Source organism: Halalkalibacter okhensis (assembly GCF_000787375.1).
Taxonomy (GTDB): Bacteria; Bacillota; Bacilli; order Bacillales; family Bacillaceae_D; genus Halalkalibacter; species Halalkalibacter okhensis.
Window position 1 is genome coordinate 56,146 of the sequence record NZ_JRJU01000004.1, and the last position, 115,343, is coordinate 171,488.

At 38.8% G+C, this 115,343-nt stretch carries 117 protein-coding genes, 1 other RNA gene, 2 pseudogenes and 2 riboswitches (1 of these 122 running past the window's edge); of the genes and pseudogenes, 14 read left to right on the plus strand and 106 right to left on the minus strand.

The annotated features are described in order from the left end of the window. Positions 1–180: 180 nt before the first annotated feature. The gene (lipA, locus tag LQ50_RS04610; protein ID WP_034626613.1) at positions 181–1,089 is read right to left on the minus strand and encodes a lipoyl synthase; all 909 of its coding nucleotides are present in this window, start codon (positions 1,087–1,089) and stop codon (positions 181–183) included. A 210-nt stretch (positions 1,090–1,299) separates the two neighbouring features. Between lipA and LQ50_RS04615 the strand changes: the two genes are divergently transcribed. Together LQ50_RS04615 and LQ50_RS04620 are read left to right on the plus strand one after the other, a co-directional pair. Continuing rightward, positions 1,300–2,331: a M23 family metallopeptidase gene (locus LQ50_RS04615; protein WP_034626615.1), complete on the plus strand. Its 1,032-nt coding sequence runs from the start codon at positions 1,300–1,302 to the stop codon at positions 2,329–2,331. Positions 2,332–2,413: 82 nt separating this feature from the next. Further along, the gene (locus LQ50_RS04620) at positions 2,414–3,124 is read left to right on the plus strand and encodes a DUF421 domain-containing protein (RefSeq protein WP_034626616.1); all 711 of its coding nucleotides are present in this window, start codon (positions 2,414–2,416) and stop codon (positions 3,122–3,124) included. A gap of 53 nt (positions 3,125–3,177) precedes the next feature. Here LQ50_RS04620 and LQ50_RS25160 read toward each other — a convergent pair whose 3' ends face one another. Continuing rightward, on the minus strand, positions 3,178–3,285 hold the full coding sequence (locus LQ50_RS25160) for a MetS family NSS transporter small subunit (RefSeq protein ID WP_152608154.1): 108 nt from the start codon (positions 3,283–3,285) through the stop codon (positions 3,178–3,180). Between the two features lie 18 nt (positions 3,286–3,303). Next, on the minus strand, positions 3,304–4,806 hold the full coding sequence (locus LQ50_RS04625; protein WP_034626617.1) for a sodium-dependent transporter: 1,503 nt from the start codon (positions 4,804–4,806) through the stop codon (positions 3,304–3,306). A 374-nt stretch (positions 4,807–5,180) separates the two neighbouring features. On the opposite strand from LQ50_RS04625, the gene LQ50_RS04630 reads away from it, so the two are divergent. Continuing rightward, the gene (locus LQ50_RS04630) at positions 5,181–5,453 is read left to right on the plus strand and encodes a hypothetical protein (protein ID WP_070808114.1); all 273 of its coding nucleotides are present in this window, start codon (positions 5,181–5,183) and stop codon (positions 5,451–5,453) included. 128 nt (positions 5,454–5,581) lie between these two features. Here LQ50_RS04630 and LQ50_RS04635 read toward each other — a convergent pair whose 3' ends face one another. The 3 genes from LQ50_RS04635 to LQ50_RS04650 form a co-directional block, all read right to left on the minus strand. Then, on the minus strand, positions 5,582–6,754 hold the full coding sequence (locus tag LQ50_RS04635) for a PstS family phosphate ABC transporter substrate-binding protein (RefSeq protein ID WP_034626619.1): 1,173 nt from the start codon (positions 6,752–6,754) through the stop codon (positions 5,582–5,584). A gap of 489 nt (positions 6,755–7,243) precedes the next feature. Then, on the minus strand, positions 7,244–8,842 hold the full coding sequence (locus tag LQ50_RS04645; protein WP_034626622.1) for a Na+/H+ antiporter NhaC family protein: 1,599 nt from the start codon (positions 8,840–8,842) through the stop codon (positions 7,244–7,246). Positions 8,843–9,038: 196 nt separating this feature from the next. After that, a riboswitch (Lysine riboswitch) is annotated at positions 9,039–9,221 on the minus strand. A gap of 82 nt (positions 9,222–9,303) precedes the next feature. Beyond that, the gene (locus tag LQ50_RS04650; protein ID WP_034626623.1) at positions 9,304–9,804 is read right to left on the minus strand and encodes a dihydrofolate reductase; all 501 of its coding nucleotides are present in this window, start codon (positions 9,802–9,804) and stop codon (positions 9,304–9,306) included. A 286-nt stretch (positions 9,805–10,090) separates the two neighbouring features. On the opposite strand from LQ50_RS04650, the gene fbpA reads away from it, so the two are divergent. Then, a complete protein-coding gene (fbpA, locus tag LQ50_RS24845; RefSeq protein WP_084138624.1) occupies positions 10,091–10,264 on the plus strand; it encodes a Fur-regulated basic protein FbpA in 174 nt (57 codons plus the stop codon). Positions 10,265–10,326: 62 nt separating this feature from the next. On the opposite strand, the gene galE is transcribed toward fbpA, so the two are convergent. After that, entirely contained in the window at positions 10,327–11,334 is a 1,008-nt protein-coding gene (gene galE, locus LQ50_RS04655) for a UDP-glucose 4-epimerase GalE (RefSeq protein WP_237563649.1), read from the minus strand. Between the two features lie 537 nt (positions 11,335–11,871). On the opposite strand from galE, the gene LQ50_RS04660 reads away from it, so the two are divergent. Beyond that, a complete protein-coding gene (locus LQ50_RS04660) occupies positions 11,872–12,330 on the plus strand; it encodes a hypothetical protein (RefSeq protein WP_034626626.1) in 459 nt (152 codons plus the stop codon). A 71-nt stretch (positions 12,331–12,401) separates the two neighbouring features. Here LQ50_RS04660 and LQ50_RS04665 read toward each other — a convergent pair whose 3' ends face one another. Then, positions 12,402–13,388, minus strand: a complete 987-nt coding sequence (locus LQ50_RS04665; protein ID WP_034626627.1) for a DMT family transporter — start codon at positions 13,386–13,388, stop codon at positions 12,402–12,404. Between the two features lie 145 nt (positions 13,389–13,533). On the opposite strand from LQ50_RS04665, the gene LQ50_RS04670 reads away from it, so the two are divergent. Further along, complete coding sequence (locus LQ50_RS04670) at positions 13,534–14,112, plus strand: helix-turn-helix domain-containing protein (protein WP_034626629.1); 579 nt, start codon at positions 13,534–13,536, stop codon at positions 14,110–14,112. A gap of 267 nt (positions 14,113–14,379) precedes the next feature. On the opposite strand, the gene LQ50_RS04675 is transcribed toward LQ50_RS04670, so the two are convergent. Together LQ50_RS04675 and LQ50_RS04680 are read right to left on the minus strand one after the other, a co-directional pair. Further along, positions 14,380–14,751 (minus strand): transposase, encoded by a 372-nt coding sequence (locus LQ50_RS04675; RefSeq protein ID WP_034626630.1) that lies wholly within the window; start codon positions 14,749–14,751, stop codon positions 14,380–14,382. 238 nt (positions 14,752–14,989) lie between these two features. Then, positions 14,990–15,244 carry a hypothetical protein gene (locus LQ50_RS04680; RefSeq protein ID WP_034626632.1) on the minus strand — a complete coding sequence of 85 codons (255 nt, stop codon included), beginning with the start codon at positions 15,242–15,244 and terminating at the stop codon, positions 14,990–14,992. Between the two features lie 222 nt (positions 15,245–15,466). On the opposite strand from LQ50_RS04680, the gene LQ50_RS25325 reads away from it, so the two are divergent. Then, positions 15,467–15,643: a hypothetical protein gene (locus LQ50_RS25325; protein ID WP_161784653.1), complete on the plus strand. Its 177-nt coding sequence runs from the start codon at positions 15,467–15,469 to the stop codon at positions 15,641–15,643. Between the two features lie 75 nt (positions 15,644–15,718). Next, positions 15,719–15,958 (plus strand): hypothetical protein, encoded by a 240-nt coding sequence (locus tag LQ50_RS25715; RefSeq protein ID WP_034626634.1) that lies wholly within the window; start codon positions 15,719–15,721, stop codon positions 15,956–15,958. A 445-nt stretch (positions 15,959–16,403) separates the two neighbouring features. Here LQ50_RS25715 and LQ50_RS04690 read toward each other — a convergent pair whose 3' ends face one another. From LQ50_RS04690 to LQ50_RS04705, 4 genes are all read right to left on the minus strand, one after another. Beyond that, entirely contained in the window at positions 16,404–17,360 is a 957-nt protein-coding gene (locus tag LQ50_RS04690; protein ID WP_034626636.1) for a thymidylate synthase, read from the minus strand. Between the two features lie 101 nt (positions 17,361–17,461). Beyond that, positions 17,462–19,618 (minus strand): TRAP transporter permease, encoded by a 2,157-nt coding sequence (locus LQ50_RS04695; protein WP_052144590.1) that lies wholly within the window; start codon positions 19,616–19,618, stop codon positions 17,462–17,464. Between the two features lie 30 nt (positions 19,619–19,648). Continuing rightward, positions 19,649–20,125: a DUF1850 domain-containing protein gene (locus tag LQ50_RS04700; RefSeq protein ID WP_034626638.1), complete on the minus strand. Its 477-nt coding sequence runs from the start codon at positions 20,123–20,125 to the stop codon at positions 19,649–19,651. 10 nt (positions 20,126–20,135) lie between these two features. Beyond that, a complete protein-coding gene (locus LQ50_RS04705) occupies positions 20,136–21,152 on the minus strand; it encodes a TAXI family TRAP transporter solute-binding subunit (protein WP_034626639.1) in 1,017 nt (338 codons plus the stop codon). 279 nt (positions 21,153–21,431) lie between these two features. Here LQ50_RS04705 and LQ50_RS04710 point away from each other — a divergent pair, with 279 nt between their 5' ends. Then, complete coding sequence (locus LQ50_RS04710) at positions 21,432–21,791, plus strand: YuzC family spore coat inner layer protein (protein ID WP_034626640.1); 360 nt, start codon at positions 21,432–21,434, stop codon at positions 21,789–21,791. Between the two features lie 72 nt (positions 21,792–21,863). Here the strand turns inward: LQ50_RS04710 and LQ50_RS04715 are convergent, their stop codons facing one another. The 22 genes from LQ50_RS04715 to LQ50_RS04805 all read right to left on the minus strand — a co-directional run bounded on the left by LQ50_RS04715 (position 21,864) and on the right by LQ50_RS04805 (position 44,728). Then, positions 21,864–22,967: an HD-GYP domain-containing protein gene (locus tag LQ50_RS04715; protein ID WP_034626641.1), complete on the minus strand. Its 1,104-nt coding sequence runs from the start codon at positions 22,965–22,967 to the stop codon at positions 21,864–21,866. A 404-nt stretch (positions 22,968–23,371) separates the two neighbouring features. Further along, positions 23,372–23,677 carry a YunC family protein gene (locus tag LQ50_RS04720; RefSeq protein WP_373279168.1) on the minus strand — a complete coding sequence of 102 codons (306 nt, stop codon included), beginning with the start codon at positions 23,675–23,677 and terminating at the stop codon, positions 23,372–23,374. A 92-nt stretch (positions 23,678–23,769) separates the two neighbouring features. Next, positions 23,770–25,116 (minus strand): bifunctional metallophosphatase/5'-nucleotidase, encoded by a 1,347-nt coding sequence (locus tag LQ50_RS04725; protein ID WP_034626853.1) that lies wholly within the window; start codon positions 25,114–25,116, stop codon positions 23,770–23,772. A gap of 29 nt (positions 25,117–25,145) precedes the next feature. Further along, a complete protein-coding gene (locus tag LQ50_RS04730; RefSeq protein WP_034626644.1) occupies positions 25,146–25,964 on the minus strand; it encodes a sulfite exporter TauE/SafE family protein in 819 nt (272 codons plus the stop codon). Positions 25,965–26,499: 535 nt separating this feature from the next. Further along, the gene (locus tag LQ50_RS04735) at positions 26,500–27,345 is read right to left on the minus strand and encodes a DUF72 domain-containing protein (RefSeq protein ID WP_034626646.1); all 846 of its coding nucleotides are present in this window, start codon (positions 27,343–27,345) and stop codon (positions 26,500–26,502) included. A gap of 130 nt (positions 27,346–27,475) precedes the next feature. Beyond that, positions 27,476–28,198: a YwmB family TATA-box binding protein gene (locus LQ50_RS24235; protein WP_052144592.1), complete on the minus strand. Its 723-nt coding sequence runs from the start codon at positions 28,196–28,198 to the stop codon at positions 27,476–27,478. Positions 28,199–28,723: 525 nt separating this feature from the next. Then, entirely contained in the window at positions 28,724–30,121 is a 1,398-nt protein-coding gene (sufB, locus tag LQ50_RS04745; RefSeq protein ID WP_034626648.1) for a Fe-S cluster assembly protein SufB, read from the minus strand. Between the two features lie 93 nt (positions 30,122–30,214). Continuing rightward, positions 30,215–30,652 carry a Fe-S cluster assembly sulfur transfer protein SufU gene (gene sufU / locus LQ50_RS04750; RefSeq protein WP_034626651.1) on the minus strand — a complete coding sequence of 146 codons (438 nt, stop codon included), beginning with the start codon at positions 30,650–30,652 and terminating at the stop codon, positions 30,215–30,217. Then, positions 30,642–31,862, minus strand: a complete 1,221-nt coding sequence (locus LQ50_RS04755; protein ID WP_034626653.1) for a cysteine desulfurase — start codon at positions 31,860–31,862, stop codon at positions 30,642–30,644. The genes sufU and LQ50_RS04755 overlap by 11 nt, the downstream gene beginning before the upstream one ends. Continuing rightward, positions 31,862–33,169 (minus strand): Fe-S cluster assembly protein SufD, encoded by a 1,308-nt coding sequence (sufD, locus tag LQ50_RS04760; RefSeq protein ID WP_034626655.1) that lies wholly within the window; start codon positions 33,167–33,169, stop codon positions 31,862–31,864. Before sufD ends, LQ50_RS04755 begins: the two co-directional genes overlap by 1 nt. 75 nt (positions 33,170–33,244) lie before the next feature. Continuing rightward, complete coding sequence (gene sufC, locus LQ50_RS04765; protein WP_034626657.1) at positions 33,245–34,039, minus strand: Fe-S cluster assembly ATPase SufC; 795 nt, start codon at positions 34,037–34,039, stop codon at positions 33,245–33,247. Positions 34,040–34,388: 349 nt separating this feature from the next. Continuing rightward, the gene (locus tag LQ50_RS25720; RefSeq protein ID WP_202595353.1) at positions 34,389–34,526 is read right to left on the minus strand and encodes a YuzK family famiily protein; all 138 of its coding nucleotides are present in this window, start codon (positions 34,524–34,526) and stop codon (positions 34,389–34,391) included. A gap of 211 nt (positions 34,527–34,737) precedes the next feature. Beyond that, positions 34,738–35,118 carry a carboxymuconolactone decarboxylase family protein gene (locus LQ50_RS04770; RefSeq protein ID WP_034626659.1) on the minus strand — a complete coding sequence of 127 codons (381 nt, stop codon included), beginning with the start codon at positions 35,116–35,118 and terminating at the stop codon, positions 34,738–34,740. A 139-nt stretch (positions 35,119–35,257) separates the two neighbouring features. Beyond that, positions 35,258–36,526 (minus strand): MFS transporter, encoded by a 1,269-nt coding sequence (locus LQ50_RS04775; protein WP_034626661.1) that lies wholly within the window; start codon positions 36,524–36,526, stop codon positions 35,258–35,260. A gap of 213 nt (positions 36,527–36,739) precedes the next feature. Next, positions 36,740–36,862, minus strand: a complete 123-nt coding sequence (locus tag LQ50_RS26215; protein ID WP_272913702.1) for a hypothetical protein — start codon at positions 36,860–36,862, stop codon at positions 36,740–36,742. A 41-nt stretch (positions 36,863–36,903) separates the two neighbouring features. Beyond that, positions 36,904–36,990: riboswitch (cyclic di-GMP riboswitch) on the minus strand. 101 nt (positions 36,991–37,091) lie between these two features. Beyond that, entirely contained in the window at positions 37,092–37,328 is a 237-nt protein-coding gene (locus tag LQ50_RS04780) for a YusG family protein (RefSeq protein ID WP_034626663.1), read from the minus strand. A gap of 723 nt (positions 37,329–38,051) precedes the next feature. Next, positions 38,052–38,438: a glycine cleavage system protein GcvH gene (gcvH, locus tag LQ50_RS04785; RefSeq protein WP_034626665.1), complete on the minus strand. Its 387-nt coding sequence runs from the start codon at positions 38,436–38,438 to the stop codon at positions 38,052–38,054. 71 nt (positions 38,439–38,509) lie between these two features. Continuing rightward, entirely contained in the window at positions 38,510–38,866 is a 357-nt protein-coding gene (locus LQ50_RS04790; protein ID WP_034626667.1) for an arsenate reductase family protein, read from the minus strand. A gap of 111 nt (positions 38,867–38,977) precedes the next feature. After that, positions 38,978–39,139, minus strand: coding sequence for a hypothetical protein (locus LQ50_RS25330; RefSeq protein ID WP_161784654.1), 162 nt, complete (start codon positions 39,137–39,139; stop codon positions 38,978–38,980). Positions 39,140–39,357: 218 nt separating this feature from the next. Beyond that, positions 39,358–41,142 (minus strand): acyl-CoA dehydrogenase FadE, encoded by a 1,785-nt coding sequence (locus LQ50_RS04795; protein ID WP_034626669.1) that lies wholly within the window; start codon positions 41,140–41,142, stop codon positions 39,358–39,360. Between the two features lie 21 nt (positions 41,143–41,163). Then, the gene (locus tag LQ50_RS04800) at positions 41,164–42,345 is read right to left on the minus strand and encodes an acetyl-CoA C-acetyltransferase (protein ID WP_034626671.1); all 1,182 of its coding nucleotides are present in this window, start codon (positions 42,343–42,345) and stop codon (positions 41,164–41,166) included. A 25-nt stretch (positions 42,346–42,370) separates the two neighbouring features. Beyond that, on the minus strand, positions 42,371–44,728 hold the full coding sequence (locus tag LQ50_RS04805) for a 3-hydroxyacyl-CoA dehydrogenase/enoyl-CoA hydratase family protein (protein WP_034626673.1): 2,358 nt from the start codon (positions 44,726–44,728) through the stop codon (positions 42,371–42,373). A gap of 364 nt (positions 44,729–45,092) precedes the next feature. Between LQ50_RS04805 and LQ50_RS04810 the strand changes: the two genes are divergently transcribed. Next, on the plus strand, positions 45,093–45,359 hold the full coding sequence (locus tag LQ50_RS04810; RefSeq protein ID WP_034626857.1) for a hypothetical protein: 267 nt from the start codon (positions 45,093–45,095) through the stop codon (positions 45,357–45,359). Between the two features lie 61 nt (positions 45,360–45,420). Beyond that, a complete protein-coding gene (locus tag LQ50_RS04815; protein WP_034626675.1) occupies positions 45,421–45,750 on the plus strand; it encodes a spore coat protein in 330 nt (109 codons plus the stop codon). Between the two features lie 39 nt (positions 45,751–45,789). Here LQ50_RS04815 and LQ50_RS04820 read toward each other — a convergent pair whose 3' ends face one another. The 41 genes and pseudogenes from LQ50_RS04820 to selD form a co-directional block, all read right to left on the minus strand. Further along, complete coding sequence (locus LQ50_RS04820) at positions 45,790–47,508, minus strand: M56 family metallopeptidase (protein WP_052144593.1); 1,719 nt, start codon at positions 47,506–47,508, stop codon at positions 45,790–45,792. A 6-nt stretch (positions 47,509–47,514) separates the two neighbouring features. Next, a complete protein-coding gene (locus LQ50_RS04825; RefSeq protein ID WP_034626676.1) occupies positions 47,515–48,582 on the minus strand; it encodes a LolA family protein in 1,068 nt (355 codons plus the stop codon). Continuing rightward, positions 48,579–50,045, minus strand: a complete 1,467-nt coding sequence (locus tag LQ50_RS04830) for a HAMP domain-containing sensor histidine kinase (RefSeq protein ID WP_034626678.1) — start codon at positions 50,043–50,045, stop codon at positions 48,579–48,581. Before LQ50_RS04830 ends, LQ50_RS04825 begins: the two co-directional genes overlap by 4 nt. After that, complete coding sequence (locus LQ50_RS04835) at positions 50,042–50,752, minus strand: response regulator transcription factor (protein ID WP_034626680.1); 711 nt, start codon at positions 50,750–50,752, stop codon at positions 50,042–50,044. Before LQ50_RS04835 ends, LQ50_RS04830 begins: the two co-directional genes overlap by 4 nt. 163 nt (positions 50,753–50,915) lie before the next feature. Continuing rightward, positions 50,916–51,818 (minus strand): VanZ family protein, encoded by a 903-nt coding sequence (locus LQ50_RS24240; RefSeq protein ID WP_052144594.1) that lies wholly within the window; start codon positions 51,816–51,818, stop codon positions 50,916–50,918. Between the two features lie 370 nt (positions 51,819–52,188). Further along, complete coding sequence (gene cdr / locus LQ50_RS04845; RefSeq protein ID WP_034626682.1) at positions 52,189–54,126, minus strand: CoA-disulfide reductase; 1,938 nt, start codon at positions 54,124–54,126, stop codon at positions 52,189–52,191. Positions 54,127–54,396: 270 nt separating this feature from the next. Further along, the gene (locus LQ50_RS04850) at positions 54,397–55,203 is read right to left on the minus strand and encodes a cupin domain-containing protein (protein ID WP_308417914.1); all 807 of its coding nucleotides are present in this window, start codon (positions 55,201–55,203) and stop codon (positions 54,397–54,399) included. A 320-nt stretch (positions 55,204–55,523) separates the two neighbouring features. Next, positions 55,524–56,123 carry a class I SAM-dependent methyltransferase gene (locus LQ50_RS04855; RefSeq protein WP_034626683.1) on the minus strand — a complete coding sequence of 200 codons (600 nt, stop codon included), beginning with the start codon at positions 56,121–56,123 and terminating at the stop codon, positions 55,524–55,526. A 75-nt stretch (positions 56,124–56,198) separates the two neighbouring features. Then, positions 56,199–56,357 (minus strand): hypothetical protein, encoded by a 159-nt coding sequence (locus tag LQ50_RS25165; protein ID WP_152608164.1) that lies wholly within the window; start codon positions 56,355–56,357, stop codon positions 56,199–56,201. Positions 56,358–56,630: 273 nt separating this feature from the next. After that, positions 56,631–56,858 carry a sulfurtransferase TusA family protein gene (locus LQ50_RS04860; protein WP_034626685.1) on the minus strand — a complete coding sequence of 76 codons (228 nt, stop codon included), beginning with the start codon at positions 56,856–56,858 and terminating at the stop codon, positions 56,631–56,633. Positions 56,859–56,900: 42 nt separating this feature from the next. Continuing rightward, positions 56,901–58,028 (minus strand): MBL fold metallo-hydrolase, encoded by a 1,128-nt coding sequence (locus tag LQ50_RS04865; RefSeq protein WP_034626687.1) that lies wholly within the window; start codon positions 58,026–58,028, stop codon positions 56,901–56,903. Positions 58,029–58,071: 43 nt separating this feature from the next. Beyond that, positions 58,072–58,467 (minus strand): DsrE/DsrF/DrsH-like family protein, encoded by a 396-nt coding sequence (locus LQ50_RS04870; protein WP_034626688.1) that lies wholly within the window; start codon positions 58,465–58,467, stop codon positions 58,072–58,074. 17 nt (positions 58,468–58,484) lie between these two features. Then, on the minus strand, positions 58,485–58,718 hold the full coding sequence (locus LQ50_RS04875) for a glutaredoxin family protein (protein WP_034626690.1): 234 nt from the start codon (positions 58,716–58,718) through the stop codon (positions 58,485–58,487). Between the two features lie 11 nt (positions 58,719–58,729). Continuing rightward, positions 58,730–59,305, minus strand: a complete 576-nt coding sequence (locus LQ50_RS04880; RefSeq protein ID WP_034626691.1) for a sulfurtransferase TusA family protein — start codon at positions 59,303–59,305, stop codon at positions 58,730–58,732. 54 nt (positions 59,306–59,359) lie between these two features. Then, on the minus strand, positions 59,360–59,644 hold the full coding sequence (locus LQ50_RS04885; RefSeq protein ID WP_034626693.1) for a rhodanese-like domain-containing protein: 285 nt from the start codon (positions 59,642–59,644) through the stop codon (positions 59,360–59,362). Positions 59,645–59,663: 19 nt separating this feature from the next. Then, positions 59,664–59,963, minus strand: coding sequence for a rhodanese-like domain-containing protein (locus LQ50_RS04890; RefSeq protein WP_373279169.1), 300 nt, complete (start codon positions 59,961–59,963; stop codon positions 59,664–59,666). Positions 59,964–60,051: 88 nt separating this feature from the next. Next, positions 60,052–60,531, minus strand: a complete 480-nt coding sequence (locus LQ50_RS04895; RefSeq protein ID WP_034626695.1) for a DsrE/DsrF/DrsH-like family protein — start codon at positions 60,529–60,531, stop codon at positions 60,052–60,054. Between the two features lie 71 nt (positions 60,532–60,602). After that, positions 60,603–60,830, minus strand: coding sequence for a sulfurtransferase TusA family protein (locus LQ50_RS04900; protein WP_034626696.1), 228 nt, complete (start codon positions 60,828–60,830; stop codon positions 60,603–60,605). A 177-nt stretch (positions 60,831–61,007) separates the two neighbouring features. After that, entirely contained in the window at positions 61,008–61,268 is a 261-nt protein-coding gene (locus LQ50_RS04905; protein WP_004427599.1) for a metal-sensitive transcriptional regulator, read from the minus strand. Further along, positions 61,255–61,557 (minus strand): rhodanese-like domain-containing protein, encoded by a 303-nt coding sequence (locus LQ50_RS04910; RefSeq protein WP_161784655.1) that lies wholly within the window; start codon positions 61,555–61,557, stop codon positions 61,255–61,257. Before LQ50_RS04910 ends, LQ50_RS04905 begins: the two co-directional genes overlap by 14 nt. A gap of 104 nt (positions 61,558–61,661) precedes the next feature. Beyond that, positions 61,662–62,048 (minus strand): rhodanese-like domain-containing protein, encoded by a 387-nt coding sequence (locus tag LQ50_RS04915; protein WP_034626699.1) that lies wholly within the window; start codon positions 62,046–62,048, stop codon positions 61,662–61,664. 56 nt (positions 62,049–62,104) lie between these two features. Then, positions 62,105–62,467, minus strand: a complete 363-nt coding sequence (locus LQ50_RS04920) for a YidH family protein (protein WP_034626700.1) — start codon at positions 62,465–62,467, stop codon at positions 62,105–62,107. A 75-nt stretch (positions 62,468–62,542) separates the two neighbouring features. Continuing rightward, positions 62,543–62,926 (minus strand): DUF302 domain-containing protein, encoded by a 384-nt coding sequence (locus LQ50_RS04925; RefSeq protein WP_004427608.1) that lies wholly within the window; start codon positions 62,924–62,926, stop codon positions 62,543–62,545. Between the two features lie 113 nt (positions 62,927–63,039). Beyond that, positions 63,040–63,606 carry a carbonic anhydrase gene (locus tag LQ50_RS04930; protein ID WP_034626702.1) on the minus strand — a complete coding sequence of 189 codons (567 nt, stop codon included), beginning with the start codon at positions 63,604–63,606 and terminating at the stop codon, positions 63,040–63,042. A gap of 16 nt (positions 63,607–63,622) precedes the next feature. Further along, positions 63,623–65,287, minus strand: coding sequence for a SulP family inorganic anion transporter (locus LQ50_RS04935; RefSeq protein ID WP_034626703.1), 1,665 nt, complete (start codon positions 65,285–65,287; stop codon positions 63,623–63,625). A 209-nt stretch (positions 65,288–65,496) separates the two neighbouring features. Further along, entirely contained in the window at positions 65,497–65,724 is a 228-nt protein-coding gene (locus LQ50_RS04940) for a sulfurtransferase TusA family protein (RefSeq protein ID WP_004427614.1), read from the minus strand. 14 nt (positions 65,725–65,738) lie between these two features. After that, positions 65,739–66,875: an MBL fold metallo-hydrolase gene (locus tag LQ50_RS04945; RefSeq protein ID WP_034626705.1), complete on the minus strand. Its 1,137-nt coding sequence runs from the start codon at positions 66,873–66,875 to the stop codon at positions 65,739–65,741. 24 nt (positions 66,876–66,899) lie between these two features. Beyond that, a complete protein-coding gene (locus LQ50_RS04950) occupies positions 66,900–67,289 on the minus strand; it encodes a DsrE/DsrF/DrsH-like family protein (RefSeq protein WP_034626706.1) in 390 nt (129 codons plus the stop codon). A gap of 18 nt (positions 67,290–67,307) precedes the next feature. Further along, positions 67,308–67,880 (minus strand): sulfurtransferase TusA family protein, encoded by a 573-nt coding sequence (locus LQ50_RS04955; protein ID WP_034626708.1) that lies wholly within the window; start codon positions 67,878–67,880, stop codon positions 67,308–67,310. A gap of 22 nt (positions 67,881–67,902) precedes the next feature. Continuing rightward, positions 67,903–68,223 carry a rhodanese-like domain-containing protein gene (locus tag LQ50_RS04960; RefSeq protein WP_034626710.1) on the minus strand — a complete coding sequence of 107 codons (321 nt, stop codon included), beginning with the start codon at positions 68,221–68,223 and terminating at the stop codon, positions 67,903–67,905. Between the two features lie 521 nt (positions 68,224–68,744). Beyond that, positions 68,745–69,380: a thioredoxin family protein gene (locus tag LQ50_RS04965; RefSeq protein ID WP_034626712.1), complete on the minus strand. Its 636-nt coding sequence runs from the start codon at positions 69,378–69,380 to the stop codon at positions 68,745–68,747. A 5-nt stretch (positions 69,381–69,385) separates the two neighbouring features. Beyond that, positions 69,386–70,957, minus strand: a complete 1,572-nt coding sequence (locus LQ50_RS04970) for a bifunctional metallophosphatase/5'-nucleotidase (protein WP_034626714.1) — start codon at positions 70,955–70,957, stop codon at positions 69,386–69,388. Between the two features lie 24 nt (positions 70,958–70,981). Further along, positions 70,982–72,082, minus strand: coding sequence for a sensor histidine kinase (locus tag LQ50_RS04975; RefSeq protein ID WP_152608158.1), 1,101 nt, complete (start codon positions 72,080–72,082; stop codon positions 70,982–70,984). Beyond that, on the minus strand, positions 72,072–72,761 hold the full coding sequence (locus LQ50_RS04980; RefSeq protein WP_173401240.1) for a response regulator transcription factor: 690 nt from the start codon (positions 72,759–72,761) through the stop codon (positions 72,072–72,074). The genes LQ50_RS04975 and LQ50_RS04980 overlap by 11 nt, the downstream gene beginning before the upstream one ends. A 21-nt stretch (positions 72,762–72,782) precedes the next feature. Further along, a complete protein-coding gene (locus LQ50_RS04985) occupies positions 72,783–73,343 on the minus strand; it encodes a peroxiredoxin family protein (RefSeq protein ID WP_004427632.1) in 561 nt (186 codons plus the stop codon). A gap of 17 nt (positions 73,344–73,360) precedes the next feature. Then, on the minus strand, positions 73,361–74,077 hold the full coding sequence (locus LQ50_RS04990) for a cytochrome c biogenesis CcdA family protein (protein WP_084138626.1): 717 nt from the start codon (positions 74,075–74,077) through the stop codon (positions 73,361–73,363). Continuing rightward, entirely contained in the window at positions 74,061–74,723 is a 663-nt protein-coding gene (locus LQ50_RS04995; protein WP_034626720.1) for a prolipoprotein diacylglyceryl transferase, read from the minus strand. The genes LQ50_RS04990 and LQ50_RS04995 overlap by 17 nt, the downstream gene beginning before the upstream one ends. Positions 74,724–75,275: 552 nt before the next feature. After that, positions 75,276–76,571 (minus strand): MFS transporter, encoded by a 1,296-nt coding sequence (locus LQ50_RS05000; RefSeq protein ID WP_034626721.1) that lies wholly within the window; start codon positions 76,569–76,571, stop codon positions 75,276–75,278. Positions 76,572–76,640: 69 nt separating this feature from the next. Then, entirely contained in the window at positions 76,641–77,879 is a 1,239-nt protein-coding gene (locus LQ50_RS05005) for an MFS transporter (protein WP_034626723.1), read from the minus strand. 36 nt (positions 77,880–77,915) lie between these two features. Beyond that, complete coding sequence (locus LQ50_RS05010; protein WP_052144596.1) at positions 77,916–78,500, minus strand: MBL fold metallo-hydrolase; 585 nt, start codon at positions 78,498–78,500, stop codon at positions 77,916–77,918. Between the two features lie 149 nt (positions 78,501–78,649). Then, positions 78,650–79,630, minus strand: a pseudogene (selD, locus tag LQ50_RS05015) (selenide, water dikinase SelD); the annotation flags it as partial. 130 nt (positions 79,631–79,760) lie between these two features. Here selD and LQ50_RS05020 point away from each other — a divergent pair. Beyond that, positions 79,761–80,684, plus strand: coding sequence for a LysR family transcriptional regulator (locus LQ50_RS05020; RefSeq protein ID WP_034626726.1), 924 nt, complete (start codon positions 79,761–79,763; stop codon positions 80,682–80,684). A gap of 339 nt (positions 80,685–81,023) precedes the next feature. On the opposite strand, the gene LQ50_RS05025 is transcribed toward LQ50_RS05020, so the two are convergent. The 23 genes from LQ50_RS05025 to LQ50_RS05130 all read right to left on the minus strand — a co-directional run bounded on the left by LQ50_RS05025 (position 81,024) and on the right by LQ50_RS05130 (position 106,834). Further along, positions 81,024–81,743, minus strand: a complete 720-nt coding sequence (locus LQ50_RS05025; RefSeq protein ID WP_034626727.1) for a hypothetical protein — start codon at positions 81,741–81,743, stop codon at positions 81,024–81,026. 296 nt (positions 81,744–82,039) lie between these two features. After that, positions 82,040–82,183 carry a hypothetical protein gene (locus LQ50_RS25335; RefSeq protein ID WP_161784657.1) on the minus strand — a complete coding sequence of 48 codons (144 nt, stop codon included), beginning with the start codon at positions 82,181–82,183 and terminating at the stop codon, positions 82,040–82,042. A 278-nt stretch (positions 82,184–82,461) separates the two neighbouring features. Further along, positions 82,462–82,656, minus strand: a complete 195-nt coding sequence (locus tag LQ50_RS05030) for a hypothetical protein (protein WP_034626729.1) — start codon at positions 82,654–82,656, stop codon at positions 82,462–82,464. Between the two features lie 503 nt (positions 82,657–83,159). After that, complete coding sequence (locus LQ50_RS05035; protein WP_034626730.1) at positions 83,160–84,494, minus strand: TniQ family protein; 1,335 nt, start codon at positions 84,492–84,494, stop codon at positions 83,160–83,162. 18 nt (positions 84,495–84,512) lie between these two features. After that, positions 84,513–85,640 carry a TniB family NTP-binding protein gene (locus tag LQ50_RS05040; RefSeq protein ID WP_034626732.1) on the minus strand — a complete coding sequence of 376 codons (1,128 nt, stop codon included), beginning with the start codon at positions 85,638–85,640 and terminating at the stop codon, positions 84,513–84,515. After that, positions 85,640–88,174, minus strand: a complete 2,535-nt coding sequence (locus LQ50_RS05045; RefSeq protein WP_237563650.1) for a TnsB C-terminal domain-containing protein — start codon at positions 88,172–88,174, stop codon at positions 85,640–85,642. Before LQ50_RS05045 ends, LQ50_RS05040 begins: the two co-directional genes overlap by 1 nt. Before the next feature lie 222 nt (positions 88,175–88,396). Continuing rightward, on the minus strand, positions 88,397–89,212 hold the full coding sequence (locus LQ50_RS05050; protein WP_034626736.1) for a Mu transposase C-terminal domain-containing protein: 816 nt from the start codon (positions 89,210–89,212) through the stop codon (positions 88,397–88,399). Then, complete coding sequence (locus tag LQ50_RS24245; RefSeq protein ID WP_052144597.1) at positions 89,209–90,474, minus strand: helix-turn-helix domain-containing protein; 1,266 nt, start codon at positions 90,472–90,474, stop codon at positions 89,209–89,211. The genes LQ50_RS05050 and LQ50_RS24245 overlap by 4 nt, the downstream gene beginning before the upstream one ends. A 655-nt stretch (positions 90,475–91,129) precedes the next feature. Beyond that, positions 91,130–91,467, minus strand: a transfer-messenger RNA (tmRNA) gene (gene ssrA / locus LQ50_RS24600). Positions 91,468–91,634: 167 nt separating this feature from the next. Beyond that, positions 91,635–92,108, minus strand: coding sequence for an SsrA-binding protein SmpB (gene smpB, locus LQ50_RS05065; protein ID WP_034626739.1), 474 nt, complete (start codon positions 92,106–92,108; stop codon positions 91,635–91,637). A gap of 245 nt (positions 92,109–92,353) precedes the next feature. Next, positions 92,354–94,735: a ribonuclease R gene (rnr, locus tag LQ50_RS05070; protein ID WP_034626740.1), complete on the minus strand. Its 2,382-nt coding sequence runs from the start codon at positions 94,733–94,735 to the stop codon at positions 92,354–92,356. 42 nt (positions 94,736–94,777) lie between these two features. Further along, positions 94,778–95,524, minus strand: a complete 747-nt coding sequence (locus LQ50_RS05075; RefSeq protein ID WP_034626741.1) for an alpha/beta hydrolase — start codon at positions 95,522–95,524, stop codon at positions 94,778–94,780. Next, positions 95,505–96,221: an alpha/beta hydrolase gene (locus tag LQ50_RS05080; protein WP_034626742.1), complete on the minus strand. Its 717-nt coding sequence runs from the start codon at positions 96,219–96,221 to the stop codon at positions 95,505–95,507. Before LQ50_RS05080 ends, LQ50_RS05075 begins: the two co-directional genes overlap by 20 nt. 139 nt (positions 96,222–96,360) lie before the next feature. Then, positions 96,361–96,585 (minus strand): preprotein translocase subunit SecG, encoded by a 225-nt coding sequence (secG, locus tag LQ50_RS05085; RefSeq protein WP_161784658.1) that lies wholly within the window; start codon positions 96,583–96,585, stop codon positions 96,361–96,363. Between the two features lie 90 nt (positions 96,586–96,675). After that, positions 96,676–97,368, minus strand: coding sequence for an NAD(P)H:quinone oxidoreductase (gene wrbA / locus LQ50_RS05090; RefSeq protein ID WP_034626746.1), 693 nt, complete (start codon positions 97,366–97,368; stop codon positions 96,676–96,678). 14 nt (positions 97,369–97,382) lie between these two features. Continuing rightward, a complete protein-coding gene (locus LQ50_RS05095; protein WP_034626748.1) occupies positions 97,383–98,681 on the minus strand; it encodes an amidohydrolase family protein in 1,299 nt (432 codons plus the stop codon). A gap of 12 nt (positions 98,682–98,693) precedes the next feature. Then, positions 98,694–99,965 carry an amidohydrolase family protein gene (locus tag LQ50_RS05100; protein WP_034626750.1) on the minus strand — a complete coding sequence of 424 codons (1,272 nt, stop codon included), beginning with the start codon at positions 99,963–99,965 and terminating at the stop codon, positions 98,694–98,696. Then, positions 99,958–101,334: an FAD-binding oxidoreductase gene (locus LQ50_RS05105; RefSeq protein ID WP_034626752.1), complete on the minus strand. Its 1,377-nt coding sequence runs from the start codon at positions 101,332–101,334 to the stop codon at positions 99,958–99,960. The genes LQ50_RS05100 and LQ50_RS05105 overlap by 8 nt, the downstream gene beginning before the upstream one ends. Positions 101,335–101,463: 129 nt before the next feature. Continuing rightward, positions 101,464–102,276: a creatininase family protein gene (locus LQ50_RS05110; protein WP_034626754.1), complete on the minus strand. Its 813-nt coding sequence runs from the start codon at positions 102,274–102,276 to the stop codon at positions 101,464–101,466. A 20-nt stretch (positions 102,277–102,296) separates the two neighbouring features. Continuing rightward, positions 102,297–103,337, minus strand: coding sequence for an ABC transporter substrate-binding protein (locus tag LQ50_RS05115; protein WP_052144598.1), 1,041 nt, complete (start codon positions 103,335–103,337; stop codon positions 102,297–102,299). A gap of 71 nt (positions 103,338–103,408) precedes the next feature. Further along, complete coding sequence (locus LQ50_RS05120) at positions 103,409–104,761, minus strand: FAD-binding oxidoreductase (protein ID WP_034626756.1); 1,353 nt, start codon at positions 104,759–104,761, stop codon at positions 103,409–103,411. Between the two features lie 399 nt (positions 104,762–105,160). Next, positions 105,161–105,946 (minus strand): ABC transporter ATP-binding protein, encoded by a 786-nt coding sequence (locus LQ50_RS05125; protein WP_034626757.1) that lies wholly within the window; start codon positions 105,944–105,946, stop codon positions 105,161–105,163. Between the two features lie 33 nt (positions 105,947–105,979). Next, the gene (locus tag LQ50_RS05130; RefSeq protein ID WP_034626759.1) at positions 105,980–106,834 is read right to left on the minus strand and encodes an ABC transporter permease; all 855 of its coding nucleotides are present in this window, start codon (positions 106,832–106,834) and stop codon (positions 105,980–105,982) included. Between the two features lie 535 nt (positions 106,835–107,369). Between LQ50_RS05130 and LQ50_RS05135 the strand changes: the two are divergent. Continuing rightward, positions 107,370–107,651: pseudogene (locus tag LQ50_RS05135) on the plus strand (BCCT family transporter); the annotation flags it as partial. On the opposite strand, the gene LQ50_RS05140 reads toward LQ50_RS05135, so the two are convergent. After that, positions 107,637–108,323: a cyclase family protein gene (locus tag LQ50_RS05140; protein ID WP_034626763.1), complete on the minus strand. Its 687-nt coding sequence runs from the start codon at positions 108,321–108,323 to the stop codon at positions 107,637–107,639. The pseudogene LQ50_RS05135 and the gene LQ50_RS05140 overlap by 15 nt on opposite strands. A 249-nt stretch (positions 108,324–108,572) precedes the next feature. On the opposite strand from LQ50_RS05140, the gene LQ50_RS05145 reads away from it, so the two are divergent. Further along, a complete protein-coding gene (locus tag LQ50_RS05145; RefSeq protein ID WP_052144599.1) occupies positions 108,573–109,247 on the plus strand; it encodes a hypothetical protein in 675 nt (224 codons plus the stop codon). A gap of 948 nt (positions 109,248–110,195) precedes the next feature. On the opposite strand, the gene eno is transcribed toward LQ50_RS05145, so the two are convergent. From eno to gap, 5 genes are all read right to left on the minus strand, one after another. Then, the gene (eno, locus tag LQ50_RS05150; RefSeq protein WP_034626765.1) at positions 110,196–111,485 is read right to left on the minus strand and encodes a phosphopyruvate hydratase; all 1,290 of its coding nucleotides are present in this window, start codon (positions 111,483–111,485) and stop codon (positions 110,196–110,198) included. A 115-nt stretch (positions 111,486–111,600) separates the two neighbouring features. Further along, the gene (gene gpmI, locus LQ50_RS05155) at positions 111,601–113,136 is read right to left on the minus strand and encodes a 2,3-bisphosphoglycerate-independent phosphoglycerate mutase (RefSeq protein ID WP_034626767.1); all 1,536 of its coding nucleotides are present in this window, start codon (positions 113,134–113,136) and stop codon (positions 111,601–111,603) included. After that, on the minus strand, positions 113,136–113,891 hold the full coding sequence (gene tpiA / locus LQ50_RS05160; protein ID WP_034626769.1) for a triose-phosphate isomerase: 756 nt from the start codon (positions 113,889–113,891) through the stop codon (positions 113,136–113,138). Before tpiA ends, gpmI begins: the two co-directional genes overlap by 1 nt. A gap of 56 nt (positions 113,892–113,947) precedes the next feature. Continuing rightward, entirely contained in the window at positions 113,948–115,135 is a 1,188-nt protein-coding gene (locus LQ50_RS05165; protein ID WP_034626770.1) for a phosphoglycerate kinase, read from the minus strand. Between the two features lie 89 nt (positions 115,136–115,224). Beyond that, positions 115,225–115,343, minus strand: partial view of a type I glyceraldehyde-3-phosphate dehydrogenase gene (gene gap / locus LQ50_RS05170; RefSeq protein ID WP_034626772.1) — the 3' end only. It continues 889 nt past the right edge of the window; the window shows 119 of its 1,008 coding nt (coding positions 890–1,008); its start codon lies off the right edge, out of view — the gene reads right to left on this strand; its stop codon occupies positions 115,225–115,227.

The window sequence follows — 115,343 nt, forward strand, 5'->3', positions numbered from 1 at the left end:
CCCTCTCCTATAAAAAACTTCACTGATTCCTTATAAAGACCCCACTTTGCTTCATCAATAGACGAATCAATCGGCCTATATCTCCTCTAAGTATCCCTTCCACGAATGCTTTACAAAGTAAAGAGACGAAAACCCATAGTCTTCGCCTCTCCTGCCTTTTAAACCTATACTTGTACCTTTTTATTGATTTGTTACCTTTTTTGCTTCTGCTCGTACTTGTGCTTCGTTTACTTGCTCATCCGCGTGATACGAAGAACGAACCAATGGACCCGCTTCGCAGTGGCTGAATCCTTTGCTTAATGCAATTTCTTTCAATTCAGCAAACTCATCTGGATGATAATATTTTTGAACTTTTAAATGCTTCTTCGTTGGTTGTAAGTATTGACCGATTGTCATAATATCAACGTCCGCCGCACGCAAGTCATCCATTGTTTCAATGATTTCTTCTTTCGTTTCACCAAGACCAATCATTAAGCTTGATTTTGTTGGGATATCTGCATGCATTTCTTTAGCACGACGTAAAAACTCTAGTGTCCGGTCGTATGTAGCACGAGCACGAACCCGTGGTGTTAAACGACGAACGGTTTCAATGTTATGGTTCATAATGTTTGGACGTGCATCCATTAACGTCTTCAAGTTATCAAAACTTCCTAGCATATCCGACGGCAAGACTTCAATTGTACAGAAAGGGTTGCGTCTTCTTACTGCTCGCACTGTCTCAGCAAATACAGCCGATCCACCATCTTTTAAATCATCCCTAGCTACTGCTGTTATGACAACATGCTTAAGACCCATTGTCTCTACAGAATCCGCTACGCGTTCAGGTTCTTGCAAATCAAGCTCATTTGGCAAGCCTGTTTTCACAGCACAAAAACGACATGCTCTTGTACAAATGTCTCCAAGGATCATAAATGTCGCTGTTTTACGAACAGCCCAGCACTCATGGATATTTGGACAACGCGCTTCTTCACAAACCGTGTTAAGTTTGTTCTCACGCATCATCTTCTTTAAGCCAGTGTAGGATTCATTTGTATTTAATTTTATTTTCAACCAGTCTGGTTTACGTAAATGTTCTTCTTTCTTTGCCATTTATTTCACTCCATCCAAATTACCTATTGAAATCTCAATCACACATTTTCTCTTTACTACTTTATCATGATTTTAGAAAAATAACCAAACGTCCGCTCAAAATTTCCAATCATTCTCTCCAATTTTTCCTGCTTTTTTTCCCACACTATATAAAGAGAAAAACAAGGTCGAGTTACCATCAGTCTTTGCAAAGGTAGAAAGGAGCCTGACATGAAATTTCAAAACATGATCGTATTAGCACTTATCGCAGTGTTTATTTCTCTACCGTGCGTGTCAGCGGCTGAGAAAGACGAATTAACAAGTGAGCAAATTTATGAAAAACGGATGGATCTATATAAAAAAGTTGAAACAATAACAAATGTTCCTTGGCATTATTTAGCCGCTGTTGACACATATGAGCGTGGTTTACGACGTGCACGAAAGGATCGCTCAAAAGAAGATGGGTTCATTTCCATTTATTACTCTGAAGAAGAGTGGGCAGGAACCTTTAATCCGAACAAAGAAGATACCCATCCTCTTTCCATTCAAATGTTTGGAGGAGTTGGGTTAGATGGGGACGGAGATGGTCTTGCTGAACGTACAAATGATGAAGATGTTCTTTTTACCATGGCCCATTTTATTGAGGGGTACGGGTTTGATGAGGAAGACTTTCGAATTGCGTTATGGGAAAAGTACAAGCGTGATCAATCTGTACGAATCGTTCACGGACATTCGCTCGTATACGAAAAATTTGATACGTTAGATCTCGATGAACATGCGTTTCCAATGCCTTTAAATTACAACTACAGCTACAAAAACACATGGGGTGACCGACGTGGCTGGGGTGGAAGACGTATTCACGAAGGTACGGATATTTTTGCTGGTTATAATGTTCCGATTCGGGCAACCGCATACGGACGAGTCGAAATCAAAGGTTGGAACAAATACGGTGGTTGGCGAATCGGCATTCGGGATTTAGATAATATTTATCACTATTACGCTCATTTAAGCGGGTTTGAAAAGGGAATTGAAGAAGGTTCAATTGTAGCACCTGGTGACGTTATTGGTTATTGCGGAAGTTCCGGTTACGGGAAGCCTGGCACTCAAGGGAAGTTCCCTCCACACCTGCACTATGGGATGTACCGCGATAATGGAATTACAGAGTGGTCATTTGACCCGTATCCATCTTTAAAACAATGGGAACGAAAGGCATATCAGGACAGAAAAAAGAAAAATAAGGGCAGTTGTAAATATCTACGCTAGGCCTAACTAGCGTAGATTTTTTAAAAAGCTTTCTGCGGAGGAACATAGAAATAGGATTTAGAAATAAAGGAGTAAAAAATAGATGAATATTGATATTGTTGAATGGATATGGAAATCCGTATTAATTGTCATTGGTGGAACCGTCCTTTTAAGAGTCGCTGGTAGAAAATCCATTTCACAAATGACCTTATCACAGACCGTAATCATGATTGGAATTGGTTCCCTATTAATTCAGCCCCTTGCAGGAGAAAATATCTGGACTACTTTATTTGTTGGGTCTATGCTAGTCATTACGTTAATACTGATGGAATTAGGTCAACTAAAGATGAACCCCTTCGAAAAATTAATTCTCGGTTCGTCCAAAGTGATTATTGAAGATGGGAACATACATTTAGATAATTTAAGACGTGTTCGATTAACGGTAGACCAATTAGAAACTCAGTTAAGACTTAACAAAATATCAACGTTTAGTGATGTAAAATATGCAACAATTGAACCGAATGGTCAATTAGCCTTCTTATTAAAAGAGCAAGCCAAAAATTCAACCAAAGAAGATATCGATGTTATTAAGCAAGAAATGAAAGAGCTTAAGAAATTGGTAAACCAAATGCTCCCTTCAAAGCCAAGTCCCGTGATGACAACCCATAATCAAAATATGATCACAACATTATCAAATCAAATAGTAAACCTCAATAATCAAATTCAAAATTTACAAAAGAAAAAGGAATATAATTTGTTTGAAGAAGTCGATAAAGAATCACATATGAAACCACCACCACAACACTTACAGTAGCATTACGATGCTAAGGCTGCAGAAGTTCCCTGCAGCCTTGAATCGGTCTCCTTTTATTTTCTTGCTTTTGCAACCTTTACAGCATTAGCGATGCTCAGACCCAATCCTCCCCAAATAATTAGCATACCTATGACCATCATTGTCACAGCTCCACCACTCATGCTTCACCATCTCCTTTTTTATTCATTTAAGTCCCCATTTTTCCATTTGCTTCTTGCAAATAAAAATCCAATAACAATAGCTCCTATGGCAACCAGCCAGCCTGATCCAATAAGGAAACCAGTCGAATATCCTTCATAGTTATTTGTTACGTTTTCAATTAAGTTTTGAATAAACATGAACCCTAACACAATTGGTGTAATGATACTTAAGCAAATTTTCCACCACGTTCCAAGACGGAAGTCTGACACCCCATCTGCATGTGTTTGAAGCTCTGGCAGCTTTTTCACAAACCATGAGACAGCAATAACGGAAACTAGCCCCGCAAACGCAACCCCGAATTGGTTAATAAAGTAATCTGCAGCATCAAGGAAGAACAAGCCGCCTTGAGTGGCAAACAGCAGAGAAATGACAGCAGCTAACCCGCCGCCAATACCAACAGCTTTGCGACGTGAAAACTTAAATTTATCCTGCACCCCTGAAATAAACGTCTCAACGATTGAAATGAGAGAAGACAATCCAGCAAGTACTAATGAACCAAAGAACAGAACCCCAAACAGTCCATTCATCCCTGGGAAGGTGTTAATGATTTCTGGGAAAACAACAAAGGCAAGACCAATTCCAGCATCAGCAACATCCGCCACTCCAACGCCCGATGCTTGTGCCATAAATCCAAGGGCTGCAAACACCCCGATCCCAGCTAATAACTCAAAACTCGAGTTACTAAAACCTGTAATAAAGGCATTATTCGTTATATCTGATTTCTTTGATAAATAACTAGAGTACGTAATCATAATCGCAAAAGCGATCGATAAACTGAAGAAAATCTGACCATAAGCTGCCACCCAAACTCCTGGTGACATTATTTCACTCCAATCCGGTTTAAAGAACGCATCAAGCCCCGTTAACGCGCCTTCTAACGTAATGGCTCGAATTACAATAAGCAAAAACATCGCTACAAGCAAAGGGATAAAAATTCGATTGGCAATCTCAATTCCTCTTCGAACCCCTTTAAATAACACCCCGAGTGTAATGATCCAAACAATGACTAGCGGAATAAGCACACCAGGCACAAGCGCACCAACATCACCAGGTGCTCCACCTGAGACGACATCGATCCGTTGCAAATAATCTCCCATTAAAAAGCCACCAGTGTCATCTCCCCATCTTTGATTGAAGGCAAAATACGTGTACGATAAAGCCCATGCAATGATGACCGCGTAATACGTAGCGATAACAAACGAAATGGCTACTTGCCACCAACCAATCCATTCCGTTTTCTTGTTCATTCTCGCGTAAGACAATGGTGCTGATCCACGATATTTGTGACCCAACGTGAATTCCATAATAAGAAGAGGAATACCAGCAGTTAAAAGAGCAAATAAGTACGGTAAAAAGAAAGCTCCTCCTCCATTTTCATAGGCGACATAAGGAAAACGCCAAATGTTGCCTAGACCTACAGCAGAACCAATGGCCGCCAAAATAAAACCAGCACGAGTTCCCCATTGTTCTCTCCCGTTCATTGACTTCACCTCTGTTCGTAAGTTTTTTAAAGCACGTTCTATACTTGTTTATTCAGAATATTAACACTTTAGTATAGAATTTTTCATTTTATAGAAAACGCTTACAAGATAGTTGAGCCTGTGTCGCTGTACTACTGCAAAGCTGTAAAAGAGAGAGAGGATACGTTAGTTGACCTTATGCTTGTATAATATTTTCAACCTATTTCATCCATAAAAAGACGACTCAATAGAGGGCATTGATAAAGGGAATACCCCTCTGTATTCTAGCTCATTTTCATTTCTCATGGGGAGTTGTCACATTCACATAAAAATTGAGTACGATGAATTACTATAGAGTAGTTAAAAAAGAAAAAAGCAATAAGGAGGTGGGAAAAATGGCTAGATACAGGAGAAAGCCTATCGTCATCGAGGCTGTTAAGATTACAAGAACCATAACCATCGAAACAGCAGAAGGCTCCATGGTCGGACGTCCAGGAGACTACTTAATTACAGATACAAACGGTGAACAATACCCTTGCAATGCAGAAACGTTCGAAAAGACGTATGAGCGTGTAAAAGACGGCAAAGACATTACAACCTTTATTAAAAGAGCATTAAGAAAAGCAAAAAGAAAGTCTAAAGAGTTGTTTGTAAAAACGCAAGGGTAAGAGATATTCTATCCTCACTTGAATCGTTGTTCTTAAGCAACACTTTTCAAACGAGGGTTTTCTTTTTTGTTTATGAGAAAAAAGCCTAGTTCCCAATGAAACTAGACTCCCCCTATTTTTTGCTTTTATCACTCATTTTTAACAGGTACATACCCTGTCTCCTCAATAAGACGTTGTCCTTGTTCCGATAAGATCCATTCGAGCAATACATCCACATTTGAATTGTCGTTTTCGACGTTCGTAATCGCATAAAATTCTGAAGCTATAGGATAAGCACCACTGCGAATGGTTTCTTTATCCGGATACACGCCTTCTATTTCAAGATGGCGGATCTCTCCATTTTTTACCATCTCATTTGAAAAAAACCTAAACGTATATCCGATCGCATTTTTATAATTTTTGTAGCTTGATACTTCTTCAAATACGCCCCCCATACCTGAGACAACATTTTCTGTCGGTGGATCGGCGATGGGGATCCCATCCATCATTTTTTCTAATGCTGTTTGGCTTCCACTATCAGCAGGGCGCTGAAACGCACGGATCGCTTCATGTTCTCCTCCTACTTCACTCCAGTTAATAATATCTCCTGAGTAGATGCCTTGTATTTGTTCGACCGATAGCCCCGTTACTGGATTTTTTTTATTCACAAAAAAAACAAAGGCTTCTCTCCCTATCGGGGTCATTTCTAGCTCAATCCCACGCTTTTTGGCTTGCTCCATTTGATGGTTCGATGGAGCGGCTATAAAGATCATATCTACTTTTCCGTTGAGTAGATTTTGAAATGCCTCCCCTGTTTGATTGGACATGACCTCACTTTGATGAACATCATATTCCTTTTCTGGATAGGTCGCGCGCGCAAAGGCTGAATAGACCGGATACAATGCCGTTGCTCCATCAAGAATAGGAAGTTCTCCTTCTATCATTACATTTGCAGGCTCATGTAAAATGACAACATTTGATTCATCATGAAACGGTTGATATCCATATAAATTGTAATCCTGATCACTGACCGTTACGATGCTTTTTTGATACCCTTCATATACCTCATTGATGGCAATCGCGATGAGGCACAATGTAAATAAGCTAATTAACGTAAGCTTCAACGTCTTTCGTTTCACTAAACGAAAGATGGCAGCAACAGCTACGATCATCAAACTGACCGTGACCACAACGATGAGTGGCGTATAAAATGTTATTCCACCCATAAACAAACTAATAACTGCCCCTATATACCCAAGAAACCCTAAAGCCAGTACAACAATCAGTGCGAGAATCCCATTGAAGAATAAGTTTGTTTTCATTAACTATCTCCTTATTAATCAGCCATTTACAAACCTATTCTCACCATACCATAAAGGTCACTGAAAAGTGCTCGTTTATTTCTTGAAAAGGAGCTTTGATCTCGCTCCCGGGATGGGGGACACGCTTTCCGCAGGAGGGCGTTGAACTAACCGGCTGCGCCGGTGGATTTCAACCTGCCCTTTCCTCCTGCAGGAGTCGGTCCCCCATCCCGTCCGCTTGTTGAGAGGAAAGATAGAAATTCCCTACTTTTCAACGATCAAAAGAAACTAGGGGAAATAGCGCAAAGAAGGCAATGCAAAAGAAAAAAACGACTTTTTCAGTGCCCTCACGACTTTCACCTTTTTCAGTGACCTTGCCAGTGGCTGGAGCGCAGGTGAACAAACATGTTGCTTCCACCTAATCCATAAAAACAACAAAGAATGCGAAAAACAGCCATTTAAAACAAAAGGGTCAACTTCTATTTGTTAGAAGCTGACCCTTCATCTTACTTACGCATTAGCACTCCATTTTCTTAAAACGATGACTGTTGCAACAAGTAGTGCAAAAGCGACCACTAAACTTAGTACTACGCTGGTGGTAAATCCTAATACGAGATAAGAGATTACGGTAATGCCAGCTGCAATTAACGCATATGGAAGCTGGGTAACTACGTGATCAATATGATGACTTCCTGCTCCTGTTGAAGAAAGAATCGTCGTATCTGAAATCGGAGAGCAGTGATCACCAAAGATCGAACCAGCTAGCACCGCCGCCATCATCGGTAAGATTAATGTAATATCAATTACTGCCGCCATCTCACCTGCAATCGGAAGTAACAAGCCAAACGTTCCCCAAGATGTCCCTGTTGAAAATGCCGCAAAACCAGCAATAATAAACAAAATCACTGGTAAGAACATTGGATGCAGATTTGACTGTTCCACAAGTGATGCTAAATAGGTTCCCGTCCCTAAATCTCCAATGATCGAAATAAGTGTCCATGCAAAGAACAAAATGTAAATTGCTGGAAGCATCGACTTCATCCCGATGACCAATGAAGTTCCTAGACCTGTACCTGATTTTGGCTTAAACACATTCAAAATAAGTGCAATCGCTAAGCCAAACAATCCACCATACACAAGAGCTGATGCAACATCTGTGTTCTCAAAGATCGTTAAAATCGTAACATCGCCTTCTGTTCCCTCAATACCCGTTGTGACCATAAAAAACACAGTACCTGCAATTAACGCAACGATTGGCCATACTAAGTCGCCAACCTTACCTTTTTCACTTGCTAAAATATCATCTTGCGATCCAGGAATCGGACCCAAGTTTGCATTAAACAATTCACCCGTTTTTTTCGCACGTTCTTCATGCGCCTTCATCGCACCAAAATCAAGATTGAACCATGCAACGGCTAAAACAAGTCCAATCGCAACCAATGCATAAATGTTCATTGGAACCATAAGTAAAAAGGCTTGCAGCGCTTCATATTGAGTAACAGAGTGCGTCGCAAATATCCCTGCAATAATCGCGATAATGTAAGCTCCCCAACTTGAAATAGGCGCAATGACGCACATCGGTGCTGCCGTTGAATCGACTAAGTAGGCTAACTTAGCACGAGAGATACGGTGTCGATCCGTTAGCGGACGACTTACATTTCCAACAGTCAAACTATTAAAATAATCGTCAATGAAAATAATTAGTCCAAGAACAACTGTTAGTAATTGTGCTCCTACCCGCGTTCTCACGCGTTTCATCGCCCACTCTCCAAATGCTCTACTTCCGCCTGAACGGGTAATAAGTGCCGCCATCATGCCTAGCAATAATAGGAATAACACAATAAAAAATTCCCATGTATTTATGGCAAATCCTTCATCAATGATGGCACGAGTCACTGAACCGAATGTGACATGTTCCACATCAAAGTCAAAGATGATCCCCATCACAATTCCATAAATATTCGCTGCTGCATCAAGCGGATTAAAGTTATTAACCATTAACGCCCCCACAATAGCACCTGTACCTAGTGATAACAGGACTCTTCTCGTAAGAATAACCATCACAAGAGCTAAAATGGGAGGAACTAAAGATAAAATAGATGATTCCATAATGATACCTCCTAAAAATGTATGGTAGTTACATAGATGAAGGACTAACGACAATAGAATAAGACAACTATGGGTTCTCCACACCAACGCAAAAAGAAGTGGAGTTTCAAGAAACCACGTGCTTCGGTTCCTTCCCTATAGAAAAAGCGATAGTGGATAACCCACTATCGCCTAACATCCGCGCGTGAATCCCCATAATCATGGTAGTCCTCCATAACTTAGTTTGCTCCAAGTTATGACAGCTCTGCACTTATTCAATACAGATCCAGCAAAAGTATCCTGACCTCTACTTCCACTTCGGCGACGGCCCCTTTCTCTTTTCCTCAACGTTGTCATCCTCAGAAAAGCTACTATTAGCAATCGCGCCTCTACCTCATCGTAACAATGAGGCACCTCTATTTAATTACCAATTACGGATGTTATCATGTTTTTTCTATATTAGCAATGTCAATTTCAACCACTTAACGGGACTGTTTAGTTTCCCTTCTCTCATACGTACGAAACTCATGGCGATACCGATTTTTTTCATCAACAACTCCTTCTTCCACACCAACGATCTCCCATTCAGCTCGATCGATTTCCGGAAAGAATGTATCTCCTTCAAAGCTCTCATCAATGTATGTGACATACAGGCGGTCAACGTGATCCCAAAAAAGCATAAATACTTCCGTTCCACCAATAACAAAACACTCTTCTTCCTTTCTTGCTATCGATAGTACTTCCTCAATCGTATTTACAACTTCACAGCCTTCTGCTTCATATTGCTCGTCCCTTGTTAACACAACATTTCTTCGATTTGGCAAAGGTCTCCCAATCGACTCGAATGTTTTTCTTCCCATCACAATAGTATGGCCTGTCGTCACTTTTTTGAAATGCTTTAGGTCCGCGGGAAGATGCCATGGTAACTGATTTTCTTTTCCTATTACGCGGTTTTGATCCATTGCAACAACAAATGAAATCATATGTATACTCTCCTTTTATTCCCTGCTATGCTATTTTGTTTTATCGTATCATATTTTTCTCATCCGACAATATGATTGATGTACCAAAGGTCAAATCGAATTGTTTCGACATTATCGCATTTGTTAATAATAGTCTTTCTTTCTCACTCTTTTTTATTGCCGTTAACCCATTTTACCTATTTTTCCTTTTTCTAGGTTGACAATGACATACATGAGAACTTATAATTATAAATGAAAACGCTTACAACTTATTTCGGTACTATTTTGCCAAAAGGGGAGTGTTCGTATGTCCTTTAAAACATTGTCTCATATCGATAAAGAACAAATTATCGATACCCTTTTAGAAAATCAATTTTTCAAAATGCCTGATGGCCGTCAATTATATGAAGCTACAGAAGAAGAGTTGAGGTTACTTATATGCTCTGAAATTGAACAAGGGAACCACAACACATTTTTATAACATACAATTGGGTGTGTCCCCAAAGGTCAAAAACAGACTCTTTAGGACACACCCTTTCATTTTTATTTATATCCGTCTGGATTGTTTTCTTGCCATCTCCACGAATCAGCACACATTTCTTCGATTCCTTTATCTGCACTCCAGCCTAACTCTTCTTTTGCCTTAGAAGGATCAGCATAACAAATACCCACATCACCAGGTCTGCGCTCAACTATTGAATAGGGTACGTCACGATTAGAAGCTTTCTTAAAAGCTTCAACCATCTCAATGACACTATAGCCATTTCCTGTCCCAAGATTATAAGCGTGTGCCCCTGTAGTTGTCACGATCTTTTCAAGTGCTTTTAAGTGCCCTTTGGCAAGATCTACGACATGAATATAGTCTCGCACTCCTGTACCGTCTACTGTCGGATAATCGTTCCCAAATACCTTTAACTCATTTAACTTTCCTACAGCCACTTGGGTAATAAATGGCATTAAGTTATTTGGAATTCCATTAGGATCTTCTCCAATTCGACCACTATGGTGGGCACCAATTGGATTAAAGTAACGCAGCAATGCAATGCTCCATTCTTTATCTGACACGTACACATCTCGTAAAATCTCCTCAATCATCAGTTTGGTACGACCGTATGGGTTCGTAGCACTAAGCGGGAAATCCTCTAAAATGGGTACACGATCCGGCAGACCATACACCGTTGCTGAAGAACTGAAGACGATGTTTTTAACACCATATGCTTGCATTAGTTCACAAAGAACCAATGTACCTGTAATATTCGTATGATAATAATGAAGTGGAATTTCAACTGACTCCCCTACCGCCTTTAAGCCTGCGAAGTGAACAACCGCTTTTATATTGTGTTCAACGAAAACCTTTTCTAAAGCAGCCTTGTCTAGCAAATCTACTTCATAAAACGGGAAATCCTGTCCACTTAACTCTTTAATCCGATCAACTGATTCATATTTGCTATTTGAAAAATTGTCCACAACGACAATGTCATAACCTGCATTTAAAAGCTCTACACATGTATGGCTTCCAATATAACCTGCTCCACCTGTTACCAATATCACCCAAACCCACTCCATTCATCAAAGTCCCAAAATGACGTATTTCTCTTGGTAATATCTTACCATATTGCTACTTGCTTTAATAGAATGAGTGAGTAGGCCACAGGAAAAGTCCTTTTAGAAGATTCGAGGAAGCCATTTTATCCAGCCTGCAATGGATAGCCAAAGTGGAATACTTAACGCAATTCCCCAAAATAACCCGACAAATATGTTTCCATCATACTGTTCCATTGAACCAACCTCCTAGTTGTATTAGTCTTGGCAGTTTACGGAAATTTCAAACGAGGAACTTTGCTCATGTATTCATTGTTTAAAATCAGCAATGATGACTACACTGATAACAAAAGAAGCATCTAGTTGATTAGGGCTTAACGAGCTGTCTTTCACACAAAGCCAACACAGAGCTTATTCATTTGTATTCGGTTGTACGTTTGAGTATCTATTTTACTTAAGAAATTGACTATTTTTTAATGCACTAAATCGCTTTTTAAAGGGCTAGCCTTATTATTGCTTAACATCCAATTTAACTAGGAGGATTCTATGATTAAAGCAATTATGTTCGGAGTATTTTTTGTTTTTCTTTGTGTTGCGATTCCTAGTTTTTTAGGCTTTTATCACAGTTCCAACGAAACACCCGAACAAGAAAGTGCATACAATCATGAACATCAAATGGCAGAGGAAACGAAAACAAAATCTGAATCCTCTAGCTCATTAAATGAGGAAACAGACACTTTCTATGACGATGAATCAAACGAACAGGCTAATACAGAGGTATCAAGTGACGACCTCGTTTTTTCTAATAGAGATGAGGCTATTGAAGCTGTATTAGAGAGGTTTTCACTGACTGAATTAATTAGCATTTTTAGTAGTGTCAGAAATGGCGTTGATGACAAAAAGCGCGATGAAATCGTGGAGAAATTGCAAGAGCAATTTTCTGATGAAGAGATTGAAGCGTTAAAAGTAATTGGGTTTGCTGAGTTAGAAAAAGTCCTACAGTAACCCTTTATAGGAACAAAGCGAAAACGCCAGAGTTCAGCTTTACTCTAGGCGTTTTCTCTAACCAATTTGGTCTATACACTTTGTTCTTTTTGGATTCGTGATATAGGTGTTTGTTTTGTTTTCATTTTTTTCGTGAAATAGCTATGCAAAAGCATTCCAATCACAATAAGGCTCATCCCGATCATTGCTACTCCATTTGGTAAAGGAGTTGAGAGCAAAGCGATTTCCCCCATTAAAACAAAAAGGACTTGAGTCGATTGGGTTGCTTCAACAGCTGCCAGCTTCTTTTGGTTTCCTCTTACCCTGTCCGTAGCAATAAAAAACAACGTCGTTGCAATAACACCTGAGCTAATGGCAACAATAAAGGATTGCAGGACTTGATCAGACGAAGGAGCTCCAACCTGAATAAAGGCAACGAAGCTTAGCACAAGCCAAAAAGGAATGGTGACTAATGTCATTCCAAATACACGTTGAAATGTATCTAGTCGCCCGTTACAAACTTCCATCATTTTTCGGTTTCCAAGTGGGTACGCAATCGCTGCAAGCATGACAGGAAGAACACCCATCAGTGCTGTTTGCAGCGATACGCTATTTGCATTTTGTAGTTGCATGAGCGCTACACCAAGCAAGATCATTAACGAAATGCAAAGCGCTCCCAATGGAACCCTTTGCCTAACTTTTTGAATTCCGTCGTTTGTTTGAACCGATTCAAAAAAGAGCGGAGCCAACAACGTCCCTGCTACAATTACCAACTGCCAAGTTCCAGCTACGAGCCAACCTGGCCCATAGGCAGCTGCATACGTGATTGGTGCATAAAACAAAACAAACCCAACAAAACTCCAACCAAACCATGGAATCGGATTCCTTCTGATTTCAACAAACGTTTGTTTAATATTGTTCCGAAACAAAACAATAAGTAACAAAAAGGGGAGCATAAATAGAAACCGTAATGATGAACTCCACATCCAACTCCCCCCCGCTAATTCCATTGATCGGTTCAGGATAAATGTAACCGCAAAAAACATCGCAGCAAATAATCCAAGCATAATTTCCTTCATATTCTCACCTTCCCAAACGAGCAACAGTTATATTATAATATACTAATAGTTAACTATAATATACCCCTAATTTCGGAAAAAATCTACCTATATATTTTAGGAAACAGCTGATCAAGGAATCAAAGGAAAAAAGGAGGGATAATCTTTGGAGAAATCACAGCAAACAGATGCGGAAACATTAGCGAAACAAGTTGGATTAACCTTAAGGAGAATTAGGCAAGAACGTGGACTAAGCTTGCAACAATTAGCTGATGTCACTACGGTTAGCAAACTTACTTTAGGAAAAATTGAGCGCGGTGAAGCAAACCCTTCGTTAGCTGTCATTTGGAAAATCGCCAACGGTCTTGAAATTCCGATATCTCTTTTGTTAAATGAACACAATGAGATCAAGATTTCACGTAAACATAAAGGAAATAAAGTTGTAAGTGCTAATGAAGCCTGTACATTAGAGCCGATGTTTGACATTTCGACATTCGGATCAAGTGAAATTCACAGAGCATTCCTTAAACCCAAAAGTGAATACCACCCAGGTGCCCATCAATTAGGTGTCGTAGAATATGTTACAGTCATGTGCGGAGAAATGATCATCAAAATCGATGATGAACCATTCCACCTGTTTGAATACGACTCGATTAAATTTAATGGGGATAAGGAGCATACCTATATAAACCCTACAAATGAGACAACTGTCCTCCACTTTGTCATGACCTACTCAAAGTCGTAAGTCAACAAGAAAGCTTTTAAATGCTAGTGGCACTGAAATAGGTTGGACTTCTATTTTTGGTGCCATCCGAAACCATGTCGTTTGACCTCTTTCATCAAATAAAAAAGCCACTAGCACTGCAGAAAACAGGAATTTTCTTACATAAGTCGATGGGGAACCAGCCGCAGGGGAATGACACTCCGCTTTCCGCGGGTGCCCGGTGAGCCTCCTCGGCTGTCGCCTGCGGGGTCTCACACGTGGGTCACTGGTCCCGCAGGAGTCTCCGTGTCATTCCCCTGCTAGGTTCACTTTTTTGTCCTTAAATGTATTTATTTTACATGTGTATATTGTAAAATGTGAATAGTTGAGATAACCTCTATCCATCACATAGGTCAAAGATTTGATGTTCATGAGATAGTCGGTCAATTCATGATCTGCATAGGCCGCTGTTGATAAAACGAACTGTTCTGGATGAAGAGCTCCATTGTCATTAGATAAGACAAGGTGCACTTTGATCGCATTTTTGGTTTTAGAACAATACGCCCATTCTCCTGCCTTTTTAGGCAACTTCACCTCACTAGAATCTAAGATGCCTAGGGGGCCAATTTGAGATGAGTCATTAGTGGGGTTTTCTCCTATTGTTTGTGATTTGAGTAACATGTCTTCACACATACAGTAGGAGATTAATTTATGTCTGTATAAATAACCAAATAATTCTTTTTATAGTAGAAGATTCAATTTGTTTGCAAGACTAGTTTAAAAAGCCGCAAATGTGGCCCATTGCTCCCTCTTTCAATTACCAGCAGGTTCTATACGACTCTCGTAAAATAAAAAAACGCTAGGAAGACCTAGTCGTTTGGTGTGTGGTGGATCTTTATAAGTCAAAGAACCACCTTCCTTATAAATATTTTGGCATCTCTTGTTCACAAATCGTAATCATTTCTTCTAGTACATCGCTCTTGCTTAATTCAGTCCACGGTATCTCGACGCCTTTGCCAGGAGCTAAAGCTCTCCCTCTATATTGTTGGTCTTCATTCATGGCAATGTAAATATCCCAACTCCAAGCCTTTAAATTGTCTTTGACTGCTTCACCTGTTTGCTTGATTTCTACTAAGTAATGATTTTTTACAGTGAATTCTTTATGATTTTCCATGTTCACCACTCCTCTCTTCCTGTACACTATTTCGTCACAATTTTCATTTTCCCTATAAGAATCGTCCTACAATTACCGACATATTTTTAACCCACAATGATCTTATAAAGAAAAAAGAATAAGAACATGAATTTCCTCTAAAAATAATAATAGGAACATGAATAGACCTCACCTATTTACTATATATATCCTTTCTTGAGGTCTTCTAATAAGGAGGACGCGATGAAAAAGATTCCAGTTGGAAGCTATTTTTATTTTGTTGCCGCACTATTATGGCTTTTTTTAGCCTTTACAGATTTTGGAACCTGGTCTTTGCGTGTTTATATCGCCTTATTTTTTCTATTTTTAGTGATTGGCATTATTAACTGGCGGATGACGGACAACGCGAATAAAGACTAAAAATGCTTTCTTTTTCATTTCTGGTACTCACCTATAATAAATATATCTGAACCAAAGCTTAAAGGAGGTGTAAATATGAACCATAATATGGATTACGATCGCGATGGCGACAGGGAAGACGCCTTATTCTCTGACCATGTGATGAATGCATTAAAATCAAGCCTTGAACAAGAAGAAGAAATGATGCGAAATTATTTAATTCTTGCTGAGCGTATTCACGATAATGATGTTTTAAAAACAAGGTTGGAAAATTTTGCAGAGGGCAATGCAAAGCGGTCAAGGCAATTACTTAGCGAACTTTCGACCAATGAGTAGTTCATCTTTACGTTTATAAGAAAAACGGCCACTACGGTCGTTTTTTTATACAGGCACTTTTGTTGTATTTTTTTCCTTTCTATACAGACAATAATAAAACAAACTCGCAGTGAAAGAGGAAGGACTATGCTTAAAAAGTTCCAAATAGCGAAAAAAATTCAATCGATGAAAAATACACCAACGAGTAATCAGAAATCTCAACCAAACAGCACACTTCATGTAAACATTGAAAGAAATTTGTCCCCTTTTTAAAAAAGGTCTGTTTTGTCTAGTGATATTACAGTCACATCTCCCCCTTCATTTTCGCCATATCACACCTAGTTTACAACACTCTTAAGAATAAAAAGAGGAAGCCTCAAAGGTATTTAACCTTGAGACTCCCTCGATGGAATGAGAGTTACGTTTATTATATACAGATCGCTCATTTTGATAACCTCGCCCCTGTTTAAACAGCCACTGGCGCTTTAATCGAACCGTGCGGATTATAACCAACTAATTCAATGTCTTCTAGCTCAAAATCAAAGATGCTCTCTTTTTCTGTATTGAGTTTGATGGTAGGCAATTTGCGAGGCTCGCGTTCTAGTTGTGTGTTAATTTGCTCAATATGGTTAGAGTAAATATGAACATCTGCCCCTGTATAAATCAGTTCTCCTACCTTTAACCCACATTCATGTGCAATCAAATGAGTCAATACCGCATAAGAAGCGATGTTAAATGGTAGACCTAGGAACACATCGTTTGAACGCATGTTAAACATACAGCTTAGCTTTCCATCTACAACATAAAATTGAAAGGCGTAATGACAAGGAGGCAACTGCTGGTTGTCTAATTCAGAAGCACTCCAAGCATTGCATAGCAATCGACGTGAATCAGGGTTACGCTTAATTTCATTTATAATATATTGTATTTGGTCATATGTTTTTCCGTCTGCTCCTTCCCAACTCCGCCACTGCTTGCCATACACATTTCCTAAATCTCCGAATTTTGCAGCAAACTCATCATCGTTTAATACTTTATCTTGATATATTTTTAACTGCTCTTGATAGAGTACGTTGAATTCTTCATCTTGCTGACTGCGAAGCCCGAAATTCTTCATATCAGGTCCTTTATATTCATCGGACTCAGTCCATTTTTGAAATCCCCACTCGTCCCATATATGGTTGTTATTCTCAAGAAGATAACGGACATTCGTATCTCCTTTCAAAAACCAAAGCAGTTCACTGACAATTAACTTAAATGGCACACGTTTCGTAGTAAGAAGGGGAAATCCTTCCTGTAAGTTAAAGCGCATTTGATAACCAAAAATTGAAATCGTTCCCGTGCCCGTTCGATCTTCTTTTTTTGTTCCATTTTCTAGAATGTATTTGCATAAATCTAAATACGTTTTATCTGCTTGATTCATTTGTTTCTTCCCTCATTTCTGATGAATTCCTATGTCTATTTTAACAGATTCAATAAAAAAAGGGCTAACTCTTCAAGAAAAGAGCTAGCCCTCTAAACGGTTTACGTTGTCGCTGTTTGTCCTTCGTTATCAGCTTTCTTCTTGCGCATATATTGAATACCAATAAGCAAGGCTAATAGCGCAATTCCAATCGTATCTGTGACCCATGAACCATGGATGAATACGAGTGCGGTAACTAAAGCAAGGATTCTCTCATAAAAACGCAGCTTCACAAGGAAGAAGTTTTGAATGAACACAACAAACGCAATGATTCCAAGTAATGCTGTAAAAATATTCTGAGCAACAACCGGCCAAGAATATAGGCCTGCATTCTCAGGTAGTAAGAGAATGACTGTATTGGTCGCAAAAACAAAAGGAAGAAGCAATGCACCTGAATCAAACTTAAAGCCTTGAACACCGGTTCGAATCGGCTCAGAGTTGGCAATCCCTGAAACCGCATATGCAGGCAAGTTGATTGGTGGTGTATCATCCGCCAAAATTCCATAATATAAAACAAATAGGTGAGCTGCCATAATTGGAACACCCATTTGAACTAGAGCTGGTGCAACCATCGCTGCAAGAATTACATATGTTGCTGTTGTCGGTAAACCAAGCCCTAAAATTAAACATGCCACAAGAGTAAAGGCAAGGGCAAGATACAAATTATCCCCTGCAAACCCGACAATAATAATCGGTAACTTTGCCGATAAACCTGTTAAGTTAATGACTCCAATTAAAATCCCTGCTGTTGCACACGCTACAACAACGGTTAAGGAATTTCGCGCTGCCATCTCGAAGCCTGCTAATAGCTCACGCATCCCAAAACGGACAGGTGCTGCATCAACTTTGAAGCTTTTTTGAAGCAAGACGACAAATAAAGCAATAAATACTCCAATTGTTACCATAACCGCGATTTCAATGTTCCAATCTAAAACAAAATGCATTGCATAAGCAAGTGCTGCTAAAATCACCGCAATGACTATCCCTGGGCCAATCTTCTCTCGGAAACGATGTGTGAATACTGCAAGTGTAAGCAAAATCACAATGGAGAAGAAGGCTGCATTAGGCACTGTATTCCCTTGTACTAAGAAATAGACTAGAACAATGACTGGTAAGATAAGGTACCCGTGTTGAATCATTGTTTTTCTTGCTGAAACAAGCATTTCTTTCGGCAAACCTTTAATATTAAGTTTTGATGCCTCAATATGAACCATAAATAAAATCGCAATGTAACTTAGTATTGCAGGAATAGCCGCTGAACGGATAATTTCTGCATACGAATAAGGTGTATACTCGATCATCAAAAAGGCTGCAGCCCCCATGATTGGCGGAAGTAATTGACCACTTGATGAAGCAGCAACTTCAATTCCCCCTGCTGTTTGTGGACGAAATCCTACTTTTTTCATTAATGGGATCGTAAAAGTTCCCGTCGTTACTGCATTGGCAACAGAGCTTCCTGAAATGGACCCAAGCATCCCTGATGATACAACGGCAGCTTTTGCAGGTCCCCCTTTGTACTCCCCGAACGCCCGAAGTGCCAGGTCAATAAACATTTTTCCCGCACCAGTAGCTTCAAGGATCGCTCCGAATAAAATAAAAATAAAAACATACACAGCAGAGACCGACAATGGTGTACTAAAGATCCCTGAAGTGGTATAAGTCATTTCATAAATGAAATTTTCAAAATTGGCTCTCGTATGTCTAAATGGTGGGTTTAAGTGATGACCCAAAAAGAAATAGGCAATAAAGATCCCCGCAATAATTACAAGAGGCTTTCCTACAACTCGTCTCGTTGCTTCAAGTACGAGGATCAACAATCCGATTCCAACAATCTTATCCATATCGGTCATGCGACCAGTTAATATCGAATTTGCCGTTTGATTTGCATAAAGATAATACCCAATAAATAAGGCAATGAGTGCAATAATAAAATCATACCAAACAATTTTTGTCTGTCCTAATCCCCTTTTAATTGGAAAGATTAAAAAGACAAGAACAAGTCCAAATGTTAGATGGATGATCATATGAGAACGTGTTCCGACCCCCGGCATTAATCCAAAGCCAGCTGTATAGAGATGGTAGACCGACATTACAATGGCAAGCGCTAAAATTAATAAAGCCATCCAGCCTCTTACTGAACGGTCACTACCAGCAAGCTCGTTTACTTTCTTCTCGACTTCAGGATCCGCCTGATAGCTAATTTCTTCTTTTTTTGACATAAGTTCAACTCCTTTACAACGTTTATTTACTTAATGCTTAACAACTTGAATACGAATACGCTCGCCATGTAATTCACCTGATAAATCAATTGACTGTTCTCCATAGAAAAAGCTATGTGGATACAAGTGGGATGGGAGAATATTGAGATACTCCAGTTCGCGGTGATCTTGAATAACAAAAAAACCATCTACAATCTCCAAGTGATCCTTTGTTTCATAAGGCAGTCCAGCCCCAAAAGATTTTGTCCAGCTTTCTGTAGCAATCATCCTATATTCGTCATCTATTGTAAAATACTCTCTTACAGGTGACAGCTCTACAGAGTGTAAGTATTCATGATAAAACGTATCATTTGGTTGAATCTTTTCTTCCCAAAAAACTATATCATTATAAGGTAGGTAAATTTGTAAGAAATATTCGTGTTTCTCACTTGGCGTAAATTTCCATAATACGACAATGATTAGAAGGAACAAAAAGGCAGTGCTTAGTAGCAATGCCTTTTTGCTCATCTTTTTATTCCTATTGCTCATCGAAGTAACGTTGTGCACCTGGGTGAACATCGATTGGCATACCATCTAATGCAGAATCTAAGGTGATATTCTCGCCTTGTTGGTGAGCGTTACTGAATTGCTCTGTGTTTTCGAACATTGCTTTTGTTATTTCATAAACAAGGTCCTCGTCCATATCTGTAGATACAACTAACATTGCTAGTACTGCAGCTGTTGTAACATCGCCATCAGTACCGTACGTGTCAGCAGATACTGTATGCTCAGTATAATAAGGATACTCCGCAGCTAATTCAGCAATTTTCTCAGAGCTAATAGAAACAAGGTTAATATCCTTTGTAGCTTTAAGTGCTTCTACAGCACCAGTTGGTAACCCTGCAGTGATGAAAGCAGCATCGACGTTGCCATCTTGGATGCTTCCAGCCGCATCCCCAAAGCTCATATATTCTTCAGAAATATCATCATATGTGATGTCATGAATTTCAAGGATTTGACGAGCATTTGCTTCTGCACCAGAACCTAAGTCCCCAACTGCAACACGCTTACCTACTAAATCTTCTACCGTTTCAATTCCGCTATCAGCAGCTGTAACGATTTGAATGACTTCAGGATAAAGCGTTGCAATCCCTTGGAACCCTTCTAACGCACCATCATCTTCAAACATTTGAATTCCTTCGCCTGCATAAAAAGCAATATCATTTTGAACTAACGCAAGATCAGCATCTCCGTCAACAATTCCATTGATGTTAACAACAGAAGCACCTGAAGAGAATGAAGCTGCGTCAACGTTTTCAATATTGGCATTGATAATGTTATTTGCAAGAGCAGCACCAAGTGGGAAGTATGTACCTTGCTCTCCACCACTCATGATGGTGATATCTGTAAATCCACCAGCTTCTGCTTCGCCAGCATCTTCTGTTTCACCCGCATCTGCGCCACCATCTGCCTCTGGCTCAGCTTCATCAGCCCCACCACATGCAGCTAGTACTAACATAAGCGCTAGCATCATTAAGAAACTTAATTTTTTCATGTAAATTTCCCCCTTACGTCTTTAATTTTAATGTTTTACAAATAAAGGAATTTATTTGTAAAACAATACATTGTCTATTGTATAGCCAAGTCTACAATTTTACAACTTATTACTATCTTTTTAACACATAATTTTATGTGACATTTTCTGCATAAGTTTGGGAAATAATTTCCGGGGGTCAGACCCCTCGTTCGTTCTGCACAGTGTTAAAGAGGTCCGTTAGCGAAAATGCTGCATATATTGTTAAGGGAATATTTTGTATGAGGGGGATTGGATTTTGTGTTTTATGTTCATTACAGGAAGCCGCTGCCACGATATTGCCGCCGTCAACAAGAGTCTCCCTTTCCACCAGTTGATACAAGTATGTTCAATCAAGCATTGCTTGCTTACCAAACACTGTTAACACATGGTTCCATTATCATTAATAGTCTTGTTTCTTCCGAAGAGAAAATGAAACAGTTAATGGACGCGGCACAAGCTAGTGATGATGCTGACGTAGATCGAATCATAAGAGAAACTGGTGTACCAACTATCGTAGAGACATCTTATAACCCTACTGGTGTCACCTTTACGCTTCGGTCAGACGCAGGAGGAACTCCATGCTGCACCTTAACCATGTATATACGATGGGGATTCTAACTAAAAAAATCAATTCGCTTCGGTGAATTGATTTTTTTGGTCGGTTATATCGGTTGTGTTGGTTGTATTGATTTATGTCGTCGATGCAGCTAATGTTGCTTCAGTTTCAACGATTGTTACACTTAACTGATCCATTAAATCAATGTCGTACGTTTCCGTGAGTTCAACACCGTTTTCTTTAATAATCCGAACGACAGGATGTGTACTCAATTGTTTATTTTGCTTCACAACAATCGCCATGCGGTCATCGCTTAAAGAAACGGTTAAACCAACAGGATATACGGCAATCGTCCTTCTGAACGCTTGAATGAGCTCTTGATCAAATTGGTTCCCCACACCTGAATATAACAATTCTAACGCCTCATGAGGCAACATTGGTTTTCGATAGACTCTGTTTGATGTGACAGCATCGAACACATCTGCAATAGCAATTAGTTTTGCATAATCATGAATATCCTCCGAACGTAAACCTCGAGGGTAGCCCGTCCCATCCAAACGCTCATGATGTTGAAGAGCACAATGGGCAGAAAGCAACGAAATATTAGGGGCTTTTCTCAAAATTTCAAATCCAGCCATTGAATGACCTTGTATGATCTTAAATTCCTCATCGGTCAATCTTCCTGGTTTATTTAAAATTTCAACCGGAATCGTCATTTTTCCGATATCGTGAAGCAATGCCCCCATGCCAATTTCCATCAATTGTTTGTCATTAAAGCCTAATTCGACAGCAAGAGCTAATGTATAAATGGTGACATTTAACGAATGCGTAAAGATGTAACTATCATAGACAAACATATCAGAGAGCAGAGTTAGAGTTTTATCATTATTTTTGATATCCGCTAAAATAGAGCTTACGATTGTAGCAAAGTCTTTATTAAAATGATCCATATTCAGTGATTTTTTCAACTTTATCTGATTAGCGATCCCTTGAAATTCCGCTTTAATTGTTTTCATCGCTTTTCTCTTTGTCTCAAGCGTTACGCCTGTTTCAACCTCAATTCCTTCTGTTCGTTCATCATAAATATAAATAAAAGAGATGCCTAGTTCATAAAGACGAGTCAGGGAACGTTCTGTTAATACTACTCCTTCATATAGAAGAACTTGTCCATTATCGTTATAGATAGGCTTAGCAAGCTTTGACCCTGCCGTAACTGATCTGATCGCAACTAACCTCATGTTCATCTCCTTCTAGTGAACGTTCAATTGAATTAGTCATTTCATTATCAATTTATGGTACACACACTCATTGAACATCTCAATTTTTCTAATATTGTCTTCTCATCTAAGTTTACATCATAAAGAGCACTCTGCAAGTAAATCCCTTCCAATTTGCAATAGAACACCTAAAAAAACAAAAAATACATCGAATTTTGTTGTATAAAAATAAGCTACTAAGAAAAGTCCTTAGTAGCACACAGTAATTAGACTATCGGCCTTTTTCCTTTTTCCTGTGCGATCATATTGGCGATGGCTCCTCTCGCCGTGCGCGCTTTGAGAAGGGCACTCAAATCGCTTAAGACATTACGGCGGTTCCGCTCATCGCTTCGCTCGTTAACCAAAAGGGAAGATCGCCCTTTTGGTTAACGAGCTTTCATCTTTAATAATGCGTCTTTGCCTTTCATTCCGGCGGTGATGCCTAGTTGCTCTGCTTCTAGTGTGACGGATTCTAATGGTGCTTCTAATAGTTGTTCAATTGTTCGTACACCGACTGCGCGACCGGCTACGATTTTGCGGTCAATTAGCTTTTGGTTCGTATTAAATAAATGCACGTCTAGTGCTCCGCACATAATGTATCCTGTATCATTTGTTACGGCCATAAAATTCGTTTTAGGCAATTTTAACGTTACAGCAATAAATGTTTCGCCTTCAATTTGAATGGGGTTCATTTCTAACACGATCTTCTCTCCTCCTATCGGTACTTTCTCATATCATTCTCATTAGTACGATATGAAAGCAATACAGAAGGCGTGAGGCTATCCTACGTCCAAATTTGCTTTAGTTTCCAGGCAAGTACATCACGTAAAAATTCCGGCATAAAATAATGTTTTTGTTCTGCTTCTGCAATCGTAGGAAAGATATATCCAAATGTATACATATCAAGCGTCGCAACGCGGTAGACTTGATCTTTTACCAACGGTTGTCCAAGGATACGGATCGATTCCATCTCATCGATTTCGATTCCCGTAAAAAGCATCTTTCCAAGCACTTTCCCCCGAAAACCAAATCCTTTTAACTCGAGATGAGTCAACTCACTAGTTAATGAGCGCTTAATCGTTGTCTCTAACGCTTCCCCCGTTAGTGTAACGACACATGGATTAATAGGATGTGGACAAATGCGATGGATGTCCCCTTTTGTAACAATGCCTTTTTCTAATGAATCAAGTAACACACCCGCATTCAACATCCCTACCTTCTCACCACACCACTCTGTTACCGCATCACACAACATTTGACATATGTCTGTATGTTCTTGCCATTTTACAGGAAGGGCCTGAGGTAATGTTGTGATAGGTTCATTTAAGAGAAAATGTGCCTTGTCCTTCATTTCCTTTAACAAATCGTCTGTCTTTGGGTCAGTATCTTGATTTTTCACATCCAGAAGGACCGCTTCTTTCCGGTAGATGGACTGTGTTTTGCGGTCAAACTGAATATCCACCCTTCCTAGAAACGCTCCATTTTTACCAGCTTGTGCAATTAGTGTTTCATTAATATATAGCCCTGATGGCAAAACGTGATGAGTGTGTGCTCCTAGTATCACGTCGATTCCCGGAAATTGATTTGCAATCTTTTCATCCGTTTTCAATCCTAAATGCGACATAAGAATGACAATATCAGCTTCTTTTTCTAGTTGAGGTAAAAGCTCTTGTAATACGTCTTGCGGTGAAAGGGCCTTCCAGCCTAGTAATTCATAAAAATGAAGAAAAGGTGCCGTGAGACCAATCATTCCTACCTTCAACCCATTCTTCATTGTATGAATAACAAAACGCTTAGCCCAATCCAAGCCGCTCCCATCTGCATTTATAATATTTGCAAGTAGAACTGGAAATGTCGCATCAGCATAAAGAGATGTAAGCTGCTCTTTAGAAAACGTCACACCTTCGTTATTACCAATTGTGACATAATCCGTTTTTGCTTCGTTCAGGAGTTCGATATTTCCTTTTCCAACCATTGCTTCTGTTATCGGATTGCTTCGATCTGCATGGTCTCCAAGCTCTAAATATAATGTATGGCCATCTCGTTCTTTCTTTATATGAGCAACCATTTGCGACCACTGATCAAAACAACTATGTATATCATTTGAGTGGAATATTGTAATCCGCTCCATCGTCAAAATAGTCCCCTCCTTTTCAAACATTAAACTGATGTCATTCCTTCATAAATCAATCTGAATGCCATCACAATTAGCATCAATCGAAGGAAAAAAACAAGTTTTTCGCTTGAAAGTCTTCGATTAATCGCTGCTCCAAGTGTTCCTCCAACCCATGCTCCAGGTATTAAAGCTAGAGCGTACATCCCATTCACATTTCCTTGAATCATATGCGATACCGATCCTACTAACGCTGACAGCAAAATAATAAACATCGATGTCGCTACTGCTAAATGAGGTGGAAAAGCAAAGAGAACAATCATAGCTGGGACCAGCAGGGAGCCCCCACCGATTCCAAAAAGCCCTGAGAGCATCCCAACAACAAAAGCAATAGCGAGAACTGGAACTATTCTGTACCCATATGTATATTCCATGCCCTCTTCATCCTTATACGTTCTTTGTATCCCTTTTCCAGAACGTGGAAGCGGCTTTAAGTACTTTCTAATAAAAAGAATAAACGATACAAATAAAATAAATAGGCCTAAGTAGATCTGAAAGGAATCTGTATCAAACCCTCGATTCAACCACGTACCAATAATCGCACCAGGACCACTAGCACCAAAAAAGAGCAAGCCACTCTTATAATCTACTTTCCCTTGCTTCATATAGGCAAGAGTTGCAGAAATGCCCGTAAAAATCATAATTAAAAGCGACGTCCCTACAGCTACTTGTGGTGTAATCTCTAAAAAAGAAAGCCCACCTAACATTAATAATGCAGGAACGACCACAATTCCTCCACCAAGCCCCATCAAACTACCAAGTGTTCCGCCAAGCAGACCAACAATCACTAATATTATCCATACCATCTTCTTCACCTGATTTCTGTAAAACTTGAGGATGCTTTCTATATTTTTTGTATGATACCTAACATTGCTTCGAGTTAGCCAAACAGGGAAGGGCGCCCTGTTTTTTTGAATTGTGCGTACATTGTGTAATGGCTTCTCTCGCCGTGCGCTTTTTGAGAAGGTCGCTCAAAAAGCTTAAAACCGTTTTACGGCGGCTCCGCTCATTGCTTCGAGTTAGCCAAACAGGGAAGGGCGCCCTGGTTCTCTTGAATTGTGCGTACAATGTGCAATGGCTTCTCTCGCCGTGCGCTTTTTGAGAAGGTCGCTCAAAAAGCTTAAAACCGTTTACGGCGGCTCCGCTCATTGCTTCGAGTTAGCCAAACAGGGAAGGGCGCCCTGGTTCTCTTGAATTGTGCGTACAATGTGCAATGGCTTCTCTCGCCGTGCGCTTTTTGTAGAAGGTCGCTCAAAAAGCTTAAAATCGTTTACGGCGGCTCCGCTCATTGCTTCGAGTTAGCCAAACAGGGAAGGGCGCCCTGTTTGGCTAACTCTATTATCAAGAAAACAAATCGAGTTGTCTAGGTGCTAGGCCTTGGTATTGGATTTCGAGTAGTTCTATGAGTTGTTTGGCATTGTTGGCTGCATCGCCGCCTGAATTGTTGTTAAAAATGATATAAATGTCTTTGGATTGTGCCTTGAGTTGGTTTATGTTTTTTTGCCATTCTAATAGCTCTGCTTCGTTGTATTGATATAGGTAACGTACGTCTCGCCACGATCCATCACCTGGATCATTCCAGCCATGAATATTCCGTCCGTGAAACCGTATTAATGTTTTTTCCACATGAGTCGCTTCTAAAACAGTGGGGATCGAGCGAACGCCAGCCTGAGGTTCATCACAAATGCTATGGATCCACTCTTCTTCTTTCATAAACTGTAGCGTTTTTTCTTTCATCGGGCCCTCAAACCAAGAGCGATGACGAAACTCAAGTGAAACGGGTAACCCATCTAATTGCTCCCTCACGTAGCGTATCCATTGAACATGTTCTTTTTTGCAATCAAACCAAGGCGGAAACTGACAAAGCACCATCGCTAGTTTTCCTTTTTTGATTAGGGGCTTTAACGACTCTCGAAACGCTTCAAACATTTCTTCCTTTGTCTCAAAAGGAGTAAATCCACGTTGATGCCCTGTCATTCCTTGATAGGCCTTCACAATAAATTGAAACGTAGATGGTGTTTCACGAACCCATTTCTCCATATTCTTCAATGGTTGAACCGCATAAAAGGAGGCATCTATTTCAACAATTGGAAAGTGTCCAGCATATACTTCTAATTTCGATTGCTTGCTCATTCCTATGTACAAATCATCATGATCTCCCCACCCCGCAAGGCCAATATAGATCAATTGTGTTCACTCCTTTTACGTTGTCTCGACCATCTAATTTTACCATGAAACATCCTTATTTACAGTTTCGCCAACGAATTAATAAAAGAGATAGAGGTGCAGCTTGTAGCTCATCTCTATCTCTTATCTATTAATATTCAGCTGTAATAATTGGTGTACCTATTGTTACATCAACTGTACCCGGTTGACCTAAATCCCTCAAACCTACTTGTACATTAATTTGATCAGTCTCATTAATCGCAACCCCATTATCCCAGCTTTTTGTATAAGCAGAGATTGAAACAAATTCACTCTCTGTCATTCCTTCCTTCACTTCTCCAGCAAACTGATCAATTAATCCCTCTGCTAATTGATCTAGCGTCTGCCCTTCAACTTTAGCCATTGTTGCTCGAACGGTAACATACACATCATCTCCATTTAGCTGATCCGTAATGAACTCTAATGTATCAGCTTTCCAATCAACACCAGAAATTTGATGAGTTAGACTGACTAAATGCTGACCTGCGCTCTCATAAGATGTAATAACAACTCGTTCATTTAGGCCATGGTTACTTGATTTGACTCCAACTGTTTTCTGATGATCTTTTGCCTGTTCTTCTGTCCATTGAAATCCATTAAAAGTCTCTTTCTTATTCTTGATTACATGTTCAACTTCATCTTCATTTAGAACGATCACGTTTTCTTCTTTTGCATACACGTCCCAAGATCTCATAACCATATCTTTTGTTTCTACGACTTCCATGATCTCTACTAATTCATTCAACGTATTGGTATTACTGCTAACCGATTGCACGGTATAAAAAGCAAACATTACTGATAGAGCTACACTATATAGAACTATTTTTTTTAGCATTCCCCTCACCTCCCTATCATCATTGACAGATTAATAGAAAGGTAAACTAACATATTTAATAAAATATTGGAGGACATGAAGTCAAAGGAGCTGGCGTTTACGACAGCTCCAGAATAGATATGTATAACACACGGATCCTCATTCCGCTATTTTCCACAGAACTCTTGTACAAACCATGTTTTCGGTTCCTGGTTCCGTTATTTGATCGTTTTAGACTTTTAATAGATTGATTTTCTACGCTTAACGGAAACAGGAACCCTTTCAGTCCATTTCAACAGGTTTTTCCACAGTTTAACGGAACCAGGATCCGATTCGTTGATCTACCGGATCCTGGTTCCACTATTCTTTTCGTCACAGCCATACACTATTTAAGAAGCGTATTCTAGATGAGACTAGAACCTTCTATTACCGAAAAACAGAAGAAGACGAACTTAAAAAGTTCGCCTTCTACACTCAAAGATAAATTAAAATCGACATGCCTACGATTTTACACTTCATAAAAACCTCTTACAGGTTCTTTCTTTATTAACCGATAGACCCTTCCATCTCGAACTTGATAAGACGGTTCATCTCAACGGCATATTCCATTGGAAGTTCTTTTGTGAATGGCTCGATGAAGCCCATTACGATCATTTCTGTTGCTTCTTGCTCAGAAATCCCACGGCTCATTAGGTAGAAGAGTTGATCCTCAGATACTTTTGATACCGTCGCTTCGTGCTCAAGCGTAATGTTGTTGTTTAGAATTTCATTGTATGGAATTGTATCTGATGTTGACTCATTATCCATGATAAGCGTATCACACTCGATCTTCGACTTAGAGCCTTCAGAACGACGGCCGAAGTGACAAATACCGCGGTATGTTACTTTACCACCATGTTTTGATATCGACTTCGATACAATGGTTGATGAACAGTTTGGCGCTAAGTGGTGTACTTTTGCACCAGCATCTTGGTGCTGTCCTTTTCCTGCGATGGCGATGGAAAGGATCGTACCTTTTGCACCTTCTCCACGCATTACAACAGCTGGATATTTCATTGTTAGCTTAGATCCGATGTTACCATCAACCCATTCCATTGTTGCACCAGCATCTGCTACAGCACGCTTTGTAACTAGGTTAAAGATGTTTGGAGCCCAGTTTTGGATCGTTGTATAACGGCAGTATGCGTCTTTTTTAACGATGATCTCAACAACCGCACTGTGTAATGAGTTTGTTGAGTAAACTGGTGCTGTACATCCTTCTACATAGTGTACAGAGCTGTCTTCATCAGCGATGATTAACGTACGCTCGAATTGACCCATGTTTTCAGAGTTAATACGGAAGTACGCTTGAAGTGGTGTATCTGTTTTTACGCCTTTTGGTACGTAAATGAACGATCCACCAGACCAAACAGCTGAGTTCAGTGCTGCAAACTTGTTATCAGATGGAGGAATGATTGTTCCAAAGTGTTCTTTGAAAATGTCCTCATGCTCTTTTAACGCTGTATCTGTGTCTGTGAATAGAATTCCTAAATCAGTTAGTTCTTCTTTCATGTTGTGGTAAACCACTTCAGACTCATATTGAGCAGAAACCCCTGCTAAATACTTTTGCTCTGCTTCAGGAATCCCAAGCTTATCAAACGTATTTTTAATTTCTTCAGGTACTTCATCCCATGATTTTTCTGATTTCTCTGATGGCTTAACGTAGTACGTGATGTCATCAAAGTTTAACTCAGCTAAATCTCCACCCCATTGTGGCATTGGCATTTTATAAAATTGTTCTAATGATTTCAAACGGAAGTCAAGCATCCATTGCGGTTCACTTTTCATGCGTGAGATCTCTTCAACGATTTCTTTCGTTAACCCACGCTTTGAACGGAAAATCGAAACATCTTTGTCTGAGAATCCGTATTGATATTCTCCGATTTCTGGCATTTTTTTCGCCATTGTGAAAGCCTCCTTTAAAATTGAGCAAGTGGCCAGTGGCAAAGACAAGAAGCTTTTTACTCACGGACACACCTACTCATACTGCTTTATAACTCAATCCTTTTGGTCGTTAATTCCCTTTTCCATAGCCTTCCATGCTAGGGTCGCACATTTAATACGAGCAGGAAACTTCGCCACACCTTGTAGTGCTTCAATATCACCTAAATCAAAACGCTCATCATCGTACTCTTTTCCGAGCATCATGTCGGAGAAAATATTCGACATCGCCACAGCCTCATCCAATTTCAATCCTTTAATGGCTTGAGTCATCATTGAAGCGGAGGCTAAGCTAATCGAACATCCTTCTCCAACAAATTTCGCATCTGTGACCTTATCATCTTCTACTTTCATTTGTATTTGAATGCGGTCACCACATGTTGGATTGTTCATATTTACAGTTACGGTATCACCATCAAATTCCCCTCTGTTGCGTGGGTTTTTGTAGTGATCCATAATCACCTGTCTATAAAGTGTATCTAAATTAGAAGACATCGCCAAAGTACTCCTTTGTTTTTACTAGTCCAGTGACAAGTGCATCAACGTCCTCTTTCGTGTTGTATAAATAAAAGCTAGCACGAGCTGTTGCTGTTACTTCAAGCCATTTCATAAGCGGCTGGGCACAATGATGACCAGCACGAACAGCAATTCCTTCAGCATCTAGTACTGTTGCAACATCGTGAGGATGCACATCATCCAAATTAAATGTTACCACACCTGCACGCTTTTTCGGTCCGAAAATTTTCAATCCATCAATTTCAGATAAACGTTCCATCGCATAGTCAGCTAATTCGTGCTCATGCTTTAGAACATGATCTAAACCAACCTCTTCTAAGAAGTCTATGGCTGCACCTAGTCCAATAGCACCTGCAATAATTGGTGTTCCACCTTCAAATTTCCAAGGCAGCTCTTTCCATGTTGAATCTTGTAGTCCTACAAAATCAATCATTTCGCCACCAAACTCAATTGGCTCCATTTTTTCTAGGAGATGCTTCTTGCCGTAAAGGGCCCCAATTCCTGTAGGACCACCCATTTTGTGACCTGAAAAAGCAAAGAAGTCACAATCTAGATCTTTTACGTCTACCTTCATATGTGGTGTACTTTGGGCACCATCCACAACCATAATTGCTCCATTGCGATGAGCAATTTCAGCAATCTCTTTGATTGGGTTTATCGTCCCTAGCACGTTTGACACATGCATAACGGAAACAATTTTTGTGTTTTCTGTAATTGTCTTTTCAACTTCAGCTAAATCAAGTGTTCCATCTGGCTGAAGCGGGAAATATTTTAACGTTGCTCCTGTCGCCTTTGCCACTTGCTGCCAAGGAATGATATTGCTGTGATGCTCCATCATGGAGATCACAATTTCATCGCCTTCTTTCAAGTTGGCACGAGCGTAACTAGATGCGACGAGATTTAAAGCTGTTGTTGTTCCACGTGTGAACACAATTTCTTCAATTGAGTTCGCTCCGATAAAGTTACGAACCTTTTCACGAGCACCTTCGTATCCATCTGTTGCAAGTGTTCCAAGCGTATGAACTCCGCGGTGAACATTTGAATTATAGCGACGGTAGTAATCATCAAGTGCTTCAATGACTTTTAGTGGCTTCTGAGATGTTGCCGCGCTATCCAAATAGACAAGCGGATTTCCGTTAACATTTTGATCGAGAATCGGAAATTGCTTTTTGATCTCTTTGGCATTCATTAGCGAACTTTCCCTTCAATAGCCTCTCTTAAACGTTCCTTAACAGACTCGATAGGAAGCTGTTCTACTACTGGTGCTAAGAAACCGTGAATGACTAAGCGCTCTGCTTCTTTACGAGAAATTCCGCGGCTCATTAGGTAGAACATTTGAAGTGGATCTACTTGACCAACAGATGCAGCGTGACCTGCTGTTACATCGTCCTCATCGATAAGAAGGATTGGGTTAGCATCTCCACGTGCTTTTTCACTAAGCATGAGTACGCGCTCTGTTTGAACACCGTTTGACTTCGTTGCACCGTGCTCAATTTTGGTAATTCCGTTAAAAATCGCTGTAGCCGCTTCACGCATAACACCATGCTTAAGGATATGACCTTCTGAATGTTTTCCATGATGGAATATTTGCGTTGTGAAGTTTTGCTTTTGTTCACCGCGACCGATCGTTACCGTCTTCGTGTCAGCCCAAGAACCATCACCAACAAGATGAGTTGTATTTTCAGAAACGGTGTTGCCATCATTCATTTGACCAAGAGCCCAATCAATACGAGCATCCTTATCGACATGACCACGACGTACAACATATGTTGTTACGTTGCTGCCAAAGTTATCAACTGCACCAAATGTTACTTTCGAGTTTGCTTTTGCGTACACTTCTGCAATGATATTAGCTACAACATCGCCTTCAACATTAGATGTATAGTTTTCCACGTAAGTCACTGAACTATTTTCCTCAGCTACAACAATCACGTGATTTGAAAGAATGGCTTCTGGCGTTTCAAGTGAGAATACTGCTTGAAGAGGTACTTCCACTTGAACATTTTTTGGTACATAGATGAAAGCTCCACCATTTAATAGTGCTGCATGTAAACCGGTAAGCTTGTTCTCTTGTGGTTTCACTGCTTCACCGAAAAGATATGGTTTTACAAGATCCGCATGCTTTTCAAGAGCTGTTTGAATGTCTGTGAAGATGACACCTTTTTCAGCTAATTCCGCATTTGTCTTTGTGAAAACAGCTGATGTATCTTGTTGAACATACAGGTTTTGTTCATCTGTTTCTTCACCAATTAAAGCTTGTAAGCCTTCTGGTAAAGCTTTTACAGACGTTGCTTTTGGCTTTGCGTTCATATCAAAGCGCGTTTGCGTAAACGTCCATTTATTAATTTTAGTTTTATCTGGCTTTGGAAGCTCTGCAGACTCAGAAACTTCTAAACCTTTTAAACGAATGTCGCGAACCCAATCTGGTTCGTTGCGTCCATTCGAGAATGATTCAATTTGTTCTTTCCCGAACAATCCTTTTGTCTCGACTGACATACATTACCCACCCTTTACTATTGTACTGCTCGCTTCGTGCGAGGTTGCATGATCTTGATTTCTATCTGACTATTTTTACGCTTCTTGGTTTGCTGCTTCTACACGCTCGTCTTCAATTCCAAGCTCTTGCTTGATCCAGTCATATCCTTCTGCTTCTAGACGAGTAGCAAGCTCAGCGCCACCAGATTTCACAATGCGTCCTTGCATCATAACGTGTACTTTGTCAGGAGTGATGTAGTCAAGTAGACGTTGGTAGTGAGTGATAATTAAACAGCCGAAATTCTCGCTGCGCATTTCATTTACACCTTTTGAAACGACTTTAAGTGCATCAATATCTAAACCTGAGTCGATCTCATCTAAAATAGCGATCTTTGGCTCAAGCATTAATAATTGAAGAATCTCGTTGCGTTTTTTCTCCCCACCTGAGAAACCTTCGTTTAAGTAACGGTGTGAGAAAGAATCGTCCATATCAAGAACTTCCATTTTCTTATCTAATTGACGGATGAATTTCATTAGAGAAATTTCATCGCCTTCTTCACGCTTAGAGTTAATTGCTGAACGTAAGAAGTCTGCATTTGTAATCCCACTAATTTCACTTGGATATTGCATTGCTAAGAAAAGACCAGCTTGGGCACGCTCATCCACTTCCATTTCTAGCACGTCTTCTCCATCAATTGTTACAGACCCACTTGTAATTTCATATTTAGGATGACCCATAATTGCTGAAGCAAGAGTCGATTTTCCTGTTCCGTTTGGTCCCATGATGGCATGGAACTCCCCACCTTTAATTTCAAGGCTGAAATCTTTTAAGATTTCTTTTCCTTCAACTGATACGTTAAGGTTCTCAATTTTTAGAAATGGTACTGACATTTACAATGACCTCCAATGTATTTTGCTTCATCTATTTGGGATAAAGCTTGCTAATTTTTGTAATAGGTTTATTCTCAATCTATTCTCATTACAATCTTATACTAAATCTATTATAAGTTCAAGAAGGGTGAATCAATTAAAACAGTATTTGAACTATGGATATAGTGTTAACGTCTCCCCTATTGAATGGAACCGTTGAATAACGGATTTTATGTAAATTTTCACTCATAAATCCCTACTAGCATTCCTTTAGACTTCCCAAAGTAAACCGATAAAAAACGTGCATAGAGGAAGAGGCTATCTCAGGGAAGGTCGTTTAACCTATTGAGATAGCCTCCATCTATTCGTTTTAGTTAAATTGAGCAGCTAGCTTTTTGCTTTTCTCATAGTCTTTTTCGCGTTCTTTTTCAATTTCTAACCTTTTTTCCAAGTTACGATTATACTCTGCATAACTCGTTCCGTGAGATTGTTGCATTGCTTTTTCCATTTCACCATTATGTTGGTTTTTTAATAAATGGATAATGAATCAATCCTTTCGCGTTTTGTCAGTAATAATCGTACCATGGGAAGATTAATTGACCAACAAGGAAATATCGAGATAGATCGCGATATATAGACGTGAGATTTAATTATGTAATGTCAGAAAATATTCCAATACATTTCCTCGACCTTACAAAGCCTGAAAGCTTATCTCTTTATTATTGCATCTGATCTTTGCTGCCACCTAGTTCAGAAATACACTCCTGCACAAGGGTTACCGCCTGACTCATGGCAGCTCCACCACCAAATGCTGCAGTTACTCCTATTGTCTCTAAAATTTCTTCTTCACTGCAGCCTTGATCTAGGCAGCCCTTTGCATGATAAATAATGCAATATTCATCTTGCGAAAACACACTGATCCCAAGAGCAATCATCTGCTTCTCTTTTTGAGTCAGCTTCCCTTCTGCAAAACACGCCTCAGTAAAAGCATTGTATTTCTTTGCTATATCAGGCATTTTTTGAGTAAAATTTCCCAGCCCTTGCTTATACTCTTGTAATGCCTGCTCAATTGGATTGCCTTGTTGCTGCTGTTGATCCATCTTACTTACCTCCCAAGTTCTAGTAACAACGATAGTATTCGTTAACAGAGATAGCTTTATTCAAGACAAAGAAACTCCTCCCGTAAAAAAAAGGTCTAATTAAGTAGAAACCCTACTCTCTTAAACCTTTTTCAGAAGTTCAGGCCGCTTTCTTCTCCGGTTGCCTTCTTTTAATATGGCGAAAAACGATATAGAAATAAGTCGAACCTAATAAATATAAAACGGCTGTTATGCTAAACACATAAGCATATCCGAAATACGCTCCATAAATCATAACAATCGACGTTGAAACAGGGCCCATTACCGCCCAGCCTAACTGAAAGACCATTTGACCCACTGAATTGGCTAATCCTTTCATTGAATCATCAACCGTTCTCATCATTAATGCCATTTGAATGGGATTGCCTGCATTCATCAATGCTTGGCGAAATAAAAAGCCGACCACAGCTAACCAAAGGGTTTCGGTGTAGGCAGTTAATAGAAGAAACGGAAGTGACGCTACCTGCAGCATGACAACCGCTTTGACCTCACCAAATCGTTGAACAACAGAGGGCCCAATCATAAAAGCCACTGCTGTCATTGCTTGGCCAAGGGACAAAATGATCCCGACAAGTGAGTTACTAATGTCAAAACGGTCACTAAAGTATAGGTTCAAATACGGAATAACAAGCCCGGATCCAAAACCAATTAATAAATTGGTAATTGCAAATAAACCTATCCATTTTAAACTTGATCGATGTGTCGTAAAAAGCTTCGCTAATGAGCTTGCACCCGTTTTTTGATCTCTCTTTTTTTGTTCTTCAATTATTTTATTTATAGGAAATAACGCACCAAAGAAAATAAATGATCCAATAAGCAATGTTATCCTCACACTATCAAGCATGGATACGTGGAAGAAAATGTGAAACACGTCCGTCAGCGTTCCACCTAACGCATTTCCGATCACATTTGCCACCATTATCAGTGCAAAATTAAAACTAAATAAGTGAACACGTTCTTTTTCTGTTGAATTTTCTGCTAACAAAGGAATCGAAGACACTTGAATAAAGGCCATAAAAAGCCCCGTCGCAAATGCCATAGCAATTAACAATCCCTCCGCACTTAATACCGCACGCATCAGAAGACTTGTCGCGGCAAACAATGCGCCGATCATAATAATCTTTTTCCGACCAAATTTATCACTCATTATACCAGCAGGCAAAAGAGCGATGGCACTCGCCATTGCTTGCATCGCAATCACACGCCCATTCATTTGATCACTAAACCCTAGCTCTCTTATGTAGTAATTGTAAATGACCATAAAGATTCCCATCCCAATATTCGCTAGCATCGACGCAAACAAAAAAAGGCGAACATTGCGATTATATTTTTTCAGTTGACGACTCCACTCCCCAATGAACTTGCCCATATATACACCTTCGATTATAATATTTCGACTCTCTAAATAATATAATAGGTGATATTTTCAGAAAAGAAAAGAGCCAAATGCAAAAGAGGGCACTGAAAAAGGGGGCTTTTCCCTTTTTCAGTGCCCTCAGAGCAAGGTATGGAGTCGGTACAACTGTCTAATGATCTAAGGCGGAACCTCTTGCCACCACCTTTTGCGAAAGCCCCTTGCAAATTAGTTCCCTATAACCGCTACCACTAGGCCAATCGCTAAAGCAATCATTGGTACTACAACAAAATTAAAAACCATTTTTTTACGTTGCTTTTTCTTATACGCTTCTTCAGGTGTTAAAAACATATTACCCTCCACATCTTAAATTTCATACAGAGGACTTTACATCCGGCAGCTGGCTGGCATACTGACATTCCAATGAAGCCCCTTTAGCTTTGCGTCATCAACTTTCGGTGATTTTGCCCTTTTCGCATGAGTACATTATAATTATCGACCTCATTCCTCAAATGTTTAGATCTTTATATTATTCACAAAAAAACCAGAGTAGAGATGGGCTCCCTACCCTAGCTTATTGTTAGCACCAGCCCTCGTCACAGCCTTCTACGTAAGACTTTACTTCGTTAGGGTTTTCTTGTTCATAGCGAAAGATTTTATCTTTATCAAATTCAAAACCCTCAGCCATTTCATGCTGAAACCCTTGATTTGTTTCAACCACTTTCCCTACTTGTGCATCGCCCATATATAAATTCATATGGCCATTTTCATACTTTCCCTTGACCTTGCTTGTAACATCGACACGTACGAGACTCATGACCAAACCTCCTTATACAGAAGTTAGTTTTATGGTACCCAGGCTAAATGCTTTGAAGTCATGGGAAATTATAGAAAACAAATAAGTGGTGGTTATGTGGATTAAAGTTGTTTCTTTGACTACCGTCTTCTCTGGTTTCGCTTCACTTCGGGCGTCATTTCCCTTCGTTGACTACCTTTCTTCCTGGTGACGCTTCACTTCGGGCGTCAAACACCTCCTTTGGCTACCGTTCTTCCCGGTGACGCTTCACTTCGGGCGTCAAACACCTCCTTTGGCTACCGTTCTTCCCGGTGACGCTTCACTTCGGGTGTCAAAGCCTCCTTTGACTACCGTTCTTCCCGGTGACGCTTCACTTCGGGTGTCAAAGCCTCCTTTGACTACCGTTCTTCCTGATGGCGCTTCATTTCGGGCGTCAACCTCTTCCTTTGACTACCGTTCTTCCTGATGGTGCTTCACTTCGGGCGTCAACCTCTTCCTTTGACTACCGTCTTTCCTGATGTCGCATCGTTTCGGGCGTCAAACGCCTCCCTTTGACTACCGTACTCCCCTCTTCCGCTTCACTTCGGGCGTCCCAACCCCTCCCGCTAAGACCCCAGTCCATCACTGTAAAAAAGCCAAAAGGGATTCCCTTTTGGCTTTAGATCGTACAAACATTGAAACACCGCATCGCAACCGTTTCAATGCTTCGATGATTAAATTAAACAAAAGGAAATTCCCTTTTGTTTAGTCTTCACTAATCATTTCTTCATATTGTTCTGCTGTCATAAGCTTGTCAATTTCGCTTGAGTCGCTTGGCTCTACTACGATCATCCATGCTTTTTCGTATGGAGACTCATTTACGAATTCAGGAGAATCGTCAAGGTCTTCGTTTACTTCAACGACCTTTCCGCTAATTGGGGCATATAGTTCAGATACTGTTTTTACTGATTCTACGCTACCGAAAGGCTCGTCCGCTTCAATTTCATCGCCTACTTCAGGAAGCTCAACGAATACGATATCTCCAAGTTCCGATTGAGCGAAGTCTGTGATTCCCACACGTACTTTCTCTCCTTCGACTTTAACCCACTCATGCTCTTCTGAATATTTTAATTCCTTAGGTAAGTTGCTCATTACTAATACCTCCATCTAAAATAATACAAATTTTACTACATTATACCTGCTTTTCCATTTAAAACAAACATTTAGCTCCAATTTTCTTCAAATTGTTCCTCTTTAAAACCGACAGTTACCTTACTGCCATCTGTTGTTATTGGACGCTTGATTAACATGCCGTCAGATGCCAGCAGGCTGAGTGCCTCATCTTCACTCATGTCCTTGATTTTATCTTTCAAGCCAAGCTCGCGATACTTTTGACCACTCGTGTTAAAGAATTTTTTTAATTCTAGGCCACTTTTCTGAAGAAGATCACGCAACTCTTCTTTTGATGGTGGATGTTCTACAATATGTATAGCGTTCACTTCAATTTCTTTGTCAGCAAACCATTTTTTTGCTTTACGACACGTACCGCATTTAGGGTATTCATAAAATGTAATAGCCATGTGTTTCCCTCCTTCCCATTCACTTATTTTGTTCAAAAGAACTTAAATCTACACCTTAGCTTGTCATTAATGAAGGAAAGCACCACTTAACGTGGAGCTTCCCTCATCTTATTATTGCTCATCTTTTGTTTGATCACAATGATTTAGCTCAATGATTTGTTCTGTGTTCCATGTTGTTTGCAAAGCATCATGAACAGAGCCCTCTGTTGATTCTACTTGTTCTTCAACCCCTGTCAAAGGAGCCGTGTAGTTAAACTTCTCTTTTTTAGGCAATTGAATCTCCTCCTCTAGCTATCCTTGCTTTAGGTTGTGTTATTTTGAGTGAAAACATGTGTCTTGTTCGATAGTGGGTTATGACCGTAGATCCTGCCACGATGACAAAGAAGCCTCAAATTGTTGAGGCTTCTTTGTACTGAGAGGAGAATGCTCCATTTGAAAGGAGTATATTTTATTTTTTGAGAGAGATGAACCTCTCAAAAGTGATCACATCATTAAACAACATAACGTTGGTCTTCTAATACAACTCCAGCAATTTGGCGTTTTTTCGCAATCACATTGATTGGCGTGTGGCGCGTTAGCTTACGTAGAACACCAAGCATTGTGCGGAGTTTATCACCTTCTTCCATGCCTACAAGCGATTCCTTGGCATGGGCTTCAATACGATTAAAGGCTTCTTGGCAATAGACTTGTGTCATAAGAAGCTTTTGGTTTGCTTTTTCTAAACCTGATTTATTGATGGCCTTTTCAGTACGAAGGATGACCGATTCCATTGAATACACTTCACTTACGATGTCAGCGACATTCGACAGCTGCTCTTGCTCATGCTGAAGTTTTTCAGCGTATTTTTGAGCACCATTTCCAGCAACCATTAAGAAAATTTTCTTTGCCATTCCGAGCAGATATTTCTCTTGCTCAAGAGGCTCATCACCAATTTCCTGCGGCATCAGCATCATAATTTCTTCTTGGAGGGCTGTTGCCTTTTGCAATAATGGCAGCTCTCCTTTCATCGCTTTGCGCATGATTGTGCCAGGTACGAGCAGTCGATTGATTTCATTTGTTCCTTCAAAAATTCGGTTAATACGTGAGTCGCGATACATACGCTCCACTTCGTATTCAGCCATGAAACCATATCCACCGTGAATTTGTACGGCTTCATCTACAACATAATCAAGCGTTTCGGACCCAACGACCTTGTTTAAGGAACATTCGATGGCATATTCTGCAATCGCCTTTGCCACAGCGCGACCATCTTTTTGCTCTTCATCAGAGAGACCTCCAAGTCTTTCTTCAAAAAGTCCTCCCGTTCGATAGATGGAACTTTCTGCAGCATAGGTTGCAACGGCCATGTTTGCTAGTTTTTCTTGAATTAGTGTGAATTTTCCAATCGGTGTTTTAAATTGCTTTCGCTCATTCGCATATGTTGCTGCAAGCTCAAGTGCTCGCTTCGCACTACCAACACAACCCACCCCAAGCTTATAACGTCCAACGTTTAAAATATTAAATGCGATCACATGCCCTTTTCCTATTTCACCAAGAACGTTATCAACAGGGACTAGGGCATCTTCAAGAATCAATGTTCTTGTGGACGATCCTTTTATTCCCATTTTCTTTTCCTCTGGGCCCGTAGATACTCCTTCAAAATCTTTTTCTACAATAAAGGCAGTGAACTGCTCGCCATCAATTTTTGCATAAACAATGAAAACATCAGCAAATGCCGAATTGGTGATCCACTGTTTTTCTCCGTTTAACACATAATGCGTACCTGCGTCGTTCAAAACAGCTGTTGTTTTCGCTCCTAAGGCGTCTGATCCTGAGCTAGGCTCTGTTAATGCATATGCTGCAAGCTTAGCTCCTGATGCCAAATCAGGAAGATATTTTTCTTTTTGCGCATGACTTCCGAAAAACACAATTGGTAAGGAACCAATCCCGACATGCGCCCCATGACTAAGACCAAACGCACCACCACGAACAAACTTTTCAGAGATTAGAGAGGAGCTAATTTTGTCTAATCCGAGACCGCCATACTCTTCAGGGACATCTGCTCCAAGTAACCCTAACTCCCCAGCCTCTTTTAATAACCGAACCGTATGATCAAATTGGTGCTCTTCAATTTTTTCTAATACGGGTTCAACTTCATTGATAACAAACTCTTCTGTTGTCCGACCGATCATCACATGCTCATCTGTGAAATCCTCTGGTGTAAATAGCTTCTCTGCTTCAAGATCCTCTACTAAAAAACTCCCGCCTTTTACTACTTTGTCTTCTGTTTGACTCATATCCTCATCCCCCTTTTTTTATTAGCCAATCAGTTCAAATACTCCAGCAGCACCCATGCCTCCGCCAATACACATCGTGACAACACCAAACTGTTCATTGCGACGCTTCATCTCATGAATCAGCGATAAAGTCAATTTCGTCCCCGTGCAACCAAGCGGATGACCGAGGGCAATTGCCCCACCGTTGACATTCACTTTTTCAAGATCAAGGTTTAAGTGACGAATGACTTGTAAAGCCTGAGATGCAAAAGCTTCGTTTAATTCATATAAGCCAATATCAGATAATTCTAGCCCAGCTAACTGCAACGCTTTTGGGATCGCTTCAACGGGACCAATCCCCATAATCTCTGGTGCTACACCAGCTACAGCAAAGGAGCGGAACTTGACGAGTGGTTGCAACCCGTTTGCCTTTGCTTCTTCACGGTCCATCACAAGAACGGACGCTGCACCATCACTCATTTGCGACGAGTTCCCTGCTGTTACACTGCCTTTAGGGTGAAAGGCAGGCCTAAGGTTGGCTAATCCTTTTGTTGATGTATCTATCCTCACCCCTTCATCTGTCGTAAAATGCACATGTTTCTCTTGCAATTTATGATCGGCACCGACTGAACGAAGCGTAACATCGACAGGAACGATTTCATCCTTGAATTGACCTGCTTCAATGGCAGCGGCGGCTCTTTTATGACTTTCGACGGCAAAAGCATCTTGGTCCATGCGACTCACCTCAAAGCGGCTCGCAACCTCCTCTGCCGTGTAGCCCATTCCCATATAATATTCAGGCTGTTCTTCTACAAGCTTTGCGTTTGGCGCAATGACATGACCTCCCATCGGAATCATACTCATCGACTCTGCACCACCAGCAATGACAGCTTTAGAGTGTCCAAGCATAATTCGCTCCGCTCCGTATGCGATACTTTGCAGACCTGAGGAACAATAGCGATTGATCGTAATCGCTGGAACCGTGTTCGGCAATCCTGCTAATGCCACAATGTTTCGAGCCATGTTCATGCCTTGTTCTGCTTCTGGCATTGAACATCCAATGATCACGTCATCGACCAAAGATGGATCAAAATCTCCCGCACGCTTCAACGTTTCACGAACGGTGAGCGCACCTAAATCGTCTGGACGGACATTGGCTAATGTGCCTTTTTTTGCTTTTCCAACTGGTGTTCGGGCACCAGCTACAATGACTGCTTCTCTCATGCTGTAATCCCCTCCCTCTTTTCAATTAGTTACGAAGTGGTTTGCCTTTTGTGAGCATGTATTGCATCCTTTGTTGTGACTTAGGCTCAGCCACTAAGCTAAGAAATGCTTCTCGTTCTAAATCAAGCAAATATTGTTCATCAACAAGTGTTCCTTTTGCGACTCTACCACCTGCAAGCGAGAATGCTAGTTTTTCAGCAATCTTCAGATCGTGATCAGAAATCATGCCTCCATACTTCATCGTTTTGGCTCCAAGAAGCATTGTGGCATAGCCTGTTTCACCAACAACAGGAATCTTTGCTCGTTCTGGTGGACGATAGCCTTTAGCCGCTAAATGGATCACCTCATTTTTTGCACGGTCAATAAGGAGATCCCCATTGATGACAATGCCGTCTTTTAAGCCTAAGAAGCCATGATTGACTGCCTCTTGCGCCGAAGTTGATACTTTGGCCATCGCAATCGTTTCAAACGTCTTGTTTGCGACCGCTTGAAGGTCTTTTCCATCTGATTTCGCTAAGTTTCGTAGGTAGAGTTCTTTGTTTCCACCTCCACCTGGAATCAAGCCAACTCCGACTTCTACAAGACCCATATAGGTTTCAAGAGAAGCTTGAATGCTAGCAGATGGCAAGCAAATTTCTGTCCCGCCGCCTAATGTCATTCCAAAAGGAGCTGCGACAACTGGTTTTTGTGAGTAACGTATATTGGCCATCGCTTGTTGAAACCCGCGCACAACGAGGTCAATCTCAAAGAAATTATCATCTTGTGCTTCCATTAAAATCATCATCAAGTTCGCACCGACACAAAAGTTCTTCCCTTGATTGTTGATGACAAGACCTTTGTAATTTTGCTCCACTTCTTTTAATGACTTATTAATCATTTGAATAACATCCGCACCAATGGAATTATTCGGTGAGTGGAATTCAAGAAGCGCAACATCATCACCAATATCTAATAAGGAAGCTCCTGAATTTTTAAAGATCACCTTATCCGGCTTTAATGAGCGCAAGTGAACGATCTTTTCGTTTACGGGCTTGGGCTCATATCTGCCTTCATGATAAAAGGTATCCCCTTGATAAAAACCTTCTTGGCCGGATTCGAGCATTTCTTTTACCCAAGAAGGAACGGTGTCTCCCTCTGCTTCCATTCGTTCTACAGACTTCGCAACTCCTATGGCATCCCACGTCTCAAACGGACCGAGCTCCCAGCCAAATCCCCACTTCATTGCCTGGTCAAGCGCATAGATGTCATAGGCAATTTCATACGCTTTGTCAGCCGAATAAAGGAGAACTGGTTTTAACAAATTCCAAATGAGCTGTCCAGCACGGTCATTGGCATACGCAAGCACTTTTAATTTGTCTGGTAGCTTTTTCGCTTGCTTTGCTTGTTCGACAGAAGGTGCTTTTAACTTTTGACGTTCACCGTACTCAAGCGTCGCAGGATTAATTTCAAGGATTTCTTTTCCTTGTTTTAAATAAAATCCTTGGCCGCTCTTACTCCCTAGCCACCTTTTTTCGGCCATTTCTTTCATAAATGGAGGGGGATCGAATGTCGCTTTTTCGTCACCACTTGCAACGTCGTATACATTTTTTGCCACATGCAAAAATGTATCAAGTCCAACGACATCAAGTGTTCTAAAAGAAGCACTTTTCGGACGTCCTAGCAACGGACCTGTAACCGAGTCGACTTCACCGACTGAATACCCACCTTTGATCATTTCGTTGACGGTGACAAGCAGCCCATATGTGCCAATACGGTTAGCAATGAAATTAGGTGTGTCCTTACATTCAACAACCCCTTTTCCAAGCACCTCTTCAGCAAACGCTTTCATAAAAGTCGTAACATCATCCTTTGTTTTTTCTGTTGGTATGATTTCTAATAGCTTTAAGTATCTAGGTGGATTAAAAAAGTGAGTACCGAGAAAGTGCGCCTGGAAATCTTCAGATAAGCCTTCTGACATAGCTTTAATCGAGATTCCTGAAGTATTTGAGCTGACGATGGTTCCTGGCTTTCTAACCTCATCAACTTTTTTAAATAATTGTTGTTTAATGCTTAGGTTTTCAACAATGACTTCAATGATCCAGTCGACTTCCTGAAGGCGGTGTAGGTCATCCTCAAGATTTCCAGCCTCTATGTAAGAAGCTTTTTCTTTTGAAGAAAGTGGTGCCGGCTTTTGCTTGGCTAGCTTTTGAATCGCTGCTGTACTTAGACGATTGCGAACGGCTTTGTCCTCAAGCGTTAACCCCTTTGCCTCTTCTTGTGGCGTTAGGTCTGGGACGATGTCAAGTAATAACGATGGGATACCGACGTTTGCTAAATGAGCTGCGATTCCTGAGCCCATTACGCCCGAACCAATTACTGCAACTTTCCTTATTTGACGAGTCATAGTTCTCCCCCTTTTACTATCTGAATAGAATTAAAATAGATGATCGATACAACGAATGAATACTCATTCATTATTTTCGCAAAAAAATAACGACAGCTCAATGTCATTTTCTAACATTATCATACCTAAAAATTCTCCATTGTGCAATAGATAATTCAGAAAAATTTGCAAAGTGCAATATCATCTTCTTGACATCAATACTCCATAATAAGGAAACTCCTCCTACTTGTTCATCACATAATATGACGTCATTTTTTCTACACTAGTAAAGTATCCGAATGACGGATACGTTGCGATTGCAACATCCAAAGGAGGGTATATGATGGATCAAATGCAAGGAATGCAGAATCAACAGCAAACGGGAATGCAAAATCAAATGGGCGGACAACAACAAATGACGTATCAAACACCACCTCCTATTATTACAACGAAGGACCATTTATATTTAAATGATATGCTCTCTTGGAACTTACTTGCGATGAAGAAAGCTCATTTCTTTGCTGAGCAATGTCAAGACCAAGAAATTAAATCTGTTTTAGAGAAAACCGGCCAAATGCATCAGCGTCACTACCAAAAAATCCTAAGTCATTTAAAAACGCAGCAACAACAGCAATCAATACCAATGCAGTAAAGTATTCAAAGAGGCGGTCTTTCTTTTTGAATCACTTTAGATTATAGGAGGTATTTGTAGCATGAAACAACAATCGAAGAAAATTCAAAATCCAGAAATGCAAGTTCCTAAAACGCCACAGATGAATGACCGTGACTATATAAATGACATTTTATCCTGCGCCAAAAACATGACAAATAATTATAGTGTTGCATTAAATGAAATGAGCAATGACCAATTGTATCAGGACCTTTCTCAAATCTTTAATGAAACACAAAATTGTCAACGTGAACTTTACAACACAATGTTCCGCAAAGGATTTTACGGCTTAGAAGCAGAGGATCAGCAAAAAATTGATCAATCGCATCAACAGTTTTCTGGTTACAGCACACAGTTTCCTTATCAACAATAAAAGAGACACCAAAAGGTCAAAGAGACCTTTTGGTGCTTTTCACCTCCAAAAAAAGGATTCTGTTGTCCTGTCCACCAGCCATTTATGAATGAGACGCCTCCCCCATACATAAGTAGGATCACGCAAAATTTGAATTCGCCAATACGTGGGCGGATGTGGCATTAATTGAAACTCGAGAAACCGTAAGAACCAGTTGCTTCGTTCAAGAGATGATCGAGGAGATTCTTTTTTTCCTTCTACGCCTCCATATTCGATTACCTTTTTTGCCGCTTCATCTTGACGTGATGCCAATTCAGCTAAGCCCTCTGCCATTTGTGTAGGACCTCCTTCTAACATTGCTGCTCCTAAGTAATCAGCACGAAGCTCCATCCATTGTAAGTAAAACGATTGTTGAATAGGAAATAACAGCATCATCAACCAAAGCAAGAAAAAAATCGGCATCATGTTCTCTGCTATATTCGATACATATTGCTGCAATAATACAACGACCCCAATGATTAAGAGCAAATAAGGGATTTTTAACAATTGTCCGAAGAGAACATCACGCTTCTTTACATGAACAGCTTCATGAGCAAGAATCGCTTCTATGCTTTCAATAGGCAATTTCAGTGTTGCCGATGTTAACGTGACCATCGAACGACCAATATTCATTCCTGTTGCAAGTCCGTTATACTGAGTGGAATCTGTTTCATACACGTTCACATTTGGAATGCCTGCTTTTGTAAAAATACGATCCGCCACTTGCAAGACTCGCTGATCCGCAACCTCTTTTGCATCCATAGCTACTTTTAATACCCGATCTGATACATATAAATTAAAAGTCCAAAATAAAAGGCCAATGACGATCATCATCCAAACGGGAGTATTAAGAAACATGAGGACTAAAATAAGACTCGTATAAGCAGAAATCCCTTTTACTGTACAAGCAAAATACAGTTTACCAAGCAATCTTTTTAGATTGCTTTTATGATAAAAGGGCAGTACACTCACATGCTGTTCAAGCAAAGTCTCATTTGTTTCCCGTTTCGACTGAAACAGATCATACCATTTGCTTGAATCCTTTACTGTTAAATAAGAAGTCTCCCCAGGAAAACGCAAGCTCAACACATGCCGAAAACTTGTTGTAAAATCTGTGTTAGAAGAAAATAACGTGAGCAGTGGGTGTAGCTTTAATAAATCGACGGACGATTCAATGGATAGGTGCTCAATATCTGCAAGAGGATATTTTCTTGATTCGAACGGAGTAACTACATAGAGATACTCGTTCTCTTCACCATAAAAGGCCCTAACTGTAAGAAAAGAAACGATCCTCTTAATTAATTCCGGTATCATCGTAGCAAACCCAATCATGATCAGAAATTTCATGACGCTCCCTTCTTCTGGTCCGTAGAGCAAGAACATGATCGCACCTAAGAAGATAAAGCCGGTGATCAATACATCTATGATCACCCGCTTATTTTCACGATGAAGCTCGATTTCCTTCACTTGCAAGCTAAAAAGCTCATCCTTAATCTCCCTTGTTTTCTTGCGCCCATCCGTAAAGACATACATGGCAAAATAACTACTTGAAGCAATCGAAAGAGCAATGAATACATCTGGGAAAGAATAGTGGTGAAATGTCCAACCAACCACAGTAGACGCAAACAAGATCTCTCCGACCATTCCACTCCTTTTATGAATGAAGGTGATACATATTCCAAGTACACTTATTAAAATTCCTATACTAAGGAAGGTCACCATTTCCAAAACACTTAACATCGTACGTTACTCCTCTGAGCTTAACGTCATTTGATTTGCCGCCTCTAATGCCTTTTCAAATGAAACGTCCGGATTTTCAATGATGATGGAATAGCGTAAGCCATCTTCATCCCACATAATTGAGCGAATTTCCTCCATATATTCAATGGCATGACCACGTACGGATTCCTCACCACTGTTTCCTAATGACATCCCCGGTCCTTCTGGTGTAGGGAATACTGAAAGAAGAAAAGCAGGATCGTCATCAATCGAATAATAAATCGTTACTTCATTTCGATTAACCTCGCCTCCAAAAGAATACACTTCAATCTCGCGTATTGACACATTTTCTTGATCAACAACATAAAATGGCGTTTCAAGTGCCTCCTCCGCTTCAGCTATCGTCCCTTGTTGTGCCTGGTTGCCTCCCTCTAACGGTTGGATGGTAACAGAGTCAGGAAGATCAAGTGTAAACGTGTCTACAGGAAACGTTGGTGAAAAGTCAATATATTCGTATTGCATCTCCGAACGTGTTTCTCCACTAATCGTCTTAGATTTGATGACAAACCACGTCTTTTGATCAACCCAAAGCTCCATATCTCCAATAATCGAGCTGGGAGCGTTCGCCTTTAGGAGAAGGTGGTACGTATCAAATCCTAGTACTTCTTCCTCCCCTTTTATTTCAAAACTGTGCGTGTCCTTCATGTTCTCAATCATAGCTGTTACTTGTTCTTTTTGAGTAAAAGAAGTTGGCAAATCCAGTCCTGCTACGTCGATACTATGAGCCGTATCACTTCCTTGCTCATAGATTACCATCGTCTCTCCATCATTAACCGCCATCGATTGTTGATTGGTGATCGCATCACTTGTTATTATTTTCCTTTGCCCTTCACTGCTTACGTATTCTTCAAATGTCACTTGTTCCGTCAATTCATCATCAATGTATAACAACATTTCTCCTTCACTATACACTGAACCAATGTCTTTGTTTGAGGCCAATACATTCGATATGATTTCATCACTTGATGCTGTCACTTGTCCTGAACACCCCGTTCCTATTAGTAGTAACATGAGATAACCGATTAATCGTTTCATATTCCATTCCTTTCTGGAAGCCAACAAGCTATTAATGTGCCTTTGCCTTCTTCTGACCACATCGATATTTTTCCGTTGTGCTGCTCCATGACCATTTTTGTGATACTTAACCCTAACCCAGAACTGCCACCCTGCCCTCTCGCTTCTTCTCCTTGTACGAATGGGTGAAAGATTCGCTCAAGCTGAGCATGAGGAATGGCTTTTCCTTCATTTTGAACGAGGATCACCGTCCCTTTGCTTCGCCAGCGATGGAGCTCATCGATGAAAGCAGGAAAAAGCCAAGTAGGCAGATTGGCATCACTTGAAAAAGCACCTAACCAAATACTTTTGCCCACATCTGTATGTCGAATGCCATTCGCCATTACATTATCGACAACTCGAATCATTTGCTTTGCATTGACATGTAGATTTCCATCTACGTTTTGTTCAACTTTGAGAGTCACTCCTTGTTGCGTTGCAGGCTCCTCATAACCTGATAACAGCATCTCAAAAAACTCATCTCCATCCACTTCTACAAGCTCTATGATCATCTGAGATGATTGCAACTCATTGTAAATAACCAATTCATCAAGCATTTGTTTCATAAAACGAAGCTTGTTAAATAGGATCGCTTTGTATTCCTCTTCTTCTTTCTTAGTCAACGTCTTGTTCATCAACAATGCCTCAGAATACGCCTGAACAACCGTCAGTGGCGTTTTCACATCATGTGATACCGAAGCAACGATAAAATCCTTCTCACGATGTTGCTTTTCTACTTCTTCTTTGGCCGCTTCTATTTGCTTTCGCATCTTCTCGAAATGATTCATCAATTCACCAATTTCATCCCTCCCACTCCACTCTGGATCTTCCATTCGCTCTCCGTTAGCAAAAGCCGTCATTCTTGTATGAAGCTTGGATAAAGGGCGATTCAACTTGCGATTTAACAAAATAAGTACAACAAGATACGTGAGAACAAATATGGCACTAAATGTTCCGAAAACAATAAGCGAACGGTCATGAACGCCTGAAATCCACTCTTCCCTGCCTTTCACGATTTCATAGATTCCAACCAATTGTCCGTTGGCAAAAACGGGTCGTTTCAACGAATACGTACGGTGATTCTTTTTTATTTCGTTTAAATCGCGATAAATATAATCCAATTGTTCTGTAACCAATTGCGGTGAAGAGGAATCCTCAGGCGATGAAAAGAGTCGAACACCATCATGCCTAAACAACGTAATCCGTAACGAATCAGAAGTTAGCTCCTTAATAGGATCATAGTTTTTTTGGTTTTGTATGTCGTAAAGGGAACCATCTTGGAGGACTTCTTCCAAATCTGAAAATGTATTTGATACATCGACATACTCCCGGATATCCTGCTTCTGATCAAAATTGCTGATGCTCGTATAAATAAAGTAGAGGGCGATGATAGGGATGGACATAACAATAAAATAACTAACCATTAACCAATGTTTTATTTTCATAAAACAACCTCACCAATAAAGCGATAGCCTACACCCCAAATCGTTTGAATAAACTTGGATGCTCGGGTTTGGTCTTGCAATTTCGTTCGTAATCCTTTGACATGAACAGTCACCGTGTTGTTGCCATCTATATCATCTAGCTGCCATATATGTTCATATAATTCTGCCTTTGTAAAGGTAACGTACGGATTCTTTGCAAACAACAGCAATAGATCCAATTCTTTTGACGTCAACAAAAGTGGCTCACCATGTAAATAAGCAACTTTTTTTTCAAAATCAATCGACAACCCCTGCTCATAAGTGGTTCTAGCCGTTGATCCATCTTCCTGTAAGTAACGTCTATATCTTCGTAAGTGCGAGCGAATGCGTGCGGTGAGTTCGACTAAGCTAAATGGCTTTGTCAAATAATCATCAGCCCCTAGATTTAAACCACGTATCTTGCTTTCATCTTCTTGCCGTGCACTAATAATAAACATTGGTACATTGCTTTCAAGACGAATTTTCTCACATAGGCTAAAGCCATCCATCTCAGGCAACATTAAATCAACTAACACCAGACTATAGTCGCCTTGCTTGAAATCCTCCCATCCTTCCTTGCCCGTTGAAGCCCATGTCACAAAAAAACCTTCTTTCCGTAAGTGATCGACAAGAATTCGGGCAATTTCTTTTTCATCTTCAACTAACAAAATGTTTTCTATCATCTTCATCTAGCTCCCTCTTTCATACTTTTATTATAATGGAAATAAATGAGTAATTTGGGAAGTTTATAAATACTTAAGAATTTAGAGAAATTGTTTTATTAAGGGCACTTATTAAGGAAGTTAGGTAAAAGTATTATAAAAAACGCATGACAACATTTTGCCATACGTTTTACCCTTTTAATTTTCTCCGTTCCATTCTCGTTGTAGCTTCCATTGGTCCTTTAGCTATTGTTTTCTTTTTATATCGAGAAATGGCGATGTACAGTAGTAGAGCTAGTGTTACCCCTGTGAATCCACCAGAAAAATCTAAAATAACATCCTGAACTAATGGTGTTCGATTCGGAGTGAATGCTTGATGTATTTCATCTGAAATGGCATATAATAAGACAAACAGAAGCGAACCAAAATAGCTCCAGCTCCTTTTACAGCCGCTCACCCATAATGCACGATATGTCAAAAAACCTAAAATAAAGAAGAAACCAAAATGAGCCCCTTTTCGAATTAAGAATTCAATAAAGCTTTCCAAACCTAATCGTTCCACACTGATTTCATTTCCTGCATAGGAAAAGCGAATTCCTTCTAATAAGCTTTGCGCTCTACCATTTGTGAGCTGATTTTTAATTACAATTAAAAGCTCTTCAATTCGAAAGGCAAACAAGATTCCGAGGATCGCTAACACACCACTGACGGCAATGAGAATCGCCACAAACCCTAGTGCTTTCCCGACTCGTTTTATTCCACTTTTGCGAATGGCTTTCACAATATAGGTGACAATCGCAGCAAACAAGAGCAAAGTCAATGCGCCAATGATAAATACAAACGCCTTCCACCTATCCACAATCACCTGTAGGGTACGCATAAACCCATTTTCTTCAATATAGAGCTGGTGCTCGACATGTTCCATTTTTATTTGCTGATACATTTCTTTTATTTTGTCTAGATCAGTTGCAACAGAAATATATGGTCTTATATCCTGCTGTTCATAGGGCTGGGATGACGCTGTAAATATCATCGCCGCCACAAACAAAACAGGCAACCAATACAAAACGGCAACTTTCAACAACTTTTTCATAATGAACTCCTATTTCTCTATTCCAGTCTTTCATAGTATTATAGCATAAGTTCGTTTTAGGGCTTAGCTGTGACTTTTATGTAACAGTAGTGACCGACAGATATGATGTAGTCTGTTTGCCATATCTTTTTTATTTTAAGTGCTAGCGAACCATATATAGATATTATCAGAACTAGTTCAATTATGCAGCACGTAAGGTGAAAGTGTGTAATATCTTAACCCTGATGATAACTCTAAAACCATAAATATCTATTAGATACTAAATAACAACCCAATATTAATTAGAAGATCTTTTAGGCTTCAAAAAAAACAACCAAGACCCATTCAGAAGAAAGAATATGAACTCTTTACTATTCCTTAATTTCCAGCACTAATTTTTCTGAACATAAGCTTTAATCATTTTCCTATCTTTCTTTTCCTCTAGTAAAGTATGGCCATTGTGCTCACACCATGAAGGTAAATCCCTGACAAATTGTGAATCAGTTGCTGTTACTTCTAAAATTTGTCCTTTCCCCATTTCTTTTACTGCTTTCGCTACACTCATAATAGGTCCTGGGCACTGAAGGCCACTAGCATCTATTTTCACATCTGCTTTAAATTCATTACAATTAGCTCGTGCCACACCGGAGTCATCCGTTTTCACGTCACACTCTTTCTTTTTGTTGCCATGTACTGAAGAGTAGGTTTTCCAGCCACCATCTAAATTTTTCACTTTAAATCCATTTTCCTGAAGGATACGTGAAGCTAAATAACCACGTAGCCCTACTTGGCAATTAACATAAATCTTTTCATTTTTCGGAAGTTCTGTTAACCGCTCCCGGATATCATCAATTGGAATATTAATGGCCCCTTCGATAAAGCCCATTTCTAACTCGATAGGTGTGCGTACATCGACTAACGTAGCACCATTTGCCACGATTTCATCAATTTCATGCCACTGAACGGTTTCGGTCACACCTTCCACAATATTGGTTGCTGCGTAACCTAGCATATTAACAGGATCCTTAGCTGAAGAATATGGAGGTGCATAGGCTAGCTCTAAGTCAGCAAGGTCTACGACGCTTAAGCCACCTTTAATGGCTGTTGCAATCACATCGATCCTTTTATCGACTCCATCCTTTCCAACCGCTTGCGCTCCATAGATTTTGCCTGTTTCTTTATCAAACACTAGTTTTAATGCAATCGGTGCTGCACCAGGGTAATAGCCGGCATGTGAGCTAGGATGAAGATGGATAACTTCGTACGTAATTCCTAAACGCTTTAATGTTTTTTCATTATTTCCAGTAGTTGCCACTGTATAATCTAAAACTTTAGCAATCGATGTTCCAAGTGTACCGTTATATTTAGCTTTCTTTCCGTAAATATTATCCGCCACAAGTCTGCCTTGCCTATTTGCTGGCCATGCGAGTGGAATCATCGTCGGCTTCCCGTTAATATAATCCTTTACTTCAATAGCATCACCAATCGCATAAATATTTGGGTCGTTTGTTTGTAAATAGTCATTTACTTGGATTCCTCCACGTTCTCCTACCTGAAGGCCAGCGTTAATAGCAAGTTCATTCTCTGGGCGAACGCCAATCGATAAAATAATGAGGTCGGTCTCCATTCGCTTACCGTTATTTGTAACAACAATCTTTCCTTCGCTTTCAAAAGACTCGACCCCATCGCTTAAAACAAGGTTGACTCCCTTTTCTTCAAGATGCGTATGAATGATGGATGCCATTTCATAATCTAAAGGGGCCATCACTTGGTTAGCCATTTCAATAACCGTAATATCTATACCCCGTTCATGAAGGTTCTCTGCCATTTCTAGACCGATAAATCCACCACCAACGACAACCACACGCTTTGGTTTTTCGTTATCGACATAAGACTTAATTTTATCTGTATCTGGTATGTTTCTCAAAGTAAAAATAGTCTTAGCTTCGTTCAACCCTGGAATTGGCGGAACGATTGGACGTGCCCCTGGTGAAAGCACCAAATCATCATAAGATTCTTCATACGTATTACCTGTTTTATGGTCTTTGACTTTGACCGTTTTCGCTTCACGATTGATTCCAATAACCTCACTAAGGTTACGGATGTCTAAATTGAATTTTTTTGACATTCCTTCTACTGTTTGCACTAATAGTTTTTGGCGATCTTTGATCTTCTCACCAATGTAATAAGGCAAGCCACAGTTAGCAAATGAAATATATTCTCCTTTTTCAAATAGGACAATCTTTGATGTTTCATCTATTCTTCTTAAGCGAGCAGCTGCTGTAGCACCGCCTGCGACTCCACCGACAATAACAATTTTCTTACTCATTATTTTTCCCCCTAGTTAGTTATCAATTACCTTATAGGGTATATACCCTATATAGTATATTACAAGGTTACTCTCTTCTTTGATGTGATTTAAATCACAGTTAGCTTTTTTTATTTGAATTTTATAAAGCTAACCTACGAAGGAAGAAAATCAATATAGAAACTAGAGATTAAACACTATAATATCGAATTTTAAAAGAGCTTGAAAAAACAACCGAATCTCAACAACCGGTCGTTTTTTCAAGCTCTTATCTTTCTTTATTAATGTATATCAGTGACCGTGTTCTTCTTCAGCAGCCATGGCTATAGCTTTCGTTTCATGAACAGTTCCATATGGATGCTGAGGTGGAGCATAGATAGAGTACAGCTTAAGTGGTTGATTTCCCGTATTGGTCAAATTGTGCCATTTACCAGCTGGTATCACAATCGCATAATCGTCATATACTTTTTCTTCAAAATCTAATCGTTCTTTGCTATCACCCATTTGAACAACTCCTTGCCCTTGTTCAATACGTAAGAATTGATCAAGAGTTGGATGAATTTCTAAACCAATATCCTCTCCAACATCAATACTCATCAAAGTGACTTGCAAATGATCTCCTGTCCATAAAGCGGTACGGAAATTGTTATTTTGATTAGTCACTTCTTCTATATCTACTACAAACGGTTCTGCCCCATAATCCATTATTTCACTTGTAAGTTCTGCATCTAACGAACCAAATCGTGTAGCGTTCTCTTGCTCACCATTTAGAGCCCATCTAAACACATTTTGTATTTGTGGATGCCCTATAAGTTGGGAACTCTTTTGATACTCTTCATAACCCTCTGCTTCTAGCTCATAAGCCTTTTGTAAACCATCTCTATAACTCTGAAAAGGAACGTGATCGATCTGATACATAGGTAGGATACCAGTAAGATCGGTATAAAGATTGGTGAAATGAGTTAAATGGGCTTTGTTCCCTTCTAAAGCCTGAAGAATATCAATTTTATGTTTTTTAGACGGTGCAGCATTGGCTAACTGTCTATAAAACTTAATGGCTTTGGCCTCCCTGTTTAATCCCTTCAAGTATTGCTTCAAAAGCTTGATCATCCTGCCCGTGATGATTTCTTGTCATAAAGTCTGGATTATATATGGGTGTGTTAGCATTAGCGTAATATGGATATGGATTTGTGTTAGAATAATACATTTCATTCATTCCCTTCAATGGTTTATCAAACTTATCATATGCCTATGTGAAGAGAATGGACTACTAATGAATATACTTAATTAAAAAAGGGCTTTTGATTAGTTTAATGACTTTTTAGTATTTTTTGCATTAAAAAAAGAATAGAATAGGATCTACCTAATCTATTCTTTAGTGTAACTACTAAAGAAAAAATCATTATTGGCTTTTGAATTCACTCTGTTTTTTGACCGACAAATTGAATAACATGAGACAAGCCATTATGTAAGTCTCCTTCTTGTCGGACAACCTCTCCCATAAAAAAGTGAACAATACGCCAATCAGAAAAAACATTTAGAAATTCTTCGGGTTTGTATAAAAGCTCTAAGTTCTGAGGGCCACCACTATTATATGGTATTTGATAATGCGAATAGACTTCCGTAATAAAATAACCACCTGGTTTAACTGACTCTTTTACTCCTTGTAGTGTTTTCTTGCGTAACACTTCTGGAAAGTGCCCAAAAATACAGACGATCTCATCCCATATGTTTTGTTGCCAAACAGCTTCATTTAGATCAACCAGTTGCGTATTAACTTTTACACCTTTCTCATCTGCCAATTTATTCGTTTTTGATAAGCCTGATTCAGCATAATCCCAAGCTGAGACGTTCATTCCTTGTTCAGCTAAGAATACAGCATTACGCCCTTCACCTTCTGCAATAGCAAGAGCGTCACCTGATAATGGAAGTTTTCTCTGCATTTCCGCTAAAAACACATTTGGTTCTGTTCCATATACGTAGCTCTCATTTTGAAAACGCGTGTTCCATGGGTTCATTTTCTATCTCCTAAATTGTATCTTATACGAAGTAACATCCTATAATCAGAATAGACATATAGGGTGATAAAACGATTAACGAATCACGACAAAATTGCCTGTACCCAATACATTTTTCGTATAATCTATTTTGACATTATTGAAATAAACCTTATCTTTCTCAGAAATTAAAAATTGAATACCATCCTGTTCAACGACCTCATCATTTTCTAAAGCTGACTCTTCCAGAGCCAGACGAAGTTGTGGTCCTCCTCAACCAATCCCCATAGTTAAACGGATAAAGGGTTCTACTCCTTGTTTAATTGTATCTTGAACTTCAATTAAAATCTTTTCGACTGCTGTGGGTGTTATTTTAACCATCTAATATACCTCCTTTAAAAAGTTATAGTTTAATTATATGATTTAACAATGTCGTTTCTTTTATAAAATGTCTATCCAAATTTTCACTGATGTTGTACCTCCCTTTAAAGAAAAAGGGAACCACCTCGGTTCCCTTTTCTTTTATATTTAGCCTTTTTTAATCCAGAACCTTAATACACCATCTTCTTCCGTATCTGATAGTAACTCATGACCGCCAGACTTCGCCCATGCTGCAAGGTCATTTTTTGCTCCTTTATCAGTCGCATGAATTTCTAGCACTTGACCTGAATCAAGTTCCGTCATAGCTTTCTTTGTTCGAACGATTGGCATAGGACATGCTAATCCTTTTGCGTCTAATACTTTATCTGAATTCATTTATAAAACCTCCAGTTATTTATTCTATTTTTTTATCGTTTGTTATCTTACTGCACAACGGTTTGGCCCAATTTCCATTTCACGTTGTTTATCTTCATCTGGTGTAATTTTACCCATATTGGTTTCACGAATTTCTTGATACGCGTTTGGTTGTGGAGGTAAGTTTTCTGTCACCATTGATCTAAACTCATTTTCATCTTCAATGTTTAAACCATGATTTTGAACAAATAGTGTGCCTAGTTTTTCTGCAACACTTCCATCTTCATTTAGCTCTTCGATGATCATAAAGTGAGCCGGTAAAACAATCAACTCTTCTGATAGTTCTCTATAACGCTTATAAAGCGACTCACGTAAATCTCCTACCCAATCTTCAGCGAGTCCTGCTAGGTCAGGTCTTCCAATTGAATCAATGAAGAGAATGTCTCCGGATAATAGGTATTTTTCATCGATAACAAATGAAGTCGATCCGATTGTATGACCAGGTGAGTATAGCGCATGAATGTTGATCGTTGAGTTCCCGATCACTACGTCATTCCCACCTTCAAGTGCCGCATATTCAAACACCACTTCTCCTGCATCCTTTGGAGGTAACCAGTACGTTGCACCAGTTGCTTCGGCAATTTTTCTTCCTCCAGAAATGTGATCAGCATGTAAATGAGTATCAAATACGTGTGTGATTTTTGCATTGATTTCATTGGCAAAGTTCACATACACATCTGCCATACGTGTTGCATCGATAATCGCAGCTTCCCCATTTGAAACAACCATATAAGATAGACAGCCTTTACCTAGACGGACAAATTGATATAGCTCACCACCGTCTTTTAGGTCCCCTACTTTAACTGGCTCTAAATATTCACTCCAAGTCTTCATTCCGCCTTCAAGATAAGAAACATCTAGTCCTTCATCAGACAACATCTCTGCTACCATCATCGAAGAACCTTCTTTCGCACACACGACTAAGACTTCTTTATCTGCTGGAATTTTATCCATGATTTCTTCTACACCATCTAATAGTTCAAAATAAGGAATATTAAAGTAATCAAAATTCTCTCCTTCAATTTTCCAATCAGCGAAATCCCCTTCATTACGAACATCTAGAATAAATAGCTCTTTCTTTTCGATTACTTTTCTTGCTATTTCTTTTGAATTCATTGCTTTTACTGTCATCGTTTATACCCCTAATAGTATATTTTTCTTTAAAAAAATTTAATTAAAAGGTTAACGTTACATCCGCATCCTTGGCGAATTCTAAGAACGTAACGGCTCCACCCACTTCAATTCCATCAACAAATGCATCTTTTTCTAGCTCCATCACATCCATTGTCATTTGACAGCCAATTAGTTTAACACCCATTTCTTGCGCCATTGCAACAAGTTCAGGAATGGCTGGAACATTGGCTTTTTCAAAACCCTTTTGGTAATGCTCTTTCCCCTCTGGCATTGGTAATTGACTGTATGCTTCTTTATGAATTAGATTTAGACCTTCAAAAGTAAAGAATATTGCTACCTCTTGGTCTGTTGCAGCTGCAGCTGTTGCTACATTGAATACTTTGTAGGCATCAAATAACCCACCATTGCTTGCGATAATTGCTAATTTTCTACTCATCTTCTTTCAACCTCCTATTATTTTCTCAATGCTGACATAATGCTATTTGGATCATAACCAACAACCCACTGGCCGTTCACTTCCGTTTGTGGAACCCCTAATTGACCTGTTTTTTCTACAAGTTGCTGCATAATGGCAGGATTTGTTTCTACATTTACTTCGTGATAGGAAATGTTTTGATCTGATAAAAAGTTTTTTAACATCACACAATAACGACAGTGATTAGATGTATAAACAGTAATCTGATTCATGTTGACCCCTCCTATTTATTAAGACTATTTGTTGGGTTACCCCATTCACTCATGCCAGGTACGACATTAATAACTGTTTTAAATCCAGCTTCTGTTAACTTTTGTGCGGCTAAATCACTGCGACTTCCAGTACGACACACAACATAAATATCTTCATCCTCGCTTAGTTCATTTAAACGATTCTCAAGTTCACCAAGCGGAATGGATTTTGCACCAGGAATATGATTGAAGGCATATTCAGCTGATTCGCGTACATCTAACACTAGAATATCTTCATTGTTAACTAATTTCGCTTGAAGTTCCTCGTTGTTTACAACATGTGGGTGTTTCTTCTCTTCTTTCTCTTCCCCAGTCGCTTTACGAAGATAATGTTTTAACACTTCACCCTCTTCAAGCGTTCCTAAATATTGATGTCCAGTGCTCTGTGCCCACGCTTTAATATCTGCAGTTGATCCTTTATCTGTTGCTTGAACTTCTAATACTTTTCCTGGTTCGAGGTCATTCATCGCTTTTTTTGTACGAACGATTGGCATTGGACATGCTAATCCTTTTGCATCTACTAGTTGATCAAATTTAATAGTTTCCATTAATATTCCTCCTATAATTTATACCTGCATAGGTATAGTTAATTTCAAAAAAATTTACTGAACGTTACCTTCCCAGTTCATCATGCCTCCAGCCATATTTGTAGCATGAAACCCGTGACTTGACAGGAACTCAGTGGCTCTTCCACTTCTAGCACCAGAGCGACAAACAATAATATATTCTTTCGTTTTGTCTAGTTCATGTAGACGAAATTCTAGTAATCCAAGCGGAATGTTTAAACTCCCAGGTATATGCCCTGCTACTACCTCATCCGTTTCACGAACATCAATAATATTTGGGTTAACAAGACGTTCTACTTCTTTAGGTGTGATTTCTTTCATAACTGATCTCCTCCTAACGTTAGTTCCAAGCGCTCATACCGCCTTTTACGTTTGTGATTTTTTTAAAACCCATTTTCCTTAATACTTTTGCTGCTTTATTGCTACGCATTCCACTCTGGCAAATAACTACAACTTCTTTCTCTTTTGATAACTGACTTCCTTTTTGAGAAAGTTCATGAAGTGGAATGTTTTTGAACGTGTTAATCTTGTTTCTAGAAAACTCACCTGGAGTTCTTACATCAATAAATTGAACATCTTTTCTCTTTAACTCTTTTTTAAGCTCACTCGCTGAAATTTGTTTTACACCTTTAACAGGCATGAACTTATTGATTAAAAAGAATGCTACTAAGCCAACAACTATTATATTAATGATTACGTCCACTTTGTACCCCCTTGGGTAAGACTTATTAAATAAATAAGTTCACATTTCCTTCTTCAGCATCTGCTAAATATGCAGCTACTCCCGCGTATTCTAATCCATCAATTAATTCATCTTGCTGCAGTCCTAAAAGGTCCATCGTCATCGTACATGCCACAAGTTTGACTCCTTGTTCTTTTGCCATATCAATTAGATCCGGTAAAGGCATTGCATTATGCTTCTTCATGACATGTTTAATCATTTTAGGACCCATACCAGCGAAGTTCATGTTTGAAAGTCCCATGTTATCTGCTCCTCGCGGCATCATCTTAGCAAACATTTTTTCCAAGAATCCTTTTTTTACTGGTACTTGTTCATCTTTTCTAAATGCATTTAATCCCCAAAAAGTTGAGAAGATTGTTACTTCATGATCATAAGCTGCAGCACCGTTTGCTATAATAAAAGCTGCCATTGCTTTATCATAATCACCACTAAATAAAATAATCGTTGTTTTCTTTTTGTCTGTCATATTGCTCTCCCCTTTGTCATTTATATTTCCGCATACCCCAATAGGTATATATCCGATTAAAAAAATTTAACCTAGCCTTTTTTAATCCAAAACTTTAAAACTCCATCTTCCTCTACATCTGTAAGTAATTCATGACCACCTGACTTTGCCCAAGCTGCTAAATCATTCTTGGCCCCTTTATCAGTCGCATGTATTTCCAAGATTTGTCCAGCTTCTAAATCGTTGATTGCCTTTTTAGTACGCACGATCGGCATCGGACAAGCTAACCCTTTTGCGTCGAGAACTTTATCTGATTTCATTTTGTTTCCTCCTCATTATCAATATACATATACCCATATAGGTATAACAACTGATTAAAAAATTTAGTCAACCTATTTCTTAGCTAACAACAACTTTCTTTACTTAACTAACCAATTACATATAGGGGTATGTTAACTTATTTTTATTGCCCCTGTCAACCTTTTATATTTATCTTTTTACCTACTTTTCACTAACAAATTAACAGCTTCTTGGATGAATTTTTCTGTATCTTCCCCTTTTTCGATCTGCTCTCTGACACAGTGCTCCAAATTGGTACTAACAACAACACCAATTGTCCGGTCTAGCGCATTTCTTGCTGCAGAAAGTTGAACAACGAGATCCTTACAATCCTTTCCTTCTTCCATCATTCTTAAAATAGCTTTCACTTGCCCCTCTATGCGTTTCACTCTATTTTTCATTTGATCAGTGTATTCCATGAATTTCCCTCCTATCTCTGCAAGTCACTTGCTTACTATATTTATTATCCTCTATATAATATCCAGCTACTTTAACACCTTTACTTTTTAAAAAACGAGCGCTTATCGTTACATCTAACATATCTGAACCAATAATACAAACAGGTTTCCCTTCAAGTTTACAGAAATTCCTTTTTATATAAGGCAAAGGAATATTATAAGAACCGTTGATAGGCTTTTTATGAGCCTGAAGATAACCTCTTACATCGAGTAAAATCGTTTTTTCATCACTGAAATTGTCTATATCCATATGCGCTAATCCAAGCACTGGTACAAATCTTCTATATAAACTATTTGATCCTATTAATAATAGCACAATTATGAAGATGGTCATATTGTTAACCTAAGAAGTAACTAATTTGTTACTTCCCCTTCCCAAGCAAGCATTCCACCTTTTACATTAACCAAATTTTGATACCCAAAATCTTTAAGTTTATTTAAGGCTTGTAGGCTTCTATTCCCGCTTCTACATATGATCACAACTGTTTTATCAGCAGGAATTAGATGATAATTGCTTTCTAACTCACTAAGAGGAACATTAGTCATTCCTTCTATATGGGACTCTTGAAATTCGTGAGGTTCTCGTACATCAACATAGAAAACGTCATCAGATGCATTCGTCATCATGTTGGCAAGTTGTTCTGTACTCACTTGTTCTACCCCTATTGTGGGCATTAACTTATAGCCAATAAAACCGATAATTAATACAAGCGGCAGAATATAGGAACTATATTTCTTCATTACCTTCCCCCCTTTGCTCTTTATATTTTATATATTATACCCCTAAGGGTATAAAGTCAAGGGGTGTTAACAAAAAAATAATAAATACCAAACAATACCAATATAGTGGTAATGATGAATGTCATATAGAAGATAATTTTATAGGAAGAGTGAAACGTTTGGCTATTTATAGCCTTTCGATTTCGGTAATAAACAAATGTAGCAAAGAAAATGGTTAATAGCCCCAATAAAAGAGAAAATAAACTAATAAACATCGCAATTGTATTGTCTAAGAACTCATTCATTGGAGTATTAAAGTGTAGGGTTGTTGCTAAGAATCCCACTCCAATAATAGCAATGGCTGTTCTAATCCAAGCTAAATACGTTCTTTCATTTGCTAAGTGTTGTTGAATATATTTAGATTCATCGGATTGATTCATTTGGATAGACCTCCTAACTTGTAAAACAAGCCTCCTGCTACTCAGTTAGACTTTTCACAAGAGACTTTATATGCATCAAATGCTTTTATCGATAGCAGAAATCAGTCTTTTCTCGATATCCGCAGCTATTCCATTTAAATCTTCATCATTTACATACTGTATTAATGAAGTGGGTTTTGGCATTCCAATTTTCGTTTTTCCATTATCGTTATATACTACTATCTTACAAGGCAGGAAGTACCCAACCATTTTGTTTCTATCTAATACTCGTTTCGCTTCGTGGGGGTTACATACTTCTAACACTTTATATGGATCGTTAAATTCCAATCCTTTTTCTTGTAACTTTGCTTGGATATCAAATTCCCACAAGACTCCAAATTGCTCTTCCATCAAATTTGTTTTTAACTTCTCAATTGTTTCTTCCATTCCACTTACTGTATCGACAGTATAATCAAACATATTTTTCTCTCCTTTATGAGTTATTGGTACTAGTAAAAACAACGTAATTCTTTTTGCAATGTTAACTTAAAAAAAGATAGACACCTTATTTAGAGAACCACTTTAAGAACCAATTAATTCTCAAGCGGAAACACCCTTTCCAATTCCCCTGACTCGACATGAAATAAACATCCTAAAACTTCTATATCAGTCCCGTATTCCTTATAAATAGGGTGCTCCATTAATCTTTCGACTTGTTTTAAAACATTTAGCTTCGTTAATTCATCCAGTGAAACTGGTTCTATCGTCATACTCTTATCAGGTAGACTAGCGCGAACTCTTGAAATCCAACCCTGGAGCTCCTGCTCATCGTTCTCTAACCAAGCGGCTTTTACGCCTCCGCAGTCGGTATGACCTTTAATGACAATCTTTTTTACCTTTAAGTGTTTCAACGCATAATATAGACTAGCCGAAAAACTTTCATCTTCCGTTACCACTTGATTAGCAATATTTCGATGGACAAACATGTGTCCTAAAGGCATTTGCGTAATGACAGAAGGACTAACACGCGAATCACTGCAAGACAAGACAAAGAATTCTGGTGTTTGACCTTTTTTTAACTCATCAAAGAATGTTGGGTCTTGTTGTTTAATCCTTTGTATAAATTCTTCATTTTTCTTTCTTAATTCAAGTTCCTCCATCTTTGCTCCTCTCCTTCTATTTGTTAATAGCTTTAAGCGCGTGCTCAACCGATAAATGCCTTAAATTTTCCCCATATTTTTTATCCCAGTTCGCTTTCTTCAGTAAATCCATCACAGGACCTTTAATTCCCGCAAAATGAAATGCAATATCCCCTTTTCTACATGACTCCATTATTTCTTCTAATGAATGTATCGCTACAGCGTCTATGGAGTTCACACCTGAAAAATCTAAAATAATCCACTTCGTCTCAGGCTTTTCTCCTACACGCTCACATAGTTTATCTTCTAAAAAGGTCATATTCGCAAAGTATAATGAAGCATCGACACGGAAAATCATAACTTCTGGGTCTACTTTTGCTTCTGGGTAGCGTTTAATATTTCGGAACACCTTTTCTTCTTGTAAATACCCTAACTCTGCGACATGAGGATACGCACTCCGAACGATGAAAACAAGTAAGGAAAATACTACTCCAATTAATATCCCTTGCTCAATCCCAATTGTTAGCGTAGCAATAAAAGTAATTACCCACGTCCAACCGTCCACACTTTTGATTTTAAACAAATGTTTTGCTTCTTTCACATCGATTAGACTGTATACAGCAACCATAATGATCGCAGCTAACACTGCATTAGGAAGATAGTAAAAGAAACCAGTGAAAAATAATAAGGTTAGGATAATAAGAATAGCCGTAATTATTGTCGCAAGTGGTGTCTTTGCCCCAGATTGATAGTTCACAGCTGAACGGGAAAATCCTCCTGTTACAGGATATCCTGCAAAGAAAGAACCACCAATATTAGCAAGCCCTAACCCTACTAGCTCCTTATTTGGAACTACTTTATATTTTTCTTTAGCCGCTATTGCCTTTGCCATCGCAATCGATTCCATAAAACCGATAAAAGAGATGGCAAGTGCGATAGGAAGAAGTGCCATAACAGCATCTAGTGTAAATACAGGAAGCGATAATGACGGCAGACCTTTTGGTACTTCACCAACAATTTTCACTCCTGCTTGTTGCAGCTGTAAGAAGTAGATTGTACTAATGCTTAGGACGATGACCACAAGCGGACCTGGAATTTTAGGTACAAACTTTCTTAATCCAATCAATATGAGAATACTAACCAATCCAATGGTTAATGTTATCGGATTTATTTCAGAAACCCTGCTTATCGACTCAAATAAAATCTTAAATACATCTTTATCTGCTTCTAGTTTCACTCCTAGTAAATGCTTCAACTGACTTAATCCAATAATGATAGCTGCTGCTGAAGTAAAACCACTAATTACAGCATGAGATAAGAAGTTTACTAAGAAACCAAGTCTAAGCACTCCCATTAGAAACTGAATCATACCTATCATAAGCATTAAAAGTAACACTAACGAGATATATTCATCTGTTCCAGGTTCTGCAATCGTAGATACCCCTGCTAGTACTAATAATGACACCATCGCAACGGGACCAACCGCTAATTGTCTCGACGTTCCAAATAATGCATAGATAAGAAGTGGAATAGTAGAAGCGTACAACCCAATAACCGGTGGTAATCCAGCTAACATTGCATATGCCATCCCTTGTGGAATAAGCATAATCGCAACGATTAACCCCGCTGACATATCTCCGCTTAAATCCGACCGTTTATAATTTGGCATCCATTCCAATGCCGGAATTAACTTTTTAAACATAAGGTTCCTTCCTCTCTTTAAATTTATTATATACCTATACCCCTACACCTATTTTAGGTTTATTGAGCTAAGTTGTCAATCATTTAAATTTTATGTATAGATTAGACCTAAGAGGAGATACCTGTTAAAGACAACTAGAGGCATTTAACAATGTCCTTACTTTGTTTAAAATCCTACTATGAAGAGTAATCCTCATAGTAGGACGAGGGTTAAGACTTTTTAATATAAAAAGTGAACACACCATTTTCTTCTTTATCACTTAATAAATCATGACCACCCGAACTTGCCCAAGCAACAAGGTCGTTTTTAGCTCCCTTATCGGTAGCCTGTATTTCCAACACTTCTCCAGACTGTAACTCATCCATTGCCTTTTTCGTCTTCACAATCGGCATTGGGCATGCAAGACCTTTTGCATCTAAAACTTTCGTCACTTCCATCTTGTCATTCCTCCTTAACGTACTGCACAGCGATTTGGTCCAATTTCCATTTCACGTTGTGCCTCCAAATCTGGATTAATCTTACCCATATTCGTCTCTCGAATTTCCTGGTAAGCATTTGGTTGTGGCGGTAAATTTTCTGAAACGGTTTTTCTAAACTCATTTTCATCATGGATGTTCAACCCATGATTCTCTTTATACAACTTACCTAACTCGTGAGAGATACTTCCATCTTTGTTCATTTCATTAATTCCCATGTAGTGGGCAGGTAGGACAATCAGATTATCTGCTAATTGTTTGTAACGGTCATATAGGGTTTGTCTAAGGTCTGCCACCCAGTCTTCAGCTTTTCCAGCTAAATCAGGACGACCAATTGAATCGATAAATAAGATGTCACCAGTTAAAAGATATTGATCATCGACAATAAAGGACGTACTCCCTATCGTATGTCCAGGCGAATAAATAGCTTTGATTATCACTTTCCCAACCTTGATCTCATTTCCATCTTCGAGCTTCGTATATGAATACGTTACTTCTTCAGCATCCTTTGGTGGTAAATGATACTCAGCACCTACCTTTTCAGCTAAAGTTCGTCCACCGGAAATATGATCAGCATGAAGGTGCGTATCTAGTAGGTGAGTTAGCTTCAAGTTATGTTCACTAATAAATTGTTCATAAGGTTCAATCATACGTGCTGCATCAATGATAGCTGCTTCTCCATTTGATTCAACTAAATAGGATAAGCACCCTTTACCAATTCGAACAAATTGATAAATAGTACCGCCACCTGTTAAATCACCTATTTTAATGGGCTCTAGATGTTCACTCCAAGCTTTCATTCCGCCTTCAATAGAATAAACATTGTTGTACCCCGCATCTGAAATTTGTTCAGCGACAAATTCAGACGAACCTCCTTTTGCACAAATAACATAGATCGGCTGATCTTTAGGCAGTTGATCCATAATAGGATCAAGACTGTCAATTAAATCAAAGTAAGGCTTGTTAATGATATGGACGTTTTCCCCTTCAATTTTCCAATCGTCAAAATCACCTGTGTTTCTTACGTCTAAAATAAAAATTTGATCGCCATTAAGAATCTTTTTTGTTAACTCTTTAACATTGATTCCTTTAATCGCCGTTGTTGTCGTCATGGTTTCCCCTCCTATAGTTCTTTATTAAAATGTCAGGGTCACGTCTGCGTCTTTTGCATACGTCAAAAATGTCACGGCACCACCAACATCAATTCCCTCAATAAAGTGTTCCTTCTCTAAACTCATGACATCCATTGTCATTTGACAAGCAATCATTTTTACACCCATTTCTGTTGCCATCGAAACAAGTTCATCAACTGGTGGGACATTGTTCTTCTTAAAGCCTTCTTGGAAATGTTCTGTTCCTGCAGGCATTGGAAGGTTTTTATGTGCCTCTTTATGAATTAAGTTTAATCCTTCAAAAGTGAAAAATATTTCAACTTCAGCATCTGTAGCAGCGGCTGCTGTTGCAATATTAAAAACTTTGTAAGCATCAAACATTCCACCATTTGCAGCGATAATTGCAATTTTCAATGATACTCTCTCCCTTTTTTAATGAAGTTTATTTGTTGGACCCGTCCATTCTTTCATACCAGGTACCACATTTCTCACATGATTGAATCCTTTTTCAGCAAGCTTTTGTGCTGCGAAATCACTTCTGCTACCTGTGCGACACACGACATGAATCTCACCACTTTTATCTAATTCTTCAAAACGTTCTTCAAGCTCTCCTAACGGAATATGAACAGCACCCGGAATATGCCCAAAAGTGTATTCTGCAGATTCTCTAACATCTAAAATGGTGACTTTTTCATCACCTTCGATTTTTTTAGAAAGTTCATCAAGCGTTACAACATGAGGATGTTTAGTTTCCATTTTCTCTTCTTCAGAGCTTGCTTTTCTAAGATAATGCTTTAGGGTATCTCCCTCTTCAAGTGTACCAAGGTATTGATTCCCCGTACTTGCTGCCCATGCTTTTATATCAGCGGTTGAACCTTTATCAGTCGCTTGTACTTCCATGACTTGACCAGGTTCAAGCGTATTCATTTCCTTTTTTGTTTTAACAATTGGCATTGGACATGCAAGGCCTTTTGCATCTAGCGTTTTATTTACTGTTACTTCCACTTTATTCACCTCCCTAACATGATTATTTTCTATCTAAATCACCTTTCCAATCCAACATTCCACCTGCCATATTTTTCACCTTATATCCTTTGCTTTTCAGAAATTCAGCAGCTCTTCCACTTCTGGCACTGGAGCGGCAAACCAGGATATGTTCTTTGTTTTGGTCAATTTCACCAAGTCGATCCTCAAGCTCTCCAAGTGGGATATGGTGAATGCCAGGAATGGCTCCTTCTGCTACTTCTTCATGTTCACGAACGTCGATGATGCTATCCCGCTTGCCTTCATTTATGCGATGTGATACTTCGGTTGGTGTAATTTCTTCAATCAGTGTATTTGTTGACATTTTGTATATTTCCCCCTCTAAATGCAGATAAAAAAAGAGTGGTACATAGTTATCATTTCAAAAAAATACATTTTTACTTCTTCAGTTTCAAAAAGCACTTTGCTAAATTCAGTTCAGTGAACGAAAAGATTGCACTAGAAACACAGCATAGTATTGAAAGATATCATTATGAGAACAAGGAAGATATAATGAGGCGACTTGATGCACTTGATCAAGAATGAGATACGGAACGAGTTTTAGAAGCTTCAGCAGCGTTTTTCGTTCGCCTTGGAACCTTTCTAGGGTTTACGAGCAACAGAAGGTGGCATTTATTTTCAGGGGAGATTAGTTATTTTTTACTGCGACACTCTGTGCAGGGTTGGTGTCCTCCATTACCATTAATTAGAAGGTTGGGTATTAGGACTGCTAATGAGATAATGAGGAACGTAATTCGTTAAAATCTCTTTTACAAATTAAATAATTAGAAAAGACCTCAAACAATGTTTAAGGTCTTTACGATAAAGTAGAAACTATTATGTTTTTTATAATCTTTTTAGAACCAGTTCAACTTTTTTAGTGCCGTATGAGTGTAATGTTTGTTGTAGACACCTTTTCATCTTGTACGCGGTCCCTTCTGAAATTGTTTTTTCTTCATGGTTAATATAAACTCGTGCTAAATCTTCTTCAAACGAAACTAATTCTAAAGTAGTACTATCTGGAAACGGGTTAATTAATGGTTGTAAATCAGCTTCTAATAATAAATTGATTGCTGTGATACGAGGGGTTTTCACTGATGTTGGATTAGTAAAATCTATGTCTACCGCTTCAAGTGCGTCACCATTGAGTAAATAGATAGTGTAAGTTTCTACACTCTTCTCTCTTTTGGCTCCGCTTGGTAAGGTTGTATAGGTTTTTTTAGTTTTAATGAGTTGTATTACCTCGTCTGTTTCCATAAATCCCTCAACCCGATTAACTTCTTTTCTATTTTTATCTCGAAACAACGTAGTAGGATTATTACTAATCCGTGCCTCATTCGTTAACTCAGGTTCTTGATCAATAAACACAATCGAAAATGTTTGCTCAGGTAACAAGGTAGTAACCTCTTCCAAAACATGCCTCATCGTTCTACCTAAGGGACAAGCTGACATCGTAAATAGAGTGAGATTAGTCACTTTCATCGGTTTCACTCCTCAATATTACTATTCTCTAATGGAAAACACCTCTTTTGAAATTTCTGGGAATCTGGTATACGTAATGGTTTACTCCACCCTTCTTCATATACAGGTAATGCCGGATTACTATGCATCCAGTCGATCACCATCTCAATATCTGTTTGTTCCCATTTACACACATTCTGTCCTTTTTTTAAAGATGAGTACTTATGGCCACCTTCAAACATCAACTGGTTCAAAACAACTTTATAGAATTGATCAAGGGAGATTGGTTGATTATTCACTCTTACATTTAGAACTAAGTTTTTCAACTTAGAGGAATATTGATAAACAAAAGCAAGTCCTGTTACTTGAATAAGTCCACCAACTCGTTCTTCTACATCTGGATGAATTTGGTTTAAAATACTTTGTTCTAAAGCTGCTACAATATCTCTACCTTTTAATTGTACGGTATAAATAGATGAACGATGAGGTAGCAAGTTCGTTAATTGTTCGAGTGTGATAGGCCCAGGAGGGATCGTTACCCCAAACCCTATTCCGGGTAATATTGAGATATCACTAGTTGTCTTAGTACGTAGAATATTGCCAAAGAACGTTTCAGCAGGCGATTCTCGCTTATAATTACGAATCATAGGAGATGTAATACTTCCGACATCCTGCTCTAGTCGATTTTTGTGCTCAAATCGCATTTCATTTATCATTCTTTGTATATTTACATTCGGTTGCAAGTTCTCAGGTATAATAGGGATGATACTTCCTTCTGCTCCTACTAATGAGCTACGATTAAATTGTAACTGTAGTACCCCAAGTCCAGTATAGTATGGTGTAGACTGAGAAATGATGACACCATTTCTTATCTCCTTTGGAATGGGTTCATGAGAATGTCCTCCTACAATTACATCAATTCCTTCTATGTTTTCTGCAATCTCTCTATCTAAATCCGATCCTAAATGCGACAATATAATTACGCAGTTAACACCCTTACCTTTTAATTGATTGATGTCCGACTGTATTGTTCCTAAACTAAACGTGTATTTAGCACCATTTGTATTCTTTTGTGACGTTGTTTCGGATGTTAAATGATAAGTCAGACCGTAGATACCTATTTTAAAACCATTGATCTCTCTCACCATATAAGGATAACCTAATAAAGGTGCTTCTGTTTCCTCTTCTAATAAATTAGCTGCTAACATAGGAAAGTTCGCTTCATATGCTCTTTGTTTTAAAACCTCTATTCCATAATCTACATCATGGTTTCCTGGTGTCATTGCATCATACCCTAATTGGTTCATCAAACTAATATAAAAATGTCCTTTTGTTATATTCGCAATTTCACTATCACAGAAAGCATCTCCAGCTTCAAGTAGAAGCACATGATCATTTTCTTGACGAATGCGATTAACTGCTTCAGCTAAATAGGCGAAACCACCTAACTTTTTATAAAGAGGAAATGAATGACATAGACGCAATTGAGAAGAGATATCCAAACTAGATACCTCAATAGGCAATAAATGTCCATGACTATCATTTGTATGAAGTAATGTGAGTGTCCAATCGTCATTTTTTTGCTCCTTATAACTCATTGACAGCCTCCTAAAAAAACAACTTTATCCAGAAAACTTTCTATCATTTTCAATTGGTAACGTAAACCAAAAGGTATGAACATTTTGACTCGTTTTTAGGCCTAATTCTCCGTTATGACTTTTAATAATCTCTTTGACAATCGATAGTCCTAACCCAGACCCTCCTAAGTTACGATTTCGTGAAAGGTCAGCTCGATAAAAACGTTCAAAAGGTTGGTTCGGATCTTCAACTGGAATAGGTAGCCCTTCATTTTTCACTTGAACTTGATATCCTTTTTCACTCATAAAACCTTTAATCTCCATCCATCCCCCTTTATCATAATTAAGGACGTTTTCAATTAAGTTTGTTAAGACCTGTTTCAATCCCTCTTTATCAGCGTATAACTGTTTATCTTCTATGCTAATCTTGATTTGGATCGATTGTTTCTGAAGTTCTAAGCGAAAAATTTCAACTTGGCTTTCAATAAGAAGACGAATAGATAAGCACTCATAATTTACAGAGCTGCCATATTCATTTTTCCAAACATTAAGTTGTTGCAATTGTTCAACAAGACTTGTAAGCCTCTTCGACTCTTCGAAAAGAGAATCGTATAGCTCTTGATTTCCATTTATTACTCCCGATCTTAACGCCTCTAAATAGCCATTGATATTGGTTAAAGGAGTTCTTAACTCATGAGCAACATCTTGGGTCATTTTCTCACGAGATTCCTCTACTTTTTTTATTTTCCTTATCATCTCATTAAAGTGCCTTGATAATTGCCCGATTTCATCAGAATTTTTGTTATAAATAATCACTGGATCGTTCCCTTTTGCAATCTCTTTTGTCACCTCCGTTAATGTACTTAGTGGGTATAATAATGAACGAATGAAATAAAAATGAACGACCGCAGCAATGAAGATGGAGAGAATAACAGCGTAAACGAGGTAAGAATCCAATTGATTTGTAAAACCCAACCTTTGTTCAGCTGAAAGAGAATTTTCTTGTTCTATTAAATAGCAAGCAAAATCTTTTACAGATACACCAACAATCCAAATGACCAGTCCGACAACGATGCTATTTATCACCGTTAGCTTCAACATAAGGTTTATTTTTGTCATTCTTTTTACGATTTGTTTAAAAGGCAACAAACTGATACCCCATGCCCCGAACTGTTTTAATACAATCTGGAGCGTCTACTTGCTCTAGTTTTTCCCTAAGATTTCGGATATGGACATCAATTGTCCGATTCGTAATATCTTTCTCAACATTTGGATAAAGTTCCTCGATCATCTGTTCTCTTGATAAGATTTGATTCGGATGCTTCATGAACATGTATAGTAATTTGCTTTCATTATTTGTTAAAGAAAGTTTCGTTCCATTAAAATTCACTTCTCCCTTTAAAGGCTTCACTGTGATCCCTTGAAAACTAATTTTATTACAACGATTCTCTGTTCGACGCAGCACCGTTTCGACGCGAGCAACAAGTTCATTGGGACTAAATGGCTTTGTTATATAGTCATCCGCCCCCATTCTGAGTCCATTAATCCGATCCTTTTCTTCCACCTTGGCTGTAACCATGATAATCGGACTATCACTTTTCTTCTCTGTCCTAATCCATTTACAAACCTCTTCTCCACTGACTTCAGGAAGCATTAAATCAATGATCGTAAAACACGGATCGTACCGCTCAAACATGTCTATGCCTTGTTTGCCGTCTCCCGCCTCCCACACATCATAACCTTCTTTTTCAAGATAGATCTTAATTAATTGTCTTATTTTATGATCATCTTCTACAATTAAAATAGATTTGCCCTTAGTGTTCACTCCGAACCTCCACATCTCGTATTAATTAATATTGTTTATCATTGTCTCCATCATTTCATAAGACATGGGCCCAATCACTTTATTTTGAACTAACCCCTCAGTATCAATGACATAAGTTGTTGGTATAGAGTAAGCTTGGTACATCGCTCCAATATCACCATCCACATCTAATACAACTGGAAATGTCAATTGAAATTCCTCATACACAAAAGGCCTTACCGCATCTTTATTTCGCTCTTGAGTTGTTAAATTAACTGCCAATATTGTAACTCCATCATTCTTATGCTTCTCATAGTAGTCTTGCATATGGGGCATTTCAGCTCGACATGGTGGGCACCAAGTTGCCCATAAGTTTAGGATTACTTTTTCCCCTCTAAAGTCTGATAACTTCAATGGCTCTCCTTCTAATGTTTCTAATTCAAAGTCCGGTGCCAAATTTCCTTGGTTTAATCCTACTTCAACATCTACTACAGTCGTTTCACTATTCGGTTCATTCCCACTTTCTCCACGTAAATCCATTAACCCCCATCCTATTAGCCCAACTAAAAGGAGGATCACAATCAAATTCTTTTGTTTTTTCATCTTTTATTTTCCTTTCCTTAACCAAAATAGGTGAAAGTTGCAAGCCAAGCACTAATCCTTTGAAATTGACCTGTAAATAGAAGCAAACCTAAGCCGATTAAAATCCAACCATTAACTACACTCAATTTAGGTAAGATTGAATTAATATTCCTTACAACTTTCAATGAATAGGTCACAAGTATTGATACCATTAAAAATGGTATCCCCAATCCTAATGAGTACACTGACAATAAAATCACACCACTACTTACTGTTTCGTGCGAGGCTGCTAATAATAAAATAGAGGATAAAACAACACCTACACATGGACTCCATCCAAATGCAAAAGCCATTCCAATTAAAAAGGAAGGTCCTGCACCTGCCCTTTTAGATTGCATATGTATTCTTTTTTCCCTCATAAGGAATTTGAGTTGTAAAAGGCCTACCATTTGAAGTCCAAAGATGATAATAAGGAGTCCGCTAATTTTTTCAACAATGTTTCTATTTTCCATAAACATTTGACCTATGAAACTTGCGGATACTCCTAAAAGGACGAAGATGATACTAAATCCCAAAATAAAGCTTATTGATCTAGTAAATACTAGTTTCTTATTTACATTGACCTTATCAGAGACTGTAGAACCTGTTAACGTAGAAATGTAAGCAGGAAGTAATGGAAATACACATGGTGATAAGAAAGAAAGCAGTCCTGCAGTAAAGGCTACTAAAATGGATAAATTATCGATTTTTCTCACCTCTTTTCCTTTTCTGCACGATTAGTATAAGTAGAGCTAACAGGATAAAGCCAATTTGGAGATTTGTGAACCCAAGAATAACTGGTTTTATATGAGTCAAATAACCTAAAAAGATTTGACCTAGACTATAAATTAATAGGCTGTTGGATAATCCTTTTCCAAGATCTACTTCTTTATTCTTCAACATGACAACTATCAGCCACCCAGCTAAAAAAATTTGACCAGAGTAGTAAATATAATTTGTATGGAATAAATAAATAAAATAAGTTGCGCTCCCTGCAAGCCAACCACTGAAAGTAAGATTCAAATACGTTACTATTCCTACGCTCTGCTTAGTAGATTGAAAGTAAATATAAATGAAGCCCATTAGAATTCCTAACAACATTCCTTTTTGACCACCATCAAAATAAAGAATCCCCAGTGGATAGGCAAAAGCATGAACCGGATTGAATAATACATAACTTAGTTTCCAAACTATAAATCCATAAAGTAACGCATTAAATATAGTATCTAATAATGGTTTCTTGTCTAAATTTAATCGACTTAAACGAATGTTCATTGCTAGATAGGCTACTACTAGTGCACCTCCAATAAAGATCCATTTGATAGGCAAACGTATCGAACCAATAATTAAAAACTCCTCCATAATGCTCCTCCTTTATCTTCAGTTATACTTTGTGAATATTAAGAAACGTTTAAGAAAATAAAAAAGTGCATTTTCACATGCACTTCTCCATGACTCTTTAGATAAATAAAGAACCCTCCATAATTAACAATATATCCTAAAAAATTGAGAGTACAGTACCCATAATACTATAGATAATAAATATAGCTCCTACCAGGAACCAAAGATAAACAGCTGGTCATATTGGAGGCGATACTTTAACCTTTTTACCATCTGTTGTCCCTTTATTCATTCCTCACTGGTTAGTTGAACAACTTTTTTCTTCATTCTTCATAAGATGCACCACTCCCTCTACTAAATAATACCCTAATAGGTACAGTTTATACCTATTAGGGTATGTAATCAACTAAATTTTAATTGTTTCACATATTTGATGAATTAAAAAGCCGATTTCTACGTTAGGCGTACTTTACGTTGAAAGTAGTTAGATTCCCAATTCCTGGATCTAATTTTAATAGTGACTTTTAAATCACTGCTAACCGTTAGCTGATGTAGGTTAATCTGAATCAATTCTCAAACATCAGACCCTTCTCTTCTTTTTCCCTTCCTTCTAGACCAAATCACCACAGGAATCAGTAGTAAAGACAACCCGCCTCCAGCTAGTGACAATATTGTATAGCTCATATTAGCTACAATCATTCCAGACATAGCTCCACCAGAAGCACCTGCTAATGCGATGAAAACATCCACTGTCCCTTGAGTCTTAGCACGTTGTGATGCAGCAGTCGAATCAACAATCTGAGCTGTTCCACTTATTAAACCAAAGTTCCACCCTACCCCTAGTAAGGAAAGAGCTATGATTAAGACAAGAATAGAATCACTTGGCGCAAATGCTGCCAACAAACCTGCTAATAGAAGCGTGAATCCAGCAGCTATCGCCATCGCAGTTCGACCAATCTTATCCACAAGTACACCTGTAACCAATGAAGGAAGATACATCGACCCAATATGGATACCAATAACAAGACCAATTGCGCCAAGTCCATGACCATGATGGGTCATATGAATAGGTGTCATCGTCATAATAGCAATCATGACCATTTGTGATAGAATCATAACTGTTGCCCCGACCGCAATACCTCTTTTATTTTCGTCTAAACCAGTTTCTTTCAAAGTTAAAGTCTCATCATTTGGCTCTTGCTTATAGACTTCCATTTTTCTCACTAATAAAAACGGATCAGGGCGAAGCATGAGGAAAATAATGAATCCAGCTAAGAGAAAGGCAACTCCCGATAATAGGAAAGGACCAGCAAGTGCTGGGATCCCAATAGCAGTAGCAAAAACCCCCATGACACCAACTAAATTGGGCCCCGCAAATGCACCAAATGTGACCGAAACCATCGCAATACTTATAGCTGTTGCACGCTGGTTTTTCTCTGCTAAGTCAGTACCTGCATATCGAGCTTGTAAATTGGTCGCTGTACCCGCACCATAAATTAGCAAGAATACAAATAAAAGAAAAATACTATTCACTATAGCAGCAATGACAACTCCCATAGCCCCTAGTCCTCCGACGACAAAACCTGTAGTTAGACCGATACGACGACCATATCGTTGAGAAAGCCTTCCGACTGCAAAAGCAGCTCCAGCTGAACCCACCGTAAATAATGCAGCTGGCATTCCTGCAAATGCATCAGTGCCCATCATCTCTTGTGCAAGAAGTGCACCCACAGTAATACCAGCTGCTAACCCAGCACCGCCAAAGATTTGAGAAATACTCACAATGAGCAACGTCTGTTTGTAGAGCATTCGTTGTTTCACCGGAGAATCTATATAACTTTTGATTAATTCATCGTCTCTACTAGACATTATATACACCTTCTTCTCATATGAACGATTTCTCCACTCTGTTTTTATATCTTAGTTAAGACTAGCTAGTTAAGATTTACTAGGTTGTTTTAACGTTTCAGACATACGAAAATACAAATTAATACCAGCAATTAAAGGGAAAATTGCAACAAGGCCTATTGCCCAATTAATATTCAACATATCTGTAAGTAGACCCGCAAAAAGTGCTCCGAATGCATACCCGCTATCTCGCCAGAAACGATAGACACCCACCGAAGAAGCTCTCCATGTTGGATGAGCAACATCACCAAGAGCTGCTTGTAAAGTAGGGTATACCATTGCTGTTCCTACCCCTAATAACACTGCACCAATCGTCCACCACCAGAATGCCGTACCAATTAAGATCCACCAAATTGCAATTGCTTGTGTGATCATTCCGTATACAATCAAACCTTTTCGACCAATTCGGTCACTCAATGCTCCCGTAAAAAGTTGAAAGAATCCCCAAGCAGCAGGATAAAGTGCTACTAGAACTCCGACCTTCCCAACCGATAAACCTTCTGTTGCAAAAAAGAGAGGAAACAACCCCCAAGCCATCCCATCTTTAAAATTTGTTGAAAGCCCTGCAAAACTTAAACCAGAAAGTGTTTTATTTTTCCATGTAGTATTCTGAAAGATTTCTTTAGCAGAAAAATCAACATTTTTTGATGTTTGTTGGCTAGATTGAATCCTTAAGTGTTCTCCCGTATCCTTTACAAACAATGAAAAAACAATTCCAATTACAGCTATCGCTATCCCTATATAGAATGGTTCTGGTCTAAGTGAATACGTGCTAGCGATATAGCCAGAAATGACACTAAACAGAGCGACTCCAGAATACCCAGCAAATTCATTTAACCCGACAGCTAACCCACGTTGATTAGACTTTACTAGATCAATTTTCATATTTAATGTCATTGACCATGCCAATCCTTGATTTATTCCTAGTAACACATTTGCAAATACAATATGCCACCACTGTCCTGCAAATATAACAATGATGGGGACAAGCAAACCAACTCCCCAACCTATTAGTAGAACTTTTCTTCTTCCAATTCGGTCAGCTATAGAACCAGCAAAATAGTTTACGATTGCTTTTGAAAAACCAAAACTAACAATAAATGAAAGAGCCGCACTCGCTGAAACCAATCCGAAATGCTCCTCTCCTACTAAAGGGAGCACCGTTCTTTCTAATCCAATCATTGAACCTACAAATAGATTAATAAGTACGAGAAGGGCAAATTGCTTTTTATTTTCCTTCAAGCCGACTATAACCTTATTTTGTTTCATAGTAGATTCAACTCCTTTGTCGGGTATAGCATTACTCTATACCCATATTTGTTTTTCTGATTTTTTCAAAGTTATCTGGTTTGGATACACCTCGATATGATCATCTAATGTTACTAGTTTATTAAATATACTGTCGTATAGTTGACTCGCTCCTTCTTCCACATCTGAAGCGAGTTCTGTTCGACCTACATCGCCGACCATCAAAGTATGGCCAGTTAGAACAAACCATGGCTCCGCTCCTCTCGTCTTATCAGTAACAACTAAAGATATGTGTTCAGGCGTATGACCTGGAGTGTGCATAATATCTACGACTACATTTCCTAAAATAATTTGATCATTATCTTTTACAGAATAATAATTAAATGACGTTTGAGCTGATTCATGTAAAACATACTTAGCTCCTGTTTTTTCAGCTAATAATCTTGCTCCAGAGAGATGATCAGCATGTAAATGGGTATCAAAAATATAGGAAATCTCCATACCAAGCCTTTTTGATTCTTCAATATAAAAATCTACATCTTCTAGTAGAGGGTCTACAATTGCCCCAGTAGATTGACCACCACATCCGAAAAAGTATGAAGCAGCAATCGGCTCACTGTGTAAATACTGTCTGAAAATCATTAAAAAACCTCCTAAAATTAATTTTTCTTATTTAAACTTAGTATAAATCCATTTCAGTAATAGGTGAAATGCATTATTATTATCTTAGTTATGCATTGTGCGTATAATAGTTAGTGAAAATAAAAAAGCAACTGACTCTGCAGTTGCTTTTAAAAGGTATTCTTTGTAATAATAGGAACTTCATCTTTTTCTAAAACCTTACCGATGACGTAGCCACTCTCACCTTGATCAGATAACTTTGTTAGAAACGCATCCACTTGGCTTTGTGAAACCATAATCAGTAAGCCACCAGAGGTTTGAGGATCATATAGAAGCTGCTCTTCTTCTGTTGTAATGATATTTTTGTTTCGGACTCTGCTTCTATAAGAAGAAATGTTATTATACATTCCTTCAGAAATTGCACCCTCTCTTAACAAAGTGAATGAATCTGGTAAGTAAGGAACTTGTTCAAGGTTGAGTTCAATTGTCACACTGCTTTGTTCAGCAACTTCACACAAATGACCAATTAAGCCAAAACCTGTTACGTCTGTACAGGCATGGGTCTCGACTTGCCTCATAGCCTGTGATGCATATTTGTTCAACTTTAACATTTGATTAACAGCTGCTTCTTCTTGCTCTTTAGTTGCGAGTTTCTGATCAATGGCTGTCGTATAGATTCCTATACCTAGAGGCTTTGTTAGAATAATGGCATCGCCAACGCAAGCACCGTTTTTCCCTATAAAGGGATTACCGTCTGATATCTTCCCCGTAACGGAGAGACCATATTTCGGACAAGTATCATCAATCGTATGTCCACCTACGATATAGGCACCAGCTTCTTGTACCTTATCTACCCCGCCTTTAATCATTTCTTCTAAGTAATGTATAGGAAGTGTAGACGTAGGAAAACCAATGATATTAAGAGCAAACAAAGGATCTGCTCCTTTAGCATAGATGTCACTTAATGCATTTGCACAGGCAATGGCACCAAATTGATAAGGGTCGTCCACAACAGGTGTAATCATATCTACCGATTGTACCATCGTATCATTCTGCCATTTGTACCCTATGGCATCTTCGCCAATCCCTGCAATTAAATGTTTATCTTTGGGTTCTGGTATGCTACGCAAAACTTGCGTAAGGTCCAATGACCTGACTTTGCTTGCTCAGCCAGAACCAGTTGAATATGAAGTTAACGAGATTTGAGGCTTCACGTAAGCTCCTCCTTTCTCTTTCGATTATGGAATAGTTTATCACTTTTCTTATAGGAGGTGAATAGCAATGGAATTTCATCAACTGAAGACCTTTTATTCTGTTGCCACTCATTTAAATTTTACCAAAGCAGCGGAAGAGTTATCCTTAAGTCAACCTGCTGTTTCACGACAGATTGATGCATTAGAAAAGTATTATGAATTACCTTTGTTTTACCGGACGAAGAAGAAAGTTGAGTTAACGGATGCAGGTAGGCAACTGCTAAAATATGCGGTTCAAATCATCTCTTTAGCCAATCAGGCAGAAAAAGCAATGGCTTCTTTAAATGATTTGGAAAGTGGTGAGCTATATATAGGGTGCGGTACTACTATAGGAAACTTTGTTATTACAAACTTAGTTATAAACTTCCAGAAAAAATTCCCTAATATTAAAATTCATCTTTTAATAGATAATACATCCGAAATTATCAATAAGTTAAACGAGAATAAGATCGATTTAGCCATCGTAGCCAAGAACATAGATGATTCTAAGTTTAACTATCAGCCATTATTTCAAGACAGCATCCATGCTTTTTGTGCAATTGAGCAAAAAGAAAAATACAAAGACGTACACTCCATCTTTGAATTAAAAGAGGATACTCTCTTCATAAGAAGTAAAGGTTCACATTCAAGAGAATGTATTGAGGATCAATTTAATAAGGTTCAATTCACACCTAATAATCTTTTTGAGTTAGGGACAAACGAAGCCATTAAACATGCAGTATTACACGGCCATGGGGTTGGCTTTCTATCCTCGTCCACTGTAAGAGTGGAGCTTAAGCATAATCTCTTATATCAAATACCTTTATTAGACCATTGTAATAGGGAATTCCATATGATTACTCCAAAAGGGAAGTATGCTTCACCTATTATGCTTATTTTTACGTCTTTTATTAAGAAGAATATACAGAGGTATGCTAATAGTGAAAAAGAATTTTTTATAAATAACTGGTGAATTTTTGAACCATTCTGCTCTAGTTGGCTTTACAAAAGAAATGAAAAAAATTTCCGCAAGTTAGGCCAACTCATGAGAAGCCTTCATTAATTTACCTCAATATATTTCACTCTTAACTTACCAAAGTTTTGTTGCAGGGACTGATTATATCATGCCGTGGGTTACAATTTGTATATGTCAAATACGAAAAAACGATCACTCTTAAAGTGATCGGTCCTCTAGCTGTTTATCAATAGTAGAATTTTTACCCTATCTCAGTTTATTAAATGTCATATTACAAGAAAGTCCGTTGACTCTGGAACTTTTCAAGAGACAACGGACCTTCTCATAAAACTTTTATCACGTTACCTTTTCTTGCATTCTTTTTCTTAAAATGATGATTAAATAACACAATAAACAATTAATAATTACCGGGAAGATGGCCATGTCAATTTGTGCAAATATCATTAAAATATCTATTCCATTATTAAAGAGAATATTTGAGTATTCTGGAAATTTAGAAGATAATTGAAACATTTCTAAGAATAAATGCCAAACTAACGCTATCACCACAAATATTATTCCTATAAATTGAATTGCTCTTTCAACAATTTTCAACTCACCTTGATAACATAAAAATGCCCACGTTACCAAAAGAGTTACAATGTAGATAATATAATCATAACCTCTTAAAATTTCAGTCTCTGAAAGAAAGACCATTGAAAATAATGGAACAATGACCATCCATGCTAATGAGATTCTTAAACTTTGATAAGCTTTAATAGTAAAAACCCACAACGCGGCTAGTATTAAAGCTACCCATAACCAAATGATTATTTCGTTAACAAATCCAATATTACCGAAGATAACGCTTAAAATCAGAGTAATAATGAAAAGTAGACCTAGCCTTCTAACTTCTATACTTCGATTTTTTATATCTAACCAAATAAAGCTTGAAACAGATAATGTAGCAACTGGAGTAACTAAAATCTTGAATATTTCATAATACTGAGATAAAAACAAAAATACTACAGTTAACGTAAGAAACAGACCTAAAAACACCTTTTCTGTATAGTTCACTGAATTCCCCCTCACCTTTATTAGACATGTCCTTCTAATCAATATGCCTTGTACCATTTCCTTATACCTAAATTTTTACATTATTAGTATTTAAAATAAGTCTATGTCACTAAGGAATTCACTAAATTTTGTTGATTTCTTAATGTTTTGGTCTGTTGATACTTCCTGTTGAACAGTATTTAGTCGAATACGAAAGACGATTACTTTAAGAGCAATCGTCTTTTCGAAGGTTATGCTTTAACCAATATATTTGCTGCGCAACAGATAATATTTTATGATCTTTAAACCTAACTTAGTTAATCCTTTACATCGTCCTTGCATATTTCACTAACTAGCTGCCACAACGTGTTGGTTTCTTTATTCTTTGGTCCAAGCCTATCACAAAGCTCTTCTACTTTCTTCCTAAACTCTTCCGACACACCATCATCATGTTCTGCCATGTGGACAACTCCTTTTTTCTGAAAAAGCGACTCTTCTTTAGTCAAAAAACTACTTACAATATGTATTTTATGAAACAGTTTGTTTTGGTGATATTTATTATCTCTTTTTTATTTATCCCATATACAAAGGCAATAACTTTGCCTTGTAGTATGGTTTTAAACCCAATTGATAAAGAACTTTTAAAAATACAGTTAGTCCCCCAAGTATGCATCCTTAATAGAAACAAAAATCAAGGTATGATATCTCCCTGCTCTCAGTATTCAGTTTAATAGTTATTTTAGGCGATTATTTCAAACCAAGCCTCGAAATTAGGACTGCCAATTTGACACGCGAAACTACCATTTACAATTACCCCTTCTTTTTCTGAGGCATTGAAAAGTTCCCCCTTATTAACGTTATATCCATTCGTTCTAAACTCTTCTTTCGCTCTTACAATTATTAATTCGTCATCAGGCATAAATATTTTAAACATATTATTTCCTCCAATCTGCTCCGTTAAGTGAATACTTCACAAAGCAACCAATATTGACGTATATATAATACCAGAAAATAACAAATTATGTATAAAAGAATTATCTAACTATTCTTACCTATGTGCAATTGGTTAATTACAATATAAAAGGTATCTTGATTTTAAATAAAAATCGTCTACTACGTAATATAAGATTTACTCTACAATCTGGCCAAATTGCTAATAAATGAAACCCTCAGCAATTCAAATAACAATTACTTAGGGTTTGGTTTTGTAGGATGAAAACAAGCTCAGCTGTCCCTCAATCGTAATGAGTAAAAAGGATATTCATAGAATAAAAAAGAAAGCAAAAGACCCAGCTACTGTCCAATAGAAGCATGACTAGTTTTCTTGTAAATCCTCCTGATACGGAAAGTGAAAAATGACCAAATCACGACGATTCGGTCATTTTTTGGCTCTTAAATTTATCAACAAACCCACTAATCTATTATAGTTAAAAGTTATTATTGAAGCTCCTCCATAATTTCATCAATTAAAATTTTTAGTTCTTTCTTAAAAACTGTGTAGGGAATTCTTTGTTCTACAATAGCTTCAGAAGGATATATACCTTCTTCTAGGAGTTTCTCAACAATTGGAATTACATCATACTTAATTTGATTTAGCTTTATTTCTTTTTGTCTAAGAAAGTGCGCCTTCCTCTTTGAAGTTATTTCTTCACACAAATCCTTTGCATGTTTATAGAGAATATAAGTACTATACTTAGATAACTTTATTACTTGAGCCATACTTAAGGGAGGAATTTGTTCTGAATCTAATATTGTTTGAAGTTCTTTTCTAACTTCCTCAGGTGTAACATTATAATAGCTGTGCTGTCTATTTTCGAGATTATCAATTGCCGACAAATTGATGTTACTTTTGTCAATTGGCTTAAAGTGAATTAAATCTACAATTGACGTTTGAAAGTAGAATGATAGATTTAGTAACTTTTCAAAAGTTATATTACTACGATCCATCACATATTCAGAGATCATACTTACATTAAGGATTCTACTAAACTCACTTACATTTCCATCTGTATATTGATTAACGAGCATTTTTACAATTTGATTAGGGAAATGTCTAAGTGGAATGTTGTTACTCTGTTGAAGGAACTCTAAAATTTGTTTAAAGTTCGAGATACACCATAAATCCCATTCATCTAATTCCTTGTATTCTTCAACATTCTCTTTTCCAAGCCAATTGCCACATTTACCACAATGCCCAACCTGCTGACTAGAAGAAATGAATTTGTTTTTCTTACCACATGAGTAACATTTATCGTCTAATGGCACAAAGTGATCAGGACAATACTTCATTAATTCTATATTCCATATGAGTGGTTCATATATTTCCTTACCTTCTTCTTTCCAACTTTCAAAGCAGAGAGGACACCAAGCACGGTTTTTCCTTATCATATTTCTTTTAATGCTAAATAGTCCTCTTCCATTTAACAGAGTTAACTTTGATAATTCTCTAGTGGTCACAATCTCTAGAGCATTTAAATAATCCTCTGTAATTTCGGTGCAACTATTGATATAATGCACATGATTAGTTTGTCTTTTCTTAATATATTCCTTTAAGAATTCTTTTGAAAAAAGATAAGCTACTTCTTTCTCCAAAAGTATCCATACAGGTACTACATGTTTTTCAGCTAATCTTAATAAATAACTGTGAAGACTCTCAACTTGGTAGGTATCTAGTCCTTCAGGCATGATGTTGTATAACCTGCTTCTTTCCATGTTATTAGTATTGGGAGCATTATTCCCTTCGACTCTTTTTAGCCCTACATTATTACACATTATCTCACCAACTTTAATTTACTGTGCATTATTTAAATATTCAAATCCTGTTTTGTCTCTCTTAGGATCTCTTATCCCAGGCTTTTTATTTGTTTTCTTCTTTTGCTCTACCTCTTTATTTACCTTGCCTAATCCTAACTTAAAATTTAAATCATTTTCCGTCTTTTTCTGACTTTCAAGTAAATCTTCTCCTGTAATAATTTCTTCCGCCATTTTATAAGCTTGGTCTATAGTTGGCTCAAACTTTTTAAAATCATTTAACGTTAATGTTTTTGCATTAGGAGTTTTATTTAATTTATACTCCAAAGTATTTGTTAACCAATCTCGTAAAATCCCAACACAACCAATAGTTCTTTGATAAAAGTACTCCCAATTATTCATAAGGTCTGGTTGATTTTGTATAGGCAGATGCACTTGAAAAAAACCAATAACATTCTTAAAAGCATTTATTTCTTCTGTTAATTCTGCATCATACCTTGGGAAATTTATATCTATACCTCTTCTACTTAGTTGACCACTTAAATTTCTAAAACTCAAAAGTTCATAAGTCCCAAACAGAATAATTGGAATTTCGAATTTTGACGCTAATGATTTAATAGTATCCATATGGTTTCTTAAGGCTTTAGAATTGCCTGCCTTAGTCATATGTTGTGCTTCATCAATTATTATTACTTTTACCTTTCTGTACTTTATTACATTTTCCAAGGATCTTCTCAAGGTCCTCTTTGTACGTTGGGTATGATTTGTAGGAACTTGACTACCGTGAGGTAATCTCTTTTCACTAATTAGTATTTCTTCAACTTTTTGAAGTGCTTCAGTGTAAAAGTCGATCCAATCAAATTTTCCATCCTCTGGTGAAGAAGCCTCCACCCCTATAATGGGGACAAAACCCTTATCTTGCTGCATTTCATCGTTGTATTGCTTAGTTATCTCCTTTTCCACTTTTCTGAACAGGGTCGTCTTTCCAACACCACTAGGTCCATAAACCAATAAAACTTTACCTTTGCCTGCAATCTTAATTTTATCCATTAAGTCTAAATATGCTTGTTGTAATGCTGGATGTCCTACAGTTCTTTCTTTGAAGTAGTCAATCCTTTCCTTCTCGGTTCGTTCTAATAACTCCATAGGAAAGCCTAATTTATTCATTAGAAAAACTCCTCGTATAAATCAAATTGAGTAACTTCTTCAATTTCGTCTTTAGAAGTTTTTATATCATCATCTACTTTTTGCAAGTTAGTACTTTTAATCTCACTTTTATTAAAAGCCTTACTATCAGCTTGCTTTTTCGCTAGACTTTTTTTCCCACCTTCAATAACAGTGAGAGATTTTTTAAATGCTTCATCCTTTAACCTTTGAATTTCTAGCAGTTCATGTGCTTCTGTAGTCCTAAGAAACTTTGCTATATCTAATGCCGATATATTAATTGAATCCTGTGTATTCTTTTTCCTACTTCTTAATTCTGCCGTAGCAATTTTTATTTCTTTTTCTGTTCTACCTGCAAACTCTAATTCATATTGTGAGTTTAATTTTATCCACCTCTTATTTACATAAGCGTATGCTTTACTATAATCAAATGGATCGTAACGAACAGGGACTTGTTTTCCCTCAACTGCAGGATTTTGCAACTCATATGACCAGTAATAAACATTGTTTATCTTTATCCCATCTCCTATCTGTACTTTGGCAGTCCCTTTTTTTGTTGTCGGTAGTGTAAACATTTCAAAGTTGTAATCATACTTGATATAAGTTTGCTTTCTTTCACCTGTTTTCCTAATATTCTGTTGATAAGCATCTCGGGGACTTTGATCAAGTGATATATGTGTCCTCTGATCATATTCTTCATAGAGCCATTGATTTAAAGCTTCATATAAATGCTCTAAAGTCCAAATTGCTAAGCCTTTTGGATTTGTATCTTTTGTCAACAACCGCACATTATTTTTGGTCATCTGAGTATTTCCTTGAAGATTATATATGAACATAGTGTTAGTTGTTCCAAATAGCCTTTCACATACTGAGCCAAATCTTGGCTTTGCACCTGGTCTTGTTTTCTTATTACACTCATATTGAGCTAGTAAGGTATCAAAATACGTACCTTGAAAATCCTTCCCGCCGTCTACTATGATTGTCTTTGGCATTCTAGAAAATTTATTTACACATTCTCTTATCGTGTTCATGCATGATCGATAAGACGGAGGATCATAGGTTAAATGAAATGATAAGACTCTTCTTGAATAAGCATCAACCAATAAGCTTAACCACGGCCTTCCAAGGTTTTTTTGAGTTTTTGAACATATGAGTTCAATATCAAGCTTTGTATGATCAATATGCGCAATCTCAAACGGCCTACCCCCATGTCTTGGTGTCGTTTGGGTTAACTCCCAATAAACTGGTTCCTTATCATATGCTGCTTTTTTCCCTTTTCTTTTCAACTCTTGTTCATGAGAGGGACGGCGTTCAATTTGTTTTTCAAATGTCTTTTTAGTAGGTGGATCAAACCCTTTCTCAATGCAATCTAATTTAAAGGAATTATATACAGATGACACATTACGTTGTTTTTTATTTTCATAAACTTCCGTTATATATATTTCCATTAAATCAATAACATCTTTATTTAATCTTCTTGTTTTATTTCCTTGTTTATGTCGAGCAGGAATTAAACCAATATATCCTTTTCCATACTCTCTTACAGCATCATTGTATTTCTTCTTCCAATGTCTCAATGTTCTAGGAGGGACATCCACTACTTCTCCTTCTAGATGCTTACACAAAAGAAAGTACTTCTCATTTGCCTCTTGAAGGTCAGAGGGACTTGCTGACTTAATAATTTCTTTATATTCTTGAACTTCTTCATCGTGTTTCTCATTGGATTCATTTGAAGCAAGTGATTTTATGTATCCTTTTTTTATCAGTTCCTCAACAGAATGTTTAGGTAAAGGAATTATTTTTTCTGCCTCATCTAATAAAGAAATTTCAGTTTCCCCAATATTTACAACCATAAACAAGTTTCCGTTCCAGAGGATATTACCACCTATCTCTAGAACAACTTTATTATCTAGTTCAATCCCGTCAATGTCTCTATTAACAGTAGTTGCTTCAAAATTTAATAAAGCTACGGCAACCTCTTTATCTATAAAGAGGGGGAACTTTTCAAATTTTTCTATTAAAAACCCATCTAAATCTACATAGATTTCACCTAAGATAATTAACTTATATATATCATCTACACTGAATTGAGCATCCTCAACAGACAATAAATCATCAAGAGTTATCCCTAAATCAGATTTAATATAGTTAGTAATGATGTTTCTACTAGTTACCGAAACGGATGGATTTTCTTCTAATAAATAATCTTCTAAAAAACGGAGATTCTCCTGAAGAGTCCAGTTTATCTCCTTAGAACTTCTTACTCGAAAGGATAAACCTTGCTCCTTAGCGTACTCTTCAGCTGGTGGGCATCTCCATACCCCATTTTCATCCAAGATGTACCTCTCAGGTGATTCTGCCATCTTCTTGGATAACTCCTCTTCTGTCTTCCACTCTTCCCAACCGATAAAGTCTTTGGAGATTACAAAAAAGTCTGCAGTATATCTGTGACCTCTATTCTTACCATTTATTTTGTAATTTAGTTTGAACGAAGGAGGTTGATCATAAAATTCGTATACGTCGTCATCAAACTCCATTAAATAAATTGCTGCTAACTCAAGTTTGTGACTCTCGAATTGAATCGTTACACCCATTTTCTTACTAGAGTAAAAACCAGGTACGTTTTTTCCGCTACTTTTAACTCTTCTTGCTGGATCAGATGAGCGAATATTATTGATGAATAATTCCTGTTCATTACTAATACCTTGTTCTTTGCAAAACACATCAAAATTGTTGATCATTGATGATTCTCCTTTACTTTAATTAAAGAATAGTATTGAGAGCTTTTTCCAATTATTATCAAGATAAGCATAAACGTTATTTATATCTAGAGGATCGAATTTCACCATAACTTTACTACCGCTAAGGTTCGGGTTCAGGAAGTCACGCGTCCAATAATAAATATTGTTGAACCTAATTCCCTTTCCACTAACTATCCTTAATTCAATTTGGGGTAAACATAAAATGATGAAATGTTGATCATACTCTACTCTTGCTGGTAATCTACGTAAAGTACTTTTTGAGTTGAAAATTTCTCTTGGACTTGTTCCCATATATGTCATTTGCTGATCATAAACCTCATATAACAAAGATGAGATAAACAAATGTAATTCATCAAAACACCACGGTGAACGACATCGTTCCACCATTCTCTCGATCAACTTGCTTACATTAATGAACAATTTCTCACACAAATGTTTTGGATAGGTAATTTTTTGAATATAATATGCAGATAGTAATTTATCTAACTGCATATTATTAAATACTTTACGATCATCATCGGTTAATGCCATGTTCTTTGGGAGCATTTTGTTTATTCTCACACATTCCCTAAAGACCATCATTATTGATACATAAGATGGCGACTCCATTGACAAGTCAAATGCGAGAATCCTTTTAGAGTACTCATCCATTAAAATAGTAAGCCACGGCCTTCCGAGAGTAATATTTGTTACCGGGCATATTACTGCTGTATCCAGACAAATGTGACACATTACTGCTCTTTCCATAGGTTCCTTGCCTAGCATCTGTTTAAGCACTGAGTTTGGAATTTTATTCTGCTTTCTAATTGTCATATTTGATAGCTCCTTTTTAAATTATTCCATTTCTCTTGAACTGCTTTCTCCTTTAAAAAGCCATTACCTAAAATCCTTTCCACCTGCCTTCTACTTGGGTATATAGCTTGGGAAAATAATGACTTAACTGCTTGCTCAAGTTTTAATAACTTTAACTCCTCATTTTGTTGGCGATTTTTTTGAGCATGATAAGAATAATTAGCCTTTATTTGTTCGCATTCATCTTTGTACTTTTTTGAGAGTAGTTTACGATCACAACCAATCCTTCTTGCTAATTCACTTATTGATACTGGTTCTTTTTCAATGATGGCTTTATGTAAAATATTTCTTATCTCAAAATGGTCATATCTTTCTCTTTGATTGAAAAGTTCTTCTTCAGAATGTATCAGTCTTACGTCTTTACTCCTTTCTAGAAATTCAATGAGTGAAATTCCTAACATCTTTGAGATTTGCAATAAATATTTAATACTAGGATTGCTTTTTCCAGTCATCCATGAAGTAAATGTTGATTTAGGTACTTTAAGGTATCTTGCAGCTTTAATTGCTGAGTCATCAAAATTAGAGCTAACATAAAAATGTATGGACTCTTTAGGACTCTCATTAGAAAAAGTATTTTTCTTTTCAGCCAACAATTCGCCAATAAGAGAAACATCTTTATGTGATTCATCTTTGTAACTTTCTGGATGAATTAGATTATTTATTGTGCCTAACCATTGACCACATTTGGAACAAGTGCCTGGCACTGATTTTCTATTTATTACTGATACAAATTGTCCACAATGCACACATATATTTTTTAGTGGAGACTTATGTTTTAGACATGTGCCAACAAGTTGAAAATTCCAAATTAGTTGATCATAAATAATCATTCCTTTAACCCTATCTTCCTCATAGCACAAAGGACACCATGATTTGGTCTTTTTCAGTAAGCCCCTATTTGGAAATATTTCTGAAAAAGCTTTCAAAGTAGTAAAACTTAAATCTGTTCTACCAGTGAATTTTTCAGTTAACTCAATAAATTCCCCAGCTAATTTTCCTAATCCATTAATTCCAATAGCTGAATCATAGAAACCATCTCCCCCTCTAGAAGAGATCTTTGATAAGTATTCTTTTCCTAATAATGGTGTATAGACTTTGGATATTAGACTTCCAGTTAACACACAATGCGCTTCTGAAAGCCTTATGATGTAACTAGTTAAAGACTCAACAAAAGGTGTTCCTATCCCTATTGGCTCAATATTATAGAGAGTACTCCTATCCATAATTTTCTAACACCCCACTTTTTGGGGTATTATTGACATTAGGGACATACCTTTATACCTGTCTTATATTTCTGAATATTCACCTCTCTTACAACAACAAAAAAGCACCGTTTAATAAACCTACATTTTAAGTAAGTTTTTATTAAACGGTGCTTCCGTGTTAGTCAATATTTTTTTAGATAAACTAATTTTTTTAGAACAACTAATTAAACAAAATCTTCCTCAGTTTAATAAGCGGCAAGGTAATTCCAAGTATTTTGAAGTATATTCTTGCCTAAAGTTTTTTGAAGCATATCCTTACCTAAGCGGCAAAATTATGGTTCAAGTCACAGCAGTCATGCGGTTCACGGTATGGTTTTGGTGGAGACGGTGGGACATGTTTTTCCAAGCTTTCGCATTGGCACTGACTATATCTTGAACTTGATCACCATCAAGCCCCTTGGCGTATTATGAAGCATATATATTTGCCAGATTCCTGACTGAATGCTCCATCCTAGTACTACCTAACTTAAATAGGCAGCCTATAAGTCGATACACGGCTGTTGGATTACTCCACATACCGCTCGATGTTACCTTATCATCAAAAGATGACGTAGACTTCATCGATAAAGCCAAGTTATCACTCATGTGTCACCACACGAGGCGACTATTTCCATAATCGAACCCACGTCCAAGAATAACGACACTTACGCTTCTACGAGCGTAGTCACTGTATTAGCATTTCGCCAACACTTCGGCCCAATGACAGGCTTCCATGAGGCTAGTCTGATTGTTCTCTTCCTTCACCCTCAGACGGAGGGTAACCGGCGTAGCCCACTTAGAGTGAGTCCCAGATCCTACCACATGGGCGATGGAGGGTGGAACCGCAAAGCGCTATTAAGCTGCTAGTGCGAAGTTATTGTTTTCTTTGCCAGTTAAATGGCTTTGGCGTTTTAACGAGGCCGACCCCCTCGACTCGCCACGCAAGTACGACCTATCCCTGTCGAATCCAAAACGTCCCCAAGATAAGAGTTAGCTATGAGAGTGTTACTCACACGCTAAGCGTAAAACACTTCGTCCAGAACAATAAGTATTTACTACTGTCTCGCTCTGGACTTTTATTATAGCACACTGACAACCCGTTGCAACTGGTAATTATCTACCAATAACAAATATCGTATTTAGCCTTTCATACGTTCTTTCAACGCACGATCCACTTCACGCTTCGCATCTTGCCGTTTCAGCGTCTCACGCTTATCGTAGTTCTTCTTACCCTTCGCAAGACCTATCAACACTTTAGCAAAGCCATTTTTAATATATACTTTCAGCGGAACAATTGAATACCCTTTTTGCTGCGTTTGCCCTATCAACGTATTGATTTGCTTCTTATGAAGAAGCAGCTTACGCGCACGGGTTGGCTCGTGGTTGTAACGATTCCCTTGTTCATACTCACTAATATGCGCATTATGAAGATACATTTCTCCATTAGAAATACGCGCAAATGAATCTTTCAAGTTCATACGACCGGCTCGCATTGATTTTATTTCTGTTCCTTTTAGAACAATTCCTGCTTCATAGGTTTCTTCAATAAAATAATCATGACTGGCTCGCTTGTTTTGAGCAATTACATTACGATCTTTATCTTTTACAGCCATCTCCTACACCCTTTTGTTCATGCGACATTTCTTTCTATGATAGCAAAAATATGAGAGGTTAGTCAAAGAGTGCCCGGAAAAAGGCGGGGTTCCTTTTTCTGGGCACTCTTTTCGCACTACTAAATGAAAGCTCTTTCTAAGCGCAATGGGAGTCGCTCGTTTTATAAACCTAGAAAGGAATGCCTTCCTCTCTAGGCAACAAATGAATCCGTTAACCAATTGCAAGAAACCTCTCCGAATCAAGACTACTTCCGACGCTTCTTCCCCTTTTTCCGCTTCACACTCGGTGCATTCTCATAGAACTTTTTCTTCTTACGCTTGCCGCCGGCTTTATCGTCTCTTTTAGCGCCCTCTCCGCTTCTGCCATTACGGTTTTCTCCGTTTGACGAACCTGGACCTGAGCTTCCGCGACCGCTTCGGCTACGACCACCTCGGCCTTCACGCTTGCCGCCAACAATAACTTTCGGACGATCTCGTACTTCACGGCGTTCACGTGGCTTCATTCCGACGACTTCAAAATCAATCGACGCTTCATCCACATTTACATTCGTTACCTTAACTTCAATTTCATCACCGATGCGGAACGTTTTCCCTGTCCGCTCCCCAATCATTGCATAATGCTTTTCATCATAATGATAATAATCATCCGTTAAGTAACTTACATGAACAAGACCTTCAATTGTATTTTCAAGCTCAACGAACATCCCGAAATTCGTAACACCACTAATCATTCCAGTGAACGTTTCACCAATTTTATCTTCCATATATTGAGCCTTTTTGATGCTGTCCGTATCTCGCTCTGCTTCCACTGCTCTTCTTTCCATTTCAGAAGCATGTCGTGCTAACTCAGGTAAAACTGAATTCATATGCTCTTGCGTTGCTTCATCCACATTTCCTTTGATCAAATACGTGCGAATCAAGCGGTGTACAAGCAAATCAGGATAACGCCTGATTGGTGATGTAAAATGAGTGTAGAACTCCGTTGATAACCCGAAATGTCCTAAACTGTTCGTGTCGTACTTCGCCTGTTGCATCGAGCGCAGCATCACGGTACTAATCACCGTTTCTTCTGGCTCGCCTTTAATCTCTTCTAATAATTTTTGAAGCGCACGTGGGTGAACAGTATTGGCATTCCCACGCACTACGTAACCGAAGTTTGTGATGAATTCGAGAAACTTGCCTAGCTTTTCAGCATCTGGATCCTCGTGAATTCGGTAAACAAACGGAAGTTTCAACCAGTGGAAGTGCTCAGCTACCGTCTCATTTGCGGCTAGCATAAACTCTTCAATGAGCTTTTCTGCTACTGAACGAGTTCGTAAAACAACATCCGTCGGCTTTCCTTCTTCATCCACAAGCACTTTGGCTTCCTTAAAGTCAAAGTCAATGGCTCCACGCTCAAAACGCTTCTTCCGTAAAATCGCTGCTAACTCTTCCATTTCCTCAAAAAACGGAACCAACGATTCATAGTTCTTGCGTGTCTCCTCATCTTTCTCCACTAAAATTTGATTCACATCGTAATACGTCATACGTTCGGTCGTCTTGATGACACTTTGGAAAATTTCATGGTTAACCACTTGACCATTTGCATCAATTTCCATTTCACATGTGAGGGTCAATCGGTCGACTTTCGGATTCAAACTGCAAATTCCATTGGAAAGTCGATGTGGGATCATTGGAATGACGCGGTCTGTTAAGTAAACACTCGTCGCGCGATCAGCGGCTTCTTGGTCAATCGGCGAGCCTTCCTTCACATAATGAGTGACATCCGCGATGGATACACCTAATAAGTAGTTGCCGTTGTCCAAACGCTTCACATGAACCGCATCATCTAAATCCTTCGCATCAGCTCCGTCAATGGTTACGATCGTTTCATCGCGAAGATCACGGCGATCCTTTATGTCATCCGGATCAATACTATCTGGTACGGAATTCGCATGCTCAATAACTTCATCCGGAAACTCAATTGGAATTCCATGCTTATAAATGATTGAAAGGATGTCCATTCCTGGGTCATTTTTATGCCCAAGCACTTTAATGACTTTTCCTTCTGCACTCATACGACCTTCAGGGTACTTCGTTATTTTAACGACCACTTTATGTCCATCAACAGCACCAGCTGCTTGGTCTTGCGGAATAAAAATATCATTAGCAACTCGTTTGTCATCCGCAATAACAAAACCATATGAACCTTGATCTTGATAGGTTCCAACGACATCCGTTGTTCCACGCTCAACAATACGAACGACTTGACCTTCCGGGCGTGACCCTGACGACTTTTGATTTAAACGAACGAGAACCGTATCACCATTCATCGCACTATTTAAATCTCCACTCGTCACATACACATCGTCCATTCCTGGTTCTTCAGGAATAATAAAAGCAAACCCTTTTGCGTGGCCTTGTACACGTCCGCGCACTAAATTCATTTTTTCAGGAATCCCATAACGGTCTGTTCTTGTTCGTACAACAAGCCCTCTATGTTCCAATTCATTTAATGCTTTTACTAACTCTTTAAATTCATCACTGCTTTTGATGTTAAATGATTCTTCAATTTCTTTTATAGAAAGAGGTTTCTCCGCTGCTTCGCGAAAGTGCGATAACAGTTCTTGAATCAAGTCTTCATTCAATGTTTTCTTCTCCTTTCGTTAACAGCTTCTTTCTATATTCGTCTAGACGGTCCAATCAAGTGACTCCAAAAATTGATACACATCGTCATGAAGCTGTTCTTTTTCTTTATCTAATGTAATGACATGCGTTGAATCTTCATACCATTTTAACGATTTCTGATCCGACTCAACGTTGTCGTGAATAATATTCGCACTCTCAATATCGATCATTTGATCATGTCTTGCTTGAACTACAAAAATCGGCGAGTAAATGTAATCAAGCTGATCTTTCACATCATTTATTAATCCTTGCAGGCCATTTAAGGTTTCCATTGGTGAGTCTGCAAATGCGGCCATTTCCTCATCAATTTGCTCTGCTGTCTTTTTCTCTAACTGTTTGTATTGTTTCGCATAGGCAAGCACACCTTTGTAAATCGCATCTTCTGTTTTCGGCTTCATCGGTGCACACATTGGCACAATTCCCTTTATAGGTAGAGTGTACCCGATTTTTAATGAGAATACCCCTCCGAGCGACAGGCCACAAACAGCAATTTCTTCATGACCCTTGCTCTTAAGAAACTCATATCCTTCAACGACATCCTTCCACCAATCTTCTGGCCCCGTATGTACTAATTCTTCAGGAGGGACGCCATGTCCTTTATATAATGGTGCATGACAGGTATATCCGAGCTTTTGTAAATGTCTTCCAATCATCCTAACATCTGCTGTCGTGCCTGTAAAACCATGCAGAAGCAAAACAGCCCGCTCTCCTCCCTCAAACGTAAATGGCTTAGGTACAACCACTTTCATCTTCATCTTCCTCTCTACACAAAAATGCCTCAATCTTATTAATTAGTAGCTCTTTTTCAAAGCCGTGGCAAATCAAATGCTTAGACTCTGGTAAAAAATCTAGATCCTTTTGTTTTGAACCAATGGTTTCATAAAGGTAAAGAGCACTTTTTCGTGGGACAATCCCATCTTGCTCTCCTTGTAAAATTAACGTAGGAATTGATACTTTCTTCAGATAAGGCTTGATTTTTTTAACGACTTGCATGAATTGAAAAACTGCTGTCATCGGAGTATCCATGATCTTTTTTCGATATAATAAATAATGCTCATCTTGATCAAGCTCACCGAGCACGCGTAAGCGTACTTTGTCCTTTAACTCATGCAATAGTTGCTGTGGGTTACCATAATACGCCGCTGCACTTAACAGGACAAGCTTTGACACATCATACTTAGCCGCAATGTAGCATGCTAGCATCCCACCCATCGAAAAGCCGATCACATACACTTGTTCACAGCGACTTAACAATTCGCGCACAGCAACCTCCGCTGTATACACCCATTGTTGGTACGTAACATCACGTAAATTCCCTTTAGGTCCATGTCCAGGCAACGTTGGTGTATACACAAGCCAATGCTTGTTTTCAAGAAAATATGTTGATACCGGCTCTACTTCCCACGGTTCGCCAGTGAAGCCATGCAAACAAAGACAGCCAATCATATTCTCTCACACCTTTCTTCACGTTACTGATTCACTCGACAATCTTCTTACCTATTCTATGTATTCCTACCCTCATTCATCCTTACGTAAACAAGACTATAACAAAGAAGCAGCAGGCATCGCACCTACTGCTTGAACATTACAAGAAATATGCAACCGTAACGGTTAGAACAAAGAATAACACAGATAAAACGACAGTTGCTTTAATTAGTACCGCATCAATCCCACGAGCTTTCTGCTTTCCAACAAGCTGTTCCGCTCCACCAGAAATCGCTCCTGAAAGTCCTGCACTTCTTCCAGATTGTAATAAAACGACTGCAATCAAGCTAATTGATACGATAACGAGTAAAACTGTTGCTAACATTTGCACGATGTCTACACCTCCAAGCACAGTTTGCGCTTATACTAATGTACCATAAAAATGCTAGACATCACAACAATAAATCCGTCTTCACTATTCAAATGGCTTCGCTACCGTAAATGCTTTTGCTACTCTTGCGACACGTTCGCCTAAGCGGCCCGCCATCGTTAATTCGTCTTTGCATGGAGTGCGTGATCCATCTGGCCCTGCAAGGGTAGATACACCGTACGGGGAACATCCAACCGCTTTATCAGTCAAATACTCAGGGTTTTGTGTGTATGGTAGGCCAATAAATATGAGTCCAAGATGCAAAAGAGGCACAATGGAATTGAGCAATGTTGCTTCGTGACCTCCATGAATTGATCCCGCACTTGTAAATAATGCAGTCGGCTTTCCTTCTAATTCTCCAGTTGTACAAAATTGGCCGGCTTGATCAAGAAATGACTTTACTTGAGCTGGCATCGACCCTAAATAAGTTGGAAACCCCCAAATAATTCCATCAGCTTCTTTTAAATCATTCATCGTCGCAACAGGAATGTTACTTTGCTCCTGCTGCACACGTTCATAATCTTCGACTCGCTTTGTTAATTTAAAGTGCTGTCCTAGTCCCTCCTCCTTTTGATTGGTTCTTTGATTAACGACACAAATACTCTCATCCTTAAATTCTGGTATCCGAACACGTTTTGCTTTTACCCCATCCACCTGCTCTACGCCATTAACGATCGCCTCACTTAAGGTGGAGATATGTCCAAACGCACTATAATAGATGACTAATACCTTTGTCATACATATTCCCTCTCTTACAATTTTATAGTTGGGGTTAATTCAAATTGACTCGTTGTATTCGTCATCGCAAGCCATTTTCCTGAACGGTACACAGCTCTTGTTTGCGGAAGGTCGGCAAATAGCTCTTCAACGCTTTTTGAATCAACCAAAACAAAGTCCGCTAACTCTCCCACTTTTATTCCACACAACTGACTTCCAATTAATTTCGCTGGTACTTCTGTAATCATCTTTAATAAAGTAATCATATCTTGTCTTCCGCCCATATGTGCCGTGTATCCAGTTAATTGCGCAATTTGAAGTAAATCCCCTCTTCCAAAAGGATGAAAGGGATCGCACACATTATCTGATGCAGTAGCCACCTTTACTCCACCATCAATCAACTCACTTACTCGAGTAACCCCACGTCTCACGATTCCGCGATCTTGTCTTCCTTGTAAATATAAATTCGCTGCTGGAAGAGTAATCGCACCTAATTCTGCCTCTTTCATTTTTTGGATAACCGCTGCAGCCTTATCATGATCCATTGCTGCTAACGAACAAAGGTGATCAACAACCACCCTTCCTTCATACCCGAATTCCATCGTTTTATCAGCGATATATAAAACCGTATCAACGGTAGGATCATCACTTTCATCTGTATGTAAATCAATAGGAAGATCAAATTGTTTGGCATAAGCAAAAATCTCGTCAATACATTCAAGAGGCCGTTCGCTTATATGCGGAGCTCCGCCAACTCCATCGATGCCTAAAGCTAACATTCTCTCGATCTTTTTGCGGTCACTGTCCTCATAAGGATAGTAAGGCAACATCGGATACACTTGAATGTTCATATATGGAGCTAATTCTTGTTTTAATTGCAAAGCCATTCTAACACCACGAAAGGTCGTTTCCTCACTCACTCTCGTATTAAAGTCAATATGAGTACGAATCGTACTAGTTCCATGAGCTAACGCCGTTAAAGCTGTTTTCCTCATTCTCCCCAATACGTTTTCATCGGTGAATGTTTCAGACGCTTTTGTATAGCTATGAATTGCTTCAAATAACGTTCCACTTTGATTTTTAGCAACAAGTAGCGAATGAGACTTATCCAAATGCATATGTGCATCAACCATTCCTTGTAAAAGGATTCTCCCCTCCGCATCCCAAACGAGTTCCTCTCCTCGTTCATGATCAGAAAACGAATACGAAAAGGGACGATCTGCTTTCATATACTCATCATGAACTGTGATCGCATCTAACCGCCCGTTTTTTATGGTGAGATCAAAATTGCGTTCAGCTTGAAGAGTCGGTATATTTACGTTAAGTAGTTTCATCGTACTCCTCCTTTACTTATTTTGTACTGGCATCCCATCAACCAAATCCATTGCACTCCACTTCGTCTTTTGTGGCGGAGTTTCAGCAATAATCCTTCCTTTTGAGAAAACAAATTCAGCTACCGGTTGTCTTCTTATTAGGTCCTGGGCATTTTTTGCTCGTATCAAAATGAAGTTGGCTTCATTTCCCTCAGCGATTCCGTATTGATTTACCCCCAACACTTTAGCAGCATTGCTCGTCAACATCTTAATGACAGCATCAAAATCCTCTGCTCCTGTCATATGAGCTAGGTGCACAAGCATATGACCTGCCGCAAGAAGAGATCCCGTCCCTAGTGGATAAAAAGGACTTAAAAAGTCGTCATGAGCGACAGCAACATTGACACCTGATTCATGTAATTCTTTCACTCTTGTGATCCCTCTTCCTTTTGGCCAAGAGTCAAACCTACCTTGCATAGCACAATTAATTAAAGGAGCAGTCACGACGTTTATATTGGACGCTTTAATCTGACCAATGATTTTTCGGACGTATGCTTCTTCATAATAAGCCATTGCATTGACATGACTTACTGAAACTCTTTCATTTAAACTTGATTCCATTGCAAGAGAAGTAACGACTTCTAGAAATCGAGATTGACTATCGTCAATTTCATCACAAAAAATATGAACAAATTGGTCATATTGCAAAGCTAATTGAAAGCAAAGTTCTAATGATTTGAAGCCCTTTTCACGTGTTGCCTCTAAATGAGGAACCGCACTAATACCATCGACCCCAAGTTCAATTGCTCTTTTTAGTTGCTGCTCCCCCTCCGTTGAAGAAACAAGCCCGTTTTGAGGGAATGCGATTAATTGCAGGTCTATAAATGATGCGACTTTTTCTTTCACTTCAAGTAACGCTTTTAAAGCTGTAAAAGATGGGTCAGAAATGTCGACCATACTCCTCATATAAAGTACACCCTGGCTAGACATGATCTCTATCACTTCTAGCGCTCGTTTTATGACATCTTCGTGGGTTAAATATTGCTCACGATATTGATTCCAAACTTGTATCCCTTCAAAAAGCTCTCCTGATTGATTACGGTACGGTCTACCATTTGTTAACGCTGTGTCTAAGTGCAAATGTGATTCAACATAGGGCGGTAAAGCCAATAAATTCATCCCTTCTATCTCACGGGAACCAGGCTCGTTAACCTTACCAATCCTCTTAATAACCCCTTCTTTTATGCCAATATCCACGGTCCCCTTCTTGTCGATTTTTACATTTTTTACAACAAGATCATACATGCTCTTCACCAGCCATTTCGTGTATTCCTTCTGCGATATATTTTGTTTTTCCAGGATTCAACAACGAGCATGGATCATTTTGCTTCTTAGCTATACAAATATCGTCAATCCAATCGTCTTTGCCGCCTTCTTCAAGTAAGTACGTATGCGGATTGCTCACTTTTATTCCTAATTTCTCAAAAGCATCAATGATCTGCTGTAATCGTTCGTCTGTTGTATAACGAATGACAGGTTGAGAACTCGGTACCAACTTCCCTCTTGCTTTAATCCATTCAAAGTGAATCAACACTTCATCTTGAAAACATGCTTTAAGCTGTCTTACTTGGTCTAAATATATATGAGGATCAAATCGGCCTTGCAAATACGTATCCGCTTCATTTTGCTTCAACCACCAAAGCGTGACATGATTCCAGCTAAAATCACTAACTCGAAGGTTATGATTCTTCACATATTGAGCAAATGTATCCGTTGTTTCTCCTCCATGCTCCAAAATGAGATTCATAACTTCCTGTGTTTGATCTGGATCGACTTGAAGCAACACGGTCGCCTTTGTTTCACTTCTATATGTCCGAAGAGGCTTAAACACACTAGAGAGTGGTGCTTCACAAACCGAAACAAGGCGCTTTTTTATATGGGGCTTGCGTGATACTTCTTCTGAAAAAAGGAGCGCACTTTGTAAATCATCAAAGTAAACAATCATGTCATGCCAATCCGTTTTCTTCGCCGTTGCAATTGTCGCTTCCGTTATAATCCCTGAAATACCGTAGCTATGAATATATTTAGTTAACTCTTCTTTTTTTGTAACGTTGATCTTTCGCGGCTTCTCTTCCATCGTGACTACCGATAATTGCAATACATTGCCTTCATCCCAAAGTGTCCCATATTGTATAGAGCCAATGCCCCCTGTTCCTCCCGCAATAAAGCCTGCTAATGTCGACTTCATGAATGTACTCGGATAAAAGCGTAACTCTTGTCCATGTTTACGTAGAGTCTTTTCAATTACCCCAAGCTTACAACCAGCTTGAAAAGTCGCTTGCTCTTCTTTCATCTCTAACACTTTATTGAGTTTACTGGTATCAAGGACAATGCCTCCATACAAGGGAACGATCTGTCCATAATTCCCAGTTCCTCCACCTCTTGACACAATCGGCACTTTGCGTTTATAAGCAAATGAAAGCACAGAAATGAGCTCTTCCTCATCCCTAGGTGCGATCACACAATCTCCGCTATGATGATCTAACAATTTCTTTAAAACAGGCGAATACCAATAATAATCTTGGGACATCTTTTTTACATATGTCGACTTAGTATGAATGATCTCGTCTTCAAACTCTGCATGCATTTCTTCTAACCAATCCATGCTTGCCATACATCCCCCTCCTTCTAGAAGTTATAAAACGAAAACTGCGAAGACACTGAGAAAGGTTGTGGTTCCTTTTCAGTGCCCTCTTGGATTTCTCTTTTCAAACATACCTTCGCTTTTTTGAATCATCTTTTCCTATTTCACTACAGTCTTCTTCTGAAACTGTTCCATTTCGAAACAGCTTAGTTCTGTTAATGTTTCCGCTATTTTTTTACTTAATTTAATAAGAATTTCTTCTCCCTTCTCTACTGTCGCTGCTTTAGCATCACCAGAGATGCCTGTTTCGGAAAGGTCATCAATTACCCAAGCTGCAAAAGGTCCCCCTTTTATATCAAGTACATCTGAATTGTAGAACTCAGTCGGTGCATAATCCATGTCAACCCAGTCTTTTTCTAAAGCTAATACTAACGAAGTTTCCACATCACCACCGTGGATTCCATCTGTTAATTCTTTCTCGGAGAAAAGCTCAGTAAGCTGTGATTTAAAATCCATTGCATTCATCCGAAATACCATCATGCCTGTTTCAATCCGTAATTCACGAGCTATCATATTCAATAAATCGATATTGCCTCCATGGGTGTTAAATAAGACAATTCGACGAAATCCACTTACCTGAACACTTTTCCCTATATCTATAATGACTTGCTGAAGTGTCGTAGCTGATAACGTAATCGTACCTGGATGTCCAAGATGCTCCGTACTTTTTCCATATGCAAGCGGCGGGAGCATCCAAACGTTATTCTCTATGGCAAGTTGATTAAACGAAGCCGCTAAAATACCTTCTGCAATTAACGTATCGGTATAAACAGGAAGGTGCGGACCATGCTGTTCAACCGCGCCAATTGGCAAAACAATGAGACCATTTTCTTTTTCTAACTCTCCTATTTCTCTTTTTGATAAACGAGGCAGGAATAATTCCTGCCATGCTTTGCTTTTATACCGATTCAATTAAGAACGCCTCCTAGTTATCAGTTGAGAAATTCTGTCGTAAATACATCAGCAGCTGTGATTTCAGAATCTAGTAAACCTAACTCGATTAATTGTCCGATTAGTTCCTCCCAGCGCTCTTCACTCATGTAACCAACACCGTGTTCGCTCGCATCGTCACCGTAAACAAGATCTTGCATTTGTTCTGTAGCATACTCCATTTGCTCTACCGTCTTTTCAGGTTCTAATTCAATAATATAGTCATACACTTTTTCAGGGTCTTCCTTAAATGCGGCCCAGCCTCTTGTAATTGCATCAACGTATGCTTGGATTGCTTCAGGATTTTCTTCCATGTATTCTTTCGTCGTAAACAATACATCACCATAAGGAGAATACCCTGAGTCGGCAATTAACAAGTGATTGGTTTCAACACCCTCTTGAGCAAGATAAAACGGTTCAGAAGTCACATACATTTGCGACGCAGCTTTTTCATTAGAAACAAAGGCCGAACTGTCACCTGTATAGACTCGGTTTTGATCAGCCTCAATGTCAAACTGACTAACTAAATATTCCCAATAACCCGCTCCTGCTGCCGTATATATTTCATATCCATCAGCTAGATCATTATAATTTTCAATCGGTTGATCAGCATGAAACATAATACCTTGAGGTGTTTTTTGGAAATTGGCAAAGAAGACGACTAACGGAATGCCTTCATTTATGGCATAAAGGACTTGATCGGCTTGTGCCATTCCAATTTGAGCACTTCCTGATGAGACAATGTAGATAGAAGAAACTTGAGGACCTCCTGGCTCGGTCGTCATATCAATGCCCGCCTCTTCATAAAACCCTTCCATCGCGGCATAGTATTGACCTGCATTTTCTACTTGTGGAAACCAACTTGTGATTTGTTTCATTTCAATTAACTCTTGATCCACTTCCTCAACCACTTCTGCTGATGTATCTGATTGATCCGCCTCATCAACAGTCGCTTCTTCAACTGTTTCACTTCCACAAGCCGCTAATGTCAGAAGGACAGAGGCACTAGCAAAATACAAAAATTTCTTCATTTTTTTCTTCATCCTGGTAACCCCCATTTTTATATTAAAATGTGCGTGCTGCTAGTTTCATAGCTTGTTAGTAAACAAAAGAACTAAATCAATTCTTGAACCAAGTCCGGTGATGGCATCTTTTCTTGGTTTAAAAGGTTGTAAGGGTCATTTTCCTTCTTCTTTTTCGATATGGACTCAAGCTGCAAATCCCATCCACCTGCGCCAAGTAAATATGTATGCGGATCATTTACGGCAGCACCAATTTCATTAAAGTACGCAATCACTTCATACAAACGCTCTTTGGATGTAAATTTTACTAGAGGCAATCCAGCTGGTACTAATCTCCCCCTGTCCCTTAACCACTCAATATGCACGAGTACTTCTTCACCAAAGCGTTCTTTAATCAGATTGATTTGATTTTGGACTTCATCGATTAGAAAGAAATTTTGTAAGTACGTCCATTTCTTATCGTCTTTTAACGCCCATAGTGTCGTATGGTTCCATGTAAAGTCTGAAATCCCTATTCCTTTTCTATAAGCATTTGCTTCAGCTGTATAATTGCTTATCCCGTTGTATTTCATTGCTTCTTCTTTAAAGAGACTATGATTTTCTTCTGCAATTTCTACAAGCACCCAATGCTCTTTTTCAGATTCGATGATCTTTTTTAATGGCCTAAAAAACGTTGGGATTGGGGCCTCCATTACCGACACTAAGCGTTTGCTCCACCTGTTCCCTTCCGCAATTCCCCTTGAAAACTGTAGTGCTTCATGAAAATGTTCAAAGCGAACGACCTCTTGAACCCAATTTTTCTTTTGCTTAATCGGAATCGTTACTTCAGTAATAATCCCTGTTGTTCCGTAGCTATGGATGTAATCGAGCAATTCATCACCAGATAACGTAAGTTCTGTTATCGTTTCGTTCATGGTTAGAACCCTTGCTTCTAGGACATTTCCATCCCACAAATTCCCCCAAGTTACTGAGCCAATGCCACCGGAGCCTCCTGCAATAAACCCACCAATCGTTGCCTTTACAAATGTCGAAGGGTAAATCGTGAGCTCTTGGTCCGTCTTGTGGATTTGCTTTTCTAAGTCTCTTATTCTCATCCCAGACTGAACGGTTACAAAGCCATCACCAATGTTAACAATTTGATTAAGCTTACTTAAATCAACAACGATGCCTCCATTCATTGGAACGGCCTGCCCATAATTCCCTGTTCCAGCCCCACGTAAAGTCACTGGTATTTTTTCATCAACTGCTAGCTGCAAAATGATTCTTAACTGGGCATGCGAATCAGGTATCGCAACATAGTCTGCTTTCTTGTTAGTAAGCTCCATTTCTAAAACAGGAGAATACCAAAAATAGTCCTTTGACAGTTTTTCCATCATCGCCTTTTCCTGAATGACCGTTTGTGAACCAACGGCATCCAGTAGCCTTTCAAGAAATGCTTCCTTCATGTTCGGCTTCCTCCTTTTTTAACTACTAGTTACTTCTCACAATATTTCATTGAATTTTCAGTTATTTCGAACACAAAGTAAGAATAAAAGAAATTAGTAAGCAATTGTTAAAAAAGGTAAGATAATATAACGGATTTTTTTAATTTTTTTCTTCTGGCTAAAAAGTCGGTTCGTTGCTGTTTTGTTTTATGTAACTAAGCAAAAAGGTGTGCACCTCCTTTGTATTCCTGTCAAATTATCAGCTTAAAAAAGGACAACATCGACTTTCTTAGTTTCATCCTGTTTGAATCACTCTTCTCAAACGAATATAATCTTACATACGTCTTGAATAATTTTTATTGATTCTATCTTTAGTTTCATTAGAAAAAAGCTGTTGAGGATGCCTCAACAGCTTTTTATTTAATGTTTTAACCCTTTTGAGATTTCCCCAACTAAATGGCTAAATTCTGGGGTACTTCTAAATGACTCATCTCGTTCATACTCAGGTACATCAAATACATTCGTGATCCGTCCAGGTCTTGTAGACATGACGGCAATCTTCGTCGATAAGAATACTGATTCAAACACATTGTGAGTAATAAACAAAACCGTCATCCCTGTTTTTTCCCAAATTTTTAATAACTCGTAGTGCAAGTTCTGCCTAGTCATCTCATCCAAAGCACCAAAAGGCTCATCCATTAAAAGTAGCTTCGGTTTGGCGATAAGGGAGCGCGCGATAGAAACTCTCATCTGCATCCCGCCTGAAAGCTGTCTTGGAAGAGCTTTTTCGTAACCTGCCAATCCAACCATTTCAAGCACTTCTTTCCCTCTCTCATGCCGCTCATGCTTTGATACACCTTTTAATTCCAATGGCAATGTGACATTGTCGAGTACCGACTTCCACGGTAATAATGTCGCATGCTGAAACACGAACCCCACATCATTTCGATCAATCATCGTTTCTTGATTAGAAGCATTAATCATTTCGACCCGCCCAGACGTTGGTTCACTTAGGCCAGCAATTATTTTAAAAATAGTTGACTTTCCGCACCCTGAGGGACCAACGAATGAAACAAACTCTCCCTCTGGAATATCCAGATTTACTTCACTCAAAGCTGTAATCGATCCATTATAAATTTTGCTTACATTGTTAATACGTAGACTGGATGTTGCCACTTCATTTTTCTCAACTACCGCTGTTTTCACTTCGCATACCCCTTTCTATTCAAGATTAATTCCTTACTCTTGTTCCATTTCTGATTCATGCCAAGATGCTAAGAACATCCTTGAGATGTAACTAACCATTAAGAAGAAGGCAATTCCAAGTACGGCCGCTGATAAACCTAATGCAAATAAATATGGCGTTTGTAGCCTTGATGCAGCAACTGTAATGGCATACCCTAATCCACCAGCTCCACCACCAACACCAGCAATATACTCACCAACAATTGCACCAACAACAGCTAATGTACAAGAGATTTTCGCTCCAGCAATAATATACGGGAGTGCTGCTGGAAAGCGGAGTTTCCACATAACCTGCCACTTGGACGCATTATAGAGGTAAAACAAATTTTTCATATTATGGTCTGTTGCATTTAAACCAATTAACGTATTTGATAACATTGGGAAAAATCCAATCGTGAAAGCAATGATCACAATCGCGTTCATGCCCGAACCGAACCATATGACAATGATCGGCGCAATCGCTACGACTGGAATCGTTTGTAAGATGATCGCATAGGGATAGAAACTTCTTTCAACAAGCTTAGAACTTGCCATCAAAACAGCTACGCCAATCCCACCTACTACACTTAAAAGAAATCCTGAAACTGCACTAACGATCGTAGTCATTAAGGCAGCAGATAGATTGCTCCAATTTTTCACAGCGGCATCAAAAATGTCGGTTGGTTTCGGCAAAATATAGTGCGGCGTCCCTAGTAACGTTACGACGACTTGCCATAAAACGATAAAGGAAATAAGTGCCACAACAGGAGGCAATGCTTTTTTCATCATTTCACTGCTCTTTTTTACTGCGGCTACGGCTGAACGATTGACAACAACTTGACCAGAACGATTGACGGCTTCTCTAGACATGTGTAGCACCACCTTTATTTGTATTAGGTATACTTGAACTGTTCCGAATATTAATGTAAACCTCGTTAATATTGCTTAACTTCATATATACTCCTCCTACTTTTTATTTCCTTTTTCTTACGGCGACCTGTCTGTTTACGCTGGTTACATTCCACAAAAGCAAGTCCGTTTTTTAGATAATTCGAATATACGCTAAGAGTAATTTAAATCTTGGGAATTTTGTTGTAATTCGTTAGATTACCTGTCATTGTTTTTTCTAATTTTATTTTTAATGACATTTTTACATATTGTCTTTTTGTCACCTTTAACTAAACTTGCAAATGATTTTGTTTTACAACATTCTTCATAACCGCCCTCTAGAAAGAGCGAGAGATTACGCTCACCATATTTGTAATAAAAATTCACATGTACATTAACTAATCAATACCGGCATGAATAAACACACCTAGAAAGAAGAAAACGGAATAATTCATTCAATAAGGGAAGACCAGGATTGAGTGTATTTGGTCATTAATGACACAAAAGAGAGTCATGGGGAGTATCAATGGCTGCGATTGCTGCAATATTACTCATATCTGGTGGTTTAGATGCCCTACAAACGGCACCTTTAATTGCCGCTCTTCCTTTTACGATTCTTATTTTTATGATCATTTTTGCCTTTGTGAAGATGATTCGAAAAGAACCATTGCCACCGACTGATCCAAACAAAGGTTTCGAAATAAAAGCAAGAAAAGTGAAAGTTAGTAGGGGGAGGGAAAGGTTTTTTAGAGGATATGGCTCTGCACATGTGCAGAGCCATTTTTTATTCTTCCGTTAGTAAGGCAATTGCCCGAATTGGTGACCCTGTACCATTGCGAATTTTCAATGGTAGACCAATGTATAGAAATCTTTTGTTCACAATCTCTCCTAAATTGCATAGGTTTTCCGTATTTGTTATTTGGTACTCTCGGCAAACGAGATGCCCAGAATATTTTGGATCATGGGACTGATCAATAGACGGAGCATCTACTCCAATGTTTTTTACACCTAATTGAGCTAACCACTTCGCTGCTTGATAATGCAAGCCCGTATGTCGACTGAACCATTCCTCTTTTCCATATGTTCGTTCATAATGCCCCGTATAAAGAAGCACAATATCTCCCTCCTCTATAGTCTGATTTGACCTTTTCAACGCGTCCTTAAGATCGCGCCTCATAATAAAGTTATCTGGAGAGACATTTGAGATATCTAGGCAAATTGCCGGGCCATAAAAAGAATCTAGATCCATCTCGTCTATCGTTGGTCCATCCGGGTCATATTCATAAATCGCATCACTATGTGTAGGTACATGTTCATTAATAATTAAACTATTAGTAGCAAATTCAAACCCTAATTTCTGTTTCGTAATGTCATGCGATATATTTTGAAAAATGACTGTTTGCTGTTGAGTGGACAAACATGGCATTCCTTGATAAATCTCTTGTGATAAATCAATTAGTTTTGTTGTCATCCGCGGTTTCTCCTTTTTCATTTTTTCTGCCGCTTCCCTTTTGTTAGGTTTTTTGACAGGGTCTCTTCTAATTTGTATTAACTTGTATAGGATAAGAGTAAGATAAAACGAACCATTCGTGTACAAAACAGTTACGTTATCTTACAGAATATTTATTTCAGGTCATAACTGACTCTTTCTCTAACAGCCGTTTAAAAAAGATCTAAGGAGGTAAAGTTTTAATAAGAGTGACATGCAAGGAGGGGTCATATGAAATACCTATTGATTTTCGTTGCAGCTATCCTGTTGGCTAGTTGTGTTGAGACAGAAAGAGAAGTTCAAGAGCCCGTTCAGGAAGAGCCTACTGAACCGATCGAATCTTCTGAAGATCGTAGCCAAGCCGAGGATGATGAATCACCAGAAGAGGAGGTGTCTTCTACAAATGAGCTAGGACTAGAAGAAACAGCAGACCATATTGTTACCTTATTAAGAGATCAAGATATGGAAGCATTAGCTGGTTTCGTTCATCCAACAAAAGGTGTACGTTTCTCACCATATGGACATATCAAAGTGGATGAAGATAAAGTTTTAACAACCGAACAACTCGATGAATTTTGGACAGATGAAACCGTGTACCACTGGGGCTACTTTGACGGCAGTGGTGAACCGATCGAAAAAACATTCCGGGATTATTACAATCGATTTGTTTATGACCATGATTATGCAAATGCAGAGGAAACCGCTGTAAATGAGCGGCTAGGCGACGGAATGATGATTGATAATAGTGATGAGATCTATCCGGATGCCGATGTAGTCGATTATTATTTTTCTGGCTTTGAAGAGGAGTATGACGGAATGGACTGGAGAAGCCTACGTATCGTGCTAGAGGAGCAAGATGAGAAATGGTACCTTGTTGGCATTATTCATGATGAATGGACAATTTAGGAGAGAGACCTAACAATCAAATAAAAACCATCGCTCCACATCATCGCTTCGGACAGACACTTCGCTAGTTAAGAGTATCATTCCTTCTATTCTTTCAAAGTAGGATTTTTTACTTCTTAACAGATGAGGGTCACTAAAGTAATATCCTATTGTCCGAGGCTCGTTCCATTGCGCTCCAGCCTACTCGCACCCGCAAGGAGGTGTCGAGCCTCCTCGGCTGTGGAGTCTCGACCCTACCTCTATTTCCCGCAGGAGTCGAGTGGCTTACGCTTCATTACACTTAGAGGGTAAATGATATTACAGCTTTACCAATAAATTTTAAAAATAGGAGAATTCTCTTAACTAGCGTAGGACATACACATAGACACTCACTATTTTTTTGCTTCTATATTATAAACGCGACTCCGCCATTTCTTTAAACTCTTATGTATGTCGAAAGTCCTGTTATTGTTTCTTCATTTGATATCATTAGATTCACCTACATCTATGTAATACCTAAATAATAAAATAAATAATGTCAGTTGAATGTTTGATGAAAATTAAACTTCAGACTGTAGACAAAAAGCCTTTGAGTTTCATTTCTCAAAGACTTTTCACGCTAGTTCTCCTATTTTCTTTTGATAGTTGAAGAGGAGGGAATTTCTATCTTCCTCTCAACAAGCGGACGGGATGGGGGGCCGACTCCTGCAGGAGGGAAGGGCAGGTTGAAATCCACCGGCGCAGCCGGTTAGTTCAACGCCCGCCTGCGGAAAGCGTGCCCCCCATCCCGGGAGCGAGATCAAAGCTCCTTTTCAAGTCCTAAATAAACGAGCACTTTTTCAGTGGCCTCAGGATAGCTCACCAGCCGCCCTCGGAAAGCGAAGTGTATGTCCGGAGCGGTGATTGGAACCAATGTATTGTTTCACAAAAAACCGTGCCTCTACATCAGAGGCACGGTTTACTTATTGCTTATTTTTTCAAGTTATAGAATGCTTTTAAGCCGCCGTATGTTGCTACGTTAGCAAGCTCGTCTTCGATGCGAAGAAGTTGGTTGTACTTCGCCACACGGTCTGTACGAGAAGGAGCACCCGTCTTAATTTGACCAGCATTTGTTGCAACAGCGATGTCAGCAATTGTAGCATCTTCTGTTTCACCAGAACGGTGAGAGATAACTGCTGTGTAACCAGCACGCTTAGCCATTTCGATTGCTTCAAACGTTTCAGTTAATGTACCGATTTGGTTCACTTTGATTAGGATTGAGTTACCAATTCCTTTTTCAATACCTTCAGCAAGTTTCGTTGTGTTTGTAACAAACAAGTCATCACCAACAAGCTGAACTTTGCCACCAAGACGATCTGTTAGAAGTTTGAAACCTTCCCAATCGTTTTCGTCTAAACCATCTTCAATTGAGATGATTGGGTATTTTGAGCAAAGATCTTCGTAGAAAGTAACCATTTCTTCAGATGTAAGACTCTTACCTTCACCCGCTAAGTGGTACTTGCCATCTTCTTTGTTGTAAATTTCAGAAGCTGCTACGTCCATTGCAAGTTGAACTTCTTCACCTGGTTTGAAACCAGCTTTTTCGATTGCTTCGATGATTGTAGAAAGAGCTTCTTCGTTTGAAGAAAGGTTTGGAGCAAATCCACCTTCATCACCTACAGCTGTGTTGTAGCCTTTAGATTTCAGAACAGATTTCAAGTTGTGGAAAATTTCCGCACCCATACGTAGAGCTTCGTGGAAGTTTTCAGCACCTACAGGCATAACCATGAATTCTTGAATGTCTACGTTATTATCTGCGTGCTCCCCACCGTTGATGATGTTCATCATTGGTACTGGAAGTTGTTTTGCATTGAATCCACCAAGGTATACGTATAAAGGTACACCTAGAGCGTCAGCAGCTGCATGAGCAACAGCCATAGAAACACCTAGAATCGCGTTTGCACCAAGCTTGCCTTTGTTGTCTGTTCCATCAAGTTCGATCATTAATTGGTCAATACCAAGTTGATCTAGAGCGTCAAAACCGATTAGCTCAGGAGCGATTACTTCATTTACGTTTTCAACAGCTTGAAGAACTCCTTTACCCATATAACGCTCTCCACCGTCACGTAATTCAACTGCTTCGTATTCACCAGTAGAAGCACCACTTGGTACTAACGCGCGTCCCATTGCACCTGACTCAAGGTATACTTCTACTTCAACTGTTGGATTACCACGAGAATCTAATACTTCGCGAGCATAAACATCTGTAATCATTGTCATTGGAAAGTCACTCCTTAAAATTTTTCAATTTATTTTCGGTAAAAAATAGTGATTTCATTCAACTAACCGTAATATGATTCAACTAAAACTAAGCAATTCCTGCCTAGAAAATCAATTATTTCTTAATTAATGAAACTCCCGTCATCTCTTCTGGCTGTTTTCCATCTAATAATGCTAAAACAGTCGGAGCTAAATCAGCGAGTTTTCCGTCTTGCTGCAACTCAATTCCGTTTTGAGTAACAATGACTGGCACTTTATTTGTTGTATGAGCTGTCATTGGCTTATCTTCTAATGTTAGCACTTCATCTGCATTACCGTGATCAGCGGTAATGATAGCTGCGCCACCCTTAGCGTTAATCGCATCAACGACTTTTCCTAAACACTCATCAACCACTTCTACTGCTTTAATCGTTGGCTCAAGCATACCTGAGTGTCCAACCATATCTGGGTTAGCAAAGTTTAAAATAATCGCATCATGCTTATCAGCTTCAATGTCGGCAAGTAACGCGTCCGTCACTTCGTATGCACTCATTTCAGGCTGTAAGTCGTATGTGGCTACTTTTGGTGAATCGATAAGAATGCGCTCCTCACCAGGGAATGGCTCCTCACGTCCACCACTAAAGAAGAATGTCACATGTGGATACTTTTCCGTTTCCGCAATGCGAAGTTGTTTGAAATTTTGTTGTGACAGCACTTCACCGAGCGTGTTATCTAGGTTTGTCGGCTTGAACGCGACATAACCATCAACCGTTTCGCTAAATTTCGTTAAGCATACATAATGAAGGTTTCTTGGATGCATGTCTCCACGGTCAAATCCACGGAAATCTTCATTTGTGAATACTTGAGACATTTGAATTGCACGGTCTGGACGGAAGTTAAAGAAGATAACCGCATCATCATCTCCAACTGTTCCTACTGGCGTTCCGTCTTCCTTTGTAATAACAGAAGGAATAACAAACTCATCAAAAATGTCATTTTTATAGTTGTCTGTAACGACATCTATTGGGTTGGTGTAGGCAGGACCTTCGCCATATACCATTGCACGGTAAGACTTCTCAACACGCTCCCAGCGACGGTCGCGATCCATCGCATAGTAACGGCCGTGAATCGAAGCAATTTCCCCAACACCTAAATCCTCAAGCTTACTTTGCAACGCACGAACATACACTTCAGCTGAAGTTGGCCCTACGTCACGTCCATCAAGGAAGCCATGTACGTAAACCTTTTCCACGTTTTCACGCTTCGCCAGTTCAAGAAGAGCATACAAATGCTCAATGTGACTATGAATCCCACCATCTGATAAAAGACCATACACATGTAAAGCACTGTTTTTTTCTTTCACATGGTTCATTGCTGCATGGAATGTTTCATTTTCAAAGAAATCACCTTCGCGAATCGATAAATTCACGCGTGTTAAGCTTTGATACACAATACGTCCAGCACCAATGTTCAAATGTCCTACTTCCGAATTCCCCATTTGACCTTCTGGTAAACCAACAGCTTCCCCTTGTGCTTCAAGAGTCGCATGTGGGTATTGGTTCCAGTAACGATCAAAGTTAGGCTTCTTTGCTTGCGCTACCGCATTCCCTTTTACTTCATCTCTCATCGCAAATCCATCGAGGATGATGAGAGCTACTGGTTTCTTACTCATTATTTACCTTCCTCCAGAAGTGCAAGGAATGAATCAGCTTCAAGACTCGCTCCACCTACAAGCGCTCCGTCAATATCGTTCTCGGCCATGTACTCTTTAATGTTCGCAGGCTTGACACTACCTCCGTACTGAATACGTACAGCCTCAGCAGCCTCTGGTGAAAAGCTTTCCGCTACGACTTTACGGATGTATGAGCAAACTTCATTTGCATCTGCAGCAGAAGAAGATTTGCCTGTTCCGATTGCCCAAATTGGCTCATAAGCAATAACCGTGTTTTTTACTTGATCAGCTGTTAAGCCAGCTAGTCCAGCTTCCACTTGTACTTTTACTACTTCGTTTGTTTTGCCAGCTTCACGTTCTGCATCTGTTTCACCGCAGCACATGATTGGTACTAAGTTGTGCTTGAATGATGCATGAACTTTTTTGTTTACAGTCTCATCTGTTTCAGCAAACATTTCACGACGCTCAGAGTGACCGATGATCACATACTCTACTTTCATGTCCGCTAAAGCAACAGGGCTGATTTCACCTGTAAACGCACCATTCTCTTCAAAGTGAACGTTTTGAGCACCGACTTTAAGGTCTGTTCCTTCAGTCTGACTCACTAAGCTTTCTAAAAATAACGCCGGTGAACAAACAACAGCATCCACTTCACTGTTAGCTGGAACGCTCGTTTTTACCGCTTCAACAAATTGTTTCGCTTCCCCAAGCGTTTTATTCATTTTCCAGTTACCTGCAATAATTGGCTTACGCATAGTATTTCACCTCTTTATCGGATTAAAGCGGGGTCTGACCCCCACTGTTCAATCAATTAAGCTTTATCGTTAAGTGCCACTAGTCCTGGAAGCTCTTTCCCTTCCATGAATTCAAGAGATGCACCGCCGCCTGTTGAAATGTGGCTCATTTTATCTGCAATACCAAATTTCTCAACAGCTGCTGCTGAGTCTCCTCCACCGATCACAGAATACGTGTCTGTGCTTTCAGCAAGAGCTTCTCCGACCCCTTTTGTTCCTTTAGAGAATGCTTCTAGTTCAAATACACCCATTGGTCCGTTCCAAATAACAAGCTTTGATTCTGAAATGACTTTACGATATGTATCAATCGTCTTTGGTCCAATATCTAGAGCTTCCCAATCAGAAGGAATTTCATCGATATTAACCACTTTGATATTCGCATCATTTGAAAAATCATCCGCAACTGTTACATCTAATGGCATGTAGAAGTTCACATTGTTTGCTTTTGCTTTTTCCATAAATGATTTGGCAAGATCGATCTTATCTTCTTCAAGTAATGATTTCCCAACTTCATGGCCAAGTGCTTTTACAAAAGTGTAAGCAAGTCCTCCGCCAATAATTAGGTTGTCTACTTTATCTAAAAGATTATCAATAACACCGATTTTATCTTTAACCTTTGCTCCACCGATAATTGCTGTAAAAGGACGTTCAGGATTTGATAATGCTTTCCCAAGAACATCTAGCTCTTTTTCCATTAAAAGGCCTGCAACAGCCGGTAAGTGATGAGCAATCCCTTCCGTTGACGCATGAGCACGGTGAGCTGCTCCAAACGCATCGTTAACGTAAACATCTGCTAATGCAGCAAATGCTTTTGCTAATTCAGGGTCGTTTTTCTCTTCACCAGAATAGAAGCGAACGTTTTCAAGCAACAATACATCCCCCTCAGAAAGAGCATTTGCAGCTTCTTCCGCTTTTGGACCATGTGCTTCATCCACTTTCTTCACGTCTTTTCCAAGAAGTTCGCTTAAACGAGCGGCAACTGGAGTTAGACGTAATTCTTCTACCACTTCACCTTTTGGACGACCAAGATGGGAAGCAAGAATGACTTTAGCGCCTTGTTCTACTAATGCTTGAATCGTTGGAATCGCTGCACGAATACGAGTTTCATCCGTAACTTGACCATCACCCATTGGCACGTTGAAATCGACACGGCAAAATACTTTTTTCCCTTTAAGGTCGATATCACGAATCGTTTGTTTGTTCATTTTGGCTAGACCTCCTGTATGGATTGCAATTTTTACAGCGGAAAGAGGAGGAAACTTCTATCATATCCTCCTCCACCAACTGTTACTTATTATAGTCCTTGCTTAGCGATGTAATCAACAAGATCTACAACACGGTGAGAGTAACCAGACTCGTTATCATACCAAGAAATTACTTTAACCATGCTGCCTTCCATAACCATTGTTGAAA

Coding starts and splice junctions, on each gene's coding strand:
- lipA (WP_034626613.1), bottom strand. CDS start 1,089: ATGGCAAAGAAAGAAGAACATTTACGTAAACCAGACTGGTTGAAAATA.
- LQ50_RS04615 (WP_034626615.1), top strand. CDS start 1,300: ATGAAATTTCAAAACATGATCGTATTAGCACTTATCGCAGTGTTTATT.
- LQ50_RS04620 (WP_034626616.1), top strand. CDS start 2,414: ATGAATATTGATATTGTTGAATGGATATGGAAATCCGTATTAATTGTC.
- LQ50_RS25160 (WP_152608154.1), bottom strand. CDS start 3,285: ATGAGTGGTGGAGCTGTGACAATGATGGTCATAGGTATGCTAATTATT.
- LQ50_RS04625 (WP_034626617.1), bottom strand. CDS start 4,806: ATGAACGGGAGAGAACAATGGGGAACTCGTGCTGGTTTTATTTTGGCG.
- LQ50_RS04630 (WP_070808114.1), top strand. CDS start 5,181: ATGGCTAGATACAGGAGAAAGCCTATCGTCATCGAGGCTGTTAAGATT.
- LQ50_RS04635 (WP_034626619.1), bottom strand. CDS start 6,754: ATGAAAACAAACTTATTCTTCAATGGGATTCTCGCACTGATTGTTGTA.
- LQ50_RS04645 (WP_034626622.1), bottom strand. CDS start 8,842: ATGGAATCATCTATTTTATCTTTAGTTCCTCCCATTTTAGCTCTTGTG.
- LQ50_RS04650 (WP_034626623.1), bottom strand. CDS start 9,804: ATGATTTCATTTGTTGTTGCAATGGATCAAAACCGCGTAATAGGAAAA.
- fbpA (WP_084138624.1), top strand. CDS start 10,091: ATGTCCTTTAAAACATTGTCTCATATCGATAAAGAACAAATTATCGAT.
- LQ50_RS04660 (WP_034626626.1), top strand. CDS start 11,872: ATGATTAAAGCAATTATGTTCGGAGTATTTTTTGTTTTTCTTTGTGTT.
- LQ50_RS04665 (WP_034626627.1), bottom strand. CDS start 13,388: ATGAAGGAAATTATGCTTGGATTATTTGCTGCGATGTTTTTTGCGGTT.
- LQ50_RS04675 (WP_034626630.1), bottom strand. CDS start 14,751: ATGTTACTCAAATCACAAACAATAGGAGAAAACCCCACTAATGACTCA.
- LQ50_RS04680 (WP_034626632.1), bottom strand. CDS start 15,244: ATGGAAAATCATAAAGAATTCACTGTAAAAAATCATTACTTAGTAGAA.
- LQ50_RS25325 (WP_161784653.1), top strand. CDS start 15,467: ATGAAAAAGATTCCAGTTGGAAGCTATTTTTATTTTGTTGCCGCACTA.
- LQ50_RS25715 (WP_034626634.1), top strand. CDS start 15,719: ATGAACCATAATATGGATTACGATCGCGATGGCGACAGGGAAGACGCC.
- LQ50_RS04690 (WP_034626636.1), bottom strand. CDS start 17,360: ATGAATCAAGCAGATAAAACGTATTTAGATTTATGCAAATACATTCTA.
- LQ50_RS04695 (WP_052144590.1), bottom strand. CDS start 19,618: ATGTCAAAAAAAGAAGAAATTAGCTATCAGGCGGATCCTGAAGTCGAG.
- LQ50_RS04700 (WP_034626638.1), bottom strand. CDS start 20,125: ATGAGCAAAAAGGCATTGCTACTAAGCACTGCCTTTTTGTTCCTTCTA.
- LQ50_RS04705 (WP_034626639.1), bottom strand. CDS start 21,152: ATGAAAAAATTAAGTTTCTTAATGATGCTAGCGCTTATGTTAGTACTA.
- LQ50_RS04715 (WP_034626641.1), bottom strand. CDS start 22,967: ATGAGGTTAGTTGCGATCAGATCAGTTACGGCAGGGTCAAAGCTTGCT.
- LQ50_RS04720 (WP_373279168.1), bottom strand. CDS start 23,677: ATGAACCCCATTCAAATTGAAGGCGAAACATTTATTGCTGTAACGTTA.
- LQ50_RS04725 (WP_034626853.1), bottom strand. CDS start 25,116: ATGGAGCGGATTACAATATTCCACTCAAATGATATACATAGTTGTTTT.
- LQ50_RS04730 (WP_034626644.1), bottom strand. CDS start 25,964: ATGGTATGGATAATATTAGTGATTGTTGGTCTGCTTGGCGGAACACTT.
- LQ50_RS24235 (WP_052144592.1), bottom strand. CDS start 28,198: ATGCTAAAAAAAATAGTTCTATATAGTGTAGCTCTATCAGTAATGTTT.
- sufB (WP_034626648.1), bottom strand. CDS start 30,121: ATGGCGAAAAAAATGCCAGAAATCGGAGAATATCAATACGGATTCTCA.
- sufU (WP_034626651.1), bottom strand. CDS start 30,652: ATGTCTTCTAATTTAGATACACTTTATAGACAGGTGATTATGGATCAC.
- LQ50_RS04755 (WP_034626653.1), bottom strand. CDS start 31,862: ATGAATGCCAAAGAGATCAAAAAGCAATTTCCGATTCTCGATCAAAAT.
- sufD (WP_034626655.1), bottom strand. CDS start 33,169: ATGTCAGTCGAGACAAAAGGATTGTTCGGGAAAGAACAAATTGAATCA.
- sufC (WP_034626657.1), bottom strand. CDS start 34,039: ATGTCAGTACCATTTCTAAAAATTGAGAACCTTAACGTATCAGTTGAA.
- LQ50_RS25720 (WP_202595353.1), bottom strand. CDS start 34,526: ATGGAAAAAGCAATGCAACAATCTCACGGAACGAGTTATGCAGAGTAT.
- LQ50_RS04770 (WP_034626659.1), bottom strand. CDS start 35,118: ATGGATCAACAGCAGCAACAAGGCAATCCAATTGAGCAGGCATTACAA.
- LQ50_RS04775 (WP_034626661.1), bottom strand. CDS start 36,526: ATGGGCAAGTTCATTGGGGAGTGGAGTCGTCAACTGAAAAAATATAAT.
- LQ50_RS26215 (WP_272913702.1), bottom strand. CDS start 36,862: ATGTTTTTAACACCTGAAGAAGCGTATAAGAAAAAGCAACGTAAAAAA.
- LQ50_RS04780 (WP_034626663.1), bottom strand. CDS start 37,328: ATGAGTCTCGTACGTGTCGATGTTACAAGCAAGGTCAAGGGAAAGTAT.
- gcvH (WP_034626665.1), bottom strand. CDS start 38,438: ATGAGCAACTTACCTAAGGAATTAAAATATTCAGAAGAGCATGAGTGG.
- LQ50_RS04790 (WP_034626667.1), bottom strand. CDS start 38,866: ATGGCTATTACATTTTATGAATACCCTAAATGCGGTACGTGTCGTAAA.
- LQ50_RS04795 (WP_034626669.1), bottom strand. CDS start 41,142: ATGAGTCAAACAGAAGACAAAGTAGTAAAAGGCGGGAGTTTTTTAGTA.
- LQ50_RS04800 (WP_034626671.1), bottom strand. CDS start 42,345: ATGAGAGAAGCAGTCATTGTAGCTGGTGCCCGAACACCAGTTGGAAAA.
- LQ50_RS04805 (WP_034626673.1), bottom strand. CDS start 44,728: ATGACTCGTCAAATAAGGAAAGTTGCAGTAATTGGTTCGGGCGTAATG.
- LQ50_RS04810 (WP_034626857.1), top strand. CDS start 45,093: ATGCAAAATCAAATGGGCGGACAACAACAAATGACGTATCAAACACCA.
- LQ50_RS04815 (WP_034626675.1), top strand. CDS start 45,421: ATGAAACAACAATCGAAGAAAATTCAAAATCCAGAAATGCAAGTTCCT.
- LQ50_RS04820 (WP_052144593.1), bottom strand. CDS start 47,508: ATGTTAAGTGTTTTGGAAATGGTGACCTTCCTTAGTATAGGAATTTTA.
- LQ50_RS04825 (WP_034626676.1), bottom strand. CDS start 48,582: ATGAAACGATTAATCGGTTATCTCATGTTACTACTAATAGGAACGGGG.
- LQ50_RS04830 (WP_034626678.1), bottom strand. CDS start 50,045: ATGAAAATAAAACATTGGTTAATGGTTAGTTATTTTATTGTTATGTCC.
- LQ50_RS04835 (WP_034626680.1), bottom strand. CDS start 50,752: ATGAAGATGATAGAAAACATTTTGTTAGTTGAAGATGAAAAAGAAATT.
- LQ50_RS24240 (WP_052144594.1), bottom strand. CDS start 51,818: ATGAAAAAGTTGTTGAAAGTTGCCGTTTTGTATTGGTTGCCTGTTTTG.
- cdr (WP_034626682.1), bottom strand. CDS start 54,126: ATGAGTAAGAAAATTGTTATTGTCGGTGGAGTCGCAGGCGGTGCTACA.
- LQ50_RS04855 (WP_034626683.1), bottom strand. CDS start 56,123: ATGAACCCATGGAACACGCGTTTTCAAAATGAGAGCTACGTATATGGA.
- LQ50_RS04860 (WP_034626685.1), bottom strand. CDS start 56,858: ATGAATTCAGATAAAGTATTAGACGCAAAAGGATTAGCATGTCCTATG.
- LQ50_RS04865 (WP_034626687.1), bottom strand. CDS start 58,028: ATGACAGTAAAAGCAATGAATTCAAAAGAAATAGCAAGAAAAGTAATC.
- LQ50_RS04870 (WP_034626688.1), bottom strand. CDS start 58,467: ATGAGTAGAAAATTAGCAATTATCGCAAGCAATGGTGGGTTATTTGAT.
- LQ50_RS04875 (WP_034626690.1), bottom strand. CDS start 58,718: ATGAATCAGATTACTGTTTATACATCTAATCACTGTCGTTATTGTGTG.
- LQ50_RS04880 (WP_034626691.1), bottom strand. CDS start 59,305: ATGGAAACTATTAAATTTGATCAACTAGTAGATGCAAAAGGATTAGCA.
- LQ50_RS04885 (WP_034626693.1), bottom strand. CDS start 59,644: ATGAAAGAAATCACACCTAAAGAAGTAGAACGTCTTGTTAACCCAAAT.
- LQ50_RS04890 (WP_373279169.1), bottom strand. CDS start 59,963: ATGCCTGTTAAAGGTGTAAAACAAATTTCAGCGAGTGAGCTTAAAAAA.
- LQ50_RS04895 (WP_034626695.1), bottom strand. CDS start 60,531: ATGACAGACAAAAAGAAAACAACGATTATTTTATTTAGTGGTGATTAT.
- LQ50_RS04900 (WP_034626696.1), bottom strand. CDS start 60,830: ATGAAATCAGATAAAGTTCTCGACGCAAAAGGGTTAGCTTGTCCGATG.
- LQ50_RS04905 (WP_004427599.1), bottom strand. CDS start 61,268: ATGGAATACACTGATCAAATGAAAAATAGAGTGAAACGCATAGAGGGG.
- LQ50_RS04910 (WP_161784655.1), bottom strand. CDS start 61,557: ATGGATATAGACAATTTCAGTGATGAAAAAACGATTTTACTCGATGTA.
- LQ50_RS04915 (WP_034626699.1), bottom strand. CDS start 62,048: ATGAAGAAATATAGTTCCTATATTCTGCCGCTTGTATTAATTATCGGT.
- LQ50_RS04920 (WP_034626700.1), bottom strand. CDS start 62,467: ATGAATCAATCCGATGAATCTAAATATATTCAACAACACTTAGCAAAT.
- LQ50_RS04925 (WP_004427608.1), bottom strand. CDS start 62,926: ATGTTTGATTATACTGTCGATACAGTAAGTGGAATGGAAGAAACAATT.
- LQ50_RS04930 (WP_034626702.1), bottom strand. CDS start 63,606: ATGGAGGAACTTGAATTAAGAAAGAAAAATGAAGAATTTATACAAAGG.
- LQ50_RS04935 (WP_034626703.1), bottom strand. CDS start 65,287: ATGTTTAAAAAGTTAATTCCGGCATTGGAATGGATGCCAAATTATAAA.
- LQ50_RS04940 (WP_004427614.1), bottom strand. CDS start 65,724: ATGGAAGTGACGAAAGTTTTAGATGCAAAAGGTCTTGCATGCCCAATG.
- LQ50_RS04945 (WP_034626705.1), bottom strand. CDS start 66,875: ATGACGACAACAACGGCGATTAAAGGAATCAATGTTAAAGAGTTAACA.
- LQ50_RS04960 (WP_034626710.1), bottom strand. CDS start 68,223: ATGTCAACAAATACACTGATTGAAGAAATTACACCAACCGAAGTATCA.
- LQ50_RS04965 (WP_034626712.1), bottom strand. CDS start 69,380: ATGAAAGTGACTAATCTCACTCTATTTACGATGTCAGCTTGTCCCTTA.
- LQ50_RS04970 (WP_034626714.1), bottom strand. CDS start 70,957: ATGAGTTATAAGGAGCAAAAAAATGACGATTGGACACTCACATTACTT.
- LQ50_RS04985 (WP_004427632.1), bottom strand. CDS start 73,343: ATGAAAAAACAAAAGAATTTGATTGTGATCCTCCTTTTAGTTGGGCTA.
- LQ50_RS04995 (WP_034626720.1), bottom strand. CDS start 74,723: ATGGAGGAGTTTTTAATTATTGGTTCGATACGTTTGCCTATCAAATGG.
- LQ50_RS05000 (WP_034626721.1), bottom strand. CDS start 76,571: ATGTCTAGTAGAGACGATGAATTAATCAAAAGTTATATAGATTCTCCG.
- LQ50_RS05005 (WP_034626723.1), bottom strand. CDS start 77,879: ATGAAACAAAATAAGGTTATAGTCGGCTTGAAGGAAAATAAAAAGCAA.
- LQ50_RS05010 (WP_052144596.1), bottom strand. CDS start 78,500: ATGATTTTCAGACAGTATTTACACAGTGAGCCGATTGCTGCTTCATAC.
- LQ50_RS05020 (WP_034626726.1), top strand. CDS start 79,761: ATGGAATTTCATCAACTGAAGACCTTTTATTCTGTTGCCACTCATTTA.
- LQ50_RS25335 (WP_161784657.1), bottom strand. CDS start 82,183: ATGGCAGAACATGATGATGGTGTGTCGGAAGAGTTTAGGAAGAAAGTA.
- LQ50_RS05030 (WP_034626729.1), bottom strand. CDS start 82,656: ATGTTTAAAATATTTATGCCTGATGACGAATTAATAATTGTAAGAGCG.
- LQ50_RS05035 (WP_034626730.1), bottom strand. CDS start 84,494: ATGTGTAATAATGTAGGGCTAAAAAGAGTCGAAGGGAATAATGCTCCC.
- LQ50_RS05040 (WP_034626732.1), bottom strand. CDS start 85,640: ATGAATAAATTAGGCTTTCCTATGGAGTTATTAGAACGAACCGAGAAG.
- LQ50_RS05045 (WP_237563650.1), bottom strand. CDS start 88,174: ATGGAGTTTGATGACGACGTATACGAATTTTATGATCAACCTCCTTCG.
- LQ50_RS05050 (WP_034626736.1), bottom strand. CDS start 89,212: ATGACAATTAGAAAGCAGAATAAAATTCCAAACTCAGTGCTTAAACAG.
- LQ50_RS24245 (WP_052144597.1), bottom strand. CDS start 90,474: ATGGATAGGAGTACTCTCTATAATATTGAGCCAATAGGGATAGGAACA.
- smpB (WP_034626739.1), bottom strand. CDS start 92,108: ATGGCTGTAAAAGATAAAGATCGTAATGTAATTGCTCAAAACAAGCGA.
- LQ50_RS05075 (WP_034626741.1), bottom strand. CDS start 95,524: ATGAAAGTGGTTGTACCTAAGCCATTTACGTTTGAGGGAGGAGAGCGG.
- LQ50_RS05080 (WP_034626742.1), bottom strand. CDS start 96,221: ATGATTGGCTGTCTTTGTTTGCATGGCTTCACTGGCGAACCGTGGGAA.
- secG (WP_161784658.1), bottom strand. CDS start 96,585: ATGTTAGCAACAGTTTTACTCGTTATCGTATCAATTAGCTTGATTGCA.
- wrbA (WP_034626746.1), bottom strand. CDS start 97,368: ATGACAAAGGTATTAGTCATCTATTATAGTGCGTTTGGACATATCTCC.
- LQ50_RS05095 (WP_034626748.1), bottom strand. CDS start 98,681: ATGAAACTACTTAACGTAAATATACCGACTCTTCAAGCTGAACGCAAT.
- LQ50_RS05100 (WP_034626750.1), bottom strand. CDS start 99,965: ATGTATGATCTTGTTGTAAAAAATGTAAAAATCGACAAGAAGGGGACC.
- LQ50_RS05105 (WP_034626752.1), bottom strand. CDS start 101,334: ATGGCAAGCATGGATTGGTTAGAAGAAATGCATGCAGAGTTTGAAGAC.
- LQ50_RS05115 (WP_052144598.1), bottom strand. CDS start 103,337: ATGAAGAAAAAAATGAAGAAATTTTTGTATTTTGCTAGTGCCTCTGTC.
- LQ50_RS05120 (WP_034626756.1), bottom strand. CDS start 104,761: ATGAAGGAAGCATTTCTTGAAAGGCTACTGGATGCCGTTGGTTCACAA.
- LQ50_RS05130 (WP_034626759.1), bottom strand. CDS start 106,834: ATGTCTAGAGAAGCCGTCAATCGTTCTGGTCAAGTTGTTGTCAATCGT.
- LQ50_RS05140 (WP_034626763.1), bottom strand. CDS start 108,323: ATGACAACAAAACTAATTGATTTATCACAAGAGATTTATCAAGGAATG.
- LQ50_RS05145 (WP_052144599.1), top strand. CDS start 108,573: ATGAAATACCTATTGATTTTCGTTGCAGCTATCCTGTTGGCTAGTTGT.
- eno (WP_034626765.1), bottom strand. CDS start 111,485: ATGACAATGATTACAGATGTTTATGCTCGCGAAGTATTAGATTCTCGT.
- gpmI (WP_034626767.1), bottom strand. CDS start 113,136: ATGAGTAAGAAACCAGTAGCTCTCATCATCCTCGATGGATTTGCGATG.
- tpiA (WP_034626769.1), bottom strand. CDS start 113,891: ATGCGTAAGCCAATTATTGCAGGTAACTGGAAAATGAATAAAACGCTT.
- LQ50_RS05165 (WP_034626770.1), bottom strand. CDS start 115,135: ATGAACAAACAAACGATTCGTGATATCGACCTTAAAGGGAAAAAAGTA.